General features: G+C 47.9%; 105 protein-coding genes, 1 tRNA gene and 1 riboswitch (1 of these 107 running past the window's edge). Of the genes, 17 read left to right on the top strand and 89 right to left on the bottom strand.

What is annotated here, in order from left to right:
- A protein-coding gene (eno, locus tag I2H87_RS07835) for a phosphopyruvate hydratase (RefSeq protein WP_195609674.1) crosses the window boundary here: on the bottom strand, positions 1-1,114 show its 5' portion. 155 nt of this gene lie to the left of the window's left edge; 1,114 of the gene's 1,269 nt are visible here — the first part of the coding sequence; it begins with the start codon at positions 1,112-1,114; its stop codon lies off the left edge, out of view.
- 187 nt (positions 1,115-1,301) lie between these two features.
- Here eno and I2H87_RS07830 point away from each other — a divergent pair, with 187 nt between their 5' ends.
- On the top strand, positions 1,302-3,527 hold the full coding sequence (locus tag I2H87_RS07830; protein ID WP_207746060.1) for a DNA topoisomerase III: 2,226 nt from the start codon (positions 1,302-1,304) through the stop codon (positions 3,525-3,527).
- Positions 3,528-3,618: 91 nt separating this feature from the next.
- On the opposite strand, the gene I2H87_RS07825 is transcribed toward I2H87_RS07830, so the two are convergent.
- From I2H87_RS07825 to I2H87_RS07625, 41 genes are all read right to left on the bottom strand, one after another.
- Positions 3,619-5,526: an ABC transporter ATP-binding protein gene (locus tag I2H87_RS07825; protein WP_195609673.1), complete on the bottom strand. Its 1,908-nt coding sequence runs from the start codon at positions 5,524-5,526 to the stop codon at positions 3,619-3,621.
- Positions 5,526-7,277 carry an ABC transporter ATP-binding protein gene (locus I2H87_RS07820; protein ID WP_195609702.1) on the bottom strand — a complete coding sequence of 584 codons (1,752 nt, stop codon included), beginning with the start codon at positions 7,275-7,277 and terminating at the stop codon, positions 5,526-5,528. The genes I2H87_RS07825 and I2H87_RS07820 overlap by 1 nt, the downstream gene beginning before the upstream one ends.
- 54 nt (positions 7,278-7,331) lie before the next feature.
- Complete coding sequence (locus I2H87_RS07815; protein WP_009268055.1) at positions 7,332-7,781, bottom strand: MarR family winged helix-turn-helix transcriptional regulator; 450 nt, start codon at positions 7,779-7,781, stop codon at positions 7,332-7,334.
- A 255-nt stretch (positions 7,782-8,036) separates the two neighbouring features.
- Positions 8,037-8,570, bottom strand: a complete 534-nt coding sequence (locus I2H87_RS07810) for a hypothetical protein (protein ID WP_009268056.1) — start codon at positions 8,568-8,570, stop codon at positions 8,037-8,039.
- The gene (locus tag I2H87_RS07805; RefSeq protein WP_195609672.1) at positions 8,561-9,214 is read right to left on the bottom strand and encodes a DnaJ domain-containing protein; all 654 of its coding nucleotides are present in this window, start codon (positions 9,212-9,214) and stop codon (positions 8,561-8,563) included. Before I2H87_RS07805 ends, I2H87_RS07810 begins: the two co-directional genes overlap by 10 nt.
- 88 nt (positions 9,215-9,302) lie before the next feature.
- Positions 9,303-10,634: an MATE family efflux transporter gene (locus I2H87_RS07800; protein ID WP_195609701.1), complete on the bottom strand. Its 1,332-nt coding sequence runs from the start codon at positions 10,632-10,634 to the stop codon at positions 9,303-9,305.
- On the bottom strand, positions 10,624-11,508 hold the full coding sequence (locus I2H87_RS07795) for a DUF5685 family protein (protein ID WP_009268059.1): 885 nt from the start codon (positions 11,506-11,508) through the stop codon (positions 10,624-10,626). The genes I2H87_RS07800 and I2H87_RS07795 overlap by 11 nt, the downstream gene beginning before the upstream one ends.
- A gap of 3 nt (positions 11,509-11,511) precedes the next feature.
- Positions 11,512-13,023, bottom strand: a complete 1,512-nt coding sequence (gene glpK, locus I2H87_RS07790) for a glycerol kinase GlpK (protein ID WP_009268060.1) — start codon at positions 13,021-13,023, stop codon at positions 11,512-11,514.
- 84 nt (positions 13,024-13,107) lie between these two features.
- Entirely contained in the window at positions 13,108-13,683 is a 576-nt protein-coding gene (locus I2H87_RS07785; RefSeq protein ID WP_009268061.1) for a glycerol-3-phosphate responsive antiterminator, read from the bottom strand.
- Between the two features lie 43 nt (positions 13,684-13,726).
- Positions 13,727-14,287 carry an AAA family ATPase gene (locus tag I2H87_RS07780; RefSeq protein WP_009268062.1) on the bottom strand — a complete coding sequence of 187 codons (561 nt, stop codon included), beginning with the start codon at positions 14,285-14,287 and terminating at the stop codon, positions 13,727-13,729.
- Positions 14,287-14,466, bottom strand: a complete 180-nt coding sequence (locus I2H87_RS07775; protein ID WP_117551188.1) for a hypothetical protein — start codon at positions 14,464-14,466, stop codon at positions 14,287-14,289. The genes I2H87_RS07780 and I2H87_RS07775 overlap by 1 nt, the downstream gene beginning before the upstream one ends.
- Before the next feature lie 492 nt (positions 14,467-14,958).
- Positions 14,959-16,134 (bottom strand): M20 metallopeptidase family protein, encoded by a 1,176-nt coding sequence (locus tag I2H87_RS07770; RefSeq protein ID WP_009268063.1) that lies wholly within the window; start codon positions 16,132-16,134, stop codon positions 14,959-14,961.
- Between the two features lie 156 nt (positions 16,135-16,290).
- Entirely contained in the window at positions 16,291-19,833 is a 3,543-nt protein-coding gene (gene nifJ / locus I2H87_RS07765; RefSeq protein WP_195609671.1) for a pyruvate:ferredoxin (flavodoxin) oxidoreductase, read from the bottom strand.
- A 207-nt stretch (positions 19,834-20,040) separates the two neighbouring features.
- Complete coding sequence (locus tag I2H87_RS07760) at positions 20,041-21,231, bottom strand: DHHW family protein (RefSeq protein ID WP_195609670.1); 1,191 nt, start codon at positions 21,229-21,231, stop codon at positions 20,041-20,043.
- Between the two features lie 30 nt (positions 21,232-21,261).
- A complete protein-coding gene (locus tag I2H87_RS07755) occupies positions 21,262-22,674 on the bottom strand; it encodes an MBOAT family O-acyltransferase (protein ID WP_195609669.1) in 1,413 nt (470 codons plus the stop codon).
- An 18-nt stretch (positions 22,675-22,692) separates the two neighbouring features.
- Entirely contained in the window at positions 22,693-23,166 is a 474-nt protein-coding gene (locus I2H87_RS07750) for a DUF4358 domain-containing protein (protein ID WP_195609668.1), read from the bottom strand.
- A complete protein-coding gene (locus tag I2H87_RS07745; RefSeq protein WP_117551183.1) occupies positions 23,163-23,948 on the bottom strand; it encodes a GDSL-type esterase/lipase family protein in 786 nt (261 codons plus the stop codon). Before I2H87_RS07745 ends, I2H87_RS07750 begins: the two co-directional genes overlap by 4 nt.
- Before the next feature lie 42 nt (positions 23,949-23,990).
- Positions 23,991-24,926, bottom strand: a complete 936-nt coding sequence (gene lgt / locus I2H87_RS07740; protein WP_117551182.1) for a prolipoprotein diacylglyceryl transferase — start codon at positions 24,924-24,926, stop codon at positions 23,991-23,993.
- Between the two features lie 16 nt (positions 24,927-24,942).
- A complete protein-coding gene (ychF, locus tag I2H87_RS07735) occupies positions 24,943-26,040 on the bottom strand; it encodes a redox-regulated ATPase YchF (RefSeq protein WP_009268070.1) in 1,098 nt (365 codons plus the stop codon).
- 18 nt (positions 26,041-26,058) lie between these two features.
- Positions 26,059-26,730 (bottom strand): thiamine diphosphokinase, encoded by a 672-nt coding sequence (locus I2H87_RS07730; RefSeq protein ID WP_054704164.1) that lies wholly within the window; start codon positions 26,728-26,730, stop codon positions 26,059-26,061.
- Positions 26,723-27,385, bottom strand: coding sequence for a ribulose-phosphate 3-epimerase (gene rpe, locus I2H87_RS07725; protein WP_054704189.1), 663 nt, complete (start codon positions 27,383-27,385; stop codon positions 26,723-26,725). Before rpe ends, I2H87_RS07730 begins: the two co-directional genes overlap by 8 nt.
- Before the next feature lie 35 nt (positions 27,386-27,420).
- Entirely contained in the window at positions 27,421-28,299 is an 879-nt protein-coding gene (gene rsgA / locus I2H87_RS07720; protein ID WP_195609700.1) for a ribosome small subunit-dependent GTPase A, read from the bottom strand.
- Between the two features lie 17 nt (positions 28,300-28,316).
- The gene (gene pknB / locus I2H87_RS07715) at positions 28,317-30,485 is read right to left on the bottom strand and encodes a Stk1 family PASTA domain-containing Ser/Thr kinase (RefSeq protein WP_195609667.1); all 2,169 of its coding nucleotides are present in this window, start codon (positions 30,483-30,485) and stop codon (positions 28,317-28,319) included.
- On the bottom strand, positions 30,479-31,222 hold the full coding sequence (locus tag I2H87_RS07710; RefSeq protein ID WP_009268075.1) for a Stp1/IreP family PP2C-type Ser/Thr phosphatase: 744 nt from the start codon (positions 31,220-31,222) through the stop codon (positions 30,479-30,481). Before I2H87_RS07710 ends, pknB begins: the two co-directional genes overlap by 7 nt.
- A gap of 12 nt (positions 31,223-31,234) precedes the next feature.
- A complete protein-coding gene (rlmN, locus tag I2H87_RS07705) occupies positions 31,235-32,266 on the bottom strand; it encodes a 23S rRNA (adenine(2503)-C(2))-methyltransferase RlmN (RefSeq protein ID WP_195609666.1) in 1,032 nt (343 codons plus the stop codon).
- Between the two features lie 16 nt (positions 32,267-32,282).
- Positions 32,283-33,641, bottom strand: coding sequence for a 16S rRNA (cytosine(967)-C(5))-methyltransferase RsmB (gene rsmB / locus I2H87_RS07700; RefSeq protein ID WP_195609665.1), 1,359 nt, complete (start codon positions 33,639-33,641; stop codon positions 32,283-32,285).
- Positions 33,634-34,332: a zinc metallopeptidase gene (locus tag I2H87_RS07695; protein ID WP_195609664.1), complete on the bottom strand. Its 699-nt coding sequence runs from the start codon at positions 34,330-34,332 to the stop codon at positions 33,634-33,636. The genes rsmB and I2H87_RS07695 overlap by 8 nt, the downstream gene beginning before the upstream one ends.
- Before the next feature lie 25 nt (positions 34,333-34,357).
- Entirely contained in the window at positions 34,358-35,329 is a 972-nt protein-coding gene (gene fmt / locus I2H87_RS07690) for a methionyl-tRNA formyltransferase (RefSeq protein WP_195609663.1), read from the bottom strand.
- A 1-nt stretch (position 35,330) separates the two neighbouring features.
- A complete protein-coding gene (gene def, locus I2H87_RS07685) occupies positions 35,331-35,813 on the bottom strand; it encodes a peptide deformylase (protein WP_009268080.1) in 483 nt (160 codons plus the stop codon).
- Between the two features lie 16 nt (positions 35,814-35,829).
- On the bottom strand, positions 35,830-38,067 hold the full coding sequence (gene priA, locus I2H87_RS07680) for a replication restart helicase PriA (RefSeq protein WP_195609662.1): 2,238 nt from the start codon (positions 38,065-38,067) through the stop codon (positions 35,830-35,832).
- 25 nt (positions 38,068-38,092) lie between these two features.
- The gene (locus I2H87_RS07675; RefSeq protein ID WP_195609661.1) at positions 38,093-39,556 is read right to left on the bottom strand and encodes a UDP-N-acetylmuramoyl-L-alanyl-D-glutamate--2,6-diaminopimelate ligase; all 1,464 of its coding nucleotides are present in this window, start codon (positions 39,554-39,556) and stop codon (positions 38,093-38,095) included.
- A 191-nt stretch (positions 39,557-39,747) separates the two neighbouring features.
- On the bottom strand, positions 39,748-40,440 hold the full coding sequence (locus tag I2H87_RS07670) for a cell wall hydrolase (protein ID WP_009268083.1): 693 nt from the start codon (positions 40,438-40,440) through the stop codon (positions 39,748-39,750).
- Positions 40,441-40,542: 102 nt separating this feature from the next.
- Positions 40,543-41,448 carry an AEC family transporter gene (locus I2H87_RS07665; protein WP_195609660.1) on the bottom strand — a complete coding sequence of 302 codons (906 nt, stop codon included), beginning with the start codon at positions 41,446-41,448 and terminating at the stop codon, positions 40,543-40,545.
- A 231-nt stretch (positions 41,449-41,679) separates the two neighbouring features.
- A complete protein-coding gene (locus I2H87_RS07660) occupies positions 41,680-42,717 on the bottom strand; it encodes a cell wall hydrolase (RefSeq protein WP_195609659.1) in 1,038 nt (345 codons plus the stop codon).
- A gap of 217 nt (positions 42,718-42,934) precedes the next feature.
- Positions 42,935-43,675, bottom strand: a complete 741-nt coding sequence (locus I2H87_RS07655; protein ID WP_195609658.1) for a cell wall hydrolase — start codon at positions 43,673-43,675, stop codon at positions 42,935-42,937.
- Positions 43,676-43,830: 155 nt separating this feature from the next.
- Entirely contained in the window at positions 43,831-44,886 is a 1,056-nt protein-coding gene (locus tag I2H87_RS07650; protein WP_009268087.1) for a TIM barrel protein, read from the bottom strand.
- Between the two features lie 5 nt (positions 44,887-44,891).
- Complete coding sequence (locus I2H87_RS07645) at positions 44,892-45,353, bottom strand: C-glycoside deglycosidase beta subunit domain-containing protein (RefSeq protein ID WP_054704145.1); 462 nt, start codon at positions 45,351-45,353, stop codon at positions 44,892-44,894.
- Between the two features lie 39 nt (positions 45,354-45,392).
- Complete coding sequence (locus I2H87_RS07640) at positions 45,393-46,496, bottom strand: Gfo/Idh/MocA family protein (RefSeq protein ID WP_117551159.1); 1,104 nt, start codon at positions 46,494-46,496, stop codon at positions 45,393-45,395.
- A gap of 37 nt (positions 46,497-46,533) precedes the next feature.
- Entirely contained in the window at positions 46,534-47,511 is a 978-nt protein-coding gene (locus tag I2H87_RS07635; protein ID WP_009268090.1) for a sugar phosphate isomerase/epimerase family protein, read from the bottom strand.
- A 13-nt stretch (positions 47,512-47,524) separates the two neighbouring features.
- Entirely contained in the window at positions 47,525-47,953 is a 429-nt protein-coding gene (locus tag I2H87_RS07630; RefSeq protein ID WP_022151291.1) for a C-glycoside deglycosidase beta subunit domain-containing protein, read from the bottom strand.
- 213 nt (positions 47,954-48,166) lie between these two features.
- Entirely contained in the window at positions 48,167-50,548 is a 2,382-nt protein-coding gene (locus I2H87_RS07625; protein WP_195609657.1) for a GH39 family glycosyl hydrolase, read from the bottom strand.
- 172 nt (positions 50,549-50,720) lie between these two features.
- On the opposite strand from I2H87_RS07625, the gene I2H87_RS07620 reads away from it, so the two are divergent.
- Positions 50,721-52,073 carry an MATE family efflux transporter gene (locus I2H87_RS07620; protein ID WP_195609656.1) on the top strand — a complete coding sequence of 451 codons (1,353 nt, stop codon included), beginning with the start codon at positions 50,721-50,723 and terminating at the stop codon, positions 52,071-52,073.
- A 190-nt stretch (positions 52,074-52,263) separates the two neighbouring features.
- On the opposite strand, the gene I2H87_RS07615 is transcribed toward I2H87_RS07620, so the two are convergent.
- From I2H87_RS07615 to I2H87_RS07590, 6 genes are all read right to left on the bottom strand, one after another.
- Positions 52,264-52,896, bottom strand: a complete 633-nt coding sequence (locus tag I2H87_RS07615) for an ECF transporter S component (RefSeq protein ID WP_009268094.1) — start codon at positions 52,894-52,896, stop codon at positions 52,264-52,266.
- Between the two features lie 132 nt (positions 52,897-53,028).
- Positions 53,029-53,235, bottom strand: a riboswitch (FMN riboswitch).
- Between the two features lie 19 nt (positions 53,236-53,254).
- Positions 53,255-54,325: a CPBP family intramembrane glutamic endopeptidase gene (locus I2H87_RS07610; RefSeq protein WP_022151287.1), complete on the bottom strand. Its 1,071-nt coding sequence runs from the start codon at positions 54,323-54,325 to the stop codon at positions 53,255-53,257.
- A 31-nt stretch (positions 54,326-54,356) separates the two neighbouring features.
- Positions 54,357-54,788: a DUF3887 domain-containing protein gene (locus I2H87_RS07605; protein WP_117551152.1), complete on the bottom strand. Its 432-nt coding sequence runs from the start codon at positions 54,786-54,788 to the stop codon at positions 54,357-54,359.
- Positions 54,785-56,131 (bottom strand): sensor histidine kinase, encoded by a 1,347-nt coding sequence (locus I2H87_RS07600; RefSeq protein ID WP_195609655.1) that lies wholly within the window; start codon positions 56,129-56,131, stop codon positions 54,785-54,787. Before I2H87_RS07600 ends, I2H87_RS07605 begins: the two co-directional genes overlap by 4 nt.
- Positions 56,132-56,839 carry a LytR/AlgR family response regulator transcription factor gene (locus I2H87_RS07595; protein WP_195609654.1) on the bottom strand — a complete coding sequence of 236 codons (708 nt, stop codon included), beginning with the start codon at positions 56,837-56,839 and terminating at the stop codon, positions 56,132-56,134.
- Positions 56,840-56,993: 154 nt separating this feature from the next.
- The gene (locus tag I2H87_RS07590) at positions 56,994-58,379 is read right to left on the bottom strand and encodes an MATE family efflux transporter (protein ID WP_243273899.1); all 1,386 of its coding nucleotides are present in this window, start codon (positions 58,377-58,379) and stop codon (positions 56,994-56,996) included.
- Between the two features lie 162 nt (positions 58,380-58,541).
- Between I2H87_RS07590 and I2H87_RS07585 the strand changes: the two genes are divergently transcribed.
- The 4 genes from I2H87_RS07585 to I2H87_RS07570 are packed head-to-tail and all read left to right on the top strand — an operon-like array spanning position 58,542 to position 62,772.
- Positions 58,542-59,273, top strand: a complete 732-nt coding sequence (locus I2H87_RS07585) for an ABC transporter ATP-binding protein (RefSeq protein WP_009268100.1) — start codon at positions 58,542-58,544, stop codon at positions 59,271-59,273.
- Positions 59,270-61,051: an efflux RND transporter periplasmic adaptor subunit gene (locus tag I2H87_RS07580; protein ID WP_195609653.1), complete on the top strand. Its 1,782-nt coding sequence runs from the start codon at positions 59,270-59,272 to the stop codon at positions 61,049-61,051. Before I2H87_RS07585 ends, I2H87_RS07580 begins: the two co-directional genes overlap by 4 nt.
- Before the next feature lie 27 nt (positions 61,052-61,078).
- Positions 61,079-62,317, top strand: coding sequence for an ABC transporter permease (locus I2H87_RS07575; RefSeq protein WP_009268102.1), 1,239 nt, complete (start codon positions 61,079-61,081; stop codon positions 62,315-62,317).
- A 59-nt stretch (positions 62,318-62,376) separates the two neighbouring features.
- On the top strand, positions 62,377-62,772 hold the full coding sequence (locus I2H87_RS07570) for a hypothetical protein (protein WP_009268103.1): 396 nt from the start codon (positions 62,377-62,379) through the stop codon (positions 62,770-62,772).
- 83 nt (positions 62,773-62,855) lie between these two features.
- On the opposite strand, the gene I2H87_RS07565 is transcribed toward I2H87_RS07570, so the two are convergent.
- Positions 62,856-63,470 carry an ECF transporter S component gene (locus I2H87_RS07565; RefSeq protein WP_009268104.1) on the bottom strand — a complete coding sequence of 205 codons (615 nt, stop codon included), beginning with the start codon at positions 63,468-63,470 and terminating at the stop codon, positions 62,856-62,858.
- Positions 63,471-63,725: 255 nt separating this feature from the next.
- Between I2H87_RS07565 and trhA the strand changes: the two genes are divergently transcribed.
- The gene (gene trhA / locus I2H87_RS07560; RefSeq protein WP_009268105.1) at positions 63,726-64,382 is read left to right on the top strand and encodes a PAQR family membrane homeostasis protein TrhA; all 657 of its coding nucleotides are present in this window, start codon (positions 63,726-63,728) and stop codon (positions 64,380-64,382) included.
- A 78-nt stretch (positions 64,383-64,460) separates the two neighbouring features.
- Here trhA and I2H87_RS07555 read toward each other — a convergent pair whose 3' ends face one another.
- From I2H87_RS07555 to I2H87_RS07495, 13 genes are all read right to left on the bottom strand, one after another.
- On the bottom strand, positions 64,461-65,045 hold the full coding sequence (locus I2H87_RS07555; RefSeq protein ID WP_009268106.1) for a nucleotidyl transferase family protein: 585 nt from the start codon (positions 65,043-65,045) through the stop codon (positions 64,461-64,463).
- Positions 65,039-65,551: a DNA-deoxyinosine glycosylase gene (locus I2H87_RS07550; protein ID WP_009268107.1), complete on the bottom strand. Its 513-nt coding sequence runs from the start codon at positions 65,549-65,551 to the stop codon at positions 65,039-65,041. The genes I2H87_RS07555 and I2H87_RS07550 overlap by 7 nt, the downstream gene beginning before the upstream one ends.
- Positions 65,551-66,030, bottom strand: a complete 480-nt coding sequence (locus I2H87_RS07545) for an NUDIX hydrolase (protein WP_009268108.1) — start codon at positions 66,028-66,030, stop codon at positions 65,551-65,553. The genes I2H87_RS07550 and I2H87_RS07545 overlap by 1 nt, the downstream gene beginning before the upstream one ends.
- A complete protein-coding gene (gene lon / locus I2H87_RS07540; RefSeq protein ID WP_054704125.1) occupies positions 66,027-68,309 on the bottom strand; it encodes an endopeptidase La in 2,283 nt (760 codons plus the stop codon). The genes I2H87_RS07545 and lon overlap by 4 nt, the downstream gene beginning before the upstream one ends.
- A gap of 21 nt (positions 68,310-68,330) precedes the next feature.
- Positions 68,331-68,573 (bottom strand): hypothetical protein, encoded by a 243-nt coding sequence (locus tag I2H87_RS13815; RefSeq protein WP_243273898.1) that lies wholly within the window; start codon positions 68,571-68,573, stop codon positions 68,331-68,333.
- A 23-nt stretch (positions 68,574-68,596) separates the two neighbouring features.
- Entirely contained in the window at positions 68,597-68,875 is a 279-nt protein-coding gene (locus I2H87_RS07530; protein ID WP_022151274.1) for a helix-turn-helix domain-containing protein, read from the bottom strand.
- Positions 68,865-69,602, bottom strand: coding sequence for a hypothetical protein (locus I2H87_RS07525; protein ID WP_195609652.1), 738 nt, complete (start codon positions 69,600-69,602; stop codon positions 68,865-68,867). Before I2H87_RS07525 ends, I2H87_RS07530 begins: the two co-directional genes overlap by 11 nt.
- A gap of 98 nt (positions 69,603-69,700) precedes the next feature.
- Positions 69,701-71,488, bottom strand: a complete 1,788-nt coding sequence (locus tag I2H87_RS07520; protein WP_195609651.1) for a S8 family peptidase — start codon at positions 71,486-71,488, stop codon at positions 69,701-69,703.
- Positions 71,489-71,564: 76 nt separating this feature from the next.
- On the bottom strand, positions 71,565-72,521 hold the full coding sequence (locus I2H87_RS07515) for a hypothetical protein (RefSeq protein ID WP_195609650.1): 957 nt from the start codon (positions 72,519-72,521) through the stop codon (positions 71,565-71,567).
- A gap of 160 nt (positions 72,522-72,681) precedes the next feature.
- Positions 72,682-74,685, bottom strand: a complete 2,004-nt coding sequence (locus I2H87_RS07510) for a right-handed parallel beta-helix repeat-containing protein (protein WP_195609649.1) — start codon at positions 74,683-74,685, stop codon at positions 72,682-72,684.
- A gap of 148 nt (positions 74,686-74,833) precedes the next feature.
- Positions 74,834-75,436, bottom strand: coding sequence for a rubrerythrin (gene rbr / locus I2H87_RS07505; RefSeq protein ID WP_022150860.1), 603 nt, complete (start codon positions 75,434-75,436; stop codon positions 74,834-74,836).
- A gap of 95 nt (positions 75,437-75,531) precedes the next feature.
- Positions 75,532-76,548: a glycosyltransferase family 2 protein gene (locus I2H87_RS07500; protein WP_009268122.1), complete on the bottom strand. Its 1,017-nt coding sequence runs from the start codon at positions 76,546-76,548 to the stop codon at positions 75,532-75,534.
- A 112-nt stretch (positions 76,549-76,660) separates the two neighbouring features.
- Positions 76,661-77,545 carry an alpha/beta hydrolase gene (locus I2H87_RS07495; protein ID WP_195609648.1) on the bottom strand — a complete coding sequence of 295 codons (885 nt, stop codon included), beginning with the start codon at positions 77,543-77,545 and terminating at the stop codon, positions 76,661-76,663.
- A 253-nt stretch (positions 77,546-77,798) separates the two neighbouring features.
- Here I2H87_RS07495 and I2H87_RS07490 point away from each other — a divergent pair, with 253 nt between their 5' ends.
- From I2H87_RS07490 to I2H87_RS07470, 5 genes are all read left to right on the top strand, one after another.
- Complete coding sequence (locus tag I2H87_RS07490; RefSeq protein ID WP_195609647.1) at positions 77,799-79,031, top strand: 6-phosphofructokinase; 1,233 nt, start codon at positions 77,799-77,801, stop codon at positions 79,029-79,031.
- A gap of 142 nt (positions 79,032-79,173) precedes the next feature.
- Positions 79,174-79,653, top strand: coding sequence for an RNA polymerase sigma factor (locus I2H87_RS07485; RefSeq protein ID WP_195609646.1), 480 nt, complete (start codon positions 79,174-79,176; stop codon positions 79,651-79,653).
- On the top strand, positions 79,650-80,381 hold the full coding sequence (locus I2H87_RS07480; protein ID WP_195609645.1) for a hypothetical protein: 732 nt from the start codon (positions 79,650-79,652) through the stop codon (positions 80,379-80,381). The genes I2H87_RS07485 and I2H87_RS07480 overlap by 4 nt, the downstream gene beginning before the upstream one ends.
- 25 nt (positions 80,382-80,406) lie before the next feature.
- Positions 80,407-81,273 (top strand): ABC transporter ATP-binding protein, encoded by an 867-nt coding sequence (locus I2H87_RS07475; protein WP_195609644.1) that lies wholly within the window; start codon positions 80,407-80,409, stop codon positions 81,271-81,273.
- The gene (locus tag I2H87_RS07470; protein ID WP_195609643.1) at positions 81,270-82,493 is read left to right on the top strand and encodes an ABC-2 family transporter permease; all 1,224 of its coding nucleotides are present in this window, start codon (positions 81,270-81,272) and stop codon (positions 82,491-82,493) included. The genes I2H87_RS07475 and I2H87_RS07470 overlap by 4 nt, the downstream gene beginning before the upstream one ends.
- Before the next feature lie 133 nt (positions 82,494-82,626).
- Here I2H87_RS07470 and I2H87_RS07465 read toward each other — a convergent pair whose 3' ends face one another.
- The 22 genes from I2H87_RS07465 to I2H87_RS07360 all read right to left on the bottom strand — a co-directional run bounded on the left by I2H87_RS07465 (position 82,627) and on the right by I2H87_RS07360 (position 100,000).
- Positions 82,627-83,046 carry a hypothetical protein gene (locus I2H87_RS07465; protein WP_243273897.1) on the bottom strand — a complete coding sequence of 140 codons (420 nt, stop codon included), beginning with the start codon at positions 83,044-83,046 and terminating at the stop codon, positions 82,627-82,629.
- Between the two features lie 28 nt (positions 83,047-83,074).
- Positions 83,075-84,256: an ABC transporter permease gene (locus I2H87_RS07460; RefSeq protein ID WP_195609642.1), complete on the bottom strand. Its 1,182-nt coding sequence runs from the start codon at positions 84,254-84,256 to the stop codon at positions 83,075-83,077.
- Positions 84,253-84,960, bottom strand: a complete 708-nt coding sequence (locus I2H87_RS07455) for an ABC transporter ATP-binding protein (RefSeq protein WP_195609641.1) — start codon at positions 84,958-84,960, stop codon at positions 84,253-84,255. Before I2H87_RS07455 ends, I2H87_RS07460 begins: the two co-directional genes overlap by 4 nt.
- 114 nt (positions 84,961-85,074) lie before the next feature.
- A complete protein-coding gene (locus tag I2H87_RS07450; RefSeq protein WP_207746059.1) occupies positions 85,075-86,049 on the bottom strand; it encodes a sensor histidine kinase in 975 nt (324 codons plus the stop codon).
- Complete coding sequence (locus I2H87_RS07445) at positions 86,028-86,801, bottom strand: response regulator transcription factor (protein WP_022150893.1); 774 nt, start codon at positions 86,799-86,801, stop codon at positions 86,028-86,030. The genes I2H87_RS07450 and I2H87_RS07445 overlap by 22 nt, the downstream gene beginning before the upstream one ends.
- On the bottom strand, positions 86,802-87,245 hold the full coding sequence (locus I2H87_RS07440; protein ID WP_009268134.1) for an aconitase X swivel domain-containing protein: 444 nt from the start codon (positions 87,243-87,245) through the stop codon (positions 86,802-86,804).
- Positions 87,242-88,522 (bottom strand): aconitase X, encoded by a 1,281-nt coding sequence (locus I2H87_RS07435; RefSeq protein WP_009268135.1) that lies wholly within the window; start codon positions 88,520-88,522, stop codon positions 87,242-87,244. Before I2H87_RS07435 ends, I2H87_RS07440 begins: the two co-directional genes overlap by 4 nt.
- A gap of 35 nt (positions 88,523-88,557) precedes the next feature.
- Entirely contained in the window at positions 88,558-90,612 is a 2,055-nt protein-coding gene (locus I2H87_RS07430; protein ID WP_195609697.1) for an oxidoreductase, read from the bottom strand.
- Positions 90,613-90,746: 134 nt separating this feature from the next.
- Positions 90,747-91,892, bottom strand: coding sequence for a tetratricopeptide repeat protein (locus tag I2H87_RS07425; RefSeq protein WP_195609640.1), 1,146 nt, complete (start codon positions 91,890-91,892; stop codon positions 90,747-90,749).
- A 104-nt stretch (positions 91,893-91,996) separates the two neighbouring features.
- Complete coding sequence (locus I2H87_RS07420) at positions 91,997-93,112, bottom strand: hypothetical protein (RefSeq protein WP_195609639.1); 1,116 nt, start codon at positions 93,110-93,112, stop codon at positions 91,997-91,999.
- Between the two features lie 374 nt (positions 93,113-93,486).
- Entirely contained in the window at positions 93,487-93,657 is a 171-nt protein-coding gene (locus tag I2H87_RS07415; RefSeq protein WP_195609638.1) for a hypothetical protein, read from the bottom strand.
- Complete coding sequence (locus tag I2H87_RS07410) at positions 93,633-94,514, bottom strand: sigma-70 family RNA polymerase sigma factor (protein WP_195609637.1); 882 nt, start codon at positions 94,512-94,514, stop codon at positions 93,633-93,635. Before I2H87_RS07410 ends, I2H87_RS07415 begins: the two co-directional genes overlap by 25 nt.
- Before the next feature lie 72 nt (positions 94,515-94,586).
- On the bottom strand, positions 94,587-95,435 hold the full coding sequence (locus I2H87_RS07405; protein WP_195609636.1) for a hypothetical protein: 849 nt from the start codon (positions 95,433-95,435) through the stop codon (positions 94,587-94,589).
- A gap of 11 nt (positions 95,436-95,446) precedes the next feature.
- A complete protein-coding gene (locus I2H87_RS07400) occupies positions 95,447-95,845 on the bottom strand; it encodes a hypothetical protein (protein WP_195609635.1) in 399 nt (132 codons plus the stop codon).
- A gap of 322 nt (positions 95,846-96,167) precedes the next feature.
- Complete coding sequence (locus tag I2H87_RS07395; RefSeq protein ID WP_195609634.1) at positions 96,168-96,332, bottom strand: hypothetical protein; 165 nt, start codon at positions 96,330-96,332, stop codon at positions 96,168-96,170.
- Positions 96,329-96,496 (bottom strand): hypothetical protein, encoded by a 168-nt coding sequence (locus tag I2H87_RS07390; protein WP_195609633.1) that lies wholly within the window; start codon positions 96,494-96,496, stop codon positions 96,329-96,331. The genes I2H87_RS07395 and I2H87_RS07390 overlap by 4 nt, the downstream gene beginning before the upstream one ends.
- Before the next feature lie 63 nt (positions 96,497-96,559).
- Complete coding sequence (locus I2H87_RS07385) at positions 96,560-97,045, bottom strand: hypothetical protein (protein WP_195609632.1); 486 nt, start codon at positions 97,043-97,045, stop codon at positions 96,560-96,562.
- Between the two features lie 122 nt (positions 97,046-97,167).
- Positions 97,168-97,476, bottom strand: coding sequence for a hypothetical protein (locus I2H87_RS07380; RefSeq protein ID WP_195609631.1), 309 nt, complete (start codon positions 97,474-97,476; stop codon positions 97,168-97,170).
- 207 nt (positions 97,477-97,683) lie between these two features.
- Positions 97,684-98,919 carry a virulence-associated E family protein gene (locus I2H87_RS07375; RefSeq protein ID WP_195609630.1) on the bottom strand — a complete coding sequence of 412 codons (1,236 nt, stop codon included), beginning with the start codon at positions 98,917-98,919 and terminating at the stop codon, positions 97,684-97,686.
- Between the two features lie 23 nt (positions 98,920-98,942).
- Entirely contained in the window at positions 98,943-99,488 is a 546-nt protein-coding gene (locus I2H87_RS07370; RefSeq protein WP_195609629.1) for a hypothetical protein, read from the bottom strand.
- A 13-nt stretch (positions 99,489-99,501) separates the two neighbouring features.
- Positions 99,502-99,684, bottom strand: a complete 183-nt coding sequence (locus I2H87_RS07365) for a helix-turn-helix domain-containing protein (RefSeq protein WP_195609628.1) — start codon at positions 99,682-99,684, stop codon at positions 99,502-99,504.
- Positions 99,685-99,799: 115 nt separating this feature from the next.
- On the bottom strand, positions 99,800-100,000 hold the full coding sequence (locus I2H87_RS07360; protein ID WP_195609627.1) for a helix-turn-helix domain-containing protein: 201 nt from the start codon (positions 99,998-100,000) through the stop codon (positions 99,800-99,802).
- Positions 100,001-100,168: 168 nt separating this feature from the next.
- On the opposite strand from I2H87_RS07360, the gene I2H87_RS07355 reads away from it, so the two are divergent.
- Positions 100,169-100,645 (top strand): helix-turn-helix domain-containing protein, encoded by a 477-nt coding sequence (locus I2H87_RS07355; protein WP_195609626.1) that lies wholly within the window; start codon positions 100,169-100,171, stop codon positions 100,643-100,645.
- 459 nt (positions 100,646-101,104) lie between these two features.
- Complete coding sequence (locus I2H87_RS07350) at positions 101,105-102,190, top strand: site-specific integrase (RefSeq protein WP_195609625.1); 1,086 nt, start codon at positions 101,105-101,107, stop codon at positions 102,188-102,190.
- Between the two features lie 78 nt (positions 102,191-102,268).
- Here I2H87_RS07350 and I2H87_RS07345 read toward each other — a convergent pair.
- A tRNA-Leu gene (locus tag I2H87_RS07345) sits at positions 102,269-102,348 on the bottom strand.
- 278 nt (positions 102,349-102,626) lie between these two features.
- On the opposite strand from I2H87_RS07345, the gene I2H87_RS07340 reads away from it, so the two are divergent.
- Complete coding sequence (locus I2H87_RS07340) at positions 102,627-103,685, top strand: NAD(P)-dependent alcohol dehydrogenase (RefSeq protein WP_195609624.1); 1,059 nt, start codon at positions 102,627-102,629, stop codon at positions 103,683-103,685.
- A gap of 259 nt (positions 103,686-103,944) precedes the next feature.
- Here I2H87_RS07340 and I2H87_RS07335 read toward each other — a convergent pair whose 3' ends face one another.
- Both I2H87_RS07335 and I2H87_RS07330 read right to left on the bottom strand, forming a co-directional pair.
- Positions 103,945-106,428 carry a glycoside hydrolase family 2 TIM barrel-domain containing protein gene (locus tag I2H87_RS07335; protein ID WP_195609623.1) on the bottom strand — a complete coding sequence of 828 codons (2,484 nt, stop codon included), beginning with the start codon at positions 106,426-106,428 and terminating at the stop codon, positions 103,945-103,947.
- Positions 106,429-106,457: 29 nt separating this feature from the next.
- A complete protein-coding gene (locus tag I2H87_RS07330) occupies positions 106,458-108,929 on the bottom strand; it encodes a glycoside hydrolase family 2 protein (protein ID WP_195609622.1) in 2,472 nt (823 codons plus the stop codon).
- Between the two features lie 173 nt (positions 108,930-109,102).
- Between I2H87_RS07330 and I2H87_RS07325 the strand changes: the two genes are divergently transcribed.
- Positions 109,103-110,188: an AraC family transcriptional regulator gene (locus I2H87_RS07325; RefSeq protein WP_195609621.1), complete on the top strand. Its 1,086-nt coding sequence runs from the start codon at positions 109,103-109,105 to the stop codon at positions 110,186-110,188.
- Positions 110,189-110,280: 92 nt separating this feature from the next.
- On the opposite strand, the gene I2H87_RS07320 is transcribed toward I2H87_RS07325, so the two are convergent.
- Together I2H87_RS07320 and I2H87_RS07315 are read right to left on the bottom strand one after the other, a co-directional pair.
- Positions 110,281-111,645: an MFS transporter gene (locus I2H87_RS07320; protein ID WP_009268141.1), complete on the bottom strand. Its 1,365-nt coding sequence runs from the start codon at positions 111,643-111,645 to the stop codon at positions 110,281-110,283.
- Positions 111,646-111,805: 160 nt separating this feature from the next.
- A complete protein-coding gene (locus I2H87_RS07315; RefSeq protein WP_009268142.1) occupies positions 111,806-113,893 on the bottom strand; it encodes a beta-glucosidase in 2,088 nt (695 codons plus the stop codon).
- A gap of 306 nt (positions 113,894-114,199) precedes the next feature.
- Between I2H87_RS07315 and I2H87_RS07310 the strand changes: the two genes are divergently transcribed.
- Positions 114,200-115,231 carry a LacI family DNA-binding transcriptional regulator gene (locus I2H87_RS07310; protein WP_195609620.1) on the top strand — a complete coding sequence of 344 codons (1,032 nt, stop codon included), beginning with the start codon at positions 114,200-114,202 and terminating at the stop codon, positions 115,229-115,231.
- Positions 115,232-115,343: the final 112 nt, after the last annotated feature.

Below are 115,343 nucleotides of genomic sequence, written 5' to 3'. Positions count from 1 at the left end.
TCGCCCGATACCCGGATTTCTGTGCAAGTTCGATTGCCTCGATCGCTTCGGTCAACGTTCCGATCTGATTCACTTTCACAAGGATCGCATTTGCCACATTACGCTCGATCCCCTGCTTTAAACGTTTTGTATTCGTCACGAACAAGTCGTCCCCGACAAGCTGGATCTCGCCGCCAAGCCTTGTTGTCAGAAGTTCCCAGCCGTCCCAGTCTTCCTCGTCCAGCGGATCCTCGATCGAACAGATCGGAAATTCCAGAGCCAGTTCCTGATAATAGTCGATCATCTCTTCTGCCGTGCGCGCGATCTTCTGCCCGGTCATCTTACTCTCCCCCGGGAACAGATACTTTCCGCTTTCCGCATGATACAATTCCGACGCCGCCACATCCAACGCGATACGGATATCCTTTCCCATCTCATATCCGGCTTCTTCCACCGCATCCTTTAAAAACTGCAGCGCTTCCCGCGCCCCCGGGAGATCCGGCGCAAATCCGCCCTCATCTCCGACCGCAGTTTCCAGTCCTGCTTTCTTCAAAAGCTGTTTTAGCACCTGATAAATTTCCGCGCACATCCGAAGTCCCTCCCGGAAATTTGCCGCTCCCACCGGCATGATCATAAATTCCTGAAAATCCAGCGTATTATCCGCATGCGCTCCCCCATTTAAAATATTCATCATCGGAACCGGAAGCCGTTTTGCGTTGACGCCGCCCAGATATTTGTAAAGCGGAAGCCGAAGCGCATTGGCTGCGGCATGCGCGGCTGCCAGCGATACGCCGAGCAGCGCGTTTGCTCCCAGATTTTTCTTGTTCACGCTTCCGTCTGTTTTGCAGAGCACACGGTCAATCTCTTTCTGGTCAAATACATTCATCCCGATCACTGCATTCGCCAGATGTGCGTTGACATGCTCGACTGCCCTCTGCACGCCCTTTCCCTGATAACGTGCTCCGCCGTCCCGAAGCTCCGTCGCCTCAAATTTCCCCGTAGACGCGCCGGACGGTACCGAAGCGCGCCCCACCGTATGATCCCCCACCAATACTTCCACTTCTATCGTCGGATTTCCTCTGGAATCCAGAATTTCCCGGGCATATACGTCCCGGATCGGTAAATGCTGATACATCTTGTTTCCTCCTCATGATCCTGCAATATCTATATGACATTTTCCCCGAAAATGCCACCGCTTGCTTTTATCATCAGTATCTCCCGCTTTTTCCCGGATAATGCATCGAATCCCCGGAATCCATTGACTTTTCGACCCGCTTACGATACCATCAATGTGCAGAATCAGAATGAAAGGAATTTGTATCATGAAACATCTTGTCATCGCAGAAAAACCATCCGTCGCACGCGATATCGCGCGGGTTTTGCACTGTAATAAAAAAACAAATACTTATATAGAGGGAACCGAATATATCGTCACCTGGGCGCTTGGTCATCTGGTCACACTGGCCGATCCGGAGGAATACGGAAAAGAATACCAGTCCTGGGATTTGGAGACACTTCCGATGCTCCCGAAAGACTGGAAACTGGTCGTCATCAAACAGACCGGGCGACAGTTCCATGCAGTCAAAGAACAGATCTTCCGAAAAGACGTCTCCGACATCATCATCGCCACCGACGCCGGGCGCGAGGGAGAACTTGTGGCGCGCTGGATCCTCGAGAAAGCCGGAAACAAAAAGCCTCTGAAACGTCTCTGGATCTCCTCCGTCACCGACAAAGCGATCCGGGATGGATTCGCACATTTAAAACCGGGAAAAGACTACTACAATTTGTACCGTGCCGCCGTGGCGCGCGCCGAATCCGACTGGGTTGTCGGCATCAACGCGACCCGTGCCCTCACCTGCAAATACAACGCGCAGCTTTCCTGCGGACGTGTCCAGACACCGACCCTTGCCATGATCGCCGCAAGAGAGCAGGAAATCCGGCAGTTTCAGCCGCAGCCATTTTATACGGTATCGGCGCTTGCAAACGGCGTTCCATTCGTCTGGACTGATAAGAAGTCCGGTTCCAACCGTACGTTTGACAAGTCGCGCGCGGAACAGATCCGCGCTCTCGCCGATCCGGCAGATGCTTCTTTCGAAATCCTGGACGTGCAAAAGAAAACAAAAACTTCCACATCCCCGGCGTTGTACGATCTGACTGCGCTTCAGCAGGAAGCCAACAAGCGTTACGGATTTTCCGCAAAAGAAACATTGAATATCATGCAGCGTCTCTACGAAACGCACAAAGTCCTGACCTACCCGCGAACCGACTCCCGGTATCTGACAACCGACATGGTCGGCACGCTGAAAGAGCGGCTCGAGTCCTGCGCTGTCGGTCCGTACCGGAAGCTGGCGCTGTCCCTCGCAAGAACAAAACTCCGCCCGACGAAAGCATTTGTCAATGATCAGAAAGTATCCGATCATCACGCGATCATTCCGACCGAGCAGTTTGTCTCGCTGGAACATATGACAAACGAAGAGCGAAAGATTTACGATCTTGTCGTCCGTCGTTTCCTCGCCGTACTCTGTCCGGTCTGTGAATACGAGGAGACTGCGGTCAAAGCACAGCTTGGTTCTGAGGTATTCCACGCCAAAGGCAATGTCTTAACAAGCCCCGGCTGGCGCGAAGCCTATGCTTCCGATCTATTTTCCGATGACGAAGATGAATTTACGGATTCCCCAACTGATTTCAGAACCCGATCCGACACAGCCCTTTCGTCGCTCTCCACATTTCATAAGGGTGACCGGATCCCGGTTGCTTCCATTGTCGTCAAAGAGGGCAAAACAACGCCGCCGCCATATTTTACAGAGGGAACACTGATCGCGGCGATGGAAAATCCGGTCAAATATCTGGAACACCGGGACAAGACGATCGTGCGTACGCTGGGCGAGACCGGAGGACTCGGAACCGTCGCCACGCGTGCAGACATCATCGAGAAATTATTCCACAGCTTCCTGATGGAAAAACGCGGCAGCGAGATCCATATCACTTCCAAGGGAAAACAATTGCTGGAACTTGTTCCACAGGATCTGAAAAGTCCCGAGCTAACTGCCGCATGGGAACTCCGTCTTCAGGCGATCGCAAAAGGGACTGAATCTGACCGCACTTTTATGGCAGAGATCGAATCCTATACAAAGACACTGATCGATGAGATCAAACGCGGAAACGGCACGTTCCGCCATGAGAATCTGACCCGCACAAAATGTCCGGTCTGCGGAAAATATATGCTGGAAGTAAACGGAAAGCACGGAAAACTGCTCGTCTGTCAGGATCGGGAATGCGGACACCGGGAGACACTCTCGCGCAAGACAAACGCCCGCTGCCCGAACTGCCACAAAAAGATGGATCTCGTCGGAAAAGGAGACGGTCAGCGTTTTGTCTGCTCCTGCGGTTACAAAGAAAAGCTCAGTTCTTTTGAAGCCAGAAAGAAAAAAGAGGGAAAAAGCGGCAGCAAACGCGACGTCAATCAATACTTGAAAAAGCAGGCGAAAGAAGCAAACGAACCGCTCAACAATGCATTTGCGGACGCATTTTCCAAATTGAAATTATAAAAAATGTGAAAAGACCATTCCGTTCAGGATCAGGCGCAGCTTTGACAGCTTCCCGATCCCGACCGAAATGGTCTTTTGTACTTACTTTTCTTTATGCGCTGATCGCATTTCCGGTATACAACTGGTAATACTTTCCTTTCTCCGCGATCAACTGGTCATGAGTACCGCGCTCGATGATCCGTCCCTGTTCCAGAACCATGATACAGTCGGAATTGCGGACTGTGGAAAGACGATGCGCGATGACAAATGTCGTTCTTCCGTGCATCAGGCGATCCATACTTTCCTGAATGATCCGCTCTGTACGGGTATCGATCGAACTGGTCGCCTCGTCTAAGATCAGCACCGGAGGATCGGCTACCGCCGCCCGGGCGATTGCTAAGAGCTGTCTCTGTCCCTGACTTAAGTTCGCCCCGTCTCCGGTCAGCATCGTGTCGTATCCCTGCGGAAGCCGCCGGATAAATCCGTCCGCATTGGCAAGTTTTGCCGCCGCGATGATCTCCTCGTCGGTAGCGTCCAGCTTTCCGAACCGGATATTTTCTTTCACGGTTCCGGTAAACAAATGGGTATCCTGAAGCACGATCCCGAGGGAACGTCGAAGATCTGCTTTTTTGATCTTATTGACATTGATGCCGTCGTACCGGATCTTTCCGTCCTGAATATCATAGAAGCGGTTGATCAGATTGGTGATCGTCGTCTTACCCGCTCCGGTGGAACCGACAAACGCGATCTTCTGTCCCGGTTCCGCATACAGCTTCACATCGTGGAGCACGATCTTGTCATCGTTATAACCGAAATCCACGCCGTCAAACACGACATTTCCTTTCAGCTCCACATAATCGACCGACTGATCCGCCTGATGTACATGTTTCCATGCCCATCTTCCGGTCCGTTTCTCACTCTCTTTGAGTTCTCCGTTTTCTTCAGTCACATTGACAAGCGTCACATATCCCTCATCCACTTCCGGCTTTTCATCCAGAAGCTTGAAAATACGTTCCGCTCCTGCCAACGCCATAACGATCGCATTCATCTGCTGGCTGACCTGATTGATCGGCATGCTGAAGCTTTTGTTAAAGGTCAGGAAACTTGCAAGCCCTCCCAAGGTAAATCCTCCGATGCCGTTCAGCGCCAGAACTCCGCCGATGATCGCACAGACAACGTAGCTGATATTTCCGAGCTGCGCGTTGACCGGCCCTAAATAATTTGCATAAGTATTTGCCCGGTCCGCGCTTACAAACAACGCATCGTTCAGTTTCTTAAAGTCTTTTTTACTTTCTTCTTCGTGACAGAATACTTTCACGACTTTCTGCCCGTTCATCATCTCTTCGATAAATCCATTCACATTTCCCAGATTGATCTGCTGCTGGAGGAAATACTTTCCGCTCCGTCCGGCAGCCGACTTCGTACAGAACAGCATCACGCCGACCATCAAAAGCGTCACGATCGTCAACGGAATGTTCAAAACGAGCATACTGATAAACACGCTCACTACCGTAAAACCACTGTTGATGATCTGGGGAATACTCTGGCTGATCATCTGGCGCAGCGTATCGATATCATTCGTATAGATCGACATGATGTCGCCGTGCGCATGGTTGTCAAAATATTTGATCGGCAGTTTTTCCATATGTTCAAACATTTCATTTCTAAGATTCCGAAGTGTTCCCTGCGTCACTTTGACCATGATCCAGTTGTACAGATACGTCGAAACGACGCCGATCGCATAAAATACCGCAACTCTTCCGATCGCATGTGCCAGCGGGGAAAAGTTCGGCGTATCGGTGGACAGCAAAAACGGTGTGATATAATCGTCGATCAGATTCTTCATGAACAACGTTCCCTGCACGTTTGCGATCACGCCGACAAAGATTAAAAGAAAAACTGCCAGACAGTGATATTTGTAATCACGGAACACGTATTTCATCAGGCGCGCCAATAATTTTCCCGGATTCTTCACCGCCGGTTTTTCGCCTTTTTGTCCTCTTCTCATCGGTCCTGCCATTATGCCGCGCCTCCTTTCTCGTCAAAATCTCCGCCGCCCTTTGTCTGAGATTCATATACCTCACGGTAGATCTCATTGGAGGCAAGCAGTTCTTCGTGTGTGCCAAATCCGTTGACCTCACCCTCTTCCATTACGATGATGCGATCCGCATCCTGCACGCTGGAGATACGCTGGGCGATGATCAGCTTCGTCGTATCCGGGATCTCCTCCCGAAATGCCCGTCGGATCTTCGCATCCGTCGCGGTGTCGACCGCGCTGGTGCTGTCGTCAAGGATCAGGATCTTCGGTTTCTTCAACAGCGCTCTCGCAATACAAAGCCGCTGTTTCTGTCCGCCTGACACATTGTTTCCGCCCTGTTCGATATGAGTCTCATATTTTTTCGGGAAACGCTCGATAAATTCATCCGCACAGGCAAGCCGGCACGCTTCCTGACATTCTTCGTCGGTCGCTTCCAGATTCCCCCAGCGCAGATTGTCGTAGATCGTTCCCGTGAACAAGACATTTTTCTGAAGTACGACCGACACCTGATTACGCAGGGAATCCAGATCATACTCTTTGACGTTCTTTCCGCCGACCAAAATCTCGCCTTTCGTCACGTCATACAGACGGCTGATCAGATTGACCAGACTCGTCTTGGCGCTTCCGGTCCCGCCGATGATGCCGATCGTTTCTCCGGAATGAATGTCCAGATTGATGTTTTTGAGTACCGGTTCCTCGCTGTCTTTCTTGTAGGCAAACTCCACATTTTTAAACTGAATGCTTCCATCCGCCACTTCCGTCACCGGATGCTTTGGATTATGGATCTCGCTCGTCTCGTTGAGCACTTCATAAATACGCCGGATGCTGGCGGTACTCATAGAGATCATAACAAATACCATAGACAGCATCATCAGGCTCATCAAAATATTCATACAGTATGCAAGAAGACTCATCAGTTCCCCGGTCGTCAGGGAATCTACCACGATCATCTTCGCGCCGAACCAGCTCAAAAGGATGATACAGGTATATACCGTGAACATCATAAGCGGCGCGTTGAAGATGACGTTGTTCTCCGCTTTCACAAAGATTTTATAAATGTTCTCGCTCGCTTTATGGAATTTATCCGTTTCTTTTTCTTCGCGCACATACGCTTTTACGACGCGGATCGCCGACACATTTTCCTGAATGGACGCGTTCAGCGCGTCGTACTTCGGAAATGCCTGTTCAAAGTATGCCGTTGCATGACGGATGATAAAGAACAGGATCGTCCCAAGCAGAAGAACTGCCACAAGATAGATCATCGAAAGTTCCGCATTAATGCTGAACGCCATGAGCATCGCACAAAGCATACTCGCCGGCGCTCTCATCATCATACGCAGTGACATCTGATATGCCATCTGCACATTGGTCACATCGGTAGTCAGACGTGTAACAAGACCGGCCGTACTGAACCGGTCGATATTTGCAAAAGAATACGTCTGGATCTGGTTAAACATCGACTCCCTCAGATTTTTTGCAAGTCCTGCGGATGCTTTCGCAGCGAATCTTCCTCCCGCCATTCCGGCTGCAAGTCCGATCGCCGCGGCAAGGATCATCAGACCGCCGACTTTGTAAATATGATCGATGTCTCCCGCATTGACTCCGTCGTCAATGATCGAAGCCATCAGAAACGGGATCAGCGTCTCCATCAGCACTTCTCCGATCATAAATATGGGCGTCGCCACAGATGCAGCTTTGTATTCTTTCACTTCCTTTAATACTCTTCGCAGCATCAGTATCATAAGTTGTCTCCTCCCTTCGTTGTCCCCGTTTTACAATTTTTGCATTTACAACTTTTCTTTTTCCACATTCCTACGGATCTGATCTGCCACACGCAGAAATACTTGAAGATCGTCGTCCTCGATCCCCTGGATCATCCGGTGGTTCAGACATCCGATGATCGCCTCGATCTTCTCATGGCTTTCGATCCCCTGTTCCGTCAAGATGACTTTCTTTAACCGGGCGTCATATTCCACGGACTCCCGCCGGACATAGCCCTTTTTCTCAAGGATCTGTATGATGTTCGTCACTGTGGAACGTCCGATCGAAAAGAACTTCTCAATGTCTTTCTGAAAAATATCTTTCTTCCGGTTCTCATACAAATACCGCATGATCCATCCATTCATCAGCGGAATCTCGTCGATCCCCTCCGCTTTTACCCACGCTTCAATCGTCCTTGAAATCGTATGATCCAGCCGCCGGATCTCAAATCCCACCTTACCGCACGCCTCTTCCATATTCTACCTCCATCCGGGAATGTATGTTTCGTTCAATCATGAATTGTTCACATGTGGATTGTTCATGTATGGATTGTTCATGTATGGATTGTTCATGTTTGAACTTTTTCTACATACCTATTTTACGACTGAAAATTTTTATTGTCAAGAATTTTTCTGACACAATTTCCTATGTCCTATGCAGCAAAAAACCTCTTTTGCATACAAAGTACAGAGCCCTTGTACACAAAAGAGGTTAGCGTCGGTGTACATATATCAATTCAAAAGTCTCCCCCGCATCTTATTCCAGAGGACACCCTGAAAATATTCATATGCGCGGTCGTACAGAAACAGGAACACCTGTCCCGCCGCGATCACGATCACAGACATCCAGCCTGAAATCTCACGTACAAACAAAACTTCCTGAAACAACAAGACTGCCGGTAAAAAAATCAGATTGAACACGACATATTTTACGATCCAGAACAACGCTTTCCGATTGATCCGGTCCGACATCCGCCCTAATTTCAGCCATACGATCTCCACGATCAGAATATAAAGTCCCATCACCGCATAAGTGATGACGTAAAACTTATTCGGTGCAATAAACAGTCCGAGAAGCACGCCGGCTCCCCAGAACGCCACGCCGCTTCCGGCGCCGAATTCTCTCCAGATGATCCCTACAAAAAAGGACGCTGCCGCAAGTAAGAACAGCGTTCCTGTCTCGATGATACTGCCAAGCATCATAAAAATGATCGTCAGCGCCAGCAGCATCCCTCCAAATGCGATTTTCTTAGCTTTTACATGCATCCGCAGAGGTCGCCTCCCATACACTCACATAATTGGTCTGCTATACAGAGGTCACAGCACATATTCCCGCTTCCGCAGTTGCTTCCGCCCACGCCATATCCGCCGTTATACGGACTGTTCTGGTAACGCTGTCCGGTCCACTCGATCTGATTGAGAAGCTGACGGTACTGCATATTGTTCGGTTCCATATTGACCGCCTGTCCCGCGTGGTCTCTCGCCAGAATGTTGTTGCCGATCCCCGCGTTGGCTGCCGCACTCAGATAATACCACTGCGCATTGCGGTTCGGCATCCGGTTCAGCACATTGAGCGCGTCGCGATAACGCCTTGTGTTGATGAAATTATAGACAGCCTGCATCTCCACATCCTGAGAACCGCCGGAAGAACTATATCCGCCGTAGCTGTTCCCGCCCGCGGAGCCATAACCGCCGTATCCGTAACCGGATCCGCCGTGTTCCCGCTCTTTCATGATCACATCATAGGCTTCCTGCACTTCCTTGAACTTCTCTTCCGCCAGATCTGCCAGCGGATTGTTGACATTCGCATCCGGATGATACTTTCTTGTCAGATCTCTATATGCTTTCTTCACTTCGTCATCTGATGCGCTCTGCGGAATTCCCAGCACATCATATGGATTTTTATTCATTTCGTAATCCTCACTTTTCCTTTGCACCTCAATATCTTATCTATCATATAATAGATTTTCTGCCATGTCCAGACTTTGCACGGATTCTTCACAAAGTTTTCTTCTTTTCCCTCCGGTAATAGAGATACCCCGCCGCGTCCGCCAGAAACCAGCCGATCGGAACCGAAGCCCAGATCCCGTCCACGCCGATCGCCTCATTTGCCGAGAGAATATAGGCGAGCGCCACCCGCGTTCCGAGGGAGATCACAGTCAGTACAAGGGAAATCCCCGGACGTTTGACTGCCCGGAAATACCCGTACAGCAGGAACAAAAATCCGATCAGACAGTAAAAACTTCCCTCGATCCGCAGATACCGGATCCCGACATTTAGTATCTCCACTTCCTCCGGCTTGACAAAGATCAGCATCAGCGGCTTTGCAAACAGGACAACCAAAGCGCTGACTCCGACACTGAAAAGAAACGACGTCCGCACCGCGCTTCGGATGCCCTCACGGATCCGCTCTTTCTTTCCGGCTCCGTAATTCTGCGCTACAAAGGTGGAAAATGCATTTCCGAAATCCTGTACCGGCATATAGGAAAACGAGTCGATCTTCACCGCCACGGAAAAAGCCGCCATCACAACCGAGCCGAAACTGTTGACCAGTCCCTGCACCATCAGGATTCCGAAATTCATAACCGACTGCTGGATACAGGTCATCGAAGACAGATGGAGGATTTCTTTTAAGATCTCTTTTCTCCACCGCATATCTTCGCGCCGCGGACAAAATTCCCGGAAGAAAAGCAGCGTGTAGATAAAAAGTCCCACCCCCGATACATACTGCGAGATCACGGTCGCCTCTGCCGCTCCCTGCACTCCGCGCTTCAGCACTACGACAAACAAGAGATCCAGCCCGATATTGAGCACCGCGGAAATCCCCAGAAACACAAGCGGAACAACCGAATTTCCCGCCGCCCGTAGCAGACAGGAAAAGAAATTGTACAAAAATGTGGCGAGGATCCCCCAGAAGACCATCCAGAGATATTCCCACATCATTTCATAAATATCCGCCGGAACCTGCAAAAGATGCAGGATCATATCCATCCCGGAAAATACGATCCCGGTGATCAGAAGCGCAATGCCGCCGATCATACAAAACGCGAGAAAAATACTGTTTTTCAGGCGCACAGAATCTTTCTTTCCATAGTAAATAGAAAAAGCAACGCCGCTTCCCATACAAAGCCCGAGCAGGATCGACGTCAGAAACGTCATCAAGGAATAGGACGATCCGACTGCCGCCAGCGCATCTTTGCCGAGAAATTGTCCGACGATCAGCGTATCGACCACATTATAAAACTGCTGGAGCAGATTTCCGACCATGATCGGAAATGCAAACCACAACAGCGATCTTGTGATATTTCCGTTGGTCAGATCATGATGCATGGTGCGCACCTCCGTCCGACGCATGTTCATTCCGTCCGCTTCCCGCTTTGGTATTCTGCCGCTCTTTCCGGATCTTATTGTAACGGTTCCATACGCCCGCATACAGGATATTCCGCAGGATATCCGCCCCTTTCAGACAGGGCAGCCGTTCAAATGCCGCGCTGCATTCCGCCATCATCATATTGAGGATCTGCGCGCAGCGTTCCTCATAATCCGGCTGTTCATGCAGTGCTTTCAGCGGATTATAATTGCCGTCTTTTAAATCTTTCTCCAGATCTTCGTAGGCGTCCATGATATAAATAAATTTCCCGAGGAAAAATCCGATCTTCCGAAGCGGCTCTTCCCACATATCTTTTCGATAAACGAGCAGTTCTTCCATCAGTCTTCCGGTGCATCCCGCCGTCAGATCGATCTCCTGCCGGTCCTCTTTTTCGTATTGCTCCAAACGTTTCAGTTCCCGGCGGATCGCACGACTCTGGCGCGGATATTTCTCCGCCAGCTTCTGCGCTTTTTTCCGAAATGCCGCGCAGCCCAGCAGACCGCTTAATTTCTTCTCATCCTGCCAGTCGTCTTTCAGATGATAATAGGACAATAAAATATTCATATCTGCGGCATATTCCGAAAATTCATTCTGCAGCATGGTCTGCTTTTTGACCGGGTGTACTTTGCAGCGATGCATCGACTGTTTCAGTTCCGTTTCATAAAGAGACGTCAGAAGCAGGATCACAAACGTCATATCATAGGTGAGCGTCAGTTGTCCCAGACTGCCGTAATACTCTTTTAATGACTTACAAAGTCCGCAGTAACAGGCTTTGTAAGCTTTGAAATCTTTGATTTTCAACTCCGGCTCACAGATCGTGACATACCCAAACATCTTTTATAACTCCTTTTCGTCTTCATCCTTTGCCCAGCCAAATGCACAGCGCACTGCCCGTTTCCATCCGCGCAGCATCTTCTCCCGCTTTCCGGCTTCGATCTTCGGCGTAAAAATCTGATCGATCGCCCAGTTTTTCACAACCTCTTCCGGACTGTTCCAGTAACCGACCGCAAGACCTGCCAGATATGCGGCTCCCATCGCCGTTGTCTCCACACATTTCGGGCGGTTGACCGGAGCGTTGCTGATATCCGCCTGCGTCTGCATCAGGAAATTGTTCGCGCTGGCGCCGCCGTCCACTTTCAGTGCCGCCAGATCGATCCCCGAATCCGCTTTCATCGCTTCCAATACATCGTTGACCTGATATGCCAGAGATTCCAAGGTCGCACGCACAATATGATCTTTGTTCACACCACGCGTCAGACCGACGATCGTTCCCCGCGCATACTGATCCCAATACGGCGCGCCCAGTCCGGTAAATGCCGGAACAACATAACAGCCGTTGGAATCTTCCACATTCTGCGCCATATATTCCGTCATGGACGCCGAATCGATCAGACGCAGTTCATCCCGAAGCCACTGGATTGCCGCTCCCGCGACAAAGATCGATCCCTCCAATGCATAATTGACTTTCCCGTCGATCCCCCAGGCGATCGTCGTAACCAGTCCGTTCTTGGAAAAGACCGGTTTTTCCCCGGTATTCATAAGCAGAAAACATCCGGTTCCGTATGTATTTTTCGCCTCTCCGGCGTGGAAACAAGTCTGACCGAACAGCGCCGCCTGCTGGTCTCCGGCCGCCCCCGCAATCGGGATCTCTCCGCCAAAGAACGAAGCGTCCGCATATCCGTAAATACAGCTGGACGGCTTTGCCTCCGGAAGCATGGAACGCGGAATATCAAGCTCTCTTAGGATCTCTTCATCCCACTGTAATGTATTGATGTTGAAAAGCATCGTCCGGGATGCATTGGAGTAGTCCGTCACATGTACTTTTCCTTTCGTCAGCTTCCAGATCAGCCACGTCTCCACCGTGCCGAATAAAAGCTCTCCTCGTTCTGCCCGCTCTCTCGCGCCCTCCACATGATCCAGGATCCATTTCACCTTTGTCGCGGAAAAATACGCATCGATGACCAGCCCTGTCTTCTCCCGGAATTTATCCGTCAATCCGCGTTCTTTCAGGGAGTCACAGTATTCTGCCGTTCTTCTGCACTGCCAGACGATCGCATGACAGACCGGTTTCCCGGTATGTTTATCCCAGACGATCGTCGTCTCTCTCTGGTTGGTGATTCCGATCGCGGCGATCTCTTCCGGTTTTGCCCCGATCCGGCTGATCGCCTCTCTCGCCACCTGAAGCTGGGTCGCCCAGATTTCCCCGGCATCATGCTCTACCCAGCCCGGTTTCGGAAAGTGCTGTGTAAATTCTTTCTGCGCCATACTGCAGATCTCGCCTTTTTCATTAAACAAAATGCACCGGTTGCTCGTCGTACCTGCATCCAGCGCCATAATATACTTTGCCATCGTAACTGCCTCCTACTTTTTTGCCTCGCGCGGTTCTTTTGCCTTTATCCCAGTCTTTCGGCGATTCTCCCGCCGCTCCACGGACTACATTTCCCACACGTCCTGACGGGAAGTCGACACTGCGGATGCCCCCGCCAAAAGCGCTCCCATCACATCTTCTTTGTCAGCAATCAGCCCCCCTGCGATCAGAGGGATCCGGCTGATACTTTTGATCTTCCGCAATACTTTCGGCATCGCCCCCGGCATCACTTCCAGAAAATCCGGTCTTCCGCTGTGCTGATGTTCCAGATTCTCAATACTTTTCAGTGCCATCGAATCAATGACAAAAACCCGCAGCACGGTGAAAAGCTGAAGTTCTTTCGCCCTCTGGATCATCGCGTTCTTTGTCGTGAGGATCCCGTCCGCGTGCGCCGTATATTTCAAATAATCCACCGAGACCTCTTTCGGCGAAAGTCCGCCGATCAGATCCATATGCACCATCGCGATCTTCCCCGCCCGATGCACCCGTTCCACCAGACCGCCGATCGAACAAATATCTCCGAACAACAAAAACACAACGCCGATCTCCTCATTCTCACAACAGTTTTTTAATCCATCTTCATCTTTGACGGCGGCAATGATCGGATTCGCCTCCACCGCCTCTCGAAATACTTTCTGCATCCGGTCTTCCCTTTCCTTTTTCACAATATGTCCCCGTCAAATTTTAAATAATACCTTTCCCCTCTATCCATTTAGGCAGATTCTGCGATAGTCTAACCACCTCACCATTACGAAAAATTGCAAAACGCCGAAATTCTTCAGTATTATCATAAAATGCCGCCAAATCACAATCTTTTAATATTTCTTTCAAATTATGGAATGTTTCCATATAACGTTTTTCAATGTCTGCCTCCGGAATTCCATGTCCACCTTTATTTACTCGCGATTTTACTCTTTCTTTCGCAATATTAACACTATCAACTCCCACATAATGCATCTCGATACAATAACCCATTTCTTTTGCCTTTCTAATATTTCTTAAAATGGATTTTCCGCATAATGTAGTTTCTTGATTAAATGTAACTCCATCTGTCAAATACTGATTTAACAATTTAACGGCAACTTTCCCAGCTGTAATTAAGATTGACATATCTCTCCAGTCCCCTAATACTTTCACAATTTCATCAGTATTTATACGTGGCATATCTTTTAATTCATCCAATGTTTCATAGAGCGTCGACTTCCCCGCCCCATTAACACCTGCAATTATAATATATTTTTTCATTAAAACAGATTCCTCTCAATTACTTTCTTCTGTTTTTTCTGAAGTAAGAAATCGCCAACCATTTCATAAAATTCTCTTTGCTCTTCTGTTTCTGCCTCCAATACTAATTGTAAAGTATCCTCTGGTTTTAATTTTTCTATTTCCTTATATAATTCTTCATACTTTTTTACATCGCACATAACAACACTTCCTTACACGAATCACTTCATTCATTTTCTTGTGCAAATTATACCATAAGACTGGTAAGCAATTCTACCTTAACTTTGACAGTATAAAAAAGGACATTCATTTATTCTCTAAAAAAAAACGTAGCGTCGGTGTACAAGGGGGAAAACGGTCGATGAAGAGCAAATCTAAGCCTCTTTGTTGTTACTTTCACTCCGCGTACGTCTCTGTACGCGTCGTTCAAGTGCCTAAAAGAGGCTTAGATTTGTCTCTTCTCGACTCACCGACCTCAACCGCAGATAATTCGGTTATTTTCAAGGCAGACGATTGAAGCGTACCTGGACGTACGCTGATTGAGGATAACGCTGAAAATCACCGAAATTACGCGGTTTGAGGCGTGTTTCCCCTTGTACATCGACGCTACCATCATTATACAGAAAACAGAGGAAACCGGAGTCTTTCTGAAATACGCTCCGAATTTCCTCTGTTTCTTCTTGCTCTAATGTCTATTTATGTTCTTCCAGCCACCTTGTCGCGCAATGTGCCAGATAAGCGGCTCCGGATTTCATGACTTCCTCGTTAAATTCCACTTTCGGGTGATGCTGGTTATATGTCTCCCTGCCGTCCGTAAATCCTGCGGAAAGGAACATATAAGCTCCCGGAATTTCGGAAAGCACCGCCGAAAAGTCTTCCGACGAAGCCGCATGCATTCCCACATGTTCACACTGTCCCGGCACGTCCAGTTCCCGCATATATCCTACAAAATCGTCCACCGACTGCGGATCGCAGATCAGCGGCGGCGTTCCGGCAAGCATCGTGATCGTTGCCGAACCGCGGTACATTTTCGCCACGGCATCCACAACCTCCGACAATCTCTGCAAAATAAACTTCCGTTCTTTCTCGCTGTCACAGCGAAGTGTTCCCTGAAGCTGCGCCTGATCCGGTATGATATTCGGCGCATCTCCCGCCGTCACTTTTCCGATCGTCAGCACGCTCGCCTGTGTGGATTTGATCTCTCTTGCAACGACGGATTCCAACGCAAGGATCATATGCGCCGCAATATTGATCGGGTCGATACACGCATCCGGATAAGCTCCATGACCGCCTTTTCCCTGAATATCGATGATAAAATTATCACTGGAATTCATCAATGTGCCTTCCCGGTTGTAAACAAACAGTCCCATCGGCATCGATCCGGCAACCACATGATACCCCAGCGCGACGTCCGGTCTCGGATCTTGAAGCAATCCGTCCGCGATCATCGATCTTGCGCCTGTGAGCGGCTCTTCTCCCGACTGAAACATTAATTTCACCATTCCGTCTAAAGCCGCCTCGTTTTCTTTCAGCATCTTTGCCGCGGTCAAAAGCATTGCTCCGTGAATATCATGTCCGCATGTATGTGCATTTTCCCGCTGACTCGCAAATGGAAGTCCACTTTCCTCTTTCATCGGCAAAGCGTCCACATCGCCTCGTAGAAGCACGGTTTTTCCGCCCGTTTTTCCGACACACGCCACAACACCGCCGCCGCACGGCTTCGGGTCATACCCCATCTCCGTAAGTTTTTCCATGATAAATGCCGTTGTTTCCGGCAGTTCCAGCCCCAGTTCCGGCATCTGATGCAAATGTCTCCGATTTTCCACGGTCTCTTCAAACAGTTCTTCTGATCTCTTCAAGTAATCCATAACCTATGATCCCCGTTTTCTTTTTTACAATATTTGAGCATGGATTTTAACAGGACCGGCACTGCTTTCGCCGTGCCGGTCCTGCTTTTTGTTTTTCAGATCCGAACCTGTCCGGATCCCATATTTTTTATTGAAAATACTTCCTCTGTTTCAGGATTATTCCTCGCCGTACAGAGTTACAAGTTTCTTCAGATACTCGTATCTTTCTTTTGCTTCCTGCTCATTGATCGCGAACAGTTTTTCAGCTTTCTCCGGATTTGCTCTCTTCAGTGCGTTGTAACGAACTTCTCCGTCAAGGAATTCCTGATAGCTGTCCAGTTTAGGCTCTTTGCTGTCCAGTGAGAACTTGTTTCCCTCTGCTGCCGGGTTGAAGCGGAAGTTGTTCCAGTATCCGCACTCTACTGCCAGCTGCTCCTCAGTCTGAGCTTTGCTCATACCCTTCTTGATACCATGGTTGATACATGGAGCGTAAGCGATGATGAGTGACGGTCCCGGATATGCTTCAGCCTCTGCGATTGCTTTTACAGTCTGGTTGAAGTCAGCACCCATAGCGATCTGTGCAACATATACATAGCCGTAGCTCATTGCGATACCTGCAAGGTCTTTCTTCTTGGTTTCTTTTCCGCCTGCTGCGAACTGTGCGGTAGCACCTGTCTTCGTAGCCTTGGAGGACTGTCCGCCTGTGTTGGAGTAAACCTCTGTATCGAATACCATGATGTTGATGTCTTTTCCGCTTGCAAGAACGTGGTCAACACCGCCGAATCCGATATCGTAAGCCCATCCGTCTCCACCGAAGATCCACTGGGATTTCTTAGCAAGGAAGTCTTTGTTCTTGAGAACTTCTGCCTTTTCAGCCAGATCACAGTCACATGCTTCCAGAGCAGCTACCAGCTTGTCTGTTGCGGTTCCGTTTGTAGCGCCTACTGCAAATGTATCCAGGTATTCCTGTGCAGCAGCTTTTACTTCTTCTTTTTCTGCGATCTCAGCGATCTTCTCTACTTTGCCTTTCAGTCTCTCTCTGATCGTGTTCTGAGCGAGCAGCATACCGTAACCGAACTCTGCGTTGTCCTCGAACAGTGAGTTAGACCATGCCGGTCCCTGTCCTTTGGCATTGACGGTATAAGGTGTGGACGGTGAGGAGTTACCCCAGATCGAAGAACATCCTGTTGCGTTTGCGATATACATTCTGTCACCAAACAGCTGTGTGATCAGTTTTGCGTAAGGTGTCTCTCCACAACCTGCACAAGCTCCTGAGAACTCAAGCAGCGGCTGTTTGAACTGGCTTCCTTTTACTGTATTCTCTTTGAACTTTGTAACAACTTCCGGTTTTACCGGAATCTCTGTTCCAAAGTCGAAGAATTCCTGACTTCCGGCATTTGCTTCCATGTTGCCCATAACGAGAGCTTTCTCGCCTTTCTTTCCAGGACATACATTTGCACAGGATCCACATCCGGTACAATCGTAAGCGGATACTGTGATCGCAAATTTCATTCCCGGCATACCGATCATATCGATCGTGCTCATTCCCTCCGGAACTTTCGCTGCTTCTTCTTCGTTCAGCGCTACCGGACGGATAACTGCGTGCGGGCAAACATATGCACAACGGTTACACTGGATACAGTTCTCCGGTTTCCATACCGGGATATCCACTGCGATACCACGTTTCTCGTATGCGGAAGATCCGGACGGAGTCGATCCGTCTACATATTCCGTAAATGCGGATACCGGAAGTGAATTTCCCTCCTGTGCATTTACTTTTGCCTGAATGTTCTTAACGAAATCAACAACGTCTTTTCTGCCGTTCTCGTCTATATGCGGTGTAGCAAGACTCTCGTCTGCCGCATCTTTCCAGCTTTCCGGTACAGTTACTTCAACAACCTGTTTTGCACCTGCATCGATCGCATCGTAGTTCATCTGAACGATCTTGTCACCTTTTCTTCCGTAAGTAGCTTTTGCAGCTTTCTTCATCAGGTCGATCGCTTCCTCTTCCGGAATGATCGCAGCCAGTTTGAAGAACGCAGACTGAAGAACTGTATTGATACGTCCGCCAAGTCCGATCTCCTTACCGATCTTGATACCGTCGATCGTGTAGAACTTGATGTTGTGGTTTGCGATATATGCTTTTACCTGTCCCGGCAGATGTTTCTCCAGACCGTCCATATCCCATGGGCAGTTCAAAAGGAATGTTCCTCCGTCAACCAGTTCCTGAACCATGTTGTATTTGTCAACATAGGACGGGTTGTGGCAAGCCACGAAGTTAGCCTGACGGATCAGGTATGTGGACTTGATCGGAGATTTTCCGAAACGTAAGTGAGACATTGTCACACCGCCGGATTTCTTGGAGTCATAATCGAAGTATGCCTGTGCATACATATCTGTATTATCACCGATGATCTTGATAGAGTTCTTGTTAGCTCCGACAGTACCGTCTGCTCCCAGTCCCCAGAACTTACAGTTGATCGTTCCCTCCGGAGTGGTAACAAGCGGTGCGCCTGCATCCAGTGACAGATTGGTTACGTCGTCTACGATACCAAGTGTGAATTTTGCTTTCTCTGTGTTCTTGTATACAGCAACGATCTGTGCCGGTGTTGTATCTTTGGAACCTAATCCGTAACGTCCGGAAAGTACCGGTACTGCGTCGAACTTAGATCCTTTCAGAGCTGCAACAACGTCCAGATACAGAGGCTCGCCGAGTGCTCCCGGCTCTTTTGTTCTGTCCAGAACGCTGATCGTCTTCACGCTGTCCGGAATCGCATCGATCAATGCCTGAGCGGAGAACGGTCTGTAAAGACGAACTTTTACAACTCCTACTTTCTCGCCTGCTGCCATCAGGTAATCGATCGTCTCTTCGATCGTCTCGCAGACAGATCCCATCGCTACGATCACATGCTCTGCGTCTTCTGCTCCGTAGTAGTTGAACAGTTTGTAGTCTGTTCCGATCTTTGCATTTACTTTGTCCATGTAATCCTGAACGATTCCCGGAAGAGCATCGTAGTACGGGTTACATGCCTCTCTTGCCTGGAAGAAGATATCCGGGTTCTGAGCGGAACCTCTCTGGCATGGGTGGTTCGGGTTCAGTGCGTGTGCGCGGAACTCATCAATCGCATCCATATTTACCAGATCTTTCAGATCTTCGTAATCCCATGTCTCGATCTTCTGGATCTCGTGAGAAGTACGGAATCCGTCGAAGAAGTTGATAAACGGGATCTTGCCCTCAAGTGCTGCGCAGTGTGCAACTGCTGTCAGGTCCATAACTTCCTGCACGCTGGACTCACAAAGCATCGCTGCTCCGGTCTGACGACATGCATATACGTCAGAGTGATCTCCGAAAATAGAAAGCGCGTGGCTTGCGATCGCACGAGCGGATACGTTGAATACGCCCGGAAGCTGCTCACCTGCTACTTTATATAAGTTAGGGATCATCAGAAGCAATCCCTGGGATGCTGTAAATGTTGTAGTCAGCGCACCTGCTGATAAGGAACCATGTACTGCTCCTGCTGCACCCGCCTCAGACTGCATCTCTGTTACCTGAACAGTCTGTCCGAAAATGTTCTCTCTGCCTTCCGTAGCCCACTCGTCTACATGTTCCGGCATAACAGAGGATGGTGTGATCGGGTAAATTGCCGCAACTTCAGTATACGCATAGGAAACATGAGCTGCTGCCTGGTTACCATCCATGGTCTTCATTTTTCTTGCCATTTCTTGTTCCTCCTTAAGATTGTACATTGCAAAATTCTGATTTTTCACATGCATACTAATTATATCGCCAAAAGTAATAAAAGTCCATAGAACAGACTCGGTTTTTTGTTTATTTTCCTATACATGGATGATTCCGTCCATCATACGATCCACAAAAGAAAACCGGGAACTTTCTAAAAGAAAGTCTCCGGTTTTCTGTGATTTCCACTATTCCTCCGCCAGCGCGCCCGCAATGGAAGTGTCTGTCAGAAATGTGTCCATATTATACAAAAATAAGACGTCCGTAATATGTTTTCCGGAGATCAGCGTCTCCACATTGTCATAGTAATACCGTGGATCCACCATGATGATCTCATTGTAATACGGGATCAGAAACGGCACAAAACAGTTTGCATAAGAATCTTTAAAGATCAGCAGACGTTTTGTCGTATCATTTGTCGTCGTAATATCAACCTGCGCATGATTTCCGCCGAAAAACACCTGATACTTGTCTTTCTCTTTCAGCGCCTTTTTGTCATAAGCGGTCGGACGCTGTTCCTGATTATCCGAATCACTCACGAGATATTTTACATCCACTCCCTCCGGCTCAAACACTTCGATCGTATCCTCCGCTTTATGGTATCCACTCTTTGAGGACAATGTTCCGGAAAATTCATTGGTCACGGTATATCTCTGATAATCGCCGGACGCGCCCCCGATCCCGAGCTGCACGGCTGCCGCATTGAATGCATATGCCGCCGCACGGCTTGTCCAATGGTGGTCCGTCTTATAATACATCCCCTCTTCCACATGTTTCTGCAGCGTCTTTGTCACATCGATGCAGCCGATCCCGGCATCAAGCTGTTTCTGGATCTCTTTCATATCCTTGCTCTGATCCCGCACCGGCGCGCCCTTCGGCAGATAGTCCTGCATCACATATGCCGCGTTCGGAACGATCATCGCATTGATGTTCAGATCCTGATGCCGTGCTGCAAATGCATTCATCCCTTTGATATTTTCTTTGACATGTTCTTGATCCGGCTCTGAGATTGCCTGCATCAGATACTTGTCCTTTCCGAGATAAACGCCGTTCAGCTCCCGTTTCCCGGTCAGAAGATCGCACTGCACTTTCAGCTTGATCCAGAGATCGCGAAAGACAAACTGATCGGATGTATAAGATTCCAGCCCCTCCATATACTCTTTGTTCATCACTTCTGTAACGCCGAATTTCGGCTGCTTTGATAACACACGGTTCTCTTCCTCCGAAAAAGATCGATCCGGCATGATCAGGCTGATCAGCACAAGCAAAAGAACAGCTCCGCAAAAGCCAAATGCCATCGTCCTCTGCAAGAACCGGCTGCCTCTTCTTTTGCCGACAGTATGCTCGCTCTGTTTTTGAGTTTGCTCTTTTTTCTCCATCTTGTATCCCTGCACTTTCTACTTTCCCCTTTAAAAACGGAAATATAAAAACGGATTATACGTTGCATTGACCAGATATGCCGTCGAGATCAAAAAAATCCCCGCATATACGACTACGCACGCAATCTGTTTATATGGATTTCTCGAATGCTCCCATTTTGAAAATCTCCGATAAACAACCGGTGTACTTCCGACTGCCGCGATGATGCCGAGTACCAGACCGGACTTCAGATAGTACCATCCGGTCAGATCCGCCAATCCCGCGCCTCCGATTCCGAGCATCGTTCCCATATAGGACACCGCGCTTCCAAGCGACGGCGAGAAGAACAGAACCCATCCGAACATCACGAGTACGATCGTATACACATGCTGCAATGCAGACGGAAGTTTCTCCAATGCCCCTTTTAATATATATTTCTCAATGATCAGAATTATTCCATAATAAAGTCCCCAGAAGATAAAATTCCATGCTGCGCCGTGCCAAAGACCCGTCAGTCCCCACACGATCAACAGGTTCCGGATCGACTTCGCCTGTCCCACACGGTTTCCTCCCAGCGGAATATATACATATTCTTTGAACCAGCTGCTTAAGGAAATATGCCATCTTCGCCAGAAATCCGTGATGCTTTTCGCCGTATACGGATAATTAAAGTTCTCCATAAACTCAAATCCCAGCATCTTTCCGAGACCGATCGCCATATCCGAATATCCGCCGAAGTCAAAATAAATCTGCATCGTATAGGCAAAACATCCGATCCAGGCAGTCAGCACAGAAGTCTCCGATGCGCCCAGTACTGCGATCGCCTCATAGATACTTCCCATGTTGTTGGCGATCAGAACTTTTTTCCCAAGTCCCTGCAGAAACCACATCACACCGTCGCCGAATTTCCGGATCGACATCGTCCGTTTCATCAACTGCTGTTCCACGTCCGAATACCGCACGATCGGTCCCGCGATCAGCTGCGGGAACATAGACACATATGCGCCGAATGTGATCGGATTGTGCTGTGCCTTTACTTTTCCGCGGTAAACGTCGATCACATAGGACATCGTCTGGAATGTGTAAAAAGAGATCCCGATCGGCAGCGCAAGCTTTGTGTACGGAATGTCGAACGGCAGGATCGCATTCAGATTCTCGATCACAAATCCGTAATATTTATAAAATCCTAGAACGCCTAAGTTGATCGCCGCCGTAACGATACAGGCATACTTTGCCTTTCTCATCTCGCCGCGGTCCATAAAATATTCCAGTTCCAGACCGCTCACAAAGTTGATCGCGATACTGAACAACATCAACACGACATAGACCGGCTCTCCCCATGCGTAAAACACAAGACTGACGAGCAGCAGAACAAGATTTTTAAATTTGAACGGAACCAGATAATACAAGATCAATACGATCGGTAAATATGCAAAAACGAAAAATATACTGCTGAATATCATACTCTTCCCCCGTTTTCCTTACAGACTCTTTAAAAATGCTTTCTGTGCCGCGGCCGCCCGGTCTCCGACCATGAAAAAGATATAGTTGCCCTTGACCTGCAGCTTATGCGCTTCGAGAAGCGCAGTCTGCTCTGCTCCGTATCCCTCAAAACTTTTCAGCTGCGTATCCAGCCGCTGCCGGATCGCCGACTCCACCGCTTTACTCTGTGAAGTATCTTTCAGCTTGACGATCAACAGTTCGTTGACATCCATATTATCTTTCGGCGCATACAAAACGACTCCCTCATAATCTCCGGGGTTCAGTCCGTAAAACCTCTTTACCATACGGTTTCCCGCAGGCGTCTCCTTCGACAGTTTTGCCGCTTTTACAACCTGCGCCGAAACATCCTCAATCTCCGCATTGCTCGAAGCGTCTTTCCCTGTGTCCACAAGGATAAACACGACAAGCAATACAGTCAGCGCTATTTTTATGTAGGACATATATTTTTTCATGACTCATTCACCCCTGCCATCATATTCGCAGCCCAGTATTTGTAAAAATCCGGCTGTACATGCAGACCGTCTTCCTGATACAGATCCTGATGCTCCTGGGCCATCTGTGTATTGTCGATAAAATGATAGCCTTTTTCTTCCGCCATTGTCTTCATGGCTTCGTTATATTCCCCGATCCGCGGATAATCCGGGTCCGCCTCCAGACCGACTCCGACTGCCGGGAGGATCGAGTTGAGATAGATCGTGGCATCCGGAAGTTCCGCCTGCAGTGCCGCGATCTGTTTGTCACATTCCGCCGCGTATTCTTCCCCGGTCGGCCACAGACCGATGCCGACATCATTCAATCCGAAACACAAAAATACCGCTTTCGGGTTCAGCGCTTTCAACTGGTCATAATACTGCGGGAGATCGGTGATCTTTCCTCCCCCCTGCGCCATCACCCGATCTTCCGGGAGAAATTCGTGAAAAGAAAATCCGACCGCTCTGGAATCTCCCAAAACTGCCGCATTTTCAAAACTGCTCCACACAGCCGACTCATCGCTGTCCGCCAGAGCCAGATTCTGCTCCGCGCGGATCTCGTCAATACTTTTCCCGATTTCCGACACATTCTGCTTTTCGAGCTTTGTCAGATAAGCGACTCCTTTGTCCACTTTTTCCTGCTCTTCTCTGGCAGAACGCCACTGTATAAAAAATACAATAAGAACGACAGCAACCACAAGGGTTACTGCCGTCAAAATCATCCATTTCTTTCCGCTTTGCGGACTTACTTTTCTTTTCTTCATCCGTATGTCCTCCGGTTCCCTCGCTTCACTTCTTCTATCTTACTATCTTTTTTCGACAGAATCAATGACTTTTTCGACAGGATCCGCATCCGGATCCACCTCTCCGGCAGGACACTCGTTCTTTTGTTTTTGATATTTCTTCCGGAAGTATACCAGTAAGATTCCCATTCCGATGACGAGGGCACCTGCAAGAAGCTGGGATACTGCGATCCCCGTTCCCGGAATGATCAACTGATCGGTGCGGAGTCCCTCGATCCACACCCGTCCCAGCCCATATCCGAACATATAAAGCAGGAACAATTCTCCGTCGTATTTTTTATGCTTACGATAAAGGATCAACAGGATCAGCAGCACACAGCACCAAAGTGACTCGTAGAAAAAGGTCGGGTGCACCTGAATGTAACTGACGCCGTCGATCACCTGCATATGTTCCCTCATCAGTTCAGTCACATCACCGCTCCGCACAGCATCCAGCGGAAGCCGCATGGCAAGCAGTGAATCCGTATATTCCCCGAACGCTTCCCGGTTGAAGAAATTCCCCCATCTTCCGAGCATCTGTCCGTTGACCAGCGCCAATGCAACGGTGTCAAATATCTGCGGCGCCGACAATTTCTTAATGTGGGCACATAAAAATACCGCAGCCACCGCGCCGATCACACCGCCATAGATCGCCAGTCCGCCGCCGCGCAGATTGAAGATCTCGAGCAGATTATCTTTATACATATCCCAGGAAAAGATCACATAATAGAGCCTCGCGCCGACGATCCCCATGACGACGCCGATCATTCCCATATCCAAATAGTCTTCCGGATTCTGCTTTGTCCGTTTTGCTTCCGACATCGCGATCAGAAATCCGATCAGTATCGCACTGCCGATGATGATTCCATAATATGCCACTTCAAACCCGAAGATCGAGATTGATTTTCCAACATGTGAAAGTGTCAGTCCGATATTCGGGAAACTAATGTCATAATGCATAGGTCCCGCCCCTTTCTTATACGTTGAACCTAAACAGGATGATGTCGCCGTCCTGCACTACATAGTCTTTTCCCTCCAGACGGACAAGACCTTTCTCTTTTGCGGCCGCATGCGTTCCGCAAGCCATCAGATCATCATAGCTTACGATCTCCGCACGGATAAATCCACGCTCAAAATCGGAATGGATCTTTCCGGCTGCCTGCGGCGCTTTCGTTCCCCGCTTGATCGTCCATGCGCGCACCTCCGGCTCGCCTGCTGTCAGATAGCTGATCAGACCGAGAAGATGATAGCTTGCTTTTATCAGTTTCTCCAATCCGGACTCTTCCAATCCCAGATCTTCCAAAAACATTTTCTTTTCTTCGTCGTCCAGCTCTGCGATCTCCTGCTCGATCTGTGCGCAGACAACAAATACTTCGCAGTCCTCCGCTTCTGCATACTCGCGCACAGCCTGAACTCCGGCATTTCCCGCGCCGTCGTCCGCCAGATCGTCCTCACATACATTTGCCGCAAAGATCACCGGTTTCGCGGTCAGAAGATTGTAGCCCGCAAGCCACTCCTGCTCTTCCTCATCGTCTGTATGGAAACTTTTTGCCATCTTATTCTCTTCCAGATGTGCTTTCAGACGATTTAACAGATCCAGTTCTTTCGCCGCTGTCTTATCATTTCTTGAGAGCTTGACCGTCTTTGCGATCCGGCGTTCCAGAATCTCAAGATCGGAGAAGATCAGTTCCAGATTGATCGTCTCGATGTCACGGATCGGATCGATGCTTCCGTCCACATGAACAATATTGCTGTCCTCAAAGCAACGTACCACATGCACGATCGCATCCACCTCACGGATGTTGGCAAGGAACTGATTTCCGAGTCCCTCGCCTTTGGACGCTCCTTTTACAAGTCCTGCGATATCTACAAATTCAATAGCTGCCGGAACGATCTTCTTTGTGTGGTACATTTCCCCCAGCACATCCAGCCGCTTATCCGGCACAGTCACAACGCCGACATTCGGGTCGATCGTACAGAACGGATAGTTTGCGGATTCCGCCCCTGCCTTTGTCAATGAATTAAATAATGTACTTTTTCCCACGTTCGGTAACCCGACGATTCCAAGTTTCATGCTTTCTATTTCCTCCTGTCAATTCTTTTTTCTCTGCTGATCTCTCGTCTCCATCAAGATCACATCCCCGATCGGAAATGAGATCTCCACCTCATCCGCCGCAAATTCATTGCTGACGCAGAGGCTGTCCCACGGTGTCAATGTATGGTGGTTCAGCGGATATTTTGCCCCTTTGATACTAAAATCCACAACCGTCTGCCCAAGCGGAAACACCGAAAAATATTTTCCATACGCCTCGTCTTTTTTGAGCACAGTATTCCCGTTGATCAGCCGGATCTTATTCCACGGATCCATGATCACGGCCTCCGCGCCGGCATCCAGCGCGATCTTTAAGATCTGCACGTTCGCCCAGGCGTGATCCATCCGGTTCCCGGTTGCGCCAAGCAGAACGATCCGCTGCCGGCGAAGCCCCAGACAGAGCCGCATTGCGATCTCGGTGTCGGACGCATCTTTCACCGGATTGAACGTGCGGATCGGCACATCGGTATTCTCCCGATAATACTGCACGATCTCGGCAGGTGCGCTGTCAAAATCTCCGACAATATAATCCGGTTCTATCTTATGGTCATACAAGAAACCCAGCCCGCGGTCGACGCCGATCACAAATTCCGTATCTTCACTGTTCAAAATATTCAGGGTAAACTCCTCTTCCAGCGCCCCGCCGCTGACAATCACCGTCTGCTTACTCATCTTCCTCAAATATCCTCACAAATTCCGAAACATTTTCCGAAAGATCTCCCTTAAATACGGCGGATCCTGCTACGATCACATTGGCTCCGGCATCCAGAACCGTTTTCACGTTATCGAGACCGATCCCTCCGTCTACTTCGATATCGGTATGCAGTCCGCGCTCTTCCAGAAGCGCGCGCAGTGTCCGGATCTTCTCCAGCGACTCCGGGATAAACTTCTGTCCGCCTTTTCCCGGTTCCACGCTCATGATCAGGAACATCTCCGCCTGATCCAGATACGGCATAAGTACGTCCACCGGCGTATCCGGTTTGATCGTGATTCCCGCTTTCATACCGCACGCATGGATCTTATCCACGGTTTCCTGCAGATTTTCACACGCCTCATAATGCACCGTCAATATATCTGCTCCGGCGTTTGCAAATGCCTCCGCATAACGGATCGGCTCTTCGATCATCAAATGTACGTCCATCACAAGTCCGGTATGTCCCTGGATCGATGCAAGGACCGGAACCCCAAAAGAAAGATTCTTTACAAACATCCCGTCCATCACATCAAAATGCAGATATTTTGCTCCGCTTTTTTCGCAGAGTTCCATCTGCTCTCCCAACACTTTGAAATCTGCCGACAAGATCGACGGCGCTAGAATTCGTTCCATCATTCGTTTGTCTCCTTTTATCATCACATCTTGTTCTAATAACGCTTTTTCTCCTGCAGTTCGCGATACATCTCCACATAGTCCTGATAGCGGATCGGATGTATTTTCCCGTTTTCCACGGCTTCTTTCACCGCGCATCCCGGTTCATGCACATGACTGCATCCGTTGAACCTGCACTGTCCCTCAAAGGGCAGAAATTCAGGAAAATACGCCTTTAGCTCTTCTTTCTCAAAATCATTGACATAAAGAGAGCTGAATCCCGGCGTATCAATAATATAGGTTCCTTTCTCAACAAGGATCAGTTCCGAATGCCGCGTCGTATGCTTTCCCCTCGCGATCTTTTTGCTGATGCTCCCGGTCTCCATCCGCACATCCGGTTGGAGAAGATTGATCAACGAAGATTTTCCCACGCCGGAGGGGCCGGCGATCGTCGTCGTCTTCCCTCGAAGAAGTTCTTTTACCTGTTCGATATTCTCCTGCTCGCGCGCGCTGGTGAAGATCACCGGATATCCGCACGGGCGGTAAACGGCTTCTAATTCCCGTAATTCTTTTTCTTCCGAGAGATCCTGCTTGTTAAAACAAAGAACGACAGGGATCTCTTTTCGTTCCATCATCACAAGAAACCGGTCCAGCAGATTGTAATGCGGTTTCGGATCGGTCACTGCAAATACGACAAGCGCCTGATCGATATTCGCCACCGCCGGGCGGATCAGCTCATTCTTCCGCGGAAGAACCTGTGTGATATTCCCGGTTTTTTCTGTCTCATCGAGTACTTCGATCTCTACTTCGTCCCCGACAAGCGGTTTCATCTTTTCTTTTCGGAACACGCCCCGGGCTTTACACTCATAAAGACCGGATTCTACTATGTCAACATAGTAGAATCCGGCAATTCCTTTTATAATCTTTCCCTGCATATAGTTATCTGTCAATCTCACTCTGTTTTCCTGCTCGACGACTTATCGTCTGTAGAGCCGCTGCCACTGTTATTGCTGCCTGAAGATCCGCCGTTATCCGGTGTACTCGGCACGATCGGAACCACTTCCGGTCCGTCGCTTGTCTGGAAATCGATCGCGGTTCCGCGATCCACATGACTTCCCGGTGCGATCGTCTGAGACATCACCTGTCCCTCCGGAAGATCACTGTGTCCTCCGCTTGTCACTGCGCCGCTGACCAGTCCGAGATCGGAGAGTGCCTGCTGCGCTTCTGCCATCGTCATGCCGTACAGATCCGGAACTTCTACTTTACTGGAGCCTTTGCTCACCACATAATCCACTGCAGATCCTTTCTCCAGCTTGCTTCCGGCGCTTTTTCCCTGTGAAATCACATATCCCGCATCATATTCTTCACTGTATTCTTCCGTCACACTTCCCCCGATCAGCCCGACCGCCGCAAGCGCCGCCTGCGCTTCCTCGGAAGTGATGCCCGTGATCTGCGGAACTTCTACTTTCTCAACACCCATGCTCACATACATCTTCACATGCGTGCCCTCTTCGACTTCCATGCCCGCCGCCGGATCCGTGGAGATGACCTTGCCGGCCTCAATATGATCGTCATACTTGGATTCCGAATCCACGACCAGATTTGCATCTTCCAGTGTCTTCTGCGCCGCAGATTCGGACTGTCCGCTGACATCCGGAACTGCCACGGTCAGAATCTCTTCCCCGTTGCTGACAACGACCTGGATCTCGGTATTCTTATCTACCTTTTTATTGGCTGCGGTTTTCTGCTCCATGATCTCGCCTTTTTCGTATTTGTCCGAGTAGGCGCGCTCTGCAATGGAAAGTCCCAGCCCTTTTTTGTTAAGCGTTTCCGTCGCTTCTTCCACCGTCATACCTAAGATATCCGGTACTGTCACCTGTGCTTTTCCCTTTTCATCCGTGACTTTCGGATTCGACTTGAACATCCCGGCAGCCTGACCGATCACAAAGATCGTACCGATCGCAAACACCGCGATCGCCACAACCAAAAGGATCTTCATGATCTTCCGCGTATTTGGATCGACACCGTTTTTGCGTCCGTTCTTCCCATCCCGTCTCTGCCTGCTGTCGTATGCGCGATCGTCATAATCATCATCGTCATAATCGCTCTGATCATAATCATCGTCATCATAATCGTCGTCATAATCATTGTCGTAGTCGTCGCCGTAGTCATCATCGTCATCATCGTCATAATCATCCTGATCATAACTCTGATCCTGCACCCGCCGCAGTTCGTCCTCCGACATTACAACTGTAGCATCTCCGCCAACGTGTCCCGGTATATTCACAAAGTTCCCATTTGGATCGACAAGGGAACGTTTCAGATCATTGATCAGTTCCTGACAGTTCTGATACCGCATCGTCGTATTCTTCTGGGTACATTTCATAATGATGCACTCAAGACTGTACGGAATATCCGGTACTTCCTCAGACGGCGACTTGATCTCTTCCCGCAGATGCTTGATCGCGACTGCCACCGTAGAATCACCGTCAAACGGAACATGCCCCGTGATCATCTCATACATCGTGATGCCCGCGGAGTATATGTCGCTCTTCTCGTCCACGATTCCGCCCCGCGCCTGCTCCGGCGAAGTGTAGTGCACCGATCCCATCACGTTGGTGCTGATCGTGTTCGTCGAAGTCGTCGCCCGCGCGATCCCGAAATCCGTCACCTTTACTTTTCCGTCTTTGGAAATGATGATATTCTGCGGCTTGATATCCCTGTGAATGATATGCTGATTGTGCGCCGCCTGAATTCCGGTCACCATCTGGATCGAGATACTGATCGTCTCTTTCGCGGAAAGCTGTCCTTTCTTCTCTATATAATCTTTCAGAGAAATACCCTCCACAAGTTCCATGACCATATAGTAAAGCCCGCGATCCTGCCCCACATCATAGACATTGACCACATTCGGATGCATCAGTCCTGCCGCCGCCTGCGCTTCGCTCAAAAACTTCTGGATAAATACTTCATCGGAACGATAATCGCTCTTTAATACTTTTACTGCCACAAAACGGTTCAGCTTGTGGTCTTTCCCCTTATACACATCCGCCATTCCGCCGGAACCGATCCGTTCCAGAATCTCATAGCGCTTCCCTAAAAATATACCTTCTTTTAACATATACTCACCTCATCCGTAAACGGTTCTGTCAGCACGACCCCGATATTATCCGTGCCGCCGTTCTCTTTCGCTGTCTCCACCAGCGATGTGCCGGATTCTACGATGTCTCTTCCTCCCTGCACGATATGGAACAACTCTTCGTCTTCCACCATATTGCTGAGACCGTCTGTACACATCAGAATGATGTCTCCCCGTTTCAGACGGTGCTCATAAAAATCTACCTCTACATCCGCTTTCGCACCGATGGCGCGTGTGATGATATTCTTATCCGGATGATGCTTTGCCTCTTCCGGTTTGATGCCTCCAAGCCGGACCATCTCTTCTACAAGAGAGTGGTCTTTCGTCAGCTGTGTGATCCCCTGATTGATCAGGTAAAGACGGCTGTCTCCCACATTCGCAAAATACATCATATGGCGTACGATCGTCGCCACTACGATCGTCGTTCCCATCCCCTTTAAATGCGGGTCTTCCGACGCCTTTTTGATGATCTCGTGATTGGCTGTCTTGATCGCTGAAACAAGCGCTTTCTCGATATCTTCCTCCTGACTTGCCGCGAGTTCCCGCTTCAATACTTCTACGGTGTACTTCGATGCAAAATCGCCTGCCTGATGTCCGCCCATGCCGTCTGCCACAACATACAGATTGGGGAGAGGTCCTAATGGTTTGTCTGTCGTATAGACATAGTCCTGATTCACTTGTCTTACCATACCAACATCGGTGATCGAAAATGTCTTCATCTTGTTCTCCTTTCAACCCTGGTAGCTTCGTCTTAATTGTCCACAGGCGCCGTCGATATCTGAGCCCATTTCTCTTCTTATAGTAACATTAATTCCGCTTTTTTCAAGTTTATTTTTGAAATTCAGTGCATTTTTCCGATCCGGACGCTCAAAATCACGCTCCTTGATCGGGTTCACCGGAATCAGGTTTAAGTGGCAGTTCCGATGCTTTAAAAGCGCGCTCAGTTCCCTGGCGTCTTCCTCCGTATCATTGACTCCGTGCACCATACTGTACTCAAATGTGATCCGCCGTCCCGTCTCGTGAAAATAATTGTCGCACGCTTCCAGTACTTCCCGAAGATCATATTTGTTCGCCACCGGCATCAATTGTTTCCGCTTCTCCTGCGTGGAACCATGCAGGGATAACGCCAGTGTGATCTGCAGCTTTTCTTTTGCCAGATCATACATTCTCGGAACGATACCGCAGGTGGACACGGTAATATTTCTCTGACTGATATGCAGACCGTGTTCATCCGTCAAAAGCCGGATAAACGTCAGGAAGTTCTCGTAATTATCCAGCGGTTCTCCAGTTCCCATGATGACAACATTGGAAACTCTCTCCCCGATCATCTTCTGGATCTGATAGATCTGCCCGAGCATTTCCGACGGGGAAAGGTTACGTTCCAGCCCGTCGATCGTCGACGCACAGAATCTGCAGCCCATCCGGCATCCGACCTGTGAAGAAATGCAGACCGAATTGCCGTGCTTATAGCGCATCAGCACACTTTCCACCATATTACCGTCCCAGAGACGGAACAGGAATTTGTTCGTCCCGTCCAGCTTCGACTCCTGTCTGGCTGCCGGTTCCACGGGGAGGATCACATACTGCGCTTCCAGTTTTTCCCGCAGCGCTTTTGAGAGATTCGTCATCTCGTCAAATGAATCCGCCAGCCGTACATGCAGCCATTCGTAAATCTGCTTCCCCCGGAACGCTTTCTCACCGATCCCGCTCAGTTCTTCCTGTAACTGTTCATATGTATATGCACGAATGTCTTTCTTTTCCATGCTCTTTTTTAATCCTTTACTTTCTTTTTCTTAAGCCCGCAATAAAGAAGCCGTCGCTTTTATGGATCCCCGGCAAAAGCTGAAGCCATCCCGCTTCCGATACCGCCCGCACAAGTTCCTCACATACTTCCGTCTTCCACTGCTTCATACTCTCCCGAAGATCTGCAAGTTCAAATTCCGGATGTGTCTCCAAAAACCACCGGACATTTTCTTCATTCTCCGCCGGATTGACGGTACATGTGCTGTACAGAAGCTTCCCCCCGGGTTTCACATACCGGCAGACAACATCCAGCATCTCCCGCTGCATCTGCGCCAGATCATCCGCCCCCTGCTTTGTCGCTTTGTATTTCAGATCGGTCTTCTTTCCGAGAACACCGAGTCCCGAACACGGCAGATCCGCGATCACAATGTCTGCTTTTTCTCTGCTTTCCTCATCATATACCAGTGCATCCTGACAGACCGCTTCTATATTAAGAAGTCCGGTCCTCTCGATATTTTCTTCGATCATCCCCACCTTGTAAAGCGTCAGGTCTCTTGCCTCCACATGTCCGCTTCCGCCGAGCTTTTCCGCCACATGGATGGATTTTCCGCCGGGTGCCGCGCACACGTCGATCACATAGTCATTTTCCTGCGGATCCGCCGTCTCGCCGACCAGCATCGAGCTGATGTCCTGCACCGAAAATTCCCCGTTCCGGAAGCTCTCAAGACCGCCCAGATAGTCAAATCCGGAAATCTGCCATGCATACGGCAAATACGGATGCGGTTCTGCATGTACGCCCTCCGCCCGCAAATGCTCCGGGACATTTTCATCCCTGCACCGGATCACAAGAGGCTGCTCTTCCTGAAAACTTTGCAGCATCCGCTCCACGTTTTCCATGCCGTAAGCGGGGATCCACAATTCCAAAATCCAGCGCGGCATCGAATAACGGATCGAGAGATTGTCAACCGGATCTTCCGGATAAGATACATTGTCCAAATTCCGCGCCACATTCCGCAGCACCCCGTTCACAAATCCCCGGAGACTTCCGAAGCCTTTTTTCACCGCCAGCTTCACCGACTCGTTGCAGACCGCAGCGTCCGGCACACTGTCCATATATTTCAGCTGATACACGGCGCTCCGCAGCAGATTGCGGATCACCGGTTTCATCTTCTTTACTTTCACTTTTGAGAACTGATCCAGAATATAGTCCAGTTCCATCATATGTTCCAGCGTCCCCTCGCTCACTCTTGTGATAAAGGCACGCTCTTTTTTGTCCAGATACTGATACTTTGCAAGGACGTCCCGAAGCACCAGATGGCTGTATCCGCCGTGTTCCGTTACCTCGAGCAGAATCCCAAGCACCAGCTCCCGCTCACTGACCGGTTTGTTAGTCATCCTGTCTTCTTCCTCCTATTATAATGAGACGCAGAAGCTGCAGGATCATGGACGCCGCGCTTGCCACATAGGTCAGCGCCGCCGCCCGAAGCACCGCTTTCGTTCCGTCTATCTCTTCTCCGTAGAGCATCCCGCCCTTTTCCAACGCCTGCACCGCTCTTCTCGATGCATTGAATTCCACCGGCAATGTCACGATCTGGAACAATACCGCCGCGGAAAACAAAAGGATTCCCAGATTGATCAAAAGGACTGCCGCATCGCTTCGGATCAGAAGTCCGATCAGGATCAGCGGCCATGCAAGGGTCGAACCGAAATTCGCCACCGGCACGAGCGCTCCCCGTATCTTTAACGGCGCATATCCGACTGCATGCTGCACGGCATGCCCGCACTCATGTGCCGCCACGCCGATCGCTGCCACCGACGGCGAATTATACGTCGCATCGGAAAGCCGCAGGATCTTGTTTCTCGGATCATAATGATCGTTTAGATGCCCCGAAATATGACAGACCTGTACGTCATAGATCCCATTGGCGCGCAGGATCCGCTCCGCAACCTCTCTTCCCGTCATCCCGCTCATGCTTCTCACCGAAGCATACCGCCGGAATACATGGTTCACTCTGCTCGACGCAAGCATACAGATCACGACGCCGATCAATACGAGACTATACGTTGGATCATAATAATAAAACATGGTTTCTCCTCCTGAGTGTTACAGATTATTCTTTGGAACCGTCCGTCAGAACCGTTCCCTCCTCAAATGTATATCCCCTCAGAAATGCACTTGTCTCCATTCGTTTTTTCCCCGGGATCTGCAGTTCTTCCACTGCCAGAAGTCCGTCTCCCGTCTGTACAAGAAAGCGTTCTTTCTCTACTGTTACAACAGTTCCCGGAGCCGTTTTTTTCAGCACATCGATCGTCGCGTCAAAGTCTGCTTGCGAAACCACTTTTGCTTTCCAGATTTTCATCACTTTCTTATCCCAGTGCGTATATGCGCTTGGCCAGGAATTCAGTCCGCGCACAAGCCGCTCGATCTCCGCAGCCGGGCGGGTCCAGTCGATATTGCCCATCTTTTTGTCCAGCATCTTCGCATACGGTGTCGGTGATTCTCCCTGCTTCTCCGGCTTCAATGTACCATCCTGCAGTCGTTCGAGCGTCTCCACACAGAGCGCCGCCCCGGCTTTGGCCAGTTTATCATGGAGGCTCTCTCCGGTCTCCTCCGCTGTGATCGCCACTTCCGTTTTCAAAAGCATATCTCCGGTGTCCAGTCCGGCGTCCATCTGCATCGTCGTCACTCCGGTCACTTGTTCCCCGCTGATGATCGACCACTGGATCGGCGCGGCTCCGCGGTACTTCGGAAGCAGCGACGCATGGACATTGATACAGCCGTACGGCGTCATCCCAAGGATCTCTTCCGGCAGGATCTGTCCAAATGCCACGACGACCATCACATCCGCCTGATATTTGCGCAGCTCTTCCACGCATTCGGCTTCCCGGACACGTTTCGGCTGGTACACCGGGATCCCCAGACGCAGAGCCGCCTCTTTCACCGGAGTAAACTGCATCTCTTTTCCTCTGCCTTTCGGCTTATCCGGCTGCGTCACCGTCAGACATACGTCATGTCCCGCTTCCACAAGCGCTTCCAATGTACCCACGGAAAAATCCGGGGTTCCCATGAAAATGATCTTCATCCTATTCCTCATCCTCCTGCTCTTCATATGTCACGTCATGAAGTCCGTCTTCCACTTTGTCTACGTAAAGATTTCCCGAGAGATGATCGATCTCATGGCAGAACGCGCGTGCCAAAAGCCCCTCGCCCTCCAGTTCAAATTCTTCCATCTCTTCGTTGAGCGCCCGTACCTTTACGACATTCGGACGGGTCACAATGCCCCATTTTCCCGGAACACTTAAGCATCCCTCTTCTCCGGTCTGCTCTCCGGACGTCTCGATGATCTCCGGGTTGATCAGAACGATCGGTCCCTCACCGACGTCGATCACGACGATCTGCTTCAGAATCCCGACCTGGGACGCCGCCAGACCGACTCCCATTTTTTCATACATCGTATCCAGCATGTCATCGATCAGAATCTGTGTTCTCATCGTCATCTTTGTTACTTTTTTGCAAGGTTTGTTTAAAATATCGTCTCCGATCTCCCTGATTTCTCTGATTGCCATAATTTTTCTCCTTTTGTCAAAATACATTCATTGGATTAAAGTCAAATTGGATCCGGATCGTATTGAATCCGGAATTTACTTCTATATATTGTTCCAGTCGGTTCTTTATCTTTACCAGTGTATCATATCTTTCCGTTTTGAGGTAGAGTACTTTTCGATAGACGTCGTTTATTTTTCCGATCCCCGGACTTGCGGGCCCGATGATCTCCACCGGACTTGACGGATCCGCCTGGCACACTCGTTTTGCATACTCTTTCAGATACCGGCATCCCGTTTCCAAATGCGCCTCGTCTTTTCCGCTTGCAAACACTGCCAGCAGATTTTCCACCGGCGGATACCCCATCAGAGAACGATACCGGATCTCTTCCTCATAAAATGCCGCATAATCCTGCGCGGCTGCCGTCACCACCGCGTAATGTTCCGGGCTATACGTCTGGATCACTGCCTCTCCTTTTTTCTCACCGCGCCCGGCTCTTCCGACCGCCTGAGTCAACAGCTGGAACGTCCGCTCTCCCGCCCGGTAATCATCGCTGTAAAGCGACATATCCGCCGCCAGCACTCCGACCAGCGTCACATTCGGGAAATCGTGTCCTTTTACGATCATCTGGGTTCCCACCAGCACATCCGCCTCTTCGTTGGCGAATGCGGCGAGGATCTTCTCATGTCCGTCTTTTTCCCGGGTCGTATCCATATCCATGCGGAGCACTCTCGCCTCGGGAAAACGCCGCTTCACGATGTCCTCGATCTGCTGAGTCCCCGCCTTAAATTCGCCGATATGTCTGGAGCCGCATTCCGGACAGACATTCGGCTTCGCCTCCTCATGTCCGCAGTAATGACATACCATTTTCCCGCCCCGATGAAACGAAAGCGACACGTCGCAGTGAGGGCATTTCACAACATAGCCGCACTCCCGGCAGGAGATGAATCCCGCATATCCTCTCCGGTTCAAAAACAACATGATCTGTTCGTGTCTGTTTAATCGGTCTTCCATCAATTCCTGCAGTTTTTCGCTAAGAATCGAACGGTTTCCATTTTTTAATTCTTCCCGCAGATCGGTCACATATACATCCGCCATCTCCTGCTCTCGGGAACGTTTCTTCAATTCCAACAGACGATATTCTCCGAGACGGGCACGGTACATGGATTCCATCGACGGCGTCGCCGATCCGAGGACGACGCTCGCCCCCTCCATCTTTGCTCTTGCCTCGGCAGTCTCTCTCGCATGGTATCTCGGCGTCTGTTCGCTTTTGTAAGTATTCTCATGTTCTTCGTCGATCACGATCAGCCCTAAATTAGGAAATGGTGTAAACAATGCGGATCTCGGTCCGATCATCACGTCCACCTCTCCGCTTTTCGCGCGCATCAGCTGGTCATACCGTTCCCCCGCAGACAACCGGGAATTCATGATCGATACCCGGTCGCCGAAACACCGGTAAAACCGCATCACGGTCTGAAATGTCAGCGCGATCTCCGGGATCAGCACGATCGCCTGTCTTCCGGAGTCCGCCACCCGGCGGATCATCTCGATATAAACTTCTGTCTTCCCGCTCCCCGTCACGCCGTGGACAAGATACGTTCCATATCGTTTCTGCTCATAGTCTTCCCGAAACACATCGATCGCATGCTGTTGTTCTTCGGTAAATGTGATCGTTCTTGCTTCCTGTTCTTTTCCCCGCACCGGATTGCGGAAAACACGTTCTTCTTCCAAAGCGACCACGCCCTGCTCTTCCAACGCGCGGATCACAGAGAGCGTAATGTTCAGCTTTTTACTCACCAGTTCATATTCCAGCACCGGTTCATCCAGAAGCGCCGCCAGAAGCCGTGCGCGGGCTTTCTGATTTTTTTCCAGATAATAGTCAAGCTTTTTCTTCCCCGTGTCCTTGTCAAGCAGCAGCCGGATCCGCTTTTTCATTTTCGCGTTCTCTTTCTGTTTGATCGGAAGTACGGTTTTCAGCGCCTGGATCATCGTGCCGCCGTACTGCTCTTTCATCCACGCCGCCAACGCCACAAGCTTCCCCTCGATCGCGATCCCGTCCCGGGAAATATCCGCGATCTCTTTTACTTTTGACAGATCATAATCACAGGTTTCCGAAAAACCAACGACGTATCCTTTCGTCTGCCGGTTCCATTTGCCGAAAGGAACAAAAACTTCCATACCAACAGAAAGTTCCCCTGCCAGACGGGAGGGGACTCTGTATTGAAAGATCTTATCCAGTTTTTCATGTGTGATATCGACAATGATGTTCGCAAACATGAACCTGCATTCACCTACTTTTCCTTTATTTTCCGAGTTCTTCCAGAACTTCTTGGATCAGGACCCGCTCATCCATCGGATGTTTGACGCCCTCGATCTCCTGATAATCTTCATGTCCTTTTCCTGCCAGAACGATCACATCTCCCGGCTGTCCGTGTTCGATCGCGTAGCGGATCGCCTCTTTCCGGTCACAGATCTCGACATATTTTCCATCGGTCTTTCCGATTCCCTGTTTGATGTCGTCGATGATCGCCTGCGGATCCTCGAACCGAGGATTGTCCGATGTGATGATCGTCAGATCTGCCAGCCGCCCCGACACTTCACCCATTTCATATCTGCGGTCTTTGGAACGGTTGCCGCCGCAGCCGAACAGGCAGACAAGACGGGACGGATGATATTCCTTCAACGTTGTCAGAAGACTTTCCAGACTCATGGCATTGTGCGCATAATCGATCATCAAAGTAAATTCATCCGATACTTTGACCATCTCGATCCGCCCTTTTACTTTTGCAACTTTCAGAGCACTTTTGATCACCTCTTCCGGCACGCCGAAATGACGGCAGACCGCGATCGCAGTCAGCGAATTATACACGCTGAACGTTCCCGGAACGTCGATCTCCACATCAAAATCCATCAGCCCCGCCACATGATAGGCAACGCCGAGATATCCCGGTCTGCTGACAAGTCGGGTATCCACCGCCCGCAGATCATTTTTCTCCTCAAATCCAAACGTCTCCACTTTGCAGGTTGCCTCTTTGAACACATCTTCAAACCACGGATCGTCTCCGTTGGCGATTCCAAGCTCACACTGTTTGAACAGCAGTCCCTTACAGCGTTTGTAATCTTCAAAATCCGCATGCTCGTTCGGACCGATGTGGTCTTTTCCCAGATTGGTGAAAATCCCGATCTCAAACGGAATGCCGGCTGTCCGGTTCAGCATCAGCCCCTGAGAGGATACTTCCATCACAACCGTGTCACATCCGGCTTCCACCATCTCGGCAAAATATTTCTGGATCGTATAAGATTCCGGCGTCGTATTTGCCGCAGGGATATGTTTCTCTCCGATGATCGCCTCGATCGTTCCGATCAGTCCTACCTTGCGTCCGACCTCTTCGAGGATCGACCGGATCATATAGGTTGTTGTCGTCTTCCCCTTTGTCCCGGTGATCCCGATGATCTTCAGCTTATTTGCAGGATAGCCGAAATATGCCGCCGACATCAGAGCCAGTGCATACCGGGAGTCCTCCACGCGGATCACGGTCACATCCCCGGGCACTTCCACCTCTTTTTCCACGATCAGCGCCGCCGCGCCCTTATCCGCAACTTCCGTCGCGAAACGATGTCCGTCCGATACCGCGCCGCTGATACATACAAACACACTGCCCGGCTCTACTTTCCTCGAGTCATTGATCAACGTTGTGATCGCAATATCCTCTGTTCCCTGTACCACTTCATATTCTAATCGTTCCAATAACTGGCTCAATCTCATCTTTACTTATACCTCCCAAATCGGTTTGTATCGTCTGCCTTCCCCGAAGCAAACACTTTGGGTAAGCATCTTCTATATAGAATACCACAAAACAGAGCATGAGGGAATAGCGGAACAAAAACAAAAAAGCATGCCCCTCCCCGGTTTTCCCGAGAACTGCATGCTTTTCGTTCCTACATCTTAACTATATCTTAATGAAAGTAATGATCTCCGATCAAAATCCCGTAATCTCCGTTTCCGAAATACAGGCAGTCTCCGATCGGATTGCTTCCGGCTGCGGCATCAACCGCCGCCTGCATCGCTGTCGGCGTGTAGCTTCCCGACGCAAGCACGGTATCCAGCCAACCGGTCATCGCCGGTCCGAACTGCCCCGGCTGGTAGATCACCTCTGCGACACTGTTCGGATAACTTCCGCTTTTCACCCGGTTCAGGATCACCGCCCCGACTGCAACCTGTCCCTCGTACGGCTGGTTTCCCGCTTCACAGAAAATGATGGACGCAAGCAGCGCCTGTTCCTCCGGCGTAAGCGTCACTTTCTGCTGCTCGGCTGCCGCGCGCTCCTGTGTGATCTGTTCCTGTCTTGCCCGAATCGCTTCTTCCTCGATCTCTCTCGCACGAAACTGTACTGTTTCTTCCGCATGCAGCGGATCCGTCAGATGATCCATGGAAATCGCCGACTGTTCTGTCTCTGCCTGTTCCATTCCGAAATCAACCGCTTCCGCTGACGTTGTCTGCATCGTTTCCTGCACGGCTGTGACAGGGGTCGCCCTCTGGCGCGCTCCATCCTCCCGCGGCTCCGCCGCCTGCACGCTCACTCCAAGTGCAAGCACCAGACCTGCCGTCGTCACCGCCAGTCTTTTCCTCATTTTTTTATTAAAATACATCTTGTAATCCCTCCGAATTTTATTTTTTTCGTTTTTGTTACATTTGTTACGGAAATGTTACATTCGCGATTGTATAACAAATCCGGAGGGTTGTCAACTTTTTTATTTCAGTATCGTACTCCAAAAACAGATCGTCAGCAGAGAAATGCAAGTCGATACGACGACCATCTTCGTTGCAAATTCCGATTCCATTCCATATTTTTCCGCGAGGATACTGGTTGTCGCACCCGCAGGCATTGCAGTCAAAAGTACGCTCACACCGAGCACATCCCGGCTCACGCCAAGACAATAACATGCCGCAAACACACACGCCGGGATCACAAGCAGCCGGTGCACGGCATACCGGAGCACAGACGGATCCCAGAACTGTTTCCAGTCGATTTCTGCAAGGATCATTCCGATCACCGCCATAGACATTGCCGTATTACAATTCCCCAGTGCCGAGATCGCTCCATCGATTCCGGCGGGCAGCTTTATTTTCCCCAACATCAGGATCAATCCGATCACACAAGCAATGATACACGGATGGGTCAGCACTTTTTTTGCTGTCGCCTTTCGATCGGTACTCCCGGTAAACACGGCAAGTCCGGCAGACCACATCATAATACGCTGCGGAATCAAAAAGAAACTCGCCAGAACCAGTCCCTCCGCTCCGAAGACTCCCTCCGCGATCGGATTTCCCAAAAATCCCGCATTGGAACAGATCGTACCGTACTCCAGACATTTTCGTCTTCCGACCGCTTCTTTTCGATAGACAATTTTTCCGTAAAATGTACAGAAAATCTGGATCGCAATGGAGATCCCCAGGATCACAAGATAATCTTTCAGATGTTCTCCTGCCTGTCCCGCCATAAATGCTTTCAAAATATTACATGGTAAGATCACATAGATCACGAGATCCGTCAGATTCTTCTGCCCCTGCGATCCGATGATCTTCCTTTTTTTCACGACGTATCCGAGCCATACAAGCAGGAAGATCGTTGTCTGCAGCGATATCACTTCTCTCATTCCATTCCCTCCTCTTCTCATTTTTTACTGTCCTTCAAGCCCTCATTCGCCTGCGGCCAAAAAAACAGTAAAAAGCAGAGATCGCATAACCGCCGATGTACTGCGCGCCATGCTCTCTCCGCCTTTTGTTTCACTTTTATCTCTGTTCTTATGCTTGTTCTTTGTGCTGTTTTTCGCTGTTCTTCGCTGTTCTTTCGGTCGTCCCTTTATCCACAACTTTGCCGCCAACGATTACCAGCTCTGAAAGAACACATTGCCGCCCACATTCACGCCCGAATGTGATGTCGCTCCCGCATACAGGAAAAAGTAGCAGTCCGACACCGCCTGAAGCCGCGCGCCGTTCAACGCATCCTGCGCCACCTGACGGGAAAGATCGCTCGCGCCTCTTGCCAGAACAACATCCAGCATACCTCTGCTGACCGGTTCAAACTGATTGGTCGCATAAATGATCTCCGGAATCGTATGCGGGAATCTCGGATCTTCCAGCCGGTTCATGATCACGGTCGCAACTGCCAGCAACGAATTATAATCTTGATATGCTTCACATTCGATGATCGCAGCCAGTAATTCCGCATCACTTGCCGCCACCTCGGTCGCATTGGTATGGAGGATCGTCCCATCCACAATACCGCCGCTTGTCGGAAGCGCCGCCGTCTCCGCAGCTCTTGCCGCCGCCAGCTGTGCCCGGAACGCTTCCAAATCTGTCGCCGTCTCCGCAGCCTTTTGCTGCAATTCCGCCTGTTTGGCAACGAGTTCCTGCTGCACTGTCGCCATATCATTTTGCTGTCCCGCAAGAACTTCCTGTTTGGTGGAAATATCTTCCCGGATCGTGCGGAGTTCGTCCAGCATCTCACGGTCATAATCGCTGATCGACTGGATAAAATCTGCCTTATTCAGAAAATCGCCGAGATCTTCCGCAGAAAACAACAGCTCTAAAAGCGTCGCGTCTCCATTCTCGTACATGAACTTGATCCGGGTCTTCATATCCTCATACTGCTGATCTTCCTCTTCCTGTGCCACGACAAGGTCATCCTGAAGACGCATGATCTCCGACTGGATCAATGACTGTTCCATCTCAAGTGACGCGATCTCATCACTTACCGCCACCATCTCCTGATTGATCCCGTCCAACTCGTTCTGCAGTACGTTGGTCTGCTGCTGCAGCACTTCGGAATCTTCCGCCAACACATAGGATGCAGAACTCAATACAACGAGCAGGCTCACAAGTACAAGGCTCATGGACAATCTTCGTTTGAAATGTAATCGCATAATCATTATTCCTTTCTCAAACTGATGCCGAATCACCGGAAGTGCCAAAAGGCACATTCCGGGATTGTAAGCAGTCGCCAAGGTCTCGGGCAAGCCCGGACTTTGGTTCGTCGCCTATACAAAAAGCTAAGCACCGTTCTGCTATTATACACCATAAATAAAGATTACGCAATTTTAACTTTTTTGTAACACTTATTTTATACCTTTCCCGCCGACGCTAATGAAAATAATGATCTCCGATCTGATAGCCGTATCCTCCGCAGTCAAAGTACAACAGATCACCGACCGGACTGCTTCCGGAGAGCGCGTCTGCCGCCGCCTGCATCGCCGAATCCGTATAACTTCCCTCCGCCAGAACCGTATCCAGCCATCCGGTCATCGCCGGAGTAAACTGCCCGGACTGATAGATCACTTCCGCAATGCTGTTCGGATATGCGCCGCTTCTCACCCGGTTCATCACAACCGCTCCGACCGCAACCTGTCCCTCGTATGGTTGATTTCCCGCTTCACAGAAGATCAGCGCCGCTAAAAGTTCCTGCTCCCCCGATATATTTCCGTTTCCTGCAGAGGCACTCGCCGCTTCCTCCTGTGCCGCTGCTTCCTGCTCTGCCGCAACTCGTGCCGCCTCTTCCTGTTCCGCCGCGATCCGTGCTGCCTCTTCCTGTTCCGCCGCGATACGCGCCGCCTCCTGTTCTGCTGCGATCCGCACTTCTTCCGCCGCTTTTTTCTCCGCCTCGATCCGTTTCTGCTCTTCATATTGCAGTTTCGCCTGTTTTACGGACTCATTCAATTCTTTCCATGCTTCCCACGGCACGGCTTCCGCCATATGGATCGGCGTCGGCGACAAAATCCGAAACGCCTGCTTTGCTTCCGCCGCCTGACTCACGAATCCGACGGTCAGAACAACGGTTCCTGTGATTCCGGCAAATGCCGCTATGATTTTCTTTGATTTTCTCATATACTCTATTACTCCCTTGCTGTGCGCAAAAGAATCCTTTCTTTTTATTTCATTTGATTTTCTAATAGAGTATATTCCACTTTTTTCGTTTTTATTACATTTGTTACAATTTTATTTCTTTCTCTTACTAATGCAAGTCGTGTTGATTACAATTTTTATTCCTCAATCAGACGACGCAGCATTTCATGATGTCTTCTGACTTGTTCTACATCGTCCGGAAGATATTCGATACCGCGATCCTGCTGATCCCGCTGTCCCTCATATTCGGAATTGATATAACCGTCATAGCCATACTGCTTCAAATATTTCATCGGCGTCTCATAATCAATACATGTATCTTCATAGCATCCCGGTTTTCCCGGAATTTCGGTCATATTGTAAAATTTACCGTGAATGCTGACAATATACGGGATAATATCGATCATGTCTTCCGGATCCGCTGAGGAACGGTGCAGCGACATCCGCTCGATCTCCGACTCCGCCAGTCCGTGCTCCGGATATTTCTCTCCGAGAACGCGAATCATATCATCCAGTTCGTACTCTTTGCTGTGCTCCAAAATAAAATCAATGCTCTCTTTTATTTTCGCATGACGTTTGCAATAATCGATCGCGACCTGTGACGGGGAGTGTTGGAAGATCCCGAAATCCGGCACTAATCCGACATGTTTGCTTCCGGTACGGTCTGCCAGTTCCATGATCTGTTCCGACATTCTGAAATCCAGCGCCGACGCCATTCCTGTTTTCGGCTGTACGCGCGTCCCCGGTTTGATCGGAAGCGGCGCGTGAATTTCTTTTCCGATCTTCACATCGTATTTTTCTGCCGTCTCAAGCGCCATCTCGATCACGTCGATCGGAACGAGACAAAGAGAACGTACATTTTTAAATCCCAATTTTGCCGCAAGTTTGATGTCATTTTTCAAACGTTCCGCCGCTTCCCGATGAGTCATGATATGATCCCGGAACTGATGTACATCCAGATAAATGTCCATCGTTACCGCCTGCATATCATATCTTGCCATAAAATTATTCCAATCATAAATAAACTGTTCCGACGGGAACGGATAATCCCGGATCGTCGCTTCATCGATGATCTCGATCCCGTCTGTCTTCAAATGATCGTGCACCTCCACGATCTGGTCTTTCCAGTTCATCTTTCCGAAAAACTGTGCCTGCTGATAACTGTATAATGACACGCCCCGTTTGATCGCCATGCCGCTCACGCTCCTTTCTGAAGTTCCAATTCAAATTCACATATATTGACCGTCTTCCCGGCGCCGGCGCCATGCCCCGGAACCGGAGGGTTCACAAGCCACTCTTCATCCCACGGCATATAACCGTACTGGGACAAAACCGACTGCTGCAGTTTGATCCGATGCATCCCCGGCGTCAGACCGCCCTCTTTCTCCACATAGACATACGCCTCGTCGTCAAAATTCCAATGCTCCCACACACAGGTTTTGATCTCTTCAAAATCACGCGGCTCTTTTCCGTTGACTTCAAACTTCTGCAGTTCTCTCGGATATTCCACACCGTCGCACTCAATATAATATCCGTTGTGCAAAGACAAAAAACATCCCCGGTAATCCGCGATCCGCACGGCAAACCGGAATCCGACCGCTTTTTTGTTTTCATAGACATTTTCCAGACTGTCTTTTCTGATCAAATAGTTGTCAAACATGCTGTATCCGCCTCCATTATTTCATTTTTCTGCCGCTTCTCAGAATTTGATCTCCTTGTTTTCTTTTGCCGACCGGTAAATCGCATCCAGCACTTTTGTTACTGCCAGCGCTTCTTCCGGTTTTACAAGCGGCTCCGTTCCGTTTAATACCGCTTCCAGCCACTGCCGATTGTCAATCGTTCCCTCTTCTCCGCTTCCTCCGCCGAAATATGCAACGCTTCCGACCGGAGAGATCGTCTCCTCCATCAACTGTCCGTTTCTTCCGCGGTTGTAGATCAGCTCATTTTTCGGATAACTCATGCCGGAATGGATTTCAGCCCCCGCCTCTGTTCCGCAAAGTGTGGTGGACGCCTCTCTGGAATCCAGCATGTTCAAAGCCCAACTTGCCTCCAGATTGATCGTCGCTCCGTTTTTCATCTTGATGAATCCCATCGCGGAATCTTCTACTTCATAAGTTTCCGGATCCCACGGTCCGAATAAGTTCCCCTCCGTCGCCTGCGGAAGATTTCCCAATTTGTAGAAGACTGAACCGGTCACGCTGTCCACATCATAATTGTTCATACACCACAATGTGATATCCAGAGCATGCGTTCCAATGTCGATCAGCGGTCCGCCCCCCTGCTGTTCTTTGTCCATAAATACGCCCCAGGTCGGAACCGCACGCCGCCGCACTGCATGGGCTTTTCCGTAATAAATCTCTCCCAGTTCTCCTTTTTCGCATGCCGCATGGAGATTCTGCACTTCTGCCCGGAAACGATTCTGATATCCGATCGTAAACTGCATTCCGGATTTCTTCCATGCTTCCACCATCTTCTCTGCCTCTTCCGTACAATGAGACATTGGTTTTTCACAGTACACATGCTTCTTTGCTTCAAACGCCGCGATCGCAATTTCACTGTGTGAAACATTCGGTGTACAAATATGTACGACTTCCACTTCCGGATCTGCAAGAAGTTCTTTATAATCCGTATACACTCTCGCTCCGTCAGCGCCATACTCCTTTGCCGCTTTCTCCGCGCGTTCCTCAATGATATCGCAGAATGCGACCATCTCGTTCAAATCCTCATTGTTCTTTAATGCCGGAAAATGCTTCTGATTCGCAATTCCTCCGCAGCCGATGATTCCTACTTTTAATTTTTTCATACCTCTTCCTCTTTTCCCGCTTTCACGCTTTTTTCTCTTACTTTTCCAAAATCTTCCGCATCATCTGTTGATGTCTTGACGTCATCAGCAATGCATTTCCGGACTCGTGATCCTCATATTCCGAGACAATATATCCATTATAGTCAGACTCTTTTACCACATGTAAGATTTCCTCATAAGGGATGCTCGCCTCTGTCAGATCTTCGTACAGGTAATGGAATTTTCCGTGCATGTGGAAACAATACGGCATGATCTCTTTCAGCCCCTCCAATTCTTTTTTACAGTCTTTCTTAAACTGAAGAAACGCGTACATTTCCTGTAAGAGCGCAAGTTCCAGTGTCGTTGCTCCGTTCTCTTTCAGACGTTTCTGTGCCTCTTCCATCGGTACGGCATCGTACCGCATATCTCTTGCCATCTCAAGAAGCCGTAAATCTGCGCCGTTCTTTAATGCTTCATCCCAATGCGGCTTGTTCGGTTTTGTCGCAAAACATCCGAAGTCCGGCACAAAACCGATATATTTTGATCCGCTTTTTTCAATGGCTTCCCTGTATGCCATCATTGCAGGCGAGTTCGGCGTCTCCGGATTATGAATCTCAATCCCCACTTTCACTCCATAAGCTTCCGCATATGGCGCAATCCGTGCAAGTCCGTTCGGACTGAGCAGATACTGCTGACGGATCACTTTGCATCCCATTTTATTCGCACTGCGGATATCGAGGATCGCCCGCTCTACCATCTCGTCTTCCGTCAGCCGTCTGTCATAACGCAGACCGCAATCCATGTTGGCTCCGTAACAAACCGGCTCTATATCATAACAATCACAGATCGATCTGATCTCCCCTAAAAACGCATCGCTTATATATGGATAAGACGGAACCATCTGTGTTGCGACAATTTCAAATCCCTCCGCTCCCATTTCTTTTGCAGTACGGATGCAGTCTTCCAAATCCATACTTCCCTCACAATATTCTTTCGTAAAACAATAAAGCGTCACACCTAATTTTACATTTCCCATGATCGTTCCTCCTCTATGATTCCACCGTCAAAATTTTACATTGTGAGCTGTCCCATGGCATAAATGCCTGCTCTCCGATCGGCATATACGGGGAACGGAATACAAGATGAAAGTCGATTTCATGTTCCCCTTTTTCGAGTCCGCCCTCCCGGAATATTTTGATCGTTGCCGGTTCTTTGATTCCCCAGAACTCGGTTGTCGCCTCATGTAATTGACTGACGCCGAATTCTTTTCCGTGCAGACAAAATGTAATATCCTGCGGTTTCACTTCCTCCCCGTCAACGGAAACTGTCAGCTCATCGATCACCGACAGAAAATGTCCCCGGTAATATGACAGACGGACATCAAAACGATACCCCATCTTTTTTCCATTCACATACACATTTTTCAACGTGCCGTCTCTGAGCACGTCCGTAAAACTGATTCGCATTGCGATTGCCATCTTTCTTTCTCCTTTCTGAAACGCTGTCGCTATATTCGTTAGTCTTACTATATCGTTTTTCATACTTTTCTTCTTTTCATCAGTTTCACAAACATGCTTTTTTCTTGCAGTATTGAGTTGGTTCACTTTTGTTCGCGCAACATTTTTATCGTTTTGTTGCATAGGACACTATTTCTACATAAAAAAAGAATCCCCATAAGAGGATTCCTTTTCTCACTTCGGATAAATATGATACAAGATCATCTCCTGATCCCGGATCTCACAGGAGATTTCCACATTTCCCGCTTCCGCTTTCCGTTGTTCTCTTTCCAGATTCGGGACACATCTTCCCTCAATGTATTTTATATCGGACCGCTCCAGATCCACAGCCATTCCCATCTTCGCCCATTCCGTCAATACGCAGCCATATTCACTGTTGATCTGCCGTTTCTTAACGATATATGTCTCCCCTATCGTCAAATTTTCCAATTGAATATCCACTTGGATCGAATCACTGTTCTCAAACAACTCCCGAATCTGCCCCAAAGACACTTCATTTTCTTTAATATAGAAATAACTCACACCTAACTGTTTAAAATTAAAAAACAAGATCATATAACTTTCATTATTACGCCGTGTGATCAGATAATGTTCTCCAACGGCAAGCAGTTCTTCTCCGAGCTGATTCAGAAAAGAGAGTGCATACCAGATTGGCTTCTTTATATTGTCCTTTGTCAAAATCCCTCCCGCGCCGTTCACCATACTTCTCGCATCATAGTAATTGCTGATCCAGTCAGACCCGAACCACAGACAGATCATATCGGTCAACTCATAAATTTCACTGATCATTTTTACAAAATATGCGCTTCTGAAACAACTGTCGTTCAAAAAATTCCGATTGGACAGGGACATATTCCACTCAGATACATACAACTCACAGGAGGAAAGATTTTCAGCTTCCATACATTTACGATAGTACAGCAAGAGATTCTTTTCCCAATGATCTTCGGCCACTCTTCGATACCCGACCGCATTTTCTCCTGCTTCATACGGAAAAATCATCACGGCAACAAAATCCGGCACGCAATCGTTTTTTCTGCAATACCGCAAGTACTTCGGAAATGCACTTTTTTCCTGTCCGGGCGGCGCGGAATATCCGCCGACTTTTGCATTCGGAAATTCTCTTTTTACCGCACGATAAAAGAAACCATACATTTCATAATAATCGTAAAATCCTGTCGGTTCCAGCAAAATCCCGTCTTCAAAGTCTGCAAGTTCAAATATCCAATTTTCCACCTCAGACTTGCCGTATCGCTTGGAAAGATGACTCAAAAAGTCAATCAACAACGACTCCCACAATTCTTTTGAATCAAACGCAATATGTTCTTCCTTATAATACAAAGGTTCACCCTCTGAAATCAATGCCGCATCCATCCGCCTGCTGAAATCGAGATATAATGCGATATGATTTGCAGCCAGAAAATCCATGATCTGATCGATCTTATCGTAATTATAATTTCCCACTCTTTTTCCGTCCGTGATCATCAGTGGTTCCGAAAAAATATTCCAGACGCGGACGTGTGTAAATCCAAGTTCGTTCACAAGCCTCTGTGTCTGAAACTGTATGTTCACCTCCCCAAGCCGGTGCATGGAACCGATATTGATCGCCCGCTTCCAGATCTTCGGCAGCCGGCTTTCACTTTGTCCTGACGTGTCGATCCGAATCTGATCGACTGCATTTTCCTGCATTTCATAAAACCATTCCGTCTTCTGCAGATCCTGCCGAACCGTTTCTTTCCAGTCCTCTTCCTCCCTCTTTTTCCGTTTCGTCCACTGTTCCCGAAATTCCGTCGGTGTCATCTGCCGTTTCTCCCGGAACACTTTGTTCAGTGCCTGTACATTGGAAAATCCGCAGTGCATCGCAACCTCCGTGATGCTGTGAGATGTATTTTTCAATTCATTTTCCGCATAATGCAGACGTATTTTCCCCACATATTCCGCAAAATACATCCCTGTTTGCTTTTTAAAAAATCTGGATAATGTAGAAGTTGAAACGTACAGTTTCTCCGCCACTTCAGCCAAACTGATATGCGCCGAATGATTACAGTGTACATATCGCAGGATCTCTTCCAGTCTCGGATCCGTGACTTCTCTGCTGACTTGAAGTTCTGAATTAACAATCCAGTAATGTTCGATCAGTTCGTCCAACAACTGATAGATCAGGCTGTACTCATAACTTTTTGTTTTATGCAGGTTCAGCCCCCGCTGCCGGAGAATCTGCTGTATGATCTTTTTCAGCCGTTCATAAGATTGTCCCGGATGTTCCACGCTGTTACATACAAAACGTCCGTTTTCATTTTCCAGAAGTTCTGCCAAAATCCGGTTTTCAAAACATAACTCGCAAATCAAAGCGTCGCTCTCGTACGTCTCTATTTTCCTCGCTCTTACCCCTACGTTTATAACCAGAATATCATCTTTTTTCATCCGATAACACTTTTTTTCGATCTGGACTTCCAGCATTCCTTCTATTATATAGTAGAGTCTCACATCCGGCAAAAATGAAATCTCCTCTTTTATCTTCTTCCGGATCTGAAGCTGAACGCCATTTTCTCTCAAAATTTTCTCCCTCCGAATCGCCCCTGTTTCACTTGTTTCATTTTCTTTGTCCATCTTATCACTTTCACTGGAAAAAAGGAAGAATTATGCTACAATGAAAATGAATGTCAATTCGGTCTTATCTGTTCCATTGACTGTAGAAATATCATAGACTTGAGGGAGGCTATTTTTCATGAAACAAAAGACACAGAATATCAATCAGATCACAGAGGGCATTATCTGGCGACAGCTTCTGCTCTTTTTCTTTCCGATCGTATTCGGTACCTTTTTTCAGCAGCTTTACAACACGATCGACACCGTGATCGTCGGACAATTCGTCGGAAAAGCCGCGCTTGCAAGTGTGGGAGGATCCGCCACACAGCTGATCAATCTTGTGGTCGGATTTTTCACCGGACTTTCCTCCGGAGCCTCCGTTGTGATCGCACAGTTCTTCGGCGCAAAAGACGAACGCTCCGTCAAGGAAAGCCTGCATACCGCCTATGCGTTTTCGATCCTCGGAAGTATCGTGATCTCCGCTCTTGGACTCGGACTTGCCCCGCAGCTTCTTCGCTGGATGAACACTCCGGAAGAATTACTCGCCGATTCCACCTTGTATCTGCGGATTTATTTTGCCGGAATTTTATTTGTATTCATTTTCAACGTCGGATCCAGTATTTTACGCGCGGTCGGAGATTCCAAAAATCCGCTTTACTACCTGATCGCCTGCTGTTTCATCAATATTTTTCTGGATCTGTTATTCGTCATCGTCTTCCACCTCGGCGTAGCAGGTGTGGCGTACGCGACCTTTTTGTCCCAAGCGATCAGCGCGCTGCTCGTCACGCACAAACTGATGACGTCCCACAGCATCTTAACTTTAAAGATCCGGGATATCCGGCTTCACAAAAATGTACTGAAGTCCCAGCTCTGGATCGGGCTTCCCGCCGGATTTCAATCAGTGATGTACAGTATTTCCAACGTCATCATCCAGGCTGCTTTAAACCGCTTCGGAACGGATACTGTCGCCGCCTGGTCTGCTTACGGAAAACTGGATGCGATCTTCTGGATGGTAAGCGGTGCGATCGGAATCTCCATCACTACATTTGTCGGGCAGAATTACGGTGCGCGCAAATATGACCGTGTGCATAAAAGCGTCCAGATCTGCCTTGGGATCGACAGTATCATTTCCGTCATTTTAATTGTATTTTTGATGCTGTTCCGTGTCCCGCTCTTCCGGCTTTTCACACAGGATCCGTCCGTCATCCGGATCGGTTCCGATATGCTCGCGCTGATCACACCGTGCTACATTTTCTTCGTATTTATCGAAGTGCTCGCCGGAGCGCTGCGCGGAATGGGCGATGTGATGATCCCGACCTTGATCACTTTACTTGGCGTGTGTGTTCTGCGGCTGATCTGGATCGCGGTCGTCCTGCAGATCTCACCGACGGTCAACGCGATCATTTACAGCTATCCGGTCACATGGATCGCCACCGCGGTTCTGTTCATCATTTATTATTTATATAAGAAGAAACGGATATTGAAAGCATAAATGAAACCCGGTAAATGAAAGGCTGCATCACACTGCACCATGCATATATTTTCCAATCTCAAAAAGGAGCCAGGATTCTTTTTCACGGACTGTAAACTATGGTCTTTAGAAAGAATCCTGACTCCCTTTTTTTGATTTCCTGCAACTATTTTATTTCAGCTCCAAAAACAACTTCCGGCCCTGCTTAAACCTACCTCATCCGAAAGATCGGGCTGATCTTCTTATAAATCGCCAGCACGATCAGCGACACAAGAACGCCTTTCAGCAGATTAAACGGCGCTACGGCAAATATCACAAAGGTGGAAAGCCCCGTAATATTCGGATTCACTGCCGTTCCCATCCCGATCAGGGCGTCCAGCGGCATCTGAAATGCCTTTGCATAGACCGGAAGCAATACATACGCATTGATCACGCAGCCGACAATGACCATCATTCCGGTTCCCACTGCCATCCCGATCAGTGCGCCTTTCCTCGTCTTTTGCTTCTTATAGAGCAGACCGGCAGGAACACACAGCGCGCAGCCAATCAGAAAATTGGCGATCTCTCCGACTCCGGCAGTCACCGTTCCGTTGATCAGAAAATTTAAAAGGATCTTTACCATCTCAATCGCCGCGCCTGCCAGCGGCCCCATTGTAAAGCAGCCGATCAGCACCGGAACTTCACTGAAATCAATCTCGTAAAACGACGGTGCAAACGGAAGCGGGATTTCAAACAACATCAATACCGTGGCGATTGCCGACAGCATGCCGACCTGCACCATCGTACGGATCCCGATCCTCTGTTTTTGTTCATTTCTCACTGCTGCATTTGTCTGTGTACTCATCTCTTGACCTCTCCTTTTCAAAGAAATTCTTTGCGGCGATGTACAAAAGCCCTGCCAATTCCTATACAATAAAAAAATCCCCGTATCTGTCTCTTACGGGGATTTCACTTCATCTTCATTCTCTATGGCACTGCTTTTCTTCTCTCATCCAGACTTTACTGTCGGTACCGGAATTCTTTCTCTATGCTTCTGCTTCTTATTCTCTGTCGAAGCGATCTGCATAAAAATAAAAGTCACCGGTTCAGCCGTCTCTTCTCCGTTCATATCACAGATAACGGATCAAGACAGGTCGCGGACTATACCGCCGGTTGGGAATTACACCCGACCCCGAAGAATTTATTTTATTTTACGCACCTCATTATAAGTCAGACGTATCACAAATGCAAGAGTTTTCATCGTCTTTTCCGGATTCTTTTCCTGATTCGTTTCCCGGTTCTCCTTTCCGGAACTCTTTCGCCAGCAGGAAGATCCCGAACAAGATCCCGTTGATCAGCAATGCCGGCAGCAAGTCGCTCCAGTACATTTCCTGTCCCGCGATCACTTCTTCACTCATATTTCCCGCCAATACTGCGATCAGATTATTATTCAGGAAATGCAGGATCGTCGGAACCCAGATATTTCCCGTCTTCATATAAGCATAGGCAAAAAAGATCCCGAGAGTAATGCATGTAATCTGATGAGCAACCACGGAGATCAGCCCCATCCCCGGGTCTGCGGTGTAAAAAAAGAAATCAAGCGGCATATGCCACAGTCCCCATACAACGCCTACGAAGATCACGCCCATCCGCTTTCCGAATCGTTTCTGGAGCATCGGCTGCAGGAAATAACGCCAACCATACTCTTCCCCGAAAAACGCAATAAACACAAATACATAATTGATCAGCACGACTACCAACAGATACCATGTCATCGGATCTGCCAGAACACTTGTGAAAGCGCTCGGTTCTCCCGCCATGATACAAGCGATAACCTGACGTAATAAATAAAGCACCGCAAACAGCAGAATGCAAAATACAGATGCGCCCCATTTCTGCCCTTTTAATCCGCAGGCACTCCGTTTTTCCCGTTTCTCCGTCAGCATCAGGATCCCACAGACGATACTGCCGAAGATCAGCACGAGATTGGTCATTCCCGCCCATACCATCGCGTCATCTGTAAATGCGCTTCCAACCGCACATCCGATCATCAGCACGGTAGTGATCAGATAAGAAATAAAAAAGCGTCTCGGTACTTCTTCCTTTTTCTTTGTGACAAGCAGCAGTACCATAACCCCTGCCGCCGGATACAGCATCTGCGCATTCGGAAATACACTCATATTCCGCCCCTGACTGCTTCCGTACCACATCAAGAGCCCGAGTAAAAACGGGATTCCAAATGCGATCGTCGCATAAATTTTTAATTGCTTTTTATCAATTTCTGTCCATTTCATTGTTATATCCTCCTCACATTCATCCTGCCGTTCAGCGCAGCAAAAACTGTATGACATCCATTTCTTCATCAAACAGGATCCGAAATTCAATCTTTCCATTCTCATAAGCTCCGACCAGTACAAGACCGCCGTAAGCCTCTCCGGTTCTGTAATTCTTTTCACTGATCACCGCTGTTTTCTCGATTTTCCGGAAAGCTCCGCATTTTTTCAGCCTGTCTTTTCCCTCGGATCCAATGTCCTCTTTACTGTATAGCTCTTTGAGTTCCTCGCTTCCCGCTTCGATGATCTTCCCGTACTCCTGTTCATTAAACCATCCCACAACACACTCCGCTTTTTCCCGTACTTTTTCTTCTTCAAATCCCTCCGGAAGCCTGCCGCCCTCCGCGACCTGACATCCGCACAGAACCATTGCGGCAGAACAAAAGAGTAGCCATAATGTTCGGTATCTTTTCTTTATGTTCATCCTCTGCCATCTCCCTGTTCTGTGTTCTCCTGACACGCACCTTTTTGTTCCGGACTCCTTTTCCCGCCGCTTCGCTTTCCGGCTTGCCCTTGCCCTGCGCCAAACATCAGTGACACGGTAAAGATGCCGTCTTCTGCACAAATGTTCATCTCCCCCTGATATTTTTCCAATGTCGCCTTTACATTCTGCAGTCCGATCCCATCATGCCCGGACTTGGAGGATTTTCCTTCCCGGTATGTGTCATACATTCGGTTCGTGATCTTCACCACAGTAAAATCCTGTATCTCATTTCCGCGTATCTTCAAGAAAAAATCGGTCTTTCCACGTCCGGCTTCCACCGCGTTTCCGAGCAGATTTGCAAAAATCGTCGTGATATCCATATCGCTTAAAAATTCCAGACTGATACCGCCTAAGTTGCAGTCCACCTGCTCAGACGGAAGCATTTTCAGCTTATCGTTGAGTATGATATTAAGCATCCGGTTCTCGGTGTAAAATTTCATCCCGAGAGAATTCAGCATTGCATGCACGTCGTCAATATAGCCGCTTTGCTCCAGTTCATATTTCCGCTCGATGGCGTGAAGATGGTTTCGGATATCGTGAATGATCTTCCGTGATTCGCTGTAATTCTCTTCCAGATCTTCATAATACTGCACCGTCAGTTCCCGCTGCTGTTCCATCAGTTCCAATCTGTGTTTCAACTCTCCGTTCTTCTCCACGTCGTACCAGAAATAAAGACAATACACATTGATCACAATCAGCATCGCGCTGAAAATAAGCATCCAGTGATACCCATACCGTAATAAAAATATGTCGCTGGATATGTTGTATAAAAACAAAAGCGCCATACTGAAGACCGGCACGATCACCATTCCGCGGATCTTCACATAGGGAGAATCTTTAAACCTGCGCCTCGTCACCGCACGCATCACAAGCACAGCCGGGATCAGAAGCAAGATTTTGAGCACAGAAATCAGATACATATAGTTCTGAAATTCCAGTTCAAAGATCCTGTAACAATATGCCGAGATGTAAATCGCAATATACTGCGTTCCGAACATCACCGCAATGTAGATCACCTGACAGACCGCCGCCATTTTGCTCCGGAAATAAAAAAATCTTCCGATCAATAAATAATAGATGCAAAGTACGACCATCGTGATACCGTCGTTGAGCCAAAGACTCGGGATCACAATGGATAAAAATGCATATCCGAGCCATGCAAGAAGCCGTTTCCACTTTTCCGCCGGAACTGTTTCCGGAATTGCCCGCACAACCGCCCAGGCACAGATCGTAAATCCGGTAAGTTCCATCACCTGAAAGAACATTCCCGCTACGAATTCCATTTATTTTTTCCCCTCCAGACGTTCCGCCAGATACGAAAGCAGTTCCTGCTTCCATATCTTCTGCTTTTTCTGCGCGATCGGAATCTCTGCCCCGTTATCCAGAAAAATAATCCCGCCGGACACATTTTTCACATGATACAGATTGACTACAAAACTCTGATGCGGCATGGAAAATCCATACGGTTCCAACCGTTCGATCACACTGCCGATCTTTCCGCTCATGTGATATTCCCGCTGTCCGGCTACAAAACAGATCTTCCGGTTTGCATATTCAAAATAGAAGATCTCATCCGTCGGCAGACAGACGATTCCCTCGCTCGTCTGAAAATCCAGAACCTCCGCTTTTGGTTTTTCCAGATATGAGAATAAATCTTCCATCACCTGACACACCGCTGCTTCTTTCAACGGTTTGAGCAGATATTGAAACGCGTGCACACCAAACGCGCCCGACACATAATCCCGATAGGACGTCACATAAATGATCTTGACGTCCTTATCCAGTTTTCGGATCTGTTTTCCGGTCTCGATCCCATCCATACCTCCCATATCAATATCCAGAAAAATCGCATGATAATAGGAATAGGACTGTAAAAGTTCCTCACCGGAACGAAAACAGGTTACGTCAATCTGACGGTTCCATTTCCGTATCATTTCAGCGGTCCGCTCTGCTGCCGCCGTTTCGTCATCACAAACTGCAATTCGGTACATTGTTTTCCTCCCATTCGTATCTTATCGTATTTTCTTCCTGTCTGTAAACGACCGCTGCATAAACGACAGAAAAATGGTATTAAACGCCGAATCTCCTACTTCCCGCCAGTGTCAGTGTACAAATGGGGAAAATACGCCTTATTGTGCACTGCCGCTACGCATCTGCCCGGTAATATTGTTTCCATTTGCCGCTTCTGTATCTTCGCACAAAACAGATCACACGCACCGTCCAGTCCAAAATCGTCGCCGCCCAGACACCGAGCGCGCCCCACCCTTGTCCGACACAGAGCAGATACCCGAATCCGAGACGTACGAGGATCATGGACAGCATGGAAATACACATCGGATATTTGACGTCATTTGCCGCGCGAAGTACGCTCGTCAATGTAAAGGACGCCGGCCAGAGCAGCACCGCAAACCCGTTGTGGATCAAAACAAGTGTTGCCGCCAGTACAAGCGTTTCCGCTGAAAGCCCGTATAATTTCAATGTCAGCGGCATCGTCGCGATCACGCTCAGACAGCAGATTCCATTGATCAGATAAGTAAGTTTCATCAATCTTTTCGCATAGTATTCTGCCTGTTTGTAATCTCCCGCGCCGACACACTGTCCGATCACCGTGATCAGCGCAAGGTTCATCGCCTGCGCCGGCAGGATTCCCAACGCGTCCAGATTGTTCGCAACCGCATTTGCCGCGATCTGCGTCGTTCCGAATGTCGTAATGAAGCCAACACCGATCACACGTCCCAATTGAAAGATACTGTTTTCCACGCCGCTCGGGATCCCGATCTGCAAGATCCGCCCGACGATCCTCCGGTTCCAGCCGAATTTTGTCCCTTTCAGGGTAATCTCCAGTTTCGGATCGAACAATCTGACCATCAGGATCACACAGGCGATCATACGGGAGATCAACGATGCAAAAGCCGCACCTGCCACCCCCATATGAAATCCGAAAATAAAAACCGCATCTCCGAAAATGTTGATCCCGTTCATCACTACCGACACCTGCATCGAGATTTTAGAATTTCCCATCGAGCGGAACAGCGCCGCACAAGAGTTATAAATTGCAAGAAACGGATACGATGCCGCAGAGATCACAAGATAAACCAGTGCATTTTTCATGACGTCCGGTTCCAGATTTCCATATAAAAGATGGAGCAGCCCACGTTGAAACAGGATGGAAACACCCATCACCAACAGCGAGATGATCCCCGTTACGATCAAAAGCTGGACGGCGGATTCACATGCCCGCTTCCTGTTTTTCTGCCCAAGATACTGGGAAGCCACAACCGCTCCTCCGGTGGCGACCGCCGCAAATACATTGATCAAAAGCGTATTGATCATATCCACCAGCGACACTCCCGAAGTCGCCGCTTCCCCCACGCTGGAGACCATCATCGTATCTACCATTCCGACCGTGACCGCCAGGATCTGCTCGATGATCAACGGCGCGATCAGACGTTTCAGCGCCCGATTGTCAAACAAATACCCTGCCGGCAGTATCTCCTGTTTCTTTTCCCGAATTCCCGGTAATCGTCTCATATGTAAACCGCTCCTTTTTATTCTTCATTTTCCTATTATATCATCCGTGGTCAAGAGAGCATACGCTGATACAGAAAATTTTAAGATAAAAAATATTGACATTTTCCCGGAAAACGAGTATTGTATGAATCATCTAATACAATTATACGGAGGATTACTTTCATGGAGCCGCTAATACAAGTTGAAAACATCCACAAAATCTACAATCCCGGCGAAAATGAAGTCCGTGCGCTCGACGGTGTCAGCCTTACGATCCACCGCGGCGAACTGGTGGCGATCATCGGGCACTCCGGTTCCGGGAAATCGACGCTGATGAACATGCTCGGCTGTCTGGATACACCGACTTCCGGGCGCTATCTGCTGAATGGACAGGACGTTTCCGGTTTGTCCGACAACCAGCTTTCCGAGATCAGGAACAAACAGATCGGCTTCATTTTTCAGGGCTTTAATCTGGTTGCCAATCTGGACGCTCTGGGGAATGTGGAACTGCCGCTGATCTACCGCGGTGTTTCCAAGCAGCGCCGCAAAAAGATCGCGGCGCTCGCACTCAAAAAAGTCGGTCTGGAAAAACGGATGCGCCACAAACCGAACGAATTGTCCGGCGGACAGCAGCAAAGAGTCGCCGTCGCCCGGGCAGTTGCCGCACAGCCGCCGATCATTCTCGCCGATGAACCGACCGGGAATCTGGACACCAAGTCCACCAGAGAGATCATGGATATCTTAAAAGGACTGCACCAAAGCGGTCGGACCGTCATCATCATCACCCACGACGACGACATTGCCGAACAGGCGGATCGCGTGATCCGTATCATCGACGGGCGGATCGAAGCCGACTATCATAATGAACATAAGATAGAAAATGAGAACATGAGCAGGGAGGATCTACAAGCATGAGTTTCAGGAAAAAGAAAAAACAACACGACGAAGAAGAATTGGAGATCATGGATCTGATGGAAGACATGGACCTTTCCGAACCGGACGGACTTTCGGAAAAACCGCCGAAGAAAAAACTGCCCGGCTGGGTGATCGTTCCGATCATTGCCGGAGTCGCAGTTGCCGGAATCGGCATTTCCGCACTGATCGGCGGCGGCGACAATCCATCTGCCGCACAAAATCTGTCCGTTGTGGAAGTCAAAAAAGAAAGCATCAAAGAAGTGTATAATTCCAGCGGTACGATCGAGAGCGAGAATACCAAAACCTATTACTCTCCTGTCACCGCGCCGATCGCCAACTTAAATGCAAAAGTCGGACAGATCGTACAAGCCGGCGACCTGCTCGTCACATTTGACACGACCAATCTGGAACGTGATAATCAGCAAGCGCAATTAAATCTCCAGTCCGCCTACAACACTTCTCAGGCTGCCCGGGATAAGAACGCGCAGGCGATCGACGCTGCCAATGCCGCCAATGCGGAACTTGCCAATCAGGCAAATGCACTGGCAGATCAGGTCAACGCATTAAAAGCGCAGATGGATGCGGCAAAAGCGACATATGACGCCAATGCCGCCGCCAACGCTTCCTCAGAAACACAGACACGGATTGCAGAACTCCAAGGACAGATCGCAGATCTGAACACACAGATCCAGAATTACCAGAATACGATCCAGACTCTTTCCGTCGTATATGAGGGCAGCGGAAAGACTTACAGTGAAGCAGTCGCCACCCCGGAAGATAAGCGGACCGACGCACAGAAAAAGCTGATCTCCGACATTGATACATACAACGCCGCGGTCGCGGAGCTTCCGAACGCACAGGCATCCCTTGCCGCCACCGAAAGTGAACTGACCGCCTTGAATACGGTCGATGATGCCGGATATACCGCGCTTGCCGCACAGTATGAAAGCGCCTATGCACAGTGGGAAGCCGCTTACAACGCCGCAAACGCCGCAGCTTCTCAGCCCTCTGCCGGAATGTCTTCCGCCGAGATGAACAATCTGACGATCAGCGATAATCTCGCAGAATTAGCCGCCATGTCTCAGTCCGAGCTTTTGGAAAAAGCCCGTGAGGGAATGAAAGCGGATATGAGCGGCGTGATCGCTTCCGTCGAAGTCCTCCAGACAAACGCAGCCGCACAGGGCGCCGCAGTCTTCTCCATTGCCAGCACGGAAAATGTCCGCGTCAAAGTGGACATTTCCCCGGATGATTATGAAAAAATGACAGTCGGAACGCCTGCGACGATCACCATCGGCGAGCACAAATACGAGGGAACGCTAGAGAACGTCAACCGGATCGCGACAAATAATGCCAAAGGAAATCCGGTCATCGGCGCTCAGATCCATATCAGCAACCCGGACGAATATATCTGTATCGGAGCCACCGCGAAAGTCTCCATGACAGTCGCCCAGTCCGACAATGTGCTGACTGTCCCGATCGAATGTATCAATACTTCCACAAGCGGAGATTTTGTATTTGTGATCGAAAATGGTACGGTGAAGAAAAAGCCGGTAGAACTCGGCACAGCATCCACAACCGCAATTGAAGTAAAAAGCGGACTCAAAGAGGGCGATCAGGTTGTCAACGATCTGAATGTGGACGTAACCGAGGGGATGAAAGCCACTGCCGTTCCAAGTACGGATACCACAACGCCAAAAGACGCTGCTTCTGAAAAACAGGAAGATACGAAAAAGCAGACGGATTCTGAAAAACAGGACGCACCATCGGCTGACAAATAAACCGACAGGAAGAAATGAGGCTCATTTATGGAACAGTTTTTAGAATATATTAAAATGGCGCTGGATAATATCCGCGCGAACAAGGGACGTTCTTTTCTGACCATGCTCGGCATCATCATCGGGATCACTTCCGTCGTCACGATCGTTTCCATCGGAAACGGACTGAAAGCGGACGTTATGGAAGCGGCAAACGAACAGAGCAACACCGTCGTGATCCAGACCAACACCGAAGAAGTCAGCGATACGGAAGCGATCACCGGGGAGGATATCGCATTTATAAAAACTTCTCTGGATGATACGGTCAAAGCTGTCTACTCCAACTATATGTATTCCGGAAAGACCGAGACAAGAAAAGGCGCTTATGACGCCTATCTGACACTGACAACGCCGGACTATGAAAATGCACAATATACTTACCCGCTGATCAAGGGCAATTATTTTACGGACAATGACGTGGCAAATGCCAATCCGGTCTGCGTCATCGACGAACTGACCGCAGCCTATCTGTTCGGAAACACGGACGTCATCGGAATGAATCTGGATGTCAATGTGGACAACAACATCCAGACACTGTCCGTCATCGGTGTCCGCGAAACACCGGAAGAAATGTTGGTGGCGGAAAAGCAGTACATCGCCATGGGAATGTCCGAGAGTATCTCGATCGAAATCCCTTATACACTTTCCACTGCTTTCGGAAACCCGGTCGACGGATTTATGTCGCTCAATCTGATGACCTACAACAAAGACGATACTGCCCGCGCAGCAAGAACAGCGGTACAGATCTTAAATTCCAGACATCAAAACTTGGGCGATGAACCGTTTATGCAACAAAAAGCCATCGATCTCACCGATATGTTCGGTCCGATCATGGATGCCGTCACAGCATTCGTGGCGCTCGTCGCCGGAATCTCTCTTGTCGTCGGAGGAATCGGCGTTATGAACATCATGCTCGTATCCGTCACGGAACGGACTCGTGAGATCGGGATCCGCAAATCGTTGGGAGCAAAGACCGGATCCATTATCGCACAGTTTTTATGCGAATCCGTGATCATCTCCGGTATGGGTGGGATCATCGGCATCATCCTCGGCGGCGGACTCACCGCGCTGATCTCATTTTTGGAGATCGGTGGAATCAAAGCACAACTTTCACTGCCCGCAGTGATCGTCGCAACCGTCTTTTCCTGCGGAGTCGGAATCATATTCGGAATTTATCCCGCAAGAAAGGCCGCTTCACTCAGTCCTATTGAAGCTTTGCGCAGAATGTAGTAAACTGAAAATCATTACACACCACAATATCATTTCTTATCTAAAGGAGGAACTTCACTATGAAACAACAAAGCAAATTATTGAAAGTCATTTCCATTCTTCTGATCATCTTCGGTGCATTCGGTCTCATTGGCAATCTGGCGTCCATTTTCCTGATCGGACCGATGATGAACACGCCGGAAATGGTCGCCGTCTATGAAGCAGCCGGAGTCACACAGCCGGGAACCATGTACTATGTATTCAGTATTGTCTCCTGTCTCGTCGAAATCGCAGCCGGTATCGTCGGTGTAATGTACCGCTCCAAAAAATCTGTTCTGATCGCCGGAGCAGTCTGGACAGTCGTAGTGATCATCGGTATGATCTGGGGTGTTGTCCTTTCCAGCTTTACACCATTTACACTCCTCTCCTTACTCTTCCCGATCTTGTATCTGTGGGGATGGTATCAGTCCAATTAATCTATCGGCTCTTTCATGACAAAACCGGAAGCCTGCTCCTTACGGACGGCTTCCGGTTTTCTATGCTGCGCGAAACTCTTTTATTAAATATGCGCGGTCTCCTGCTTTTTCTCTACAACGAGAAGTCCGCTCTTCAATAATACCGGTCGAAGTACATTATACAAAACCGCAACAAGGACGGTTGATACAACTGCGTTGACAAATGTCGTCGCCGTACTCCACTTTGCCAGTACTTCCGCCATCTGCTGCGGCTGTCCGAGAATGTACTGTTTGTAAAAATATCCTACCAGCGGATCGGCGATCACATTAAATCCAAGTCCTGCGATCGATGCGATCAGACTCCAACGAAACACATATTTCTTGTCCGTACTTTCATTGATCTTTGCGATCCGGTGTGCCACCAGACCGACAATCAGACCAATACAGAATTTCAGTATGAATGTTTTCGGCGCCCCGACAATATAGATCGGATCCAGAATATCTGCGATCGTCATCCCGATCGCGCCTGCAAGCCCTCCATATACGCCGCCTAACAGAAGCGCTGCCAGTACGCAAAATGCATTTCCGATATGAAGCGAAGTCGCGTCGCCTCCCGGCATCGGAATCTTAATCTGCAAAAATGTAAACGATACGAAGCACAGCGCTGCGAGCAATGCGGTCTGTGCAAGTTTGATCACGGTCTGTTTTCTCTTTCCCATCACAATTTCCCTCTTTCTGCTTCTTATTTTACAAGTTCTTTTTCCAAATTCCTTTGGATTGCTACTATCTTAGCACCGAACTGGTTTATTCAAAATATCCACTTTTATCTTTTTCAACCAGTCCAGTTTTTTCTTTCTATTTTCTTGTTGCATCTTGCATTTCTTATGCATATGGTGTAGTATAATGCATATATTATTTTATGTGGTTTTTAAAACTACATTATATGTTTTTAGCATTTTAGGAGGCGTATTATAATGACAAAGAAACATATCAAAGATCCGGGAAGCGCGATCACACATTTTATCGGCATGCTGATGGCTATTTTTGCTGCTGTCCCTCTTTTGATAAAAGCCGCCCACGAACCGGGACACCTTTATCTGACAGCCCTTACGATTTATGCCGCCAGTCTGATCCTGCTCTATGCAGCGAGCACAACATACCATACCGTCGATATTTCCGAAAAAGTAAACACTATTTTGAAAAAAATCGATCATATGATGATCTCTGTACTGATCGCCGGAACATACACGCCGATCTGTCTGCTTGTACTCGACCGCAAGACAGGAATTCCGCTTCTGCTTCTTGTCTGGGGTATCGCGATCGCCGGAATCCTGATCAAAGCATTCTGGGTTTATTGTCCGAAATGGTTTTCATCCGTATTGTATATCTGTATGGGGTGGACCTGTGTTCTCGCATTCACTCAGATCCTGAACACACTGTCTCCGGCTGCATTCGGATGGCTTCTGGCAGGCGGTATCATTTACACGATCGGCGGTATCATTTATGCACTAAAACTCCCGATCTTCAATAACCGGCATAAAAATTTCGGAAGTCACGAAATTTTTCATCTGTTTGTTATGGCAGGAAGCGCCTGCCACTTTATCGTGATGTACACATACCTGCTTCCGTAAATCATGTATCATAAATGAAAAGAGTGTTCGCTTTCATGTAATCAATCTGTCATAGAAACGAACATCTCTTTTTTCTTTTTATTCTTTTTTCCCCGGAATTCTATACATCAGATTCAGATCCCGTATCCGCCGATCCAGCCCATGAGTTACGATATAATCTGCAACTGTGCGCGGCACATGCTGCTGCCACTCCTTTTGCTCCGTGATCAATTCCCGGATGATTTTTCCTGTCACACCCATCTCCTCCGGATTTCGACGCCAAAGCACTTCCCGGTTCACGCCCAGTTCTCCCAGTATCCGGTATTTTTCTTCATCCCATTCGGTACAGATACTCATATAATAAGTAGCATCTTTCGGCGCATACTGGAGAATCAGATCCGGCTGACTGATCGGAAACGGGATGATCTCAAACTCTTTCCGCTTCACGCCAAAATCCCGCAGTGCTCCCTGGATCATCTCAAACCGTTCAAAATAAGTCAGAGGATTATCCCTCTTTACCGTTCCGTTTTTATCCAGCGGAGAAGTTGCCGCAAAAGCTACAATATCGGAATGTGTAATTCCGATGTATAATTTTTTACAGCGCATCTTTGCCGCCAGAACGCCCTCCATATGTTTTAAATGAAATATCTGATATCTTCCAAAAATAACTCCGTTTTCTACCATCTGCACTCCTCCTTTATCACACTCCAGTATTCCATCAGACGGTCCAGTGAATACGCCGCATTTGCCGGACTTGTCGACGGAAGCCCTATGATCTCCCGCCCCGTCGTCTTTTGACTGTATCGTTCATATAGCTTCTTTGCGGTACCGCCGTTTGCATAAATCTTCCGGATCTCACATTGTGAAAGGAGACTGTTCAAATCTGCGGCAACGACATTACGGATACTGCTGTCGCTGGATCCGATGATCTCACAGCTTTCAATGACATCCCATATTGCAATCCCATGCTGCAGCAAAAGCTGCTTTTTCTCCACAATCGACTTCGGTACCTCACTGTCTGTGAGCCGGGCGATCACTTTCCAGAAACGATTCTGCGGATGCCCATAGTAAAAATGATGTTCCCTTGATTTCATAGAGGGAAATGTTCCCAAGATCAAAACTTGGGAATTTTCATCAAATACCGGATCAAAGTCATGTGACACTGCTTTATATTCATTCTGCTTTTTCATCACATTTTCCTTTCCAGTTCTTTTCCATCCAATGCGGCGTATATCAGCACATCATTCGTATCATATACCAGTTTCAGTGAGAAAAACGGATGTTCCTCCGCAAGCAGTTTCAGAAAGATCTTATCTCCGTCCCATAAGTTCAGATCCATGATCTTCTCTTTATCCACCCATTCCAATTCTCCCTCGTCGCATGGGATCTCCTCCCCGGAAAATCTGTCCGCTGTATAAAGAGACATGTATTCTACAATATCTTCTCCGTATACAAACGTAACAATCCCGCGATATTTCCAAGATTCCAATGTATATCCTGTTTCTTCTTTGACTTCGCGGAGCAGACATTCTTCCGGGCTTTCCTGATGTTCAAAATGACCACCGACACCGATCCACTTATCTTTGTTCACATCAATTTTCTTTACCGTGCGGTGCAGCATTAAATATTGACCGTCTTTTTCTATATAACATAGTGTGCTTAATTTCATCTCTTTTTTCCCTCCAGCACCATCCCCAATACTTCCGTTACTTTTTCCACCGGCAGGATCGTTAATTTTTCTTTTACCTCATCTGCCACTTCGTCCAGATCGTCCACATTCGCTTTCGGGACCAGCACTTTTGAAATCCCAGCGCGCTGCGCTGCCATCAATTTTTCCGGCAGTCCGCCGATCGGCATCACCGTGCCCCGCAGAGAGACTTCTCCCGTCATGGCATATTCCGGGCTGACTGCCTTTTGAGTCAGAAGAGACGCGAGCGCTGAGGTCATCGTAATCCCTGCGGACGGACCGTCTTTCGGCACTGCGCCTGCCGGTACATGAATATGTAGATCATGATCTTTTAAAATTTCCGCTTCCTTTGGGTACATCGATTTCACAAGGCTAAGCGCGATCTGCACCGATTCTTTCATCACATCGCCGAGCTGTCCGGTCACCTGCACCTTACCGCTGCCCGGAACCAATAAAGTCTCGATAAATAAAATCTCTCCTCCGGCAGACGTCCACGCAAGCCCTGTCACAACGCCGGGACGCTTTTCTTCCAAAATCCCCTCGTGATGGATCGGCTTCTGATCCAGAAATTCACTCAGACGCTTCGGACTGACCGTAATGCTTTTCTGTTCTCCCTTTACAAGTTTCACCGCCGCATACCGGCACAATGTTTCCAACTGCTTTTTCAGACCGCGCACGCCGGATTCCATCGTATAATCCCGGATTACTGTCTGAAGCGCCGCATCGGTCACTTTTAAATTCTGTGCTTTCACACCCATCTTTTTCATTGCCTTTGGAAGCAGATGTTTCCGTGCGATCTGCTCTTTTTCAACTGCGGTATATCCCGGAAACTGGATGACCTCCATACGATTCAAAAGCGGTTCCGGTATCGTGTCGATCGTATTTGCCGTACATACAAACAGAACGTCCGACAGATCATAAGGCACATTCATATAATGATCGGTAAACGTATGGTTCTGTTCCGGATCCAGAACTTCCAATAATGCACTGGCCGGATCTCCGCTGAAATCTTTCGATAATTTGTCTACTTCATCCAGCACCATCACCGGATTGGAGGAAGCACACCGCTTCATTCCCTCCATGATCCGTCCCGGCATCGCACCTACATAGGTTCTTCGATGTCCGCGGATCTCCGCTTCATCCCGTACGCCGCCCAAACTGACTCTGGCATACTGTCTGTGCAGCGCTTCCGCAATGCTCTGTCCAATGCTCGTCTTTCCGGTTCCCGGAGGTCCCACAAATAAAAGGATCGAACCCGACTGCTGCCGGTTCAGCGCCATCACAGCCATCTGCTGTATGATCCTCTGCTTTACTTTTTTCAGTCCGTAATGCTCCCTGTCAAGAACTGCCTCCGCTTCCTCCAGATCCAGCTCCTGCACTTCTTCTTTTTTCCAGCAAAGTCCGGTCAGAAAATCCAGAAAATCATAGAGCATTCCATATTCATGGCTGTCTTTTCCCTCCTGCTTCATCCTGTTCAGAACTTTTTCAGCCTCTTTTCGTGCCGTCTCGTTCATACCGGATTCTTCGATCTTCTGCTCAAACTTCCGCACATCGGATACATTTTCCGGATGCATCTCGTCCAACTGTCTCTGTAAAAACTCAATCTGCTTTTTGATTGCTTCTTCACGGTATACTTTCTCGTGCCGCTCCTGCTGATCATTCTCCGCTTCTTCTCCGACCCTGGCGATCTCCATAAATTCATAGACGCTGCGCTCCATCTTTCCAAACCGCTCCCGTGCGGAATCCGTTTCCAGAATCGCGTACTTTTCCTCGTTGGTCAGATTCAAATATGCGGACAGAGCCGAGACGACTTCGGACACATTTTTCCAATGCAGAACATAACTCCGCGCCCAGATTCCCCACTGGAACCGCTGAATGAACTTCAACATCGAAGTCCGCAATTTATCAAATCGAAGCTTCACTTCTTCCGCATCCAAATCCTGTTCTCCACTGCGTGCTTCCACGTCTGCCGTCATCATATCCGGCGTCGCCTGAATCACTCTCACATCCACACGCCCCAGCGTCCGCACACTGACACTCCCCTCGCTGTCAATCCCCTCTACTTTTCCGGACACACCGATCGGGAAAAAATCCTCCGGACGCATCTCGTCCCGATTTCTGTCTTCCTTCAGCATCAGAAATACAACTTCCTCGTCTTCTTTTAATTCTTCCTGAAGATTCAGTTCACGGAAAACATCCTGTTTAAAATAGTAAGTTACTTCCGGTAAAATGATCATATCATAAATCGGTATTACAAACATTACATTCACCTCATTTTCTCATTAGCACTCTTTGGTGCAGAGTGCTAAACATAGTGTAACAATAGCACATTTTATGAGGTTTGTAAAGATAAGGAGAGGAGTTAGATGGGAATCTGTTTCTGTTAATGTTCTCCCGATATATTTCCAGGCACACGGCGCCCCGATGATTTCAAAGGCAATATCTGTAATACATATATAATCATCCAGTTCTTCTTTTGAAACAGTAATTTTTATATTTTGAACATCTATGATTCTATTCTTCATACATCCTCTCCATACACTCCTTTTTATTCCTTTCCCATCAGCTGAACCTGTAATGTCATCCCCAACGCTGCCGCGATCCGCACCAACATCTCTAATGATGGATTATAGTTTCCGCTTTCAAATCTAGTAATATTCGTTCTGGGAATTCCAGCACGCTTTGCCAGTTCTGCCTGTGTCATACCCTGGATTTTTCTACAACGTATATACTGTTCGATAACAGACTGTCTGATACTCTTCTGTTCCACCTCTATTAGTATTTTCTGCTCAGCTGATGTATAAATATAATCCATACTATTTCCCATCGTTTGTATATTCTCCTTCTTCCATACGCATATTCATACACTTTTTCACTGTATTATATCTTGAACAGAAACCTTGTCCTGCCGCATATTCTATTCTGTCGACACATATATAAGCCCTGCCTTTTTTTGTATTTACCAATAATATATCTCCCGGAACAACCGGATTTTTTAAAGTGTAAATCCATATATAGCGTTTATTGCTCTTCTTTTTCCATTTCCCATTAGACAATACCACATGTCTTCCCTTAACAATTTTCCTCAATGGCTGTCCTGATACCATTCCACAAACCTCTGCTTGTACACCGTACTTTTTAGCCAAAAGATACGATACATAGCCATCTCTAAGCTGTTTATTCTCATCAACTACAATTGCATGAGGCAACTGCTTTGTTTTCTGATAATATTGTTCATAATACCCCCATTTCTCAGAAGATGGATTTGACATCATATCTGTTTGAATCTCTTCTATCGGACAGGCATTCGTAATTACCCCAATCAAGATATGTGATAAAATATCTTTTAGCCAGTCTGTATTTCTCAATAATTCCTCTGCACGAAAAACAGTCTCATCGCGTTTTTGCTCATCTACAGAAATATACAGATTCATAATACCGGAATACTTCATACCAACTGTAAGGAGCAATTCATCAATCTTTCTAATTATTTCTTCATTTTTCTCAATATTCTCCATATCAAGATTTAAATATACCGCCAATGCTTCATTCATTAAAACTCCTCCTCTCCGTACAAGAACCATATATGATACTTGTATTGTATCTTATATGGTTCTTTTCGTCAAGACAGCTTATTTATTTTACTTATATTTTATTTTTCTCCCGGTATACTCCCCCTCACACACAACGTCCCATACCCCACCTGATCATTCGGATATTCCGCTTCCCCCGGCAGCGGTCTCGCTCCCCTCCGCAAATATGCCTTTACCTTTTCCCCATACAAATAAGGATCATTCCCCTTTACGATTCCCCACTCCATCAAAAGCGCTGCGCTTCCTGTCACAAACGGCGCCGCAAAAGACGTTCCCGTAACCTCTGCATAACCGCCCCCAACTTCCGGAGCCGTGATCCAAACTCCCGGAGCCGCAAGATCCGGTTTAAAAGCCGCCGCCCCCTCCTGCCCCTCTGCCGGTCCCCGCCCAGAAAAATCTGCATAAGTAAATGTCAGCGGATCATACGCGCCCACGGTCACCACGTGGGATGCTGTGGACGGGATCGTAAGCGTCGTCCGGCTGACCGGAAACAAAAAGGCCGTCCCCACATTGAGCGCACCCTGACTTGGAAGCCACATCTGATATCCGCCCTCTACGATATGCCTCGGGGTCAGAATGATCTGCCATACACCGGCATCAACATAAGATTGCCTCGGGAGAAAATCCAAGAAAATCTCCTGCCGCACACTATAAGGACTCGGTTCTCCATAATAAAGCAAGATTTCCGTATTCCCCATCACAAATCTTTGCGTTCCCAGATTTTCCCGAATCGGCCCCACACGCACACCGGATGGATTTTGAATAGAAATGTCTACTTCATCCACATAGGATTTCCAAATCTGTACATTAAGTCCCGGCTCATTCATCTGTACACCTAACTGAACCGTCTCCTCCTGCATCTCCGCAAGACTGCCGCTCGTATGCCCCGCGCTGTTTCCCTCATTTCCACTCCCGACACAAATTACATTTTTCCAATAATTCGAAATGTCATCTAAAAATCGTTCGATCAAAGATGTGCCGTCATGCGAACCGTATGTATTTCCAAAGCTCAAATTAACTACAATCGGCATTTGATACTCCACCGCTTTCTTGATCACATAATCTACTCCCTGCATCAATTCTGTTGTCCTTGGAAATCCATCCGCCCTCGGACTTGCCATCTTGACAACGATCAACTCACTTGCCGGTGCCACGCCCTGATATTCTCCGCTTCCGGCTGCAATTCCCGCAACAGCCGTTCCATGTCCCGAAATATCCCTGCTTGGAATCATCTGTTCCCGTTCTTCCCTGCTCTCAACCGCCAATGCTACATTAATCTGCGCCTGTGTATATTCTGTTCCTATCGCATATCCATCCGGCGGATTTCCCGGAATAGACTGATCCCAAAGCGCCCGGATCCGGGTCGTCCCGTCCGGATAGCGGAAGTCCGGAAGCGTAATATCGATCCCACTGTCCACAACACCGACCAAAATACCGTTTCCATAAAGATTTGAGTTTCCGCCCCGCTCCTCAGCCTGCTCGCTGGGTGCTATTTTTCGCCAAACAGAAAAAGGAGTTTTCTGTACCTCATCGATACAGGAAACTCTCTTTCCGTTCATCACCTGAAAAAATAATCTCTTTGGTTTTTCAATAAAATCCACTTCGGACAGCCGTGTCAACGCATCGATCTTCGATTCTTGGATTTTGATCACCGCATACTGATTCGCCAGTTCTGTCACAGATACGGCAAGTGCCCTCACCATTTCTAATGTACCTGAATATTTGATGATCAAATCCCATTCCCTATCGATCGGATTATACCCGACATCCAACTCCAATGATTTTTCACGCTCTGCTTCGGTCGCGTCCAAGGCAAGATTTAATAAATTCTCCGCTTTCTGACTCATATAAAATCCTGATGGTTTGACTTTATATAGTTTATGAACAAAACAAGCGCCTATTCTTCTAATCTTGGAATAATACTTATTCCTCCCATTCTGCATCAACAATCTCATTACCCTTAAATTGTTTTTCGGTTATCCATAGCCCACTACAATTTTCTTTTCTTGATCCCCCTTTGAAAATTTTCAAAATACCATTCTCTTCTTTACATTTTTTTAGAACTACACTTTCCCCATCTGACATGACTACTGCATAATCAACTCCGTTAATTTGTGTGACTGAAAAAAACATTTGATTTTTTACGTTTTCTTCCCCATAATGATACGGACACCATAAAGTAACCCCTATCACTATGAGAATTCCTACCAAAGTTATTATTATAAAATCACGCATTTTATTCTCATTTTCCGGCTCTTTTCTATCCTCCGTATTTTCTTCTGATTCCTTTTGTTTCATATTTATTTTTTTCTTTAAAATACTTTTCTCTATTTTTTCTTCAATTCCTAAAGATATTTTAGAAAAATCCACCAAATCACTATGTACAAAATGAAATATAAATCCTCCGATGCCAATTGTACAACCTGCATGTGCAATAATAATCGATAGACTCCCAAAAATAAATTCTTTTCCCCAACTTTTATCCGGCAAAATTAATGCATTTACCACAATTAAGATCCCCAAAGGAACAAATACCGTCAAAACTGCTAATCTTTTTATCTTCTTTAATATAGTTTTCTGTTTCAATATTGATCTTACACTCCATATATTACATAAAATATATAGACTTCCTATTATTCCTCCTGATAACATACTAACAATACCACTTGGATAATTTTGAATTATTTGCTCTTCTGGAATATGAAAATAAGATGCCTGCCCTTCCATATAATATCTAAATGCCACTCTCATAATTCCCATCAATAACGATCCTAACAAAGGAATAATCGCTAATACAATTGCTCTATTCTTTTGTATCCATTCCCATACTTGATAAAAAGTTATATTTTTCTCTTTACTACTCATAAAATTTTTTTCCATTTGTTTTTCTCCTAGTTCTTTTTTCGTCTTTACATACTTTCATACTCACACTTTTATCATGCTTTTCTATTCCACTACATAATTAGAAAGCAACAGCGCCGGGTTTCCCCGGCGCTGCCACGTTCTCTGTCTCCCCACTCATTTCTTTGTTTTTCCGTTCCTACCAGAGCTGTTTTCCGGCTGCTTCCGCCGATGCAAATGGTCCCGGCATCACAGAAAGCCCGCGATGCTCTCCGAGATAATCCGTATCGAATGTGATCGCCGTTCCGTCCGGATTCTCAAATCTCTGCTCCGGCTCGAACGCATACCCGAGAACGTCACTTGTGATCATACCGCTTCTGAACTCATTCAGGAACTCGTATACATTTGTTTTCAATGTATAACTTCCATCTTCTTCCACCAGTTCCAGCGTCACTTCGTTCTTTTCATCGATCAGATTTTCTTTCTCATTTTTGCATGCTTTCGCTCCGTTGAAATAAGCGTTTCCGTTTACCCATACCGGCAAATGTGCGAAATGATATTCTGTCATTTTCATCATATCCGCCGGTTTATCCATCTCAAACCAACTGATCCATTCGTCATATGTAGGATATTCGTCAAACACATCCGTGCCGACTACCTGATTATCCGCCATCATAAATCCCATATCCTCTTTCACTTCCACTTCTTTTACCGGATATTTCTGTACAAAAATATTGTTGTAGAAGCGGTCATCGCCATGAAGAATCGTCATAAATCCCGCAACCTCCGTACGATGACGGATATGGTATGGTGTGTAACGCGGCTGATTGACGCCGTTTACATTCATGTCCGTTCCGTTTCCTACCGCAGTAAATGCACCTGCGATCAGATTGTGTACACATGCCACGCCCTCTGTCGCGATCCTAACGGATGCTTTGGAGAGCATTACGTTGTTGTCGATCAATGTCGGACCGTGTCCTACCTCCACAAATACGTCCTGACTCATCATGCATCCTGCTGCCTGCGGTGTATTTTCCGGCGCATGATTGTCATGCAGAAGATTTTGGGAGATCCGGGTTCCCTGTGCCTGCCAGTCACACCAGATTCCCATCGTAGAATGGTGGATATGATTCCGTCTCATCACAACATCGATCGCCGCATGCAGTTTAATACCGGAAATCTCCGCGCCGCCAAGCTGCTGCATATTATTGATATTGTGGATATGGTTATCCTCGATCAGACTAAATACGCATCCCATTCTTCCTACGATTCCGGTCTGCTCGCAATGATGAATGTGACATCGGCGCACAATATGACTTCCGACTTTCTCCTTTACCCAGCCATGATACTGTCCGCGGCAGACAGCGTCACGCTCCATCTGTGTCGGACTCTTCACATGTTTTCTTGTAAAGTAATGATCATTTTCCGGATCGTAATATTTTCCAAGAGAAATACCGGAACACTTACTGTTGCTGATCTCGCAGTCCTCGATGATCCAGCCCTTTGACCAGTGCGGTCCAATCAGACCATCCTGAAAAGCTGCCGGCGGCGCCCATGTCGTCGCAGCCTTATTCATATCAAATCCACTGACCGTGATATAACCGACTCCTGTTTTGGACGGCATAAAACAATTCCGGCGGACATTGATCTCCACCTTTTCTTCATTCGGATTCTTTCCTTGGAAATTCGCATAGATCACTGTCTCGTTTGCATCCTGTTCGGTATACCATTTATAAACAGAATACTCCGGTTCCCAGGACGGCGCATACACTTCCCCTTTGATACATTCTTCCAAGGACTCCGTCTCATAAAGCTGACGGTCATCCAGATAAACCGCGCCCGTATGCCGCACGACCGGAGCAAAATACCAGTCGCCGCCTACATATGTCGTATACGGATTATAAGCGCCGAATACACCGTTGTCTATACGGAGAACCCACACATTCTCCTTGTAATGCTCCCATCCTTTCGCTTCTTCCGCTCCGGTGATCACCGCTCCCAACGGCTGTTCGCTCCGATATGTAATCCTTGCCTCTTCGGTTCCCGCATTTTTCGGATCCACATATTCCCGGTAAATGCCCGGCGCTACCAGTACCTCATCACCCGGTTTCGCTGCCTGCGCCGCTTCATTGATCGATTTGAACGGTCTTTCTTTACTGCCGTCGCCTTCTCTTGCTGCCGCGATATTTACATAGATTGTCATGTCGTCTCCTCCTTCTTTCTATTCCGTTTTTTATGCCGTGTACGTTAACGTTATTCTTATTATAAAAATAGACTGACGTATTTGTCAATCTATTTTTAAATTTTCATTATTTTTTGTACATTTTGACCATTCCTTATCCTGTATGCGGTTAGGAATCCACACGGTATGGTGCAAATTCATATGGAAGAAAATCTCCCTGCTCATGACGGCAGACCGGACATACTTTCGGCGCCTGTTTTCCCTCATGGATATATCCGCAGTTTGTGCAGATCCATTTTTCCGGCTCCTCTCCCGCGTAATACTGATTTGTCTGAAGCATCTTCGCCACTTTCCCGAATCGTTTCTGATGCACATGTTCGATCTCCGCGATCTGCAGAAATGCCGATGCCGCCTCAAAGAATCCCTCCTGTTTCGCAATCTCTGCAAATGCCGGGTAAATCTCCTCAAATTCTTCCTTTTCATTATGCTCTGCCGCTTTCAGCAAGTCTGCAAGATTTTCCTGCTGATCTACCGGATAACCGCCGTCAATAAAAATTGTTTTTCCCGATTCCTCTTTCAAAAGTTCATAGAAACGTTCCGCGTGCGCCCGCTCCTGATCCGCCGTATACAAAAACATCTCTGCGATCGTATCCATCCCCGCGCGCCGCGCACGCTCTGCGGCGATCGTATAGCGGTTTCTCGCCTGACTCTCTCCCGCAAACGCGCGCATCAGATTTTCTTTCGTTTTACTTTCTTCAAAATGAACAGCCATGTCACATACTCCTTTTTTTGAAATCTTCTTCTAAAGTAGTATGTGCCATGGCTGATAAAATATGCTTTCATCCAACTTCTGTTATTATTGGAAATTTAATTAAAGCCGATGATCCTTCTTGCAACGCTGTATGCCATCGACGAAACTTTTCGCCCGGATCTTCCCGGCAGGTTCATCGTCTGTCCCAGAATACCGTGACGGATTTTAAAATATGTTTTGTAATCCTTCTTTTTCAAATATTTCCAAAGTTCCCTTTTCTTTTCCAGATTCTCTTTATCTTTCGACCGGATACACAAGATCGATGAAACTGTCATCATGATCGCCAGATAATTGATCATATATTTCCGAAGTTTTTTGCTCGGGATCAGACGCAGCTCATACATTGAGATCATCGTCTTTGTCACAAAAATCTGCTGATCCACACGACCGATCATCACTTTTTCATTGACTGACTGATCTTCTCTTCCGATAAAATAGCGGTAAAAATCCACATCCATATAATAAAGCGTCCGTACATGCGGCAACGGATAATACACATAAATATTGTCCACATAAAACGTATGCTTCGGAAGCTTTAACTGACAGAGTTTCAACATTTCCGTACGGTAGATCACCGAATGCATCAAAATATACTGATCCAGATGAAAACTGCCGATGTCATCCCAGCGGAACACTTCATTCTGAGGGAGTACGTTCCGGTAATGGATCACTTTTTTATGCTCCATTCCCACTTTTTCATAAACATAATTGGAAATGATCATATCCACAACCGATTCTGTCCGAACAAATTCCTTGACTTTGTTCAGGATCTTCATGAGCGCCTCTTCATCCACCCAGTCGTCGCTGTCCACCACTTTAAAATACACGCCGGACGCCTGCGAAAGCCCTGCGTTGACCGCATCTCCATGACCGCCGTTTTCCTTATCGATCACCCGGACGATCCCCGGGTACATCGCTTCATACCGTTTCCCGATCTCCGCCGTCTGGTCTTTGGAACCGTCATTGACGACAAGAATCTCCACATCCTCTCCCGCAGGCAGGATCGAATTGATCGCATGCTCCATATATTCTTCTGAGTTATAACATGGAATCGCAAATGTAATATATTTCATAGCTGTTTTTGTTTCTCCTCCGTGTTCTTGCTTCTGTCTGCTTCCGCCGGTTTCCCCCTTGTACACCGACGCTATGGATGCATTATACTCTAAATCGCCCGGTTTTCCAACCCTATAAAAATTTTCCGAAAAAATCACACTCTTCTTTATTACATTCTGCCGCAATCTTTGTCTTCATATTCAGATGGAATACATGATACAGTGTCGTATCCTTGTCTCCGTAAAAATGAAATACATGCGGCACCTGACATTCCATCAGCCTTTGGATCAACAGAGGCGCATCATTTTTCAGGAAATCCCCGTTGGACGTCATCACAAATGCCGTCGGAAATGACTCTGTCACATGGGCGATCACATTGATCTTCTCTAATTCCTCCGCACTTCCTTTCTCCGGAAGCAGTTCCGACATCAACATCCCTGTCAGATCCTGTTCCTCTCCGCTTACCATGATCTGATAAGCGCCGCAGTTCAAGGCAACCGCTTTCCATGCAAATCCGTCCGGTACCCGAAATTCATACTGCGCGGCATATTCCGCATTGGTACAGATCGACGCGTAAAGCCCGAGCATATGCGCCCCCGCCGAATCTCCCACTCCGAAAATATGCTCCGTATCCAACTGGTATTGTTCCGCATGCTCCATGATCCACGCTGCCACAAGATTCGTATCTTCCAAAGCCGCCGGGAACTGAAATTCCGGCGCCAGACGATAAGTAAAATTCACCACTGCAAATCCATGTTCCACAAGACTCATGCAGTAATATTGATAGCGCTCCTTATCGCCGTATACCCAGCCGCCGCCGTGGATACTGACGATCACCGGAAGCTTTTCCCCTGTTCTGTTTTTCGGACGATACAGATCCAGCACCTGCCATTTCGGATCCTCTCCATATAAAATATCATCCGTACGCTCTACGAAATCCGGCGTTGTAAGTCCCGCATCCCGGATATCATCTCCTTTTTGAAATTCCGCTCTTACCTTTAATCCAATACCAGACATATTGTCTCCCTCCTACTGATTTTTGAAATTACCTTTATTGTACCACGTTCCGGATCCTGTCGCCAGTTTTCCTCTGAAAATGCCCTGAAAATGCACCCAAAGTCCTCCGCAACCATCTCCGATACTCACTTCGCAAATATCGCGACACATGCCACACGTTTCTTCCGTCAATGAACTTTCCGCCTTGCCAGTCCCATTTTCCCATGTTAAGATAAGTAGAGTTTCAAATTCAAACAAAACGGAGGAACTTTTCATGCAGAGGAAAAATGTAATTGTCGGACAGTCCGGCGGACCGACTGCGGTCATCAATGCCAGTCTGTACGGCGTTGTATATGAAGCACTGAACCGCGAAGACACACTCGGAACGGTCTACGGAATGATCAACGGAATCGAGGGATTCCTGCACGATCAGATCATGGATATGAAACCGCTGGAACAGTCCGGCGAACTGGAACTGATCAAAACAACTCCCGGATCCTACCTCGGATCCTGCCGCTACAAGCTGCCGGAAGATTTGAACGATCCGGTCTATCCGGAGTTGTTTGAAAAATTTGCAGCCAAAAATATCGGCTACTTTTTCTATATCGGCGGCAACGATTCCATGGACACAGTCAGCAAGCTTTCCCGCTATGCGGAAACGATCGAAAGCGACATCCGGTTCATCGGAATCCCGAAAACGATCGACAACGATCTCGTGCTCACCGATCATACGCCGGGATTCGGAAGCGCCGCAAAATATGTTGCGTCCACCGTTCGTGAGATCGCCGTCGACGCATCCGTTTACGACAACAAAAAATCCGTGACGATCGTCGAGATCATGGGACGTCATGCCGGATGGCTGACCGCGGCAAGCGTACTCGCCCGCAAATTTGACGGCGACAATCCGGTTCTGATCTATCTGCCGGAAGTCGCATTTGATCCGGACGCATTTATCGAAAAAGTAAAAGCTTCACTGGAACACACGCCAAACCTGGTTGTCTGCATCTCTGAGGGGATCAACGACGGCAACGGCACGTTTGTCTGTGAACTTGCCAGCGACGTCGGCGTCGATACATTCGGACACAAAATGCTCACCGGTTCCGGAAAATATCTGGAAAATCTCGTTAAGGACCGGATCGGTGTCAAAGTCCGCTCGATCGAATTAAACGTCTGCCAGCGCTGCTCTTCTTCCATGCTCTCTAAAACAGACCAGAAAGAAGCCATCGCTTCCGGCGCCTACGGCGTCAAATGTGCGGTCGAGGGCGCTACCGGAAAGATGATCGCATTTCACCGCTCTCAACTCGCTTCCGGGGATTACTGCATTGACTATGTAATGGAAGACGTCAATCTGATCTGCAATCAGGAAAAAACAGTTCCTCTTGAATGGATCTCAAAAGACGGTTCCGATATCAAAGACGATTTCATCCGTTATGCCGCGCCGCTGATCCTGGGAGAAGTCACCGTTCCGACCGAGGAGGGACTCCCGAAATTCGCCTACCGGAAATAGACATAACTGAATTTTTCACTCGTGCTTTCCAGCGAAACACAGGCAGCAATTCTGAAAAAAGAGTTGCTGCTTGTATTTTTATACTTTTTTCGCACATGCACTGCCTTCGATCCGTTATTCCTTATGAAAGGAGGTTTCCTCTATGGCGATCGAGATCCGCGATCAATATGATAAAATCTACCGCTATTGTTATCACAAAGTAAAAAATGCCGTGCTTGCAGAAGATCTGACGCAGGAAACTTTTCTTCGCTTTTTCTCACAGACTTCTTATTCTGAAATCGGAAAACAACTTCCGTACTTGTATACGATCGCAAGAAATTTATGTACAGACCATTTTCGGCTGCGGACTTTTGACAGGGAAAAAGAACTCCCGGAAGACGCTCTGGAGGATGTCGCCCAACACCGGATGATCGAACAAACCGAACTGACGCTTGTTATCCGTCAGGCATTGCATGTGCTGCCCGAGGATGAACAGGAACTCCTGCTTCTTCGTTATGTCAATGAACTGACGGTCAGCGAACTCTCCGAAATTACCGGACTGTCCCGTTTTGCAGTCTATCGAAAGACAAAGACTGCGCTGGAACATTTGAAAACACGACTACGAAAGGAGGATTTTTCATGAAACAGATGCGAAAAAAAGACTGGAGCCACGAACTTACCCTTGCGTTCGCCGCTCCTGCTCCCAAACGAAAAGAAGCATTTTTAAAGACAATGCCTGTCCCGCAATTAGATCCGCGAGGATTTTTCTTTACACAGCTTCAATATATCCGGAAACGTACCTGGATTTTTTCCATTTTTATCCTGCTCGCATGTATCGGGATTGTCCGATTCGCTTCCGATGGCGTATGCTGGAAAACCGCTGCATTGCTGCCGTTTCTGACTTTGATCACAACTACAGAATTTGCCAGATCCACGCAATGGAATATGGTCGAACTGGAAATGAGTTGTAAATACAGCCTTTCCCAGATATTGATGGCTCGCTTCCTCATTTTCGGAACGGTCGATTTCCTTATTTTAGGCGTTATTATCGGAATTGTCAGCACACAGTCCGAATTTTATCTGCTCAGGACCGTGCTTTATCTGATCACACCATGTACCATGACTGCCGCACTTTCTCTCTGGATCATAAGAAGAACGCCGCGAAATGAATCCATATATTTCTGTGCCGCCGCGTCTGCTTTTATCAGTATCGCGCATGATCTCGCCGGCAGTTCCGGAGCATATTTTTACCACCCGGATCTGCTCCCGGTCTGGGAATTCCTTTGTCTGGCTTCTGTCTGCTTTCTGCTGAAACAAGGTAAAGAACTCTTATCGTCAGCACGCAAAGGACAGCTGCTCTTCATACACTGACGATCACGAAAGGGGAACAATCACTATGGAATTATATTTAAACCGGGTAACCAAACAATACGGAAATAAAATAGCATGCGACCGAATTTCCCTGCGGATGAAAAGCGGCGTTTACGGACTGCTCGGAGCAAACGGCGCCGGAAAAACAACGCTGATGCGAATGATCTGCGGCGTCATGACTCCAACCTCCGGTGAGATCACGTATGACGGCATTGACGTCCGGCAGGAAGCCTACCGGGATGTGCTCGGCTATCTCCCACAAAACTTCGGATATTATCCGGATTTTCGCGTACAGGATTTTATGATGTATCTCGCCGCACTCAAAGGACTTCCCAAAAATCCTGCCTGCGAACGTACCGCCAGTCTCCTGAGACTGGTTTCGTTGGAGAAAGAGTCAAAACGAAAGATCAAAACACTCTCCGGCGGAATGAAACAGCGTTTGGGGATCGCGCAGGCATTGTTAAATGATCCCAAGATCCTGATCCTGGACGAACCTACCGCCGGACTGGATCCAAAAGAGCGCGTAAAATTCCGCAATCTGATCTCCCGCCTTGGTCAAGACCGGATCGTACTTTTATCCACACATATCGTATCTGATGTGGAATATATCGCCGGAGAAATCCTGATGATGAAAGACGGACAGATCCTCCACCAGGGAAGCCGCGACGAGATCATCCGGACGATCCACGGAAAAATCTGGGAATGCTGCGTTCCGGAAACAAATGCCGAACAACTCTGTACCGAGCATACGGTGATCAATCTGCGTAATAGCGGAAAAGACATCATTTTACGGGTGATCAGCGACACCATTCCCCGGGAAAATGCCGTATCCGCAGAACCGACACTTGAAGACCTTTATTTATATTATTTTCAGGAGGAGGCAGAACAATGAAAGAATTTTGGACACTGGTTAGTTTTGAATACCGTAAAATTCTCGGAAAACGTTCCGTAAAAATTGCGCTCCTGCTGACGTTGTTCCTCTCTGTCTTCTCAATCTGGGGCACGTTGATGGGAAGCTACTATATTGAGGGGGAACTTTTTGAGTCAAATGCGGAGGCTATGAAAAAAGACCGTGCATACGCACGGGAATTATCCGGCAGAATATTGGACGATAAATTATTAATGGAGACGGCAGATGCCTATCAGACAATACCGGATTCTGCCGCTGTTTATCAGAGTACGGAGGAATATCAAAAAAATGCCCGAAAATACAGCTCCATTTATAGTCTGGCAAGGCAGGTGTATGACACGCCCAACGTCCGTTTCGGCGCACCGGAAATGGGAACACTGGATCCGGCACGCGCAGAACAGTTCTACGAGATCCGCGAACTTTGTATGACCAAACAGATTGAAAATGCGCCGATCAGTGAAAATGCCAAAGAAATTATGATGCAGTACTCTGCGGAAGTGAAAGAACCATGGATTTTCTCTTATTCCGACGGCTATACCCGTTTTATGACGATCATGGCAACCTCCGGTGTGATGGCTGCATTTGTCATGGCGATCTGTCTGGCTCCGCTTTTTGCCGGAGAATACTCCAACCATACAGATCAGCTGCTCCTAAGCGCCCGATATGGAAAAGGAAAACTGATCAAAGCTAAATTCTTTACCGGATTTTCGATGACCGGGATCGTCACGCTGCTCGTCACTTTGCAGTCTTATGTTCAATCCATGCTGACATTTGGATTCGACGGCGGCAATGCCAATGTACAAATCTACGACGCCCTGTTTCCTTATCCGCTCACGCTGAAACAAGCTGCGCTTTTACAAAGTATCTGCGTATTTTTTGCCTGCATGTGTATGTCCGCTTTGACCATGTTTTTCTCTTCCAGAATGAAGTCGGCATTTGGCGTGATCATACTGTCGGTGCTGCTCTTATGCGTCCCGATGTTCGTCAAAGTGTCAGCATACCCGCTTCTTGGTTACCTGCTCTTCCATCTGATGCCGGCAAATATGATGCAGTATGATTATATATTTTCCATGATCCCTTATGAAATTGCCGGTGTCGTTATACCTCCGTATGTGATGATGCCGGTGACTGCACTCTGCCTCTGTATCATTCTGATTCCTTTTGCATACCGGGGATTTAAACATCATCAAATAGTAAGCTGAACATATGAACATACATCGCAGCGCCGGAGAGAAGCAGCGTCAGCTCCTCTCCGGTGCTACCTAATCTGAAATTTACAAAATGTGAATACCCAAAGCGAACACTTTTAAACCAGTGTTCGCTTTGGGTAGCAGCCTATTCCAAAATATGCTGCACTTTCTCCACACTGACTTCACATATTTCGGCGATCTCCTTTGGAGTCTTTCCTGCCTGCGCTAACTTAAAAATCCGTTTGGTGTTTTCTTCTCCTTCACGGAGCCCCGATTCTCTTCCCTCGCGTCGTCCCTCTTCCCATGCCTCTTCACGTTCCATCCGTATATGCTTTTCCTGATCATATTCAAAGATACTCATCGCTTTTGCCTCCGCTCTGTGTTTCTCCAGAAATTCTTTTAAGACTCCCTCTTTTATACACTCGCAAATTGCCCGTTCCACCGCATCTTCCAGACTCATTTCCTCTGCATACTTACGGATCTTGTCTGTATAAATTGCATATTCTTTCAGCGTCCGACAAGCTTCTTTCAAATTCTGATTATGCGTTCCGTTAATATTCAGCATCGTTGCTTCCAATTCCAACTTATAAGACTTATGCCGCACGTCTTGCCGGAAGAAAGCAGCTGATAAATACCGTCACAAGGGCAAACAATGCCGCCCCGATAAAAATAACCGGATTCGCACTTCGATAGACCGTTGCGTCATCCAGATTTGCCATGATAACCGGCATCAGCAGATTTCCGGTCAGATACCCGAAGATCAGTCCGATCGGGATTCCGATCCCTGACAATAAAAGCGCCTGCCACCGGACGATCCGCCGGATCTGCCGTCCCGTTGTTCCGATCGTCTTTAACAGTCCGTAAAAACGAACGTCTCCTGCCACACTGATCTGAAAGACATTATAAATGATCAGATATCCGGTCAGAAGCATCACGATCACGGCTCCGATCAGCGGGAAAATACTCTGCGCATCCATACTTTCCGAATGAGTCGATGTATACGCCCAGTTGATCCCACATGCAAGTTCTGTTCCCTCTGTCGACTCGCCGATCGTATATCCGTGGTTCTCTGCGATCTTCTCCAGCGTTCCGCTGATATCCCGGCTGTCCTCAAATACAAGATCCAGATACCAGTCGCCCACATTATTTTGTTCCCGCTCCTCCGGCGAAGCCTGTTCCATTTGTGATAACGCATACTCTTTCGACAGCCAGATCATATGCGCCGGAAGCGCAGGATCCGCCTCCCAATATCCGCACAATGTAAAGGTATCCGTCACCAGAGTATTGCCAAGCGGATAAGTCAGTTCCACCTCTTCTCCGAGTTTCGCCGGGATACCGAGCAGTTCCAGCACCGCCGTATCCATTGCGATTTCTTTTCCCTGCTTCGGCATCGCTCCGGAAGTCGGAAGCGACCAGCAGAATTTCGCATAATTATCCTCGGCATAACGCATTTCCGCAGAGATTTTAAGAAATGCATCCTCCTCCGGCACGGAAAACAAATAGGTCGCCCCGCTTTCCCGGATCAACGGATCATCCCGCAGATCGTCCACCTGTTCCTCGGTCAGCCGTTTGAAGCCGCCGTGAGAATATCCTCCCACCTGACGCATCATCTGCTGTTCGGAAGAATGATTCAGCGTAACCGCGATCGTAAACAATGCCGTAAACATCAGCGCCGTCAATGCGATCGCAAGGACCGCCACCAGATTTCTTGTACGGTTTGCGCCAAAGATCCGAAACGAAAGCCGGCGGATCGTCTTTTGATTTTTCACTTTCATGCGATCACATCCTCTCCCTGCGATTTCACCCTGCAATTTTCTCCCGCAATTTTTCCGTCCTCGATCCGGATGATCTCATCGGCCATCTGCGCGATCTCTTCATTGTGTGTGATCATGACGATCGTCTGCTCGAACTGACGGCTCGTCACTTTCAACAGTCCCATCACATCGAGGCTCGTCTTCGAGTCCAGATTTCCGGTCGGTTCGTCACAGAGCAGGATCGCCGGTTTTGCAGCCAATGCCCTCGCGATCGCAACTCTCTGCTGCTGTCCTCCGGACAAATGACTCGGCAGGCTGTTGATCTTATTTTCCAGCCCCAACGTCTGCACGATCCGTTTGACATACTTCTGATCCGGATGTTTTCCGTCCAGTTCGATCGGAAGCACGATATTTTCATACACATTGAGAACCGGAACAAGATTATAATTCTGGAATACAAACCCGATCTTTCTTCTCCGGAAGATCGTCAGCGCCTCTTCTTTCAGTCCGAAGATCTTCTCCCCGTCCACGATTACTTCCCCCGACGTGGGACGGTCTAAGCCGCCAAGCATGTGAAGCAGCGTTGACTTTCCCGAGCCGCTCGTTCCGACGATTGCCGTAAAACTTCCGGCTTCGACCGAAAGATTCACGCCATCCAGCGCACGAACCATCGTCTCGCCGTTCCCGTAGTATTTTTTCAGATCCTTTGTCTCCAATATGATCATTCTATTCTCCCCTTTCAAATAAAAATAGTTTATGCAGAAGTTTTTCCTCCACATAAACTATAACAAAAAAATCTTTCGACACACTTTCTCAAATCTGTCAGTTTTGACAGATTCTTATTTGGAAAGGAACATGGAAAATGTCGTCCGCTCACCGGGGATGCTTTTCACTTTCAAATATCCTCCCTCCCCGGTCACGATCTGGTCCGCAAGGTACAGACCGATCCCCACGCCCTCCTGATTTCTCACCTGTTCTCCGCGGACAAATCTTCCGAAAATACGCCCGGTCTCTTGCTCGGGGATCCCGATTCCGTGATCCGTCACATCGATCCGCAGAAACAACTCGTATTCTGTCCAACACACCTCGATCCAGTCTCCCGGATCCGTATATTTCACTGCGTTGTCCAAAAGATTGTAAAGCGCCTCCTGCGTCCATTTCTCGTCGAAAACCGCCTGACGATCTTCCAACTGACGGTCTTCCAACTGACGTTCTTCCAGCTGGCGTTCTTCCGGCTGACGGTCTTTCCTCCCTGCACCGACTTCGATCCGGATCCCGCGCTGCTGTGCTTTCGGGCGTATCTGCGAGACAGCGGCTTCCACCATCTTGCGGACGCCCTGTTTTTTCGGATACAACGTGATGATCCCGTTTTCCAGCCGGCTCGAACGGATCAGCGTATGCAGCAAAAATTGTAATTTTTCCGCCTGTCCGCGTACTTGAAGCGCGCATTCCTCCGCCTCTTTCGGCAGATCTTTTTCCAGTAAAAGTTCCGTATACAATGAAATGTTCGTAAGCGGCGTTTTTGTCTGATGTGAAATATCCGAGATCAGAGTGCTGATCTTTTTCTGGTCGGCTTCCCTTTTCTTCTGCAGACTCTCACATTTTTTCAAATACTGCGCCATCCGGGACTCGATCGCCGACCGACATGTCTCATCATAATCTTTCTCCAAAAATCCACCTGCAATCGCCGCATCCAGCATTTCCTCCAATGCGCGCATCTCTCTTCGCGTCTGCCATTCACGGATCCCGCAAAATATCCCCGCTCCGATCAGAAGCAAAATACTGCCTCCCGTTATGATCCACTGCCACTCCATGTCCTGTCCTCACTGCTGTCTCTGTCTGTTTCCTGCCACATATATCCGATGCCGTACACATTTTTGATATATTCCGGGGAGGACGACCGGTCTTCCAGCTTCTCCCGAAGTCTCTTGATCGCGACAAACAGCGCGTTGTCTTCCACAAATTCTCCGCCGTCCGCCCAGATCTGATCTAAAAGCCGTTCTTTCGGGATCGTCTTCCCTCTGTTTTCCACAAGGATCCGCAGAAGTTTCTGCTCTGTCCGGCTCAACACAAGATTCTCTCCGTTCTTCCGGTATTCCATTTTATCAAATGCAAAAGAAAACGGTCCGATCTGTATACTCTGCTCCTGCCCATTCTCCATTGGTCGTGCGCCCTGCATATTCCGAAGCCTTGCGCGTACCCTCGCCCGCAGTACCATCAGACTGAACGGCTTCGTGATATAATCATCCGCCCCGGACTCCAGTCCCGTCACAATATCGATCTCCAGATCGTTTGCTGTCAAAATGATGACCGGGAGCGCCAGGCGCTCCCGAATCCATTGCAGAAGTTCCAGACCGTTTCCATCCGGCAGGTTCAGATCCAAAATGACAAGGTCGATCCGCTCCTGTTCTCCCCGCCCGGATGTTTCGATCATCTTTTCCAGACAACATTTTCCCGCATGGAGCGTCTCCGCCTGTACGATCCGGTGCTGTGCATCCTGCAGCGCCAGACGGATCCCGTCGCTCAACGCTTTGTCGTCTTCAATTACCAATAAGTTCCACTGCATTTATTCCACCGTCACTTTTCCGTCTTCCCCGATCGTGATCATCATCCCGTCTTTCACATAATCGAGAAATTCTTCTCCTAAGCTGTCTACGACCGGCATCGTCACATCGTCCAACCATACGTCCGCCAGGATCGCTCCGGCCGCCGCCAGAGAATCGATCGGATTAGCAAACAACATACAGGCAGGCTGCCGTTTCATCGCGCAGGCACAGTAGAGCACCATGCCTCCGGTCGTCGAACCGATCGTCTGCGGCAGACAAAGTGCATATCCCGCCAGCGGCTTTCCATACAGATCCGGGTTATTCTGGTCGTTGCATTTTGCTGTCTTATCTCCGAACTGCAGTGATTTCTGCAGAGAAGCCAATGTGTTAAATCCCCCGTGCGTCACGACCGCTTCCGCTTTTGCCGTTCCCGGTGTCACAACGCGACCTTTAAATTCTCTCATGATCTCCGACCTCCCCTCGTGATCAGCAGCAGGATCTCGTCGTCCGTAAAATACCGCGCCGTCGTATAGGTCCGCAGTTTGTTGGATGAGGTCACGACCGGCATCTTTGCACACAACGGATTGTTCATATACATCAGCGGACAAATATACGAGGTGATCACACCTGTCGCTTTCAGTCTGCGCGCATAGTCGGTCTGCTCAAATTCTTTGAGCACTCCCGGTGCCGCCGTAAATACCGTCGGTATCACGACTTTTTTGTTGCCGTATTTTTGAAGTCCTGTTTCCACCTTGTCTGTCCAGTCTTTCAACTGCTGAAGACTCATATGCGGACAGCCGACAAAACAAAGTTTCGGTTTCGCGTTCGGCTGTTTCCAGACGATCGGATAATTCTGTTTCACCCGTTTCAATTCCTCGTCGTCAATCACATACACGTTCGCATTTTCTTTGACAAGGGCTTTTCCACATTCTTTTGCTTCCGGAGTTAAGTTATCCACATGGTACAGACCAACTGCCCCATTGGATGCCGTCGCCGCACCGAAATCTTTCAGATAGGTGCACGCTTCCTCATTCAGTTCCGTTCCGATCCACCGGTCCAGCCCCTCGATATAAGGAACGTCTTCCATCACTTTCATGCCGATGGCGGAACCTAAGAGCTGCGCCTCGGGCTTTTTCTTCGTCTCCACTTTCACGATCCAGGAAGCCTTTCTCCCCTCATCGGTGAGCAGTCCGAAATAAGGCACATATCCGACGATCGAACCCATCAGATCCATGATTCCCGAATTCCGGTTACAGCGCGCCCCGAGAACGGAGTTGGCGTATACGACTGCCGAAGATTCCGACCAGCTCAGCACTTCGCCTTTCTCCGGTTTGTTTCCGACTTCATCCATATAACAAGTACAGGTAAACGCATCCTTTTCCATCAGTCCCAGTTTCTGAAGCTGTCCCTCGTAAAAATCCTGTTTGTTGTACATAAATTTATTGAAGATCAGCTTCTGCAGGAAATTTGCCGGTACATTCGGATCCAGCGGCCGCGGGTCTGCGGAAAACTGCTGTTTTGACAATGCCCCCGCCTCGATCAACTGTTCCATCAGATCATACACCGGAGCGATCACGCCAAGCCCGAATGATGTGACAAGGTGATTGTATTTAGAGGTCACCGGAACCATCGTCTCCGCGCCAAATGCTTCTCCGTACATGACAAGTGTCTTCATGACTTTCGCCAGCGTCTCCCCTTTTTCTCCGTCCAGGATCGCCTGTTGTTCTTCTGTCAGTTTCATTTCGCATCACTTCCTTTTTTAACTCACTCTCTTTCTTATATCCGCATTGCCACATCCCATGCGTTCCAAATCACGGTGCGCAGATTGCCGACTACTTTCGCATCACCGATCACATGCACATGTTTTCCCTCCGCTGCCGCCGGAGCCGGATCGTATCCGACGGAAAGGATCACGCTGTCCGCCTCGATCTTGAAGCTCTTTCCCGCTTTGTCCGTCACCGTCACGCCGTCCGGATGGATTTCCGATAATTTCGTTTCCAGATGAACCGACACATGATTCGTCGTAAAGAAATCACGCAGATAACTGGAGTTTGCCAGACAGACTCCTTTCACCGCAATCAGATCGTTCTTCATTTCCACGATCGTCGGTTTCTTCCCCTGCTGATACAGGTCATACGCGATCTCACATCCGGTCAGCCCGCCGCCGACGATCGTTACATTCTCGCCGACTTCTTTTTCACCGAGCAGATATTCCACGGCATCCATTGCGTATTCCGCGCCTGCCACCGGAAGTTTCTTTGCCTTTGCTCCGGTTGCAACGAATACTTCGTCCGCCTGCAATGTCTCGATCCCGTTGACCTCGGTATTCAAATGCAGCGTGATCGGATACTTCTTGATCTCCCGCTCATACCAGGCGATCAGCATCTTATCTTTTTCTTTAAAGGACGGAGCTGCCGCCGCAATAAATACGCCGCCCAAATGATCGGTCTTCTCATACAGATCTACCGTATGTCCGCGTTTCGCACAGACGATGGCAGCTTCCATTCCACCGATACCGCCGCCGATCACCGCCACTTTCTTCGGTGTACGCGCGCGCTCGATCTTATATTTGTCCGTCTGCATCGTCGGCGGATTCAACGCACACCGCGCAATGTGGCTTGCATCATAGAACGGCTGTCCGTTGGCAATGCCTTTATAATGTGTCATATTGAAGCATGCGTTGTGGCAGCAGATACACGGACGGATGTCTTCCATCCGGTCTTCGATCAGTTTCGTGATCCATTCGCCGTCTGCCAAAAACTGTCTTGCAACGCCGACCGCATCGATCCGGTCGTCTGCAATCGCCTGCGCGCCCACATCCGACTCCATTCTTCCGGCACAGACAACCGGAATATCCACAAATTTCTTAATATGTGCGACGTCTTCCAGATTACAGTTCTGCGGCATATACTGCGGCGGATGTGCCCAGTACCACGCGTCGTAAGTACCATTGTCGGCATTGAGCATATCGTATCCGGCGTCCTGCAGATATTTCGCCGCTTTTTCACTTTCTTCCATGTCGCGTCCGATCTCGGTATATTCTTCTCCCGGCATCGCGCCCACACAGAAATCTTTCGTCTTAGAGACAACGGAGTAGCGCAGGGAAACCGGATAATCATTGCCACAGGCAGCCTTGATCTTCTTTACGATCGCCGTCGCAAACCGATACCGGTTCTCGAAAGAGCCGCCGAACTGATCCGTCCGGTGATTCGTATATTTGAGTGTGAACTGATCTAGCAGATACCCCTCGTGCACGGCATGCACCTCGACGCCATCCACACCTGCTTCCTTGCAAAGCGCCGCCGTCTTGGCAAATGCATCGATGATCTCATGGATCTCCGCCGCCGTCATCTCCCGACAAGTCACTTTGTCCGACCAGCGGGACGGCAGAACGCTCGGGCTTGCCGACTGATACTGCACGTCGATGATCGGTTTCGCCAATGTCCGAAGAACCGGACTGTTATGTATTTCCACAAGTGAATCTGTGATCGCCCAGGATCGTCCCATCCCCGCAGTGATCTGCACGAACAATTTCGCTCCGGTCTTGTGGATCTCTTCCATAAATTCTTTCAGTTCCCGAAACATCTTCTTGTTCTGCCAAAGCCATCTTCCTCCGATCGTGTCTTTGATCGGCGCGATCCCCGGAATGATCAGCCCCACATTGTTCCTCGCCCGCTCCAAAAAGAACTTTGCCGCCTCTTTATCAAAATGGTTCGGCTCCATCCAACCAAACAGCGAGGTTCCTCCCATCGGACAGAGAACAATCCGGTTCTTGATCTCCACATTGCCGATCTTCCACGGCGTAAACAACGGTTCATACTTCGGATTCATTTTTCCCATAAAATCGCTCCTTCCCTTGTCGGTGACCGGTGATTTCCGGCCGCCGTTTCACTGCTTTTATTGTAACAATTTCTGAAAAAAACAACAAGTATTACTGCCCGGATAATTTCTTTAGATACAACAATTCAGCCCGCAATGTTCTTTAAATCCCTTAAAAATGCTTCCGCATCCGTATCGCCCTGATCTGCCGCCATCTGAAACCATTTTGCGGCTTCCGAAAGATCTCTTTCAAACCCGTACATTCCGTATCTGTAAAGTGTCCCAAGATTTTTCTGCGCTTTTTTATCTCCATTACGCGCCGCTTCTTTATAGAAAGCAACCGCTTTTTCGTAGTCTGTCGGAACGCCGCTTCCGTCTCTGTAAGCCTTTGCCTGCTCCACCAGTATCCGGTTCTTCTTGCTGTTCAAAAGATCCAAAAATACTGCTTCCGCACTCTGACAAAGCGGTGTACTTTCCGTATATTTCTCCGCGATCTTCTCGGCGATTGCCTCCTGATCTGCACGTTTTTTCTCCTCATCCGGCAAAAAATGGTACTCCTCGATCACCGCTCGGATCACCTCTGCATTTTTGTTATCCGGCATCGTCTGTAATTCCAGATAGATCGCTCCGATCTCCTCATCCGGGATCTGCATGATCTCCATAAGATGTTCCTGCAATGTCCGCTCTGTCTTTGCAAACAATCCTTTCTTTTCCATCAATTTTTTAAGCAGCCTCATATCTCTTTCTCCAAAAATGGTTCTCTGATCCATATGAAACAAAATCCTGCACAGCGATGCAAGCGGCTGCTCGCTCGGATAAATCCCCTCTCGAATTTCGTCGGTAAGTAACTGATTTTGCCTCACACTTTCAATTTTTTCATTTAATTTAAAAATAAGTGCACCCAAAAGTTCTTTGAGCTTCACATTCATTTCTGCCAGATCATTCAGCCGGTAACCAAGTTCTGTGATAATTTCCCGATCCAGACAATTCTGCTGATACAATTCTGTGATCGCTTTTGAAATATATACGCTGATTTTTTCATGATTATTTTGGATTTCCCGTTTTGTCGCCTTATTTTTCCCGGTGATCGTCCGTAACATCCTCTGAAACCATGTCTGTGATTCCAGCATTTCCACTTTCCGATCATTTTCACTCAGTAATTCCGTCATGCTGCTTAAAATCTTATTCATATTTCCTTTGGACTGTTCCATCAAATAATCCATATCCGCCCTTGTCGGCATCGCTTCCGCAACCTGCCCATTTATCTGTCCATTTATCTGTTCCTTTTCCATGTTTTCATCTCCGACTGATCTTTTTTCTTTTTACTTCACCTTTCCGGCTCACTTTTCTGATGATCCTCTCCGATGCACCTCTCTGATACACCTCTCTGGTGCGCCTAAATCTGTTCCAGAAGCCGCATCAACTTCTGATCCGCCTCTTCATTTTTTGCTTTCAGTTCTTCGTACCGTTGTCGTTGGTTTCCGATTTGTATGATGTAAGATTCATACTGCCTGCATGCCAGCTTTGCCACATCTATAAACTCATCGTACCCATCCTCCAGCGCCTGATAATATTTCGCCTCATTCAAAAGCCTTTTATATGCGCCCCGCCCAAAACAAGGCGCTACCACAGTATTGATCACCGTGCCAAATACAAATGCAACCGGAACCGTGATCCATACCGACAATCCCGCTGCCGTAACCGCCGCCTGTATCGGGATCATCACCGCGGACGTAAGTCCCGCCGTGATACCGGACTCTCCGCCTGCTTTCAGCACTTCCGCCAAATATTGCCCGGACGTAAGTTCTCCCGCTTTCCAGCTTTGATAGGAAGCGACCGTCTCTGCCGTCATCCCAATGACCGCTCCGATCACTCCGGCTTTCAACGACGCTGACGCTATTTGTTTCCAATCATAATTCGGATGGATTTTTCCTGATTCTGCCTGTTCAAACCGTTTTTCTCTTCTTGCCCGGATCGTCTCCGCATCCAGATATTCTTCCGTTTCATATCCCTGTTTCCGAGCATAATCGACTTTCTCCCTATTCGTCACGACAACCGCATCCTTGGGAGTGTTGTGCAGATCCGGGTTATTCGTCCCCGCATATGCTTTATTCTGATACCGCTCTTTTACCTGCCCGTCCAAAAGTCCCGTCTCCGTAATATCGATCCCCGGCTGTGTGGGGCAGTCTCCTGCATCAAATACCGACATAAGCTTTGACAGTCTGCTCCTCTGCATCGTCATATAATCCCATTCGTATCCTTTTCCCTGAATTTGAGTCCGCATCCATTCTGCCTTTTCCGCTGCCGTCTGCCGGATCTGTTCGGCGCTTGAAAAATGCTGCGGATAATTTGCCCCCATCCATCGCCAGAATTCCACCTCATTTGCCAGCTTTGCGCTTTCCGTAAAAGCCGCCGCCATCTCCCCAAGATACGCTGCCTGCTCCTGCGCCAGAAGCGCCCCGGTATCCCGCATGATTTCGATATAATATGGATTTTCTCCGTCTCTGTCCATTTTCCCACCTCCGATATCTCTGCCAGTATGTTTTTCATTCGCGTCGGTGTGTAAGGAGGTTTAGAATTACCAGGTTCCGCACGCTCCTTGTTCATCTTATTGCTTTCATTATACTACCATTTCGGATGTATGGAATGGAGAATTTTCCGGATTGCCCCTTACCCAAAGCGAACACTTTCAATACACATGAAATTTTCAAAAGAAAAAGCACCGGAAAACCGCGTATTTACGGCATCCGGTGCTTTTCATTCAATGCGGATGACAGGAGTTAGCACATCCGTTTTTATCTATTATATGCACGGCTTTTCGCTGTTTTTGCGCTTAAAATTTTGCATAGTATGTTACATTTCTGTGCTATGTACACATTTTAAGTATCATTTCAGTATCACCGGAAAGCCCGGAACTTCGCCCAACAGATAGGTCAACCCACTCAATTTTGCGCTGGTTCTTCTCTTATAACAATCCGCCCGCAAGATCGCCGTTCCTGCTGTCGGATCATGGTAACCGGATCCGTTTCTCATCACCTTACTTCTTTCCCTGCGCATCTCATCACCTCCCTTTCTACTTCGCTTGTCCACGTCCTCTGGAAGCTGCTGACACCCACATGACGCACTGGAGCCGCCGAGAGGTATTCCTCATAATACCCGCGGTATTTCCGGCTGTACTTATTCAGCCGCAGCGTTCGGATCGCTTTCCGGTCATTTTGCCGCACGCGCTCAATGGAAATGCCCTGACGTTCTCCGGTTTCTTTCAATGTCATCCCGTCCATGTAACGGCAGCGGATCGTCTGCGCCTGATCTGCCGGAAGAGAATCCACGGCGATCCACAACTCGCGCTTCATATTTTCCCTGTCAAGCCTGCCGGCGCATTCCTCTTCCAGATCCTCACCGGATGCAACGGTATCTTCCAGTGTCATTTCTTCATTGTCGGCGCCGATCGGAGCGCTCAAGCTCTGTATCTGCCCTTTCCTTGCGTTCTCCTGTACCTTGTGCAGTTCTTCCGGACTCATTCTCAAAAGGGCGCACAGCTCACGTTCCGAGGGTTCAGCGTCGTAATATTTCCGGTATTCATTGCAGATCTTCTTGTACCGCCGGATCTCTCCCCGCACACCGACCGGGATCCTCACCACGCTCCCGCAATTATCTATATACCGGCTCATCTGCTGCTTCATCCAGAACGCAGCATAATTTATGAACGGAACACCGGAAGCCAGATCATAATGCCTTACAGCTTCACACAGGGCGATATATCCCTCTTGCTTTAAGTCCTCTATTTCCGCACAACTGGAATATCTTGCCGCCATCTTTCCGATAAAGCCCTGATTCTGCTGCCAGAGCTTCAGCATATTGTCAGACTCGTATTCATGCACCCTGATCCGTGCAACCAACTGTTCATTGTCCATACTTACGCCACCTTTCAAAAACACCCCAGACGCAAGGAGAAAACGCCCAGGGTGCTTTTATCAAATTATGTGCTATACTGCCGGCTTGTTCTCCTGGTAGTAGATCGCTTTTTTCTTGTTGTCCAGTACATGAGCATCATAAGCGATACGTCCCTCAATCAATGTCCCGCTGATCCCCGGCGGATCCTGATGCGTCTTGTAGTCTGCCAGTTTTGTCGGGCAAACCGTCGCACACGGATGAGCTACCATAAAACCGAAGTTTTCCGGCACACGCTTAGATGATACCTTGATCACGTTCATGCCGTCCAGATTCGAGATAACGCCTTTCAAGCGCATATCTTCGCCAATATTCGTATTCAATACGATCTCTTTGCTCTGCTTCATCAGCTGATACACTTCAGGCACTACCAAAAGCACGCGCCCTGATTCATGTACCTCTGCATCATCAAGAACCGTAGTAGCCTTGACGATCTCTGTATAGATGTTCTCGGCTGTCAGTGTAACCGCTTCCGGCTTTGTTCCGGCATCCTTACACATTCTGTCGTACACCCAACCATCAACTTCCGGGACAACTACCTCTCTAAGCTGCCGCGCCAATGCGGAAGCCGCTTCAAGCGTTTTCCCTGTCTCATCGCTGTCCAACTTATCGATCACAAATGTGAATGATCTATCTCTCAAGATCATCATTGACTGCGTACTTGCTGCAAGGTTTTCGATTGCTCCGTAACGTGAGCCGGTCGCTCCAGATTTACTTCCGTCACGATCGTAATCATTCATCGCAGAAGTGCCGATCTTATACACCTTGATTGTATGCGATCCTGTCCAGTCAAAATCATTATTCGTAAGAAGAGACTTCTTACTTTCTGCCGCGAAAAGCTCATCAACATACGGCAGATACTTGGTTACTAATTCAATAGCCATTTAATCAACTCCTATCCTTTCAGCCCCATTGCAGCTCGTATAGAAGCGTCTGACCCAATCGCCGTGCCATTAGTCGGACCAACGGCATTGAAAATAGGTTCATTCATTCTTTGAGCCATTGGGGCGATAATCTTAATAACTTTGTCAACGGTTTCTTTGTCCATTCCGGTGAACTCATCCGCAAGATCTTTGTCAAGCCCCGCATTCGCGACAGCTTCTCTTGCATACAACGCGCGCTCTCGCTTCTGTAAGTCAAGTTCGCGCTGATCCGGTTCCTCCGGTGTCTTTACCCGAGCAAGTCTTTCCTGTACAATGCGGTTCACTTCCTCCTGTGTGAAAGTTCTTTCGCCTGTCTGTACTGCCTGCTGCGGTTCCTGATTGCTTCCAGTATTTACGTTATTATTTTCCATGCGTCCATGTCCTTTCCCCGTTTTACGCCCGGTCGGCTTTGTGAAAAGAGTAACTATGAAAACAGATCAAGCAAATAAAAAAGACGCAAGAACAGCTGTTAGTCATTTTCGACTATTAGCCATTCCCACGCCAATATAAAGGCTTACACCGGTGAAGAAAGAGAAACGCCAGTGTGGTACTTTCACTATATTCTATTTGCTCTATGTCAATTATAATATATAGTCATTCAGTTTGCAACCCTTTTAGAGCCTCACAAATCTTACTATGCTCTTTTTAGGGTGTCCGATTTGTCCGGATACTTATCTTTCAGACGCACACTTTTCACTTTGTATGCACACCTTTTTCACGGTTCGATTCGCCATAAGCTCTCTTATACTTCCCCTTTGCCGGTTGCTTCTTCCAGCTTCTCACTATCGGAGACAGCAGCCGGATCACTTCGGGAAGATCCTGATCGTCTGTATAAGACACCTTGATCTTTATGCTCATATACGCGCCCCCCTTTCCTGTTCGTTTGTTTTGGTAAATCGTTTGTAGTACGTTCCCATTCCCTCCGCCGGGTCAGATGTTGCCGCATCCACACCGGAAAGAAGAAACTGCTGCTCATGCCCCGGCAGTATTGGTAGCACACCGGAGCATCGTTCTCTCTTCAATTGTAGTACCTCTGCCGCCCGGTTCTGGTGTTGGCGCACCGTCCCCGGGAGGGCAGCCGGGATTTATTTCTTCTTTCTTGCACGCTCCGCTCTCTTACCCAAAATATATCCCAGTGTCAAGATTTTGTATAAACCAAACACATTGCTTCCATAGTATTCCAGTATCTTTTTCAAAACTCCGTAACTGACTCCCTCAGGCTCTACAAGATTATATTTCAACATTTCCATCATTTCATTGGTTCGTCTCACATTTATAGCAGATTCAAGTGTATTCAGCGTTTCACCGAATCCATCTGGGATTTTGTTGCGTAATTTTTCGATAGATCCTCTTCCTCCTTTAAGACTGATATATGCCATTTTTTTATATAATTCATAATCAGAATTATCTTTATTTAGCACAACCGTTCCATCATTTTTTAAGAACAACGTCAACGTTTCAATCTTCGAACCCTCTCCCCAAAGTCTCAAGAAACTCTCTATCTGATCAAGAGTTAAATCCCCTATATTACATTCTTCCAACATCAATTCTTTATCTAAAACTTTATACATTGCACTCTTCCTTTCGTGTTCAATCCATGTTATTATGTATCTGTATCCGCCAACATGCCCCGCCCGGGTGTTTACGGATATATATACGCCCGGCTCAATTTTGAGCTCGGGCTTTTCTTTTATCAGTCTGTGTCTACCTGTCCGGCAATCCGCAGGAAGCTATATCCCTCGCCGCCTTTATAGCGTGGCGGAATATATCCAACGCAATCAGCTAATGAGCTAAGACTAAGCGCTATGTCTCCATCTTCTGACGTTCCCAGTGCAGCACTTATATCCTCCAAACTGAACCATATCATAATATTTATAGCCTGTTCAGTCGTGTGCCCCATGTCGCGCAAGACTTTCAACTGATATAATCTTTCTTCTGCATATCCTCTGAAATCTCGTTCTTTGTCCTCTTGAATCTTCTGTTTCAATTCTTCGTTTGTCATTTATTTAACTCCTTTCTGCGGAAACGATGGTAACGATATAAACGTTGTTCCTATTAACTTTTTTTTTCGTGAATTATGCATTTTCTGTAAAATGTTATTTTTTATATAATAATCGTTTCCCTCGTTTCTATTGCTGTTTTTCCTTGAAAATACGCTGTTTTTACGGAAACGATACCGGCAACGATGCGGAAACGATGGTAACGATAATCAAGTAAACGGCGTTTCATCCTCGTAAGGCTCTATATACTCCATTTCTCTTACATAAGTTTTTTGTTTACCTAGTTTATTAAAATTACGCATCCCTTTCCGTTCCCATCCTGTAATAGAATTGTTCATGATCTCCGTTATTCTATTCAGTGTTCTTCTATCAGGATTGTCCACTTTCAAAACCTCAGATGCAATTTGCAAGTTGCATGTATAATCATCCTGCCTTGAATCGAGCCATCTCTGTATCATTCCGATCAGCGGATCATCTTCTTTAAAATCCTCTTGCAGCTCCTCAACATATTCTTGTAAGTTCTTCGGAAGAACCAGCGAAAACTTCCCGCTCAGATATATTTTATAGGCTTCCGCCCATGCCTGTTTGAACTCATACAGCAAAAGCTCATCATCAGTAAATAAACTTTTCGTGATCGGTTCAACTCCGCACTCTAACGGCAAAAATCTTCTGTTTCCGGTCTTATCAACCAAAAACTGCGCATCATTTGTAGTACCAACAAATACACAAGTGCGGTATCTCTTTTCGCTTTCTCTGGCATAGGCTCCGCGGTATTCGTCTGATTTAGCTGTAACAAAGGACTTGACGCCCTCGATCGCGCCCTTAACTGCAAGTAGCTCATTAAATTCTACAATTAACTTGCCTTGAATCAATTCCGCTGCATCCTTGTTTTTGTCTATCGTTTTTAGATTTTCCAGATACCAATCTTCATTGCAGCACAGTTTTAAGAAAAATGTTGATTTTCCTATCCCTTGACGCCCTGTCAGGACTAGAACATAATCGAATTTTGTTCCCGGACTAAATGCCCTGCTTATAACCGCCAACATGATCAGCTTCATACAATGCGCTGAGTAGGCGCTTTTCGCAATTCCGAGATAATCTGTTAATAGATTTTCTATTCTGGGAACTCCATCCCACACCGTCTCGTTAAGCATGTCCACAAATGGGTTGAATTTGTTTGTATCTGCCGTCATTTCTAATGCTGCCAGTATCTTCTTATCAGAATTTAGCAAGTAGTACGTCTCCATGTAAAAAATCAGATATTCGCTATCTATATTCGTCCACTCCCGTAACCCCTCCGATTTATTCCAAGGTAACGCGCCGTCTACATTCTTCCGGTTTGATAATGTGTTAAATTTAATCTTACCGGACAAAATCGGATCGCATCCAAGAACTGTTACACAATTCTTTCTTGACTGAATCGGTATATTCTTGTCTTTCTGCATGTCCAGCATCTCAAAGACGTTATTCACCATCTTAGTATCTGGCTTACTACATATTCCCGGGACAATCCCCGGTTCTTCCGTTCCACTTCTTGCTGTTTCTCTTGCTTCCGTGATTCATTCACTTCCTTTCTTTCAAAATCCTGTCTTCTGTACCATTCCCCTGTATTCTTCATTTGTGAGGAATACTCCTGCTGCCATTCGTTTTTTACTGTCTCATAATACTCCCGGGCATGACTGCATCCGAGTACTTCAAGCTGATTAAGTATATCGTCCGCGAATCCCGGTGTTGTAAGCTCATAACCAAGTATCTTCTTAAAAGTATTCTTGTAAAGCTTCATTTCCGGCTTAATAGTTCCCTTGAACTTCTGCCGATCCGTCAGCTCCGGACCCTTGCATCTGCATTTAAACAGATCCACAAGATCGCCGGATTGCTCCGCAGCGGACATATCAGTCTTAATTTTCTCCATCAGATCATCCGGTGGCGCTCCAAACCAAGAACAGGCTGGAAGATTCACGCCGCCGACTTCTACAAGTCCAGTAGAATCATAGAATTTGCTATACCAAGGCATTTTCATTCACCTGCTAATCGTTCTTCATTCCGTACATTCTTTCGTAGAAGAATGCCCGGCTTACCCGTCCGCGGAATGTAAGATACCCTGCTTTTTCCAGTTCTTCATTAAGTTTTCTGATGATCTGGTAAGCTTTACTTTCAGATATGCCGCAGATCTCTGAAATATCTTTCGCTGTCAATATCTGTCTTGTCACTGTTTGTCCTCCTTTCTGTTGCACCGGTGCAAATACCCGCGTACCTGTTTGGTATTCGAGATTCGTTCCGGCTTCTCTAACCGCTCATCTTCTGACCTATACCCCGCCCGGAGCTTTAGTTTTCCATTTCGATGATTTCAGTTACATCCACGCCGAGACTTCGGGCAATTTTGCCAGCCGCGACAGGCGTCACATTCTTCTGGTTCAAAATCACATGATAACGCTGTCGGCTTATTCCGGCACGTTCCGCAGCCTGTGCAAGCGTCAACCCACTGTTTGCCAGTGCAATGTCAAATTTCATGTTGTCGATTGTCATTTGTTCTCACCTCCAGATTACAAATTCACTGTTTACTGTATTACGTTTTTTCGCATTACGCATTTTCATATTACGCTTATTCGTATTTAATGTCAATACCTTTTTTCGTATTATTGGTTTACAAATACGTTTTTTCGTGTTTTAATAAAATAGTGGAGGTGTGGAACAATGGCGTTAGGAAATAAGTTAAAAGATTTACTTTACAAAAAAGGCTTAACAGTTAAGGAATTTGCAAAACAAATAGGTGTACCATCTACAACCCTATATTCGTTTATTCAGCGCGATTCACAAGATGCAAAAATAGATCTTGTAATGAAGATATGCACCGGATTAGGAATCACACTAAACGAATTTGTTGGTGACAGTGAAGTAATAGACGGAGAGGAAGGAATTGTATTTGACTTAACAGATTTTGACACAGAGGAACAAATATCTCTTGTATTAAAAAAACTACTTGACGAAAAACATATTAAGATTCAAAATTCAAAAACCGGAGAAACAAAAGAGTTTTCAATAACTTCAAGTTCGGAACCAATTACCACAATAGCCGCGCACTTTGACGGTGACGAATACACAGAAGACGAACTTAACGAGATTAGAAAATTCGCCGAATTTTTAAAGAGCAAGAGAAAAGACGAAGAGTAATGACGAATTTCGCAGCGCAAAATTGCTCTTTGCACAATGAGTTTTTTCCAGAATTGGAAGAAACCGATCAGACCGATAAAGCTCAATTATGAGCGAAGCCGTTCATTGACAATAATATACTTATTAAGGCAGCCGAGAGGGCGGTCATATCATCCGCTTTGAGTCTTAGTAAAGGGGATGATAACATGGTTACATACAGTGATATATTTACTTTTGTGATTATGATATGCGCTATTATCACATTAGTCAGAAATGACAAAGACAGAAAATAGCCGCCCTGCTCTCTGGTAAAGAATTAGGCGGCTATCTCTGATAGTTACTTTTTAATTTTTCGCCGAAGCGGATAGGTTTGAGCTATCTTCTCGGCTGTCTTAGTGAGTATATTATAGTCAATTAAAGAAAATATGTCAACTGATCTTCTGACCTATGCCCCGCCCGGTAAGGAAAGGAAGATCATATATGCCAACATACAAAGACGAAAAAACCGGAACATGGTACTGCAAATTCTACTATACGGACTGGCAAGGGAACAAAAAGCAGAAGTTGAAACGAGGGTTCAAGCTGCAGCGTGAAGCGAAAGACTGGGAACGACAGTTTTTGGAACAACAGCAAGGAAGCCCTGACATGAGTTTTTCCGCTATGTGCGAGCTATTTCTTGAGGACAAGAAAGCCCATGCAAAGCTGAGTTCTTATAAGAGCGAAAAAGGGCGCCTTGAAGCGTGGGTGATCCCTTATTTTAAAGATAAGCCACTCAACAGTATCACTGCCGCTGATATAAGGAAATGGCAAGCTGAGCTAAAGACAGCCACAGGAGCAAATGGAAAGCTGCTGTCACAGTCCTATCTGCATAATATCGTGATGGAGTGCTCTGCTGTGTTTAATTTTGCTGTGAAATATTACGGACTTGCAAGGAATCCCTGCCAGATCGCGGGGGATAATATCGGGAAGAAAGTGAAGAGTGTCCAGTTTTGGACTCTGGAAGAATTTAACCGATTTATCGCTACGTTTGACAAGTCAGATCCATTTTACACGGCTTTCCTTGTCTTGTACTACACTGGTATGAGAATCGGGGAGCTCATGGCTTTGACCTTTGCAGATGTAGATCTAAAAGCCAGAACGATCAGCATAAATAAAACGTATCATAAAATAGACAGCAAAACGGTTATAACACCACCCAAAACAGAAAAAGGGAATCGTACAGTCACGATCCCCAGCTTTTTATGTAAGTGTCTCGATCGACACATGAAGCGCATCTATGGAGCAACGTCAGACACATTGCTTTTTACTTCTTCTAAGAATCCATACTTGCAACACATGAAAAAACACGAAACGCTTGCCGGACTGCATCATATCCGGCTGCACGATCTCCGACACTCTCACGCCTCGCTATTAATCGAACTCGGTTTTTCTGCGTTACTGGTATCGGAGCGACTCGGACATGAGAATGTATCAACTACACTCGACATATATTCTCACTTGTTTCCATCAAAACAAAGTGAAGTTGCAGACAAATTAGAAAAACTCTACTCATCAGATAATTATTGAAATAGTATCATTTTAGTATCAAAGACAAAAAGAAACGGCAGAAAACGCACTGTTTTAGCGCATTCTGCCGTTTTATAATGCGGATGACAGGACTTGAACCTGCACGGTCTCCCACCAGATCCTAAGTCTGGCGCGTCTGCCAATTCCGCCACATCCGCATAAAAAATCGGAGGGATTTCTCCACTCACGAACCATATTGATTCTATCGGATTCTTTCTTGTTTGTCAACAAATTCCGCACCATTCCCTAAAATTTTCCCTAAAATTTCTCTCAAATTTTTTCATCCTGTTCCCGCAAATTTTCCGCTTCCCGAACCGCATGGTTCTTTCCCATTTCTTCTGATTTTTTACCATATCCACAGACTCAAAAACAACCGTTTTTATCTAAAGTATGTTAAAATTATATCAAACATTAAAAAGATCAAGGAGGTTCTAACATGAAAGGTTTCGCAATGAAGAAAATCGGAGAGATCGGATGGGTAGAAAAAGACATCCCTGTACTTGGCGCTAAAGATGCGCTTGTACGCCCTACGGCAATTTCTCCCTGTACATCCGACGTCCACACCGTATGGTCCGGCGCGATCGGAGAACGTACCGATATGATCCTCGGGCATGAAGCCGTTGGTATCGTCGAAAAAGTCGGCAGTGAGGTAAAAGATTTCAAACCGGGCGACAGGGTTGTTGTCCCTGCGATCACTCCCGACTGGAATTCTCTGGAAGCACAGGCCGGTTACTCCATGCACTCCGGCGGAATGCTGGCAGGCTGGAAATTCTCTAACTTTAAAGACGGTGTATTTGCAGAATACTTCCATGTAAACGATGCCGATGGCAATATGGCGATCCTGCCGGGATCCATCGATGACGTATCCGGCGTTATGCTCTGCGATATGATCCCGACCGGTTTCCACGGTGTCGAGCTGGCTGACGTTCAGTTTGGCGATAAGGTACTCGTGATCGGTATCGGTCCGGTAGGACTGATGTCCGTTGCAGGAGCTGCGATCCGCGGCGCTTCTGAGATTTATGCAGTCGGAAGCCGTCCGAACTGTATCGAGATTGCCAAAGAATTTGGCGCAACCCACATCATCAACTACCGCAACGGAAGCATTGAAGAACAGGTGATGAACCTCACTTCCGGAAAAGGCGTCGACAAAGTCGTGATCGCAGGCGGAGATGTGGACATATTTGCAACTGCCATCAATGTCTTAAAGCCGGGCGGAAAAATCGGAAATGTCAACTACATCGGAGAGGGCGATTATATCAAGATCCCGCGTGTAGAATGGGGATGCGGTATGGGACACAAACAGATCGCTGCCGGACTGATGCCGGGCGGAAGACTTCGTATGGAAAAACTGATTTCCCTGATCGAGACAAAACGGATCTGTCCGTCACGCCTTGTCACGCATCAGTTCCACGGTTTTGACAAAGTAGAAGAAGCGCTCCTGATGATGAAAGATAAACCGAAAGATTTGATCAAACCGATCGTATTTATCGACTAACAGATCGACGAACCGGTCGTCTGATCAATCGCCGGATGGATCATCTAATTGATCGCAGGATCCATTAACGGATCACAACAATATAGAGTCGGGGTACAAGACGATCCGTTCTTTGTATCCCGACTCTGACAATGTCAATGTACAAGTGGAAAATAATATGTCACTTGTACACTGACGTTCCCGTTACGTTCCTGTATCATTCTTGTTTCATTGTCCATCTCTTTATACGCTCATAATCCCTATCACGCTGTCGCAAGTCTTACACTGCTTCGATCTGTACTTTCACATCCTCGCATCCCTCTGCCTGCAAAGTCACCGTGATCGTTCCGGCAGCTCCGTTTCCGCGTACTGCCGCGCGAAGACGTCCCTCATATGCCTTTGCCGTCATATCAAAATAATTTTCTTCCGATTCCGGATCGGCGCTTCCATATCCAAGGATCACGCCCGGACCATCCACGGATACCCTCACTGCTTTGTCCGCTCCCGGATTCCGGTTGCCGTTTTCGTCATCGAGACTGATCTCCACATAACAAATGTCACTGCCGTCTGCCGGAATTTCTTTTGCATCCGCAACTGCTGTGATCTGCACCTCGTCTTTTGCAGTTATGATCCGGTCTCTGCCAACTTCGGTTCCGTCTTTATAGACAACCGTTTCTACGACGCCCGGCATATAGATCGTATCAAACTCGGCAATATATTTTTTCTTTTCACCTACGACTTTCCGTTCTTTCAACTCACCGTTGATGTACAGTTCCGCTTCTTCTGCATCAGTGTAAACTTCCACGACCACCGGTTTTCCCTCGTACCCGTTCCAGTTCCAGCTTCGGACGGCATTTGTCATACTCCAGTTTGTCATCTGCGGGGTGATGCCATAATACTGCGGAAGCTGCACACTGAGATACGGCGCTTTGCGCAGTCCCCAGATCATTTCTCTCCAATAAGAAACCGGTCGTCTGTCACCGAGCAGGTTTAAGTCTCCGCAATATGCCGCCTTATACGGATACGGCGCATAAAATCCCATTCCCGGCTGTTCCTCATACAAGATTTTTCCGATTCCTGCTTCTCCGAGATAATCCCATGCAGTCCATGAAAAATCTCCGATCACATACGGATGTTTTTCAACTAGCTCCCAGTTCTCATCCAGATCTTTCGGAAATGTCTCCGAACCTACGATGATCCGGTTCGGATAACGCTTTGCATCCGGTTCATAACGACATTGCGCATAGTTATATCCAGCAATATCCACCTGAGCAAAAGCTTCCTCCGTCGCCTTTCCTGCGATCTCACTGCCGATCAGCATGTTCATCATATCCCCCATGCTGCTCATCATACTGTTGATCTCTGAATTTTCTCGAAGATCTTTGCCTTCGGTATCTTTTGCATTTGCTTTTGCTTCCGCCTGCGCTGCCATCTGTTCTTTCATTTCGCCCAAACGATCCATGATACTCAGCATCAGGTTCAGACTGTTCGTCACATAACGGCTGTCGTCGAGACTGCGCAATTTATCCGCAAGCTTCTTTCCCCACTGTGTATCAAATTTGTTTCCGGTCTCCGGAATCTCATTTCCAATCGAATACATAATGACGCACGGATGATTGTAGTCTTTCTTCACCAGATTGGTGATATCATGCTCCCACCATTCCGCCATGTGCGTACCGTAATCAAAGTCCACTTTTGTCGTCGTCCACACATCGGAAAACTCATCCATCACATACATTCCGAATTTATCACATGCTTCCAGAAGTCTCCGGCTCATCGGATAGTGAGAACTTCGGATCGCATTGTATCCAGCTTCTTTTAATTTTCTCACACGGAACTCCGCCGTATGTGCGAACTCGGCGGTCCCGGTCACACCATTATCATGGTGGATACATCCGCCGCGCAGATTAACAACTTTTCCGTTAACGCGAAGTCCGTGTTTTCTGTCCAACTGGAGCTTGCGGATTCCGAACGTTCCCTCTTCTTCATCCAGAATGTTCTCTCCCTCTTTGATAACTGCCTGATACGTATACAAATACGGATGTTCCTCATCCCACTGCTTCGGCTGATCCACATAAAGTTTCTGGAGATATTCCCGCTCTGTATATTCTTCCACAGTCACCGGCATCACCGATTCCGCCGCCACATTTCCATCCGCATCCAAAAGCCGGATAAAAAACTGCACGTCACGCACTCCGATTCCGGTATAAGCGATCGTTGCCGCCGCGCGGATCACCGCCTGATCTTCCTCCACATCCACTGCCGCCAAATGTACACTGTCCGCCGCCAGATGCAGACGGTCGGCGATCATCAGATTGACGTCACGGTAGATTCCTCCGCCGGTATACCACCGTCCGCTTGGTACGCCGTTCTTCACAATGACCTTAAGCTCATTTTTCCGATCAAACCGTACAAATTTTGTGGCGTCAATATAAAAATTGCCGTAACCATACGGACATTTTCCCGCAAATGCATGATTGATGTAGACAAATGCATTCTGATAGACGCCCTCAAATTCAAAGTAAATATTTTTCCCCTTGTCTTTTGGGTCTAATTCAAATTCTTTTGTATAGTTGTAATTCTCTTCCCGGAAAAATCCGTTTCCGCTTCCGTTCGATTCTTCCGGATTCCGCTCTTTTCCGATCGACGCGTCATGCGGCAGCGTCACCATTTTCCCAGCCCTGTCTCCGCCTGCCAACGCTTCCAGAGAGCTTCCTCCGCCTGTCCGGAAAATCCAGTTGTCATTGAATTTTTGTTTTCTCATAAAACGCCTCCCTCATCTTCAATTCCCGCCTAACGCACCTGGATCTCAATTTCTCTGCTTTCGCATCCCTCGGCTTCAAATCTGACTTTGATCGTTCCGGCTTCTTTTCCTGCACGAACGACTGCCATCACATAGCCGTCAAACGTGTTCCATGTCGTATCGTCGTAGCTTCCGATCGCTCTCGGATCTGCGTTTCCGAATCCCTGCAAAGTTCCGGCTCCCTCTACGGTCACTATGATCTCTTTTTGTGCGAACAGATTTTCCACGCCTTTATCGTCGGTCAGCTTCACTGTAACAAATGCCAGATCTTCACCGTCCGCTTTCAGCACTTCGCCCTCGCAGTCCACCTGCATCTGCACTTCGTCTTTTGCCGTGTACAGCACGTCTCTTCCGGTCTCTTCGCCATCCCGGTAGCTGACTGCAAGCAGTTCGCCCGGCTCATATGTGATCTCATATGTTGCCGTAAATCCATTTGCCTCGCCTGCCGGTTTTCTTCCGAGGGATTTTCCGTTCAGGAACAATTCCACCTCATCCGCTTCACTGTAAACATCCACATTGGCAGGTTTGCCCTCGTATCCCGGCCACGTCCAGCTTGCCACATTATCCTTGAACATCCATGCGGTAAGCGAATGCGGCATTCCATATTTATCCACGCGCTCTACTGCAATATAAGGCGCTTTGCGAAGTCCGAAAACGATCTCGCGCAGATAGCTGATCGGGCGGCGGTATCCGATCAGGTTGATATCCCCGATATAAGCGGTACGGTCCGGATATACGCCGGCAAAGTTCTGTGTTCCGTCATAGTAGAACACACCGCATCCTGCTTCGCCGAGATAATCGTAACCGGTCCATGTGTAATCGCCAAGCACATGATCATTATTCTTTACAATATCCCATAATCTCACAATATCCGCCGGGAACGTCTCCGTACCAAGCACAGTCTTGTTCGGATGGAGCTCTTTTTCCAGCACATGCCGTCCGGTCAGATAGTTCAGTCCGATAATATCCATTGCCTCGGAAGATTCCGCAATACTTTCTGTCATCAGCGGATGGCACGCAACCGCATCGCCGCTCTCTCCGGTCATCAGCGCCATCATTCCGTTCAGAGCATTCGCGCCCTCTTCGCCACTCTCACCGGATGCTTCCGCCTGTTTCTTCTGTGCCTCCATCAATTCCCGGATCACGATCCCCATCTTCGGTCCCAGCGCCAGAAGCCCGTTGATCGCATTTGTCGTAAATCTGTTCGGATCCAGCTCATGGATCAGATTGCACATATGACGGTTCAACTGTGCGCCTCTTTCCGTACCCATGTCCGGAATCTCATTTCCGGTTGAATACAAAATCACACAAGGATGATTATAATCTTTTGCCACCATGCGTTTGATCTCCGTATCCATACAATCTAAGAAATGAAGCGCAAAATCATTTGCATTCTTATGATTCGTCCACATATCCGTCAATTCATCCATTACGAGGACTCCGTATTTATCGCACGCATCCAGCATCGCCTTGCTCATCGGATGATGAGAACTTCTAATACTGTTGAATCCGGCTTCTTTCATCTGACGGCAGCGTCTCTCTTCCGCTTTCTCCAACGTTGCGGCGCCAATGATTCCGTTGTCGTGATGGATGCAGGTTCCGCGCAGTTTTACCTGCTCTCCGTTGATGCGGAGTCCATGCTGCGCATCCAGTTCCAGTTTGCGGATACCAAGCGGCTCATGTACTTCGTCAAGTTTTTCCTTTCCTGCATAAACATTCACTACACATTCATATAAGAACGGATCATCCGGACTCCACAATCTTGCTTTTTCGATACAGATCGTCTGGCGCACCGTCTCTTCCGCCTCTTTGTACATCGTCACTCCGACAACGTCTTTCCCATAAACGACACCGGCATGCGTGATCAGCACCTCCACGGTGATCTTCTCTTTTGCTCTTGTCAGATTTTTAACTGTCGTGTCAACTTCTACGGTGGACGCATTTTTTGCCACAGATGGTGTTGTGATCTTCACGCCGTCTGCCGGAATGTGGATCCTTCCGCCGATCAGCAGGTTGACGTTCCGGTAAATTCCGCTTCCCGAATACCACCGGGAATTTTTCTCGGATGCGTTGTCTGCAACTACTTTGATTTCATTTTCCTGACCATATTCCAGATATTTGTCCAAAACCACATAGAAATTGGAATATCCGTGCAGATTCGTCGCTGCCAGATTTCCGTTCACATAAACCATCGCGGTCATGTACACGCCCTCAAATTCCAGGATCGCCGTCTTGTCTCTCCACGCTTCCGGTGCATTCAGCTTCTTTGTATATGTATAAAGTCCGCCCGGCCAATAACCTGTCTGAGTTCCGTTTTCCGTATCCGGCGTCCGCTCTTCATGCACCATCGCGTCGTGCGGCAGGTTGATCGTCTCAAATTCCAGTCCGCCTTGAAGCGCGGACATCATGGAAGTTCCTCCTTTTGCCAGCTGCCAGTTGTCATTGATCTTTGTTCTTAACATGTCTGAACTCTCCCTTCTTATTTGCTTTTTTGACTTTCTTCTTTTCTCTTGTTCGTGTATACTGTAACTATTCTTTATTATAATTTTTCGGCACAGCTCACTCAATGGCGAAAGCCGACCTGCCCACCGAAAGTTGTAACCAAATCCAACCTCGAAAGGACCTGATATCTGCCATGGCAAAAGACACATTCCACCATATTACTCCGGAAGAAAAATCAAAGATCGAATCTTCTTTTAATCCGTTGATCATCACCGACACGAAAGAGCAGGATCTCCAATTTTATGAGATTTCTTCCCCTTTTGCCGTTATGTTCGAGACATGCCGCGAAACTGACGATCTATGCAATATCTACCAGTTCTCGCCCGACAATTATCACAATATCGAATTTGGCACAGTCTCTGCCGCCGCTTTAAGCACGCGTCCGCAGCATCAGCATTCCTGCATTGAATTTATGTATGTTCTCTCGGGATCCGTCACCAATCATGTCGGAAACCAAGTCTTTACTTATGAAGCCGGGCAATGCTGCATCATGAATAAAAATATCCGGCACTGTGAAGAATTTTCCGGTGATTTCCAAGCGGTCTTTTTGATGCTCCGGGATGATTTTACCGCCGATCTTCTCGCCGACTATACGGAAATCCGAGCGCATGCCGAACACCCGGACGAAGAGAATCTGATTTTCCAGCTCATTGCCGACAGCAAAAATGAAACGCTGAAATTTGACAAGATCTACCTCGACTGTTTTCCGATGATCCCCGCGGATGATATTTTAGACCGCCTGTCTGCACTTTTTAACACATTGATCCTGGAGACGATCAACTGGGATTTCGGCTCTTCCTTTTTGGTAAAAGCCGTCTTTGCCAGACTGCTCCGACTGCTCGGAGATCCGGATCTGTTCAGTATCAACCGGATCCACTCTCATTCGCAGGGACAGGAATATCTGTTCAGCAAGATTTCCCATATCATGCGCTCCAGTCACGGACGATGCACACGCGAGGAATTGGAAATGCTTCTGCATTACAATGGTGAATATTTAAATCGGATCGTAAAAAAACAGACCGGAAAGACGATCCTCGAATACGGACAGTCCATCTACCTTGAGGAAGCCCGCCAGCTTCTCTCCAACACGGATAAAAGTATTTCCTCGATCATCGAAGAACTTGGTTTTTCCAATCGCAGCCACTTCTACCGCCTGTTTAAAAACGCCTTTGGAGAAACGCCTCTGGATTACCGGAAGCGTCTCCGCCCCCGGTCATAGTCCCGGCACAACACCGATTTACAAAAGAAAAGGAATGAAACCACGACCCGCATCAGAAGTTCCATTCCTTTTCTTTTGTTGTTATGTAAATTTTACTTTACACCATGTGCCGCATCCCAGTCTGCATTTGCTTTCTCGACTTTCAAGAAGTACATGATCACTGCGATCAGTACGATCGAGATCATCGGGAACCACAGATACATGAAGTTCAGCATATTGATCGTAGAAGCTGACTGCTGTGCCGCGCCTGCTACATATCCGCTTGCGGAAAGAAGCAGTCCGGAAATCGCAGATCCGATTCCGCCGCCGACTTTGATTCCGAGAGAAGAACAAGAGAACATCGCGCCCTCGATATGTTTTCCTGTCGTACGTACCGTGTAATCAGATGTTGCGGAGATCAGCGCGTTGATGTCTCCGGTCGCCGGGCTTGTACAGAATCCTGCAAGCACGGAACTTCCGAGCATGAGCGGGATATTTCCCATATAACCGCCGATGATGAATCCGATACGGAATACTGCTGCGAGACAATAACCTGTTAAGTTCACTTTATACATTCCTTTGAACTTTTTCACCAATGCCGGTGTAAATGCAAGACCAATCACCATCGGGAGCATCTGTGCCATTGAGAACGTACCAAGCAATGCCGGATTTCCCAAGACATATGTCATATAATAAATACCGATTCCTGCGATACCTGTCTGCACATAAGTCAGAATATAAAACGCTGCGATCATCAGGAAATATTTGTTGGAAAGCAAAAGCTTCATAGATTCCAGGAAAGAAATCTTTTCTTCGTTTCCCTGTGCATTTTCTGTTTCGTTTTCTTCCGGCGGAAGTTCTTTCACAGAAAATACGGAAATTGCATTCACAATAAATGCGATGATCGCATAAATAAATGCTACGGTTCTCCATCCCTTTGCTCCGCCGCCGAAGTTTGTAACAAGACCAACGGTGATCGACTGTACGATAATGTTGGTTGCAAGTGAGAACATAAAACGGATCGATCCCATCTGCACACGTTCATTACCATTCTTTGTGATCAGCGATGTCAGTGATGCATATGCAATATTGTTCGCGGTATAGAACACTGCGTTCAACAATGTGTAGGCAATAAAGAAATAAGCATACTGTGCGGTCTTTCCAAGACTTGACGGAATTGCAAATACTGCGACAAGACAGATACAGTTACCGATCTGCGCATACAACATCCACGGGCGCGCTTTCCCCATTTTGCTCTTTGTCTTGTCGATCAGGTTTCCAAAGAAGACGTCTGTAATTCCGTCTGCAAATTTGGAGAACATGATCAATGTTCCGATGATTCCCGCATTCAATCCTACTGTGTCGGTCAGATAGATCATAACGAAACTTGTCAGAAGTCCGTAAATACAGTTTGCCGCCAAGTCTCCTGACCCATACCCGACTTTGTTGTACCATTTCAAATACTTTCTCTCTTCCATTCGTAACTCCTTTCTCGCTCCCATTGTTTTGTGTATTTCGTTCACGAATCACTTGTATTTATTATATAATTACAGCACCTTTTACAAAATACCCAAAATCAACTGTCCGCCTATGAAACCTGTAACCAAATTCAACCTGTTTTATCACTGCCCGAAACGTCTATGAAATAGTGACAGCCGTCTTCACCAGATCTTCTTCGGCAGCGCTGGAACCAACATAGACCGGGTATTCCATTTTCTCAAGTTTCCATTCACGATAAACCGGATCATACCATTTCAGTTTTTCCAGCGGAGTTGTGATCTCAACTTCTTTTTCTTCCCCGGCTTTCAAAGAAACTCTCCGGAATCCTCGAAGCTGTTTCACCGGACGGTCCACTGCGGAATTTTCAAATCCGACATAAACCTGTACGACTTCATCGCCGTCGATCGCTCCGGTATTTTTCACGTTTACCGTCACTTTCAGTTCATCCCCGTCTACGACAGCTTTCGGATCTGTAATATCAAATGTCGTATAGCTCAGTCCGAAGCCATATGGCACAAGCGGTTTCACGCCGTTTTTCTCCAGTCGTGTATAGCCATGATAATATTCGTAATACTGATCAGTCGCCTCCCAGTCTACATGCGGGAGATCGTCCTCGGAATATGGTACGACGTATGGAAGCTTTCCGGATGGATTCACGTCTCCGTAAATGATCTCTGCCAGAGCAGTGCCTCCCTCCATACCCGGATAGTACGCCATGATCACAGCATTAACCTTGTCGTACCATTCGGTCATCATGATCATATTTCCTCCGACAAGAACTGCCGCAGACTTTTCATTGACTGGTCCGACTTCCTGAAGCAGTTTGATTTCGTCTTCATGGAGTCCCAGACTTCTCTTCCGGTCGCCGCCCATTGCTCCGGTATAGTTCGACGCCTGATCTCCGGAAATAAATTCGCCCTCATCATCATAATTGTATCCGACAACAAATACGACTGCGTCGCTCTCCGCCGCCAATTTCTTTGCCCGCTCCAAATCTGAACCGTCATCAAAGATCACTTCACATTCTGCATTTGCTTTCTTGAGTCCGTCTTCCGGAGTTACAACATATGGAGGACGTACCCAGCTGGAACCATGATCTCCGATAATCGCCGTATTGGCAAGCTTCCCGATCAGCGCCAATTTCTTTGTCTCTTCCCGTTTCAGCGGAAGAACGCCGTCGTTTTTAATCAATGTGATTGCTTTTTCCGCAACTTCTTTCGCCACTGCGATATGTTCCGGACAGCCTACTACGGACATATCGTATTCTTTGTGATCTTTATCAAACGCCAGGATTGTCCGCACGATACGAAGCGCCGCGTCATTGATACGCTCTTCCGGAACAAATCCGTCCTGCACCGCTTTTACAAGACGTTCGCCAAAATACTGTGTCCACATCATCTCCATGTCCTGTCCGCCGTTGGCAGCTTCCACCGTATCCAGAACGCCCCAGCAGAAATCCGACATTACAAATCCGTCGAAATCCCATTCTTTTTTCAGCACCTGGGAAAGCAGATATTTATGATGTCCGCACTGCACGCCATTATAGCGGTTATACGCGCTCATCACACTTGCAGCTCCGGCATCGATACAGTCTTTAAAATGAGGCAGATATACTTCCTGCTCCGTTCTCTGGTCGCAGGTCACGCTACATTTGAAACGTGCATTTTCCATATCGTTAAATGCATAGTGCTTGACACATGCCATAACATCTTCATCCTGCACACCTTTGACAAGCGCCGCGCCCATTTTTCCGACCTGATAGGTCTCCTCTCCGTACGTCTCCTGACTGCGTCCCCATCCCGGATTGTACGGCAGGTTGATACACACGCCTGCAAACAGATTTCCGCCGAATGCACGCACTTCACGTCCGATACAATTTCCGACTTTTTCTTCCAGTTCCGGTGAAAATGTCGCGCCTCGCGCCATAGATACCGGGAAGCAGGTTGATTTTCCGGTTCCGCAGACAACTCCTCTTGGTCCGTCTACAAACAGCATCGGCGGTACGTTATGTTCCTCCAATCCCCCCGCCGGATATGGAGTCATATTGTAGTGATTGTCATCACTGAGCATTCCGCCCATCATTTCCATGATCTGCTCCTGTGTCACTTTATTCAGATCCACAATACTCCCGCTCATCAATGAGACTTTCTGCTCCAATGTCAGCTGATCCACGATCTTCTGCGCTTCCTCGGTCACTTTCAGACGGTATTCCTTCGTTGCTCTCATGTTGTCACATCCTCCTTTTTCTTTTCCTTGTCTTTGAACGTCACGAAACATCTCCTTCATCTCTCGTTTCATTTCCGTGTACGTTACCGTGTGTATTAATCATAAAACCATATTGTTATTTCAGTCAATATATTCGTCAAATCTTTTTTATTTTTGTTTGTTTTGTACAATTTCTTTTTATCCAAGCAACAGAATTGCTGGTTTCCGAAGCCGTGTACGAACACATTTTCCGTCACATTTTCAGATTGACAGGATTCTAAAAAAAAGATAAACTTTTAACATATTCAAAAGAGAGTGGGGTATTATATGGCTACCATCAAAGATATCGCACGGGAAGCCGGAGTTTCGATCGGAACCGTAGACCGTGTCCTGCATGACCGGGGAATGGTCAGTCCCGAGACGAAAGCCCGGATCCTGGACGTGATGAAAGAACTGGATTATAAACCAAATCATGCTGCCCAGGGACTTGCCATCCGAAAAAAGAAATTAAAACTTGGCTTTTTGATCCCGGATGACAAGGATCATCCTTTTTATCTGGATATTAAAAAGGCTGCCATGAAAAAGGCTGAAGAACTCAAACAATATGGCGTACAGGTTCTCTTCAAAGTACTGACCGAATCCACTGCCGCACACTTTTTTTCTTCTTTTGATACCATGCTTTCCGAAGAAGAAATTGACGGTGTGATCATGCCCGGATTCCGTGGGTTAGACACCTCTTCCCTGTTCCATACTTTAAAGGACCGGAATATTCCGTTTGTATTTTATAACGGTTTATCCGAGGTCAGGAATTGCCTCGCATATGTCGGCTGCAATTATATCGATTCCGGACGACTTGCCGCCGGTTTAAGCGCCCTGCTCGGAAAGGAAGACGCCCGCGTCTGTATTTATTCCGAGGGAAGCGAGGGAATCCCAAGCCACTCCGACCGTATCCGCGGTTTCAAAAAAGAGGCGGCTGACCGCTATCCGGATATGAAGATCTTAGATATCCGTCCGATCAGCGCAAATCAGATCGATAATTTTCTATCGGCGCAGGAAATGTTCCGAATATTTCCCGACGTGAATATCGTCTATGTTGTAAATCCGGCGGATTATGGAATCTGTGAAGCGATCTGCCGCGCCGATAAGAATCATCAAGTCCGGATCATCACCAACGACCTTGTCGCCCGGCAGATCCCGATGATCGATCAGGGGATCATCTCCGCAACGATCTGTCAGGAACCGGAAAAGCAGGGAGAAATGCCACTTGAGATCCTGTTCCGCTATCTGGCATACGGAACTGCGCCGAAAGAAAAGATGTGCTATACGAACTTGAGCATCCACATCGCGCAGAATTTGTAGAAAAAACTTATCGGATCATCAACTTATTAAAAGAACTATAAATGAGCAAATTTAAAAAATTGCACAAAACTACACTGCGAATTTCATAAATGAATCAAAATCATTACTTTCC

Source organism: Mediterraneibacter glycyrrhizinilyticus (genome assembly GCF_015560805.1).
GTDB lineage: Bacteria > Bacillota > Clostridia > Lachnospirales > Lachnospiraceae > Schaedlerella > Schaedlerella glycyrrhizinilytica_A.
Note: the sequence above shows the minus strand (reverse complement) of the source record. Positions and strands in the feature narration are given on the sequence as shown.

Coding starts and splice junctions, on each gene's coding strand:
- I2H87_RS07830 (WP_207746060.1), top strand. CDS start 1,302: ATGAAACATCTTGTCATCGCAGAAAAACCATCCGTCGCACGCGATATC.
- I2H87_RS07825 (WP_195609673.1), bottom strand. CDS start 5,526: ATGGCAGGACCGATGAGAAGAGGACAAAAAGGCGAAAAACCGGCGGTG.
- I2H87_RS07820 (WP_195609702.1), bottom strand. CDS start 7,277: ATGCTGCGAAGAGTATTAAAGGAAGTGAAAGAATACAAAGCTGCATCT.
- I2H87_RS07815 (WP_009268055.1), bottom strand. CDS start 7,781: ATGGAAGAGGCGTGCGGTAAGGTGGGATTTGAGATCCGGCGGCTGGAT.
- I2H87_RS07810 (WP_009268056.1), bottom strand. CDS start 8,570: ATGCATGTAAAAGCTAAGAAAATCGCATTTGGAGGGATGCTGCTGGCG.
- I2H87_RS07805 (WP_195609672.1), bottom strand. CDS start 9,214: ATGAATAAAAATCCATATGATGTGCTGGGAATTCCGCAGAGCGCATCA.
- I2H87_RS07800 (WP_195609701.1), bottom strand. CDS start 10,634: ATGCATCATGATCTGACCAACGGAAATATCACAAGATCGCTGTTGTGG.
- I2H87_RS07795 (WP_009268059.1), bottom strand. CDS start 11,508: ATGTTTGGGTATGTCACGATCTGTGAGCCGGAGTTGAAAATCAAAGAT.
- glpK (WP_009268060.1), bottom strand. CDS start 13,023: ATGGCAAAGTATATTATGGCGCTGGATGCAGGTACGACGAGCAACCGG.
- I2H87_RS07785 (WP_009268061.1), bottom strand. CDS start 13,683: ATGCAGAAAGTATTTCGAGAGGCGGTGGAGGCGAATCCGATCATTGCC.
- I2H87_RS07780 (WP_009268062.1), bottom strand. CDS start 14,287: ATGAAAAAATATATTATAATTGCAGGTGTTAATGGGGCGGGGAAGTCG.
- I2H87_RS07775 (WP_117551188.1), bottom strand. CDS start 14,466: ATGTGCGATGTAAAAAAGTATGAAGAATTATATAAGGAAATAGAAAAA.
- I2H87_RS07770 (WP_009268063.1), bottom strand. CDS start 16,134: ATGGATTACTTGAAGAGATCAGAAGAACTGTTTGAAGAGACCGTGGAA.
- nifJ (WP_195609671.1), bottom strand. CDS start 19,833: ATGGCAAGAAAAATGAAGACCATGGATGGTAACCAGGCAGCAGCTCAT.
- I2H87_RS07760 (WP_195609670.1), bottom strand. CDS start 21,231: ATGGAGAAAAAAGAGCAAACTCAAAAACAGAGCGAGCATACTGTCGGC.
- I2H87_RS07755 (WP_195609669.1), bottom strand. CDS start 22,674: ATGATATTCAGCAGTATATTTTTCGTTTTTGCATATTTACCGATCGTA.
- I2H87_RS07750 (WP_195609668.1), bottom strand. CDS start 23,166: ATGAAAAAATATATGTCCTACATAAAAATAGCGCTGACTGTATTGCTT.
- I2H87_RS07745 (WP_117551183.1), bottom strand. CDS start 23,948: ATGAAGAAAAGAAAAGTAAGTCCGCAAAGCGGAAAGAAATGGATGATT.
- lgt (WP_117551182.1), bottom strand. CDS start 24,926: ATGCATTATGACATTAGTTTCCCGAATATCGGACTGACACTTTCACAT.
- ychF (WP_009268070.1), bottom strand. CDS start 26,040: ATGAAACTTGGAATCGTCGGGTTACCGAACGTGGGAAAAAGTACATTA.
- I2H87_RS07730 (WP_054704164.1), bottom strand. CDS start 26,730: ATGAGTAAGCAGACGGTGATTGTCAGCGGCGGGGCGCTGGAAGAGGAG.
- rpe (WP_054704189.1), bottom strand. CDS start 27,385: ATGGAACGAATTCTAGCGCCGTCGATCTTGTCGGCAGATTTCAAAGTG.
- rsgA (WP_195609700.1), bottom strand. CDS start 28,299: ATGCAGGGAAAGATTATAAAAGGAATTGCCGGATTCTACTATGTTGAC.
- pknB (WP_195609667.1), bottom strand. CDS start 30,485: ATGTTAAAAGAAGGTATATTTTTAGGGAAGCGCTATGAGATTCTGGAA.
- I2H87_RS07710 (WP_009268075.1), bottom strand. CDS start 31,222: ATGAAGACATTTTCGATCACCGATGTTGGTATGGTAAGACAAGTGAAT.
- rlmN (WP_195609666.1), bottom strand. CDS start 32,266: ATGGAAAAGAAAGACATTCGTGCATATACATATGAACAGTTACAGGAA.
- rsmB (WP_195609665.1), bottom strand. CDS start 33,641: ATGACTAACAAACCGGTCAGTGAGCGGGAGCTGGTGCTTGGGATTCTG.
- I2H87_RS07695 (WP_195609664.1), bottom strand. CDS start 34,332: ATGTTTTATTATTATGATCCAACGTATAGTCTCGTATTGATCGGCGTC.
- fmt (WP_195609663.1), bottom strand. CDS start 35,329: ATGAAGATCATTTTCATGGGAACCCCGGATTTTTCCGTGGGTACATTG.
- def (WP_009268080.1), bottom strand. CDS start 35,813: ATGGCAATCAGAGAAATCAGGGAGATCGGAGACGATATTTTAAACAAA.
- priA (WP_195609662.1), bottom strand. CDS start 38,067: ATGTTTGCGAACATCATTGTCGATATCACACATGAAAAACTGGATAAG.
- I2H87_RS07675 (WP_195609661.1), bottom strand. CDS start 39,556: ATGAGATTGAGCCAGTTATTGGAACGATTAGAATATGAAGTGGTACAG.
- I2H87_RS07670 (WP_009268083.1), bottom strand. CDS start 40,440: ATGTATTTTAATAAAAAAATGAGGAAAAGACTGGCGGTGACGACGGCA.
- I2H87_RS07665 (WP_195609660.1), bottom strand. CDS start 41,448: ATGAGAGAAGTGATATCGCTGCAGACAACGATCTTCCTGCTTGTATGG.
- I2H87_RS07660 (WP_195609659.1), bottom strand. CDS start 42,717: ATGCGATTACATTTCAAACGAAGATTGTCCATGAGCCTTGTACTTGTG.
- I2H87_RS07655 (WP_195609658.1), bottom strand. CDS start 43,675: ATGAGAAAATCAAAGAAAATCATAGCGGCATTTGCCGGAATCACAGGA.
- I2H87_RS07650 (WP_009268087.1), bottom strand. CDS start 44,886: ATGGCGATCAAACGGGGCGTGTCATTATACAGTTATCAGCAGGCACAG.
- I2H87_RS07645 (WP_054704145.1), bottom strand. CDS start 45,353: ATGTTTGACAACTATTTGATCAGAAAAGACAGTCTGGAAAATGTCTAT.
- I2H87_RS07640 (WP_117551159.1), bottom strand. CDS start 46,496: ATGAAAAAATTAAAAGTAGGAATCATCGGCTGCGGAGGAATTGCGAAT.
- I2H87_RS07635 (WP_009268090.1), bottom strand. CDS start 47,511: ATGGGAAATGTAAAATTAGGTGTGACGCTTTATTGTTTTACGAAAGAA.
- I2H87_RS07630 (WP_022151291.1), bottom strand. CDS start 47,953: ATGGCAATCGCAATGCGAATCAGTTTTACGGACGTGCTCAGAGACGGC.
- I2H87_RS07620 (WP_195609656.1), top strand. CDS start 50,721: ATGAAACAAAAGACACAGAATATCAATCAGATCACAGAGGGCATTATC.
- I2H87_RS07615 (WP_009268094.1), bottom strand. CDS start 52,896: ATGAGTACACAGACAAATGCAGCAGTGAGAAATGAACAAAAACAGAGG.
- I2H87_RS07610 (WP_022151287.1), bottom strand. CDS start 54,325: ATGAAATGGACAGAAATTGATAAAAAGCAATTAAAAATTTATGCGACG.
- I2H87_RS07605 (WP_117551152.1), bottom strand. CDS start 54,788: ATGAACATAAAGAAAAGATACCGAACATTATGGCTACTCTTTTGTTCT.
- I2H87_RS07600 (WP_195609655.1), bottom strand. CDS start 56,131: ATGGAATTCGTAGCGGGAATGTTCTTTCAGGTGATGGAACTTACCGGA.
- I2H87_RS07595 (WP_195609654.1), bottom strand. CDS start 56,839: ATGTACCGAATTGCAGTTTGTGATGACGAAACGGCGGCAGCAGAGCGG.
- I2H87_RS07590 (WP_243273899.1), bottom strand. CDS start 58,379: ATGAGACGATTACCGGGAATTCGGGAAAAGAAACAGGAGATACTGCCG.
- I2H87_RS07585 (WP_009268100.1), top strand. CDS start 58,542: ATGGAGCCGCTAATACAAGTTGAAAACATCCACAAAATCTACAATCCC.
- I2H87_RS07580 (WP_195609653.1), top strand. CDS start 59,270: ATGAGTTTCAGGAAAAAGAAAAAACAACACGACGAAGAAGAATTGGAG.
- I2H87_RS07575 (WP_009268102.1), top strand. CDS start 61,079: ATGGAACAGTTTTTAGAATATATTAAAATGGCGCTGGATAATATCCGC.
- I2H87_RS07570 (WP_009268103.1), top strand. CDS start 62,377: ATGAAACAACAAAGCAAATTATTGAAAGTCATTTCCATTCTTCTGATC.
- I2H87_RS07565 (WP_009268104.1), bottom strand. CDS start 63,470: ATGGGAAAGAGAAAACAGACCGTGATCAAACTTGCACAGACCGCATTG.
- trhA (WP_009268105.1), top strand. CDS start 63,726: ATGACAAAGAAACATATCAAAGATCCGGGAAGCGCGATCACACATTTT.
- I2H87_RS07555 (WP_009268106.1), bottom strand. CDS start 65,045: ATGGTAGAAAACGGAGTTATTTTTGGAAGATATCAGATATTTCATTTA.
- I2H87_RS07550 (WP_009268107.1), bottom strand. CDS start 65,551: ATGAAAAAGCAGAATGAATATAAAGCAGTGTCACATGACTTTGATCCG.
- I2H87_RS07545 (WP_009268108.1), bottom strand. CDS start 66,030: ATGAAATTAAGCACACTATGTTATATAGAAAAAGACGGTCAATATTTA.
- lon (WP_054704125.1), bottom strand. CDS start 68,309: ATGTTTGTAATACCGATTTATGATATGATCATTTTACCGGAAGTAACT.
- I2H87_RS13815 (WP_243273898.1), bottom strand. CDS start 68,573: ATGAAGAATAGAATCATAGATGTTCAAAATATAAAAATTACTGTTTCA.
- I2H87_RS07530 (WP_022151274.1), bottom strand. CDS start 68,875: ATGGGAAATAGTATGGATTATATTTATACATCAGCTGAGCAGAAAATA.
- I2H87_RS07525 (WP_195609652.1), bottom strand. CDS start 69,602: ATGAATGAAGCATTGGCGGTATATTTAAATCTTGATATGGAGAATATT.
- I2H87_RS07520 (WP_195609651.1), bottom strand. CDS start 71,488: ATGAGTCAGAAAGCGGAGAATTTATTAAATCTTGCCTTGGACGCGACC.
- I2H87_RS07515 (WP_195609650.1), bottom strand. CDS start 72,521: ATGGAAAAAAATTTTATGAGTAGTAAAGAGAAAAATATAACTTTTTAT.
- I2H87_RS07510 (WP_195609649.1), bottom strand. CDS start 74,685: ATGACAATCTATGTAAATATCGCGGCAGCAAGAGAAGGCGACGGCAGT.
- rbr (WP_022150860.1), bottom strand. CDS start 75,436: ATGGCTGTTCATTTTGAAGAAAGTAAAACGAAAGAAAATCTGATGCGC.
- I2H87_RS07500 (WP_009268122.1), bottom strand. CDS start 76,548: ATGAAATATATTACATTTGCGATTCCATGTTATAACTCAGAAGAATAT.
- I2H87_RS07495 (WP_195609648.1), bottom strand. CDS start 77,545: ATGTCTGGTATTGGATTAAAGGTAAGAGCGGAATTTCAAAAAGGAGAT.
- I2H87_RS07490 (WP_195609647.1), top strand. CDS start 77,799: ATGCAGAGGAAAAATGTAATTGTCGGACAGTCCGGCGGACCGACTGCG.
- I2H87_RS07485 (WP_195609646.1), top strand. CDS start 79,174: ATGGCGATCGAGATCCGCGATCAATATGATAAAATCTACCGCTATTGT.
- I2H87_RS07480 (WP_195609645.1), top strand. CDS start 79,650: ATGAAACAGATGCGAAAAAAAGACTGGAGCCACGAACTTACCCTTGCG.
- I2H87_RS07475 (WP_195609644.1), top strand. CDS start 80,407: ATGGAATTATATTTAAACCGGGTAACCAAACAATACGGAAATAAAATA.
- I2H87_RS07470 (WP_195609643.1), top strand. CDS start 81,270: ATGAAAGAATTTTGGACACTGGTTAGTTTTGAATACCGTAAAATTCTC.
- I2H87_RS07465 (WP_243273897.1), bottom strand. CDS start 83,046: ATGCTGAATATTAACGGAACGCATAATCAGAATTTGAAAGAAGCTTGT.
- I2H87_RS07460 (WP_195609642.1), bottom strand. CDS start 84,256: ATGAAAGTGAAAAATCAAAAGACGATCCGCCGGCTTTCGTTTCGGATC.
- I2H87_RS07455 (WP_195609641.1), bottom strand. CDS start 84,960: ATGATCATATTGGAGACAAAGGATCTGAAAAAATACTACGGGAACGGC.
- I2H87_RS07450 (WP_207746059.1), bottom strand. CDS start 86,049: ATGGAGTGGCAGTGGATCATAACGGGAGGCAGTATTTTGCTTCTGATC.
- I2H87_RS07445 (WP_022150893.1), bottom strand. CDS start 86,801: ATGCAGTGGAACTTATTGGTAATTGAAGACGACAAAGCGTTGAGCGAC.
- I2H87_RS07440 (WP_009268134.1), bottom strand. CDS start 87,245: ATGAGAGAATTTAAAGGTCGCGTTGTGACACCGGGAACGGCAAAAGCG.
- I2H87_RS07435 (WP_009268135.1), bottom strand. CDS start 88,522: ATGAAACTGACAGAAGAACAACAGGCGATCCTGGACGGAGAAAAAGGG.
- I2H87_RS07430 (WP_195609697.1), bottom strand. CDS start 90,612: ATGAATCCGAAGTATGAACCGTTGTTTACGCCGTGGAAGATCGGCAAT.
- I2H87_RS07425 (WP_195609640.1), bottom strand. CDS start 91,892: ATGGAAAAGGAACAGATAAATGGACAGATAAATGGGCAGGTTGCGGAA.
- I2H87_RS07420 (WP_195609639.1), bottom strand. CDS start 93,112: ATGGACAGAGACGGAGAAAATCCATATTATATCGAAATCATGCGGGAT.
- I2H87_RS07415 (WP_195609638.1), bottom strand. CDS start 93,657: ATGCGCAGGGAAAGAAGTAAGGTGATGAGAAACGGATCCGGTTACCAT.
- I2H87_RS07410 (WP_195609637.1), bottom strand. CDS start 94,514: ATGGACAATGAACAGTTGGTTGCACGGATCAGGGTGCATGAATACGAG.
- I2H87_RS07405 (WP_195609636.1), bottom strand. CDS start 95,435: ATGGCTATTGAATTAGTAACCAAGTATCTGCCGTATGTTGATGAGCTT.
- I2H87_RS07400 (WP_195609635.1), bottom strand. CDS start 95,845: ATGGAAAATAATAACGTAAATACTGGAAGCAATCAGGAACCGCAGCAG.
- I2H87_RS07395 (WP_195609634.1), bottom strand. CDS start 96,332: ATGAGCATAAAGATCAAGGTGTCTTATACAGACGATCAGGATCTTCCC.
- I2H87_RS07385 (WP_195609632.1), bottom strand. CDS start 97,045: ATGTATAAAGTTTTAGATAAAGAATTGATGTTGGAAGAATGTAATATA.
- I2H87_RS07380 (WP_195609631.1), bottom strand. CDS start 97,476: ATGACAAACGAAGAATTGAAACAGAAGATTCAAGAGGACAAAGAACGA.
- I2H87_RS07375 (WP_195609630.1), bottom strand. CDS start 98,919: ATGCAGAAAGACAAGAATATACCGATTCAGTCAAGAAAGAATTGTGTA.
- I2H87_RS07370 (WP_195609629.1), bottom strand. CDS start 99,488: ATGCCTTGGTATAGCAAATTCTATGATTCTACTGGACTTGTAGAAGTC.
- I2H87_RS07360 (WP_195609627.1), bottom strand. CDS start 100,000: ATGACAATCGACAACATGAAATTTGACATTGCACTGGCAAACAGTGGG.
- I2H87_RS07355 (WP_195609626.1), top strand. CDS start 100,169: ATGGCGTTAGGAAATAAGTTAAAAGATTTACTTTACAAAAAAGGCTTA.
- I2H87_RS07350 (WP_195609625.1), top strand. CDS start 101,105: ATGCCAACATACAAAGACGAAAAAACCGGAACATGGTACTGCAAATTC.
- I2H87_RS07340 (WP_195609624.1), top strand. CDS start 102,627: ATGAAAGGTTTCGCAATGAAGAAAATCGGAGAGATCGGATGGGTAGAA.
- I2H87_RS07335 (WP_195609623.1), bottom strand. CDS start 106,428: ATGAGAAAACAAAAATTCAATGACAACTGGATTTTCCGGACAGGCGGA.
- I2H87_RS07330 (WP_195609622.1), bottom strand. CDS start 108,929: ATGTTAAGAACAAAGATCAATGACAACTGGCAGCTGGCAAAAGGAGGA.
- I2H87_RS07325 (WP_195609621.1), top strand. CDS start 109,103: ATGGCAAAAGACACATTCCACCATATTACTCCGGAAGAAAAATCAAAG.
- I2H87_RS07320 (WP_009268141.1), bottom strand. CDS start 111,645: ATGGAAGAGAGAAAGTATTTGAAATGGTACAACAAAGTCGGGTATGGG.
- I2H87_RS07315 (WP_009268142.1), bottom strand. CDS start 113,893: ATGAGAGCAACGAAGGAATACCGTCTGAAAGTGACCGAGGAAGCGCAG.
- I2H87_RS07310 (WP_195609620.1), top strand. CDS start 114,200: ATGGCTACCATCAAAGATATCGCACGGGAAGCCGGAGTTTCGATCGGA.